General features: G+C 70.5%; 101 protein-coding genes, 2 rRNA genes, 4 pseudogenes and 1 riboswitch (2 of these 108 running past the window's edge). Of the genes and pseudogenes, 24 read left to right on the forward strand and 83 right to left on the reverse strand.

Annotated features, from left to right (window positions below):
- From OG462_RS09075 to OG462_RS09205, 27 genes are all read right to left on the reverse strand, one after another.
- Positions 1–2,191 carry the 5' portion of a hypothetical protein gene (locus tag OG462_RS09075; RefSeq protein ID WP_406056218.1) on the reverse strand. Its footprint begins 152 nt before the window's first position, so the window shows 2,191 of its 2,343 coding nt (coding positions 1–2,191); the start codon lies at positions 2,189–2,191; its stop codon lies off the left edge, out of view.
- A complete protein-coding gene (locus tag OG462_RS09080) occupies positions 2,188–5,931 on the reverse strand; it encodes a hypothetical protein (protein WP_406056220.1) in 3,744 nt (1,247 codons plus the stop codon). The genes OG462_RS09075 and OG462_RS09080 overlap by 4 nt, the downstream gene beginning before the upstream one ends.
- A 76-nt stretch (positions 5,932–6,007) precedes the next feature.
- Positions 6,008–6,547 (reverse strand): hypothetical protein, encoded by a 540-nt coding sequence (locus OG462_RS09085; protein ID WP_406056222.1) that lies wholly within the window; start codon positions 6,545–6,547, stop codon positions 6,008–6,010.
- A gap of 10 nt (positions 6,548–6,557) precedes the next feature.
- A complete protein-coding gene (locus tag OG462_RS09090; protein ID WP_406056223.1) occupies positions 6,558–7,070 on the reverse strand; it encodes a hypothetical protein in 513 nt (170 codons plus the stop codon).
- A 10-nt stretch (positions 7,071–7,080) separates the two neighbouring features.
- Positions 7,081–8,067: a phage tail tube protein gene (locus OG462_RS09095; RefSeq protein WP_406056225.1), complete on the reverse strand. Its 987-nt coding sequence runs from the start codon at positions 8,065–8,067 to the stop codon at positions 7,081–7,083.
- Positions 8,067–8,258 carry a hypothetical protein gene (locus OG462_RS09100; RefSeq protein WP_406056227.1) on the reverse strand — a complete coding sequence of 64 codons (192 nt, stop codon included), beginning with the start codon at positions 8,256–8,258 and terminating at the stop codon, positions 8,067–8,069. Before OG462_RS09100 ends, OG462_RS09095 begins: the two co-directional genes overlap by 1 nt.
- A gap of 24 nt (positions 8,259–8,282) precedes the next feature.
- A complete protein-coding gene (locus OG462_RS09105; RefSeq protein ID WP_406056229.1) occupies positions 8,283–8,747 on the reverse strand; it encodes a hypothetical protein in 465 nt (154 codons plus the stop codon).
- Positions 8,747–9,298, reverse strand: coding sequence for a hypothetical protein (locus OG462_RS09110; protein WP_406056231.1), 552 nt, complete (start codon positions 9,296–9,298; stop codon positions 8,747–8,749). Before OG462_RS09110 ends, OG462_RS09105 begins: the two co-directional genes overlap by 1 nt.
- Before the next feature lie 10 nt (positions 9,299–9,308).
- Positions 9,309–9,509 (reverse strand): hypothetical protein, encoded by a 201-nt coding sequence (locus OG462_RS09115; protein ID WP_406056233.1) that lies wholly within the window; start codon positions 9,507–9,509, stop codon positions 9,309–9,311.
- A 62-nt stretch (positions 9,510–9,571) separates the two neighbouring features.
- A complete protein-coding gene (locus OG462_RS09120) occupies positions 9,572–10,807 on the reverse strand; it encodes a phage major capsid protein (protein ID WP_406056235.1) in 1,236 nt (411 codons plus the stop codon).
- Positions 10,808–10,875: 68 nt separating this feature from the next.
- The gene (locus tag OG462_RS09125) at positions 10,876–11,652 is read right to left on the reverse strand and encodes an HK97 family phage prohead protease (protein WP_406056237.1); all 777 of its coding nucleotides are present in this window, start codon (positions 11,650–11,652) and stop codon (positions 10,876–10,878) included.
- On the reverse strand, positions 11,627–12,943 hold the full coding sequence (locus OG462_RS09130; RefSeq protein ID WP_406056239.1) for a phage portal protein: 1,317 nt from the start codon (positions 12,941–12,943) through the stop codon (positions 11,627–11,629). The genes OG462_RS09125 and OG462_RS09130 overlap by 26 nt, the downstream gene beginning before the upstream one ends.
- A complete protein-coding gene (locus OG462_RS09135; protein WP_406056241.1) occupies positions 12,940–13,092 on the reverse strand; it encodes a hypothetical protein in 153 nt (50 codons plus the stop codon). The genes OG462_RS09130 and OG462_RS09135 overlap by 4 nt, the downstream gene beginning before the upstream one ends.
- Positions 13,089–14,585 (reverse strand): terminase, encoded by a 1,497-nt coding sequence (locus OG462_RS09140; RefSeq protein ID WP_406056243.1) that lies wholly within the window; start codon positions 14,583–14,585, stop codon positions 13,089–13,091. The genes OG462_RS09135 and OG462_RS09140 overlap by 4 nt, the downstream gene beginning before the upstream one ends.
- A gap of 472 nt (positions 14,586–15,057) precedes the next feature.
- On the reverse strand, positions 15,058–15,495 hold the full coding sequence (locus OG462_RS09145; RefSeq protein ID WP_406056245.1) for a hypothetical protein: 438 nt from the start codon (positions 15,493–15,495) through the stop codon (positions 15,058–15,060).
- Positions 15,496–15,505: 10 nt separating this feature from the next.
- Positions 15,506–15,688, reverse strand: coding sequence for a hypothetical protein (locus OG462_RS09150; protein ID WP_406056247.1), 183 nt, complete (start codon positions 15,686–15,688; stop codon positions 15,506–15,508).
- A 4-nt stretch (positions 15,689–15,692) separates the two neighbouring features.
- On the reverse strand, positions 15,693–15,965 hold the full coding sequence (locus OG462_RS09155; protein ID WP_406056249.1) for an HNH endonuclease signature motif containing protein: 273 nt from the start codon (positions 15,963–15,965) through the stop codon (positions 15,693–15,695).
- Between the two features lie 16 nt (positions 15,966–15,981).
- Positions 15,982–16,344 (reverse strand): hypothetical protein, encoded by a 363-nt coding sequence (locus tag OG462_RS09160; protein ID WP_406056251.1) that lies wholly within the window; start codon positions 16,342–16,344, stop codon positions 15,982–15,984.
- Between the two features lie 142 nt (positions 16,345–16,486).
- A complete protein-coding gene (locus OG462_RS09165; protein ID WP_406056253.1) occupies positions 16,487–16,666 on the reverse strand; it encodes a hypothetical protein in 180 nt (59 codons plus the stop codon).
- A gap of 164 nt (positions 16,667–16,830) precedes the next feature.
- Entirely contained in the window at positions 16,831–16,986 is a 156-nt protein-coding gene (locus tag OG462_RS09170; RefSeq protein WP_406056255.1) for a hypothetical protein, read from the reverse strand.
- Between the two features lie 5 nt (positions 16,987–16,991).
- Positions 16,992–17,129: a hypothetical protein gene (locus OG462_RS09175; protein WP_406056257.1), complete on the reverse strand. Its 138-nt coding sequence runs from the start codon at positions 17,127–17,129 to the stop codon at positions 16,992–16,994.
- 10 nt (positions 17,130–17,139) lie between these two features.
- A complete protein-coding gene (locus OG462_RS09180) occupies positions 17,140–17,748 on the reverse strand; it encodes a hypothetical protein (protein ID WP_406056259.1) in 609 nt (202 codons plus the stop codon).
- A complete protein-coding gene (locus OG462_RS09185; RefSeq protein WP_406056261.1) occupies positions 17,745–18,251 on the reverse strand; it encodes a hypothetical protein in 507 nt (168 codons plus the stop codon). Before OG462_RS09185 ends, OG462_RS09180 begins: the two co-directional genes overlap by 4 nt.
- Positions 18,251–19,105 carry a hypothetical protein gene (locus tag OG462_RS09190; protein WP_406056263.1) on the reverse strand — a complete coding sequence of 285 codons (855 nt, stop codon included), beginning with the start codon at positions 19,103–19,105 and terminating at the stop codon, positions 18,251–18,253. Before OG462_RS09190 ends, OG462_RS09185 begins: the two co-directional genes overlap by 1 nt.
- Positions 19,105–19,371, reverse strand: a complete 267-nt coding sequence (locus tag OG462_RS09195) for a hypothetical protein (RefSeq protein ID WP_406056265.1) — start codon at positions 19,369–19,371, stop codon at positions 19,105–19,107. Before OG462_RS09195 ends, OG462_RS09190 begins: the two co-directional genes overlap by 1 nt.
- Positions 19,368–19,523, reverse strand: coding sequence for a hypothetical protein (locus tag OG462_RS09200; protein WP_406056267.1), 156 nt, complete (start codon positions 19,521–19,523; stop codon positions 19,368–19,370). The genes OG462_RS09195 and OG462_RS09200 overlap by 4 nt, the downstream gene beginning before the upstream one ends.
- Positions 19,523–19,807: a hypothetical protein gene (locus OG462_RS09205; protein ID WP_406056268.1), complete on the reverse strand. Its 285-nt coding sequence runs from the start codon at positions 19,805–19,807 to the stop codon at positions 19,523–19,525. The genes OG462_RS09200 and OG462_RS09205 overlap by 1 nt, the downstream gene beginning before the upstream one ends.
- A 135-nt stretch (positions 19,808–19,942) precedes the next feature.
- Here OG462_RS09205 and OG462_RS09210 point away from each other — a divergent pair, with 135 nt between their 5' ends.
- Positions 19,943–20,203, forward strand: a complete 261-nt coding sequence (locus tag OG462_RS09210; protein ID WP_406056270.1) for a hypothetical protein — start codon at positions 19,943–19,945, stop codon at positions 20,201–20,203.
- Between the two features lie 49 nt (positions 20,204–20,252).
- Here the strand turns inward: OG462_RS09210 and OG462_RS09215 are convergent, their stop codons facing one another.
- The 16 genes and pseudogenes from OG462_RS09215 to OG462_RS09290 form a co-directional block, all read right to left on the reverse strand.
- The gene (locus OG462_RS09215) at positions 20,253–20,894 is read right to left on the reverse strand and encodes a hypothetical protein (protein WP_406056272.1); all 642 of its coding nucleotides are present in this window, start codon (positions 20,892–20,894) and stop codon (positions 20,253–20,255) included.
- Between the two features lie 21 nt (positions 20,895–20,915).
- Positions 20,916–22,187, reverse strand: a complete 1,272-nt coding sequence (locus OG462_RS09220; RefSeq protein ID WP_406056274.1) for a DNA cytosine methyltransferase — start codon at positions 22,185–22,187, stop codon at positions 20,916–20,918.
- Positions 22,184–22,507, reverse strand: coding sequence for a DUF6011 domain-containing protein (locus OG462_RS09225; RefSeq protein WP_406056276.1), 324 nt, complete (start codon positions 22,505–22,507; stop codon positions 22,184–22,186). Before OG462_RS09225 ends, OG462_RS09220 begins: the two co-directional genes overlap by 4 nt.
- Entirely contained in the window at positions 22,504–23,106 is a 603-nt protein-coding gene (locus OG462_RS09230) for a hypothetical protein (RefSeq protein ID WP_406056278.1), read from the reverse strand. The genes OG462_RS09225 and OG462_RS09230 overlap by 4 nt, the downstream gene beginning before the upstream one ends.
- Positions 23,103–23,759 (reverse strand): hypothetical protein, encoded by a 657-nt coding sequence (locus tag OG462_RS09235; RefSeq protein WP_406056280.1) that lies wholly within the window; start codon positions 23,757–23,759, stop codon positions 23,103–23,105. Before OG462_RS09235 ends, OG462_RS09230 begins: the two co-directional genes overlap by 4 nt.
- Positions 23,756–24,721: a hypothetical protein gene (locus OG462_RS09240; protein WP_406056282.1), complete on the reverse strand. Its 966-nt coding sequence runs from the start codon at positions 24,719–24,721 to the stop codon at positions 23,756–23,758. The genes OG462_RS09235 and OG462_RS09240 overlap by 4 nt, the downstream gene beginning before the upstream one ends.
- A 31-nt stretch (positions 24,722–24,752) precedes the next feature.
- Positions 24,753–25,052, reverse strand: coding sequence for a WhiB family transcriptional regulator (locus OG462_RS09245; protein WP_406056284.1), 300 nt, complete (start codon positions 25,050–25,052; stop codon positions 24,753–24,755).
- Positions 25,049–25,258, reverse strand: a complete 210-nt coding sequence (locus tag OG462_RS09250) for a hypothetical protein (protein WP_406056285.1) — start codon at positions 25,256–25,258, stop codon at positions 25,049–25,051. The genes OG462_RS09245 and OG462_RS09250 overlap by 4 nt, the downstream gene beginning before the upstream one ends.
- Positions 25,255–26,070, reverse strand: a complete 816-nt coding sequence (locus OG462_RS09255; RefSeq protein ID WP_406056287.1) for a hypothetical protein — start codon at positions 26,068–26,070, stop codon at positions 25,255–25,257. The genes OG462_RS09250 and OG462_RS09255 overlap by 4 nt, the downstream gene beginning before the upstream one ends.
- The gene (locus OG462_RS09260; RefSeq protein WP_406056289.1) at positions 26,067–26,948 is read right to left on the reverse strand and encodes a PD-(D/E)XK nuclease-like domain-containing protein; all 882 of its coding nucleotides are present in this window, start codon (positions 26,946–26,948) and stop codon (positions 26,067–26,069) included. Before OG462_RS09260 ends, OG462_RS09255 begins: the two co-directional genes overlap by 4 nt.
- On the reverse strand, positions 26,948–27,166 hold the full coding sequence (locus OG462_RS09265) for a hypothetical protein (protein ID WP_406056291.1): 219 nt from the start codon (positions 27,164–27,166) through the stop codon (positions 26,948–26,950). The genes OG462_RS09260 and OG462_RS09265 overlap by 1 nt, the downstream gene beginning before the upstream one ends.
- Positions 27,163–28,365, reverse strand: a complete 1,203-nt coding sequence (locus OG462_RS09270) for a hypothetical protein (RefSeq protein WP_406056293.1) — start codon at positions 28,363–28,365, stop codon at positions 27,163–27,165. Before OG462_RS09270 ends, OG462_RS09265 begins: the two co-directional genes overlap by 4 nt.
- 109 nt (positions 28,366–28,474) lie before the next feature.
- Positions 28,475–28,825 (reverse strand): hypothetical protein, encoded by a 351-nt coding sequence (locus tag OG462_RS09275; protein WP_406056295.1) that lies wholly within the window; start codon positions 28,823–28,825, stop codon positions 28,475–28,477.
- Entirely contained in the window at positions 28,822–29,022 is a 201-nt protein-coding gene (locus tag OG462_RS09280; protein ID WP_406056297.1) for a hypothetical protein, read from the reverse strand. The genes OG462_RS09275 and OG462_RS09280 overlap by 4 nt, the downstream gene beginning before the upstream one ends.
- Before the next feature lie 83 nt (positions 29,023–29,105).
- Positions 29,106–29,426 (reverse strand): hypothetical protein, encoded by a 321-nt coding sequence (locus tag OG462_RS09285; protein ID WP_406066930.1) that lies wholly within the window; start codon positions 29,424–29,426, stop codon positions 29,106–29,108.
- A 46-nt stretch (positions 29,427–29,472) separates the two neighbouring features.
- Positions 29,473–29,676, reverse strand: a pseudogene (locus OG462_RS09290) (helix-turn-helix domain-containing protein); the annotation flags it as partial.
- A gap of 174 nt (positions 29,677–29,850) precedes the next feature.
- Between OG462_RS09290 and OG462_RS09295 the strand changes: the two are divergent.
- The 4 genes and pseudogenes from OG462_RS09295 to OG462_RS09310 all read left to right on the forward strand — a co-directional run.
- Positions 29,851–30,300, forward strand: a complete 450-nt coding sequence (locus tag OG462_RS09295; protein ID WP_406056299.1) for a hypothetical protein — start codon at positions 29,851–29,853, stop codon at positions 30,298–30,300.
- 148 nt (positions 30,301–30,448) lie between these two features.
- Positions 30,449–30,646 (forward strand): hypothetical protein, encoded by a 198-nt coding sequence (locus OG462_RS09300; RefSeq protein WP_386560373.1) that lies wholly within the window; start codon positions 30,449–30,451, stop codon positions 30,644–30,646.
- 72 nt (positions 30,647–30,718) lie between these two features.
- Positions 30,719–32,074: an integrase gene (locus OG462_RS09305; RefSeq protein ID WP_406056301.1), complete on the forward strand. Its 1,356-nt coding sequence runs from the start codon at positions 30,719–30,721 to the stop codon at positions 32,072–32,074.
- 5 nt (positions 32,075–32,079) lie between these two features.
- Positions 32,080–32,211 (forward strand): annotated as a pseudogene (locus OG462_RS09310) (undecaprenyl-diphosphatase); the annotation flags it as partial.
- A 57-nt stretch (positions 32,212–32,268) separates the two neighbouring features.
- Here the strand turns inward: OG462_RS09310 and OG462_RS09315 are convergent.
- The 7 genes and pseudogenes from OG462_RS09315 to OG462_RS09345 all read right to left on the reverse strand — a co-directional run.
- Positions 32,269–36,225, reverse strand: a complete 3,957-nt coding sequence (locus OG462_RS09315) for a hypothetical protein (RefSeq protein ID WP_406056303.1) — start codon at positions 36,223–36,225, stop codon at positions 32,269–32,271.
- Between the two features lie 22 nt (positions 36,226–36,247).
- Positions 36,248–38,509: a hypothetical protein gene (locus OG462_RS09320; protein ID WP_406056305.1), complete on the reverse strand. Its 2,262-nt coding sequence runs from the start codon at positions 38,507–38,509 to the stop codon at positions 36,248–36,250.
- Between the two features lie 236 nt (positions 38,510–38,745).
- A complete protein-coding gene (locus OG462_RS09325; protein WP_406056307.1) occupies positions 38,746–39,054 on the reverse strand; it encodes a hypothetical protein in 309 nt (102 codons plus the stop codon).
- A gap of 4 nt (positions 39,055–39,058) precedes the next feature.
- A complete protein-coding gene (locus OG462_RS09330) occupies positions 39,059–39,976 on the reverse strand; it encodes a RimK family alpha-L-glutamate ligase (RefSeq protein ID WP_406056309.1) in 918 nt (305 codons plus the stop codon).
- Positions 39,973–40,809 carry a hypothetical protein gene (locus OG462_RS09335; RefSeq protein WP_406056311.1) on the reverse strand — a complete coding sequence of 279 codons (837 nt, stop codon included), beginning with the start codon at positions 40,807–40,809 and terminating at the stop codon, positions 39,973–39,975. The genes OG462_RS09330 and OG462_RS09335 overlap by 4 nt, the downstream gene beginning before the upstream one ends.
- The gene (locus OG462_RS09340; RefSeq protein ID WP_406056313.1) at positions 40,806–42,650 is read right to left on the reverse strand and encodes a M6 family metalloprotease domain-containing protein; all 1,845 of its coding nucleotides are present in this window, start codon (positions 42,648–42,650) and stop codon (positions 40,806–40,808) included. The genes OG462_RS09335 and OG462_RS09340 overlap by 4 nt, the downstream gene beginning before the upstream one ends.
- A 258-nt stretch (positions 42,651–42,908) precedes the next feature.
- Positions 42,909–43,007: pseudogene (locus OG462_RS09345) on the reverse strand (flavin reductase family protein); the annotation flags it as partial.
- 51 nt (positions 43,008–43,058) lie between these two features.
- Between OG462_RS09345 and OG462_RS09350 the strand changes: the two are divergent.
- Positions 43,059–43,505: a nuclear transport factor 2 family protein gene (locus tag OG462_RS09350; RefSeq protein ID WP_406056315.1), complete on the forward strand. Its 447-nt coding sequence runs from the start codon at positions 43,059–43,061 to the stop codon at positions 43,503–43,505.
- A gap of 100 nt (positions 43,506–43,605) precedes the next feature.
- Positions 43,606–45,330, forward strand: a complete 1,725-nt coding sequence (lnt, locus tag OG462_RS09355; protein ID WP_406056317.1) for an apolipoprotein N-acyltransferase — start codon at positions 43,606–43,608, stop codon at positions 45,328–45,330.
- Here lnt and OG462_RS09360 read toward each other — a convergent pair.
- Both OG462_RS09360 and OG462_RS09365 read right to left on the reverse strand, forming a co-directional pair.
- Positions 45,254–46,159, reverse strand: coding sequence for a Gfo/Idh/MocA family protein (locus tag OG462_RS09360; protein WP_406056319.1), 906 nt, complete (start codon positions 46,157–46,159; stop codon positions 45,254–45,256). The genes lnt and OG462_RS09360 overlap by 77 nt on opposite strands.
- A gap of 54 nt (positions 46,160–46,213) precedes the next feature.
- Positions 46,214–47,407 carry an FAD-dependent monooxygenase gene (locus OG462_RS09365; RefSeq protein WP_406056321.1) on the reverse strand — a complete coding sequence of 398 codons (1,194 nt, stop codon included), beginning with the start codon at positions 47,405–47,407 and terminating at the stop codon, positions 46,214–46,216.
- Positions 47,408–47,498: 91 nt separating this feature from the next.
- Here OG462_RS09365 and OG462_RS09370 point away from each other — a divergent pair, with 91 nt between their 5' ends.
- The 3 genes from OG462_RS09370 (at position 47,499) to OG462_RS09380 (ending at position 49,431) form a co-directional block, all read left to right on the forward strand.
- Positions 47,499–48,167: a TetR/AcrR family transcriptional regulator gene (locus OG462_RS09370; protein WP_406056323.1), complete on the forward strand. Its 669-nt coding sequence runs from the start codon at positions 47,499–47,501 to the stop codon at positions 48,165–48,167.
- 88 nt (positions 48,168–48,255) lie between these two features.
- Positions 48,256–48,783, forward strand: a complete 528-nt coding sequence (locus tag OG462_RS09375) for a DinB family protein (protein WP_406056324.1) — start codon at positions 48,256–48,258, stop codon at positions 48,781–48,783.
- A gap of 165 nt (positions 48,784–48,948) precedes the next feature.
- Entirely contained in the window at positions 48,949–49,431 is a 483-nt protein-coding gene (locus OG462_RS09380; RefSeq protein ID WP_406056326.1) for a hypothetical protein, read from the forward strand.
- Between the two features lie 40 nt (positions 49,432–49,471).
- On the opposite strand, the gene OG462_RS09385 is transcribed toward OG462_RS09380, so the two are convergent.
- From OG462_RS09385 to OG462_RS09415, 7 genes are all read right to left on the reverse strand, one after another.
- Complete coding sequence (locus OG462_RS09385) at positions 49,472–49,945, reverse strand: hypothetical protein (RefSeq protein ID WP_406056328.1); 474 nt, start codon at positions 49,943–49,945, stop codon at positions 49,472–49,474.
- A gap of 70 nt (positions 49,946–50,015) precedes the next feature.
- On the reverse strand, positions 50,016–50,699 hold the full coding sequence (ung, locus tag OG462_RS09390; protein WP_406056329.1) for a uracil-DNA glycosylase: 684 nt from the start codon (positions 50,697–50,699) through the stop codon (positions 50,016–50,018).
- Positions 50,700–50,779: 80 nt separating this feature from the next.
- Complete coding sequence (locus tag OG462_RS09395) at positions 50,780–52,357, reverse strand: ABC transporter substrate-binding protein (RefSeq protein WP_406056331.1); 1,578 nt, start codon at positions 52,355–52,357, stop codon at positions 50,780–50,782.
- A 148-nt stretch (positions 52,358–52,505) separates the two neighbouring features.
- Complete coding sequence (locus OG462_RS09400) at positions 52,506–53,273, reverse strand: SDR family oxidoreductase (RefSeq protein WP_406056333.1); 768 nt, start codon at positions 53,271–53,273, stop codon at positions 52,506–52,508.
- 28 nt (positions 53,274–53,301) lie between these two features.
- Positions 53,302–54,063, reverse strand: coding sequence for a 3-oxoacyl-ACP reductase FabG (fabG, locus tag OG462_RS09405; RefSeq protein WP_406056335.1), 762 nt, complete (start codon positions 54,061–54,063; stop codon positions 53,302–53,304).
- A 205-nt stretch (positions 54,064–54,268) separates the two neighbouring features.
- Positions 54,269–54,652 carry a DUF3037 domain-containing protein gene (locus tag OG462_RS09410; protein ID WP_406056336.1) on the reverse strand — a complete coding sequence of 128 codons (384 nt, stop codon included), beginning with the start codon at positions 54,650–54,652 and terminating at the stop codon, positions 54,269–54,271.
- On the reverse strand, positions 54,649–55,494 hold the full coding sequence (locus OG462_RS09415; protein ID WP_406056338.1) for a HipA family kinase: 846 nt from the start codon (positions 55,492–55,494) through the stop codon (positions 54,649–54,651). Before OG462_RS09415 ends, OG462_RS09410 begins: the two co-directional genes overlap by 4 nt.
- 173 nt (positions 55,495–55,667) lie before the next feature.
- Here OG462_RS09415 and OG462_RS09420 point away from each other — a divergent pair, with 173 nt between their 5' ends.
- From OG462_RS09420 to OG462_RS09430, 3 genes and pseudogenes are all read left to right on the forward strand, one after another.
- Positions 55,668–56,126, forward strand: coding sequence for a group II truncated hemoglobin (locus OG462_RS09420; RefSeq protein ID WP_406056340.1), 459 nt, complete (start codon positions 55,668–55,670; stop codon positions 56,124–56,126).
- A gap of 74 nt (positions 56,127–56,200) precedes the next feature.
- Positions 56,201–57,408: pseudogene (locus OG462_RS09425) on the forward strand (IS701 family transposase).
- Between the two features lie 194 nt (positions 57,409–57,602).
- Positions 57,603–58,304 carry an adenosylcobinamide amidohydrolase gene (locus OG462_RS09430; protein WP_406056341.1) on the forward strand — a complete coding sequence of 234 codons (702 nt, stop codon included), beginning with the start codon at positions 57,603–57,605 and terminating at the stop codon, positions 58,302–58,304.
- Between the two features lie 83 nt (positions 58,305–58,387).
- Here OG462_RS09430 and OG462_RS09435 read toward each other — a convergent pair whose 3' ends face one another.
- The gene (locus OG462_RS09435) at positions 58,388–59,149 is read right to left on the reverse strand and encodes a MerR family transcriptional regulator (protein WP_406056343.1); all 762 of its coding nucleotides are present in this window, start codon (positions 59,147–59,149) and stop codon (positions 58,388–58,390) included.
- A 176-nt stretch (positions 59,150–59,325) separates the two neighbouring features.
- Entirely contained in the window at positions 59,326–59,973 is a 648-nt protein-coding gene (locus OG462_RS09440) for an alpha/beta fold hydrolase (RefSeq protein WP_406066443.1), read from the reverse strand.
- Positions 59,974–60,322: 349 nt separating this feature from the next.
- Between OG462_RS09440 and OG462_RS09445 the strand changes: the two genes are divergently transcribed.
- Positions 60,323–60,727 (forward strand): Rieske 2Fe-2S domain-containing protein, encoded by a 405-nt coding sequence (locus OG462_RS09445; RefSeq protein ID WP_406056345.1) that lies wholly within the window; start codon positions 60,323–60,325, stop codon positions 60,725–60,727.
- Here OG462_RS09445 and OG462_RS09450 read toward each other — a convergent pair.
- Positions 60,714–61,421: a cysteine hydrolase gene (locus OG462_RS09450; protein WP_406056347.1), complete on the reverse strand. Its 708-nt coding sequence runs from the start codon at positions 61,419–61,421 to the stop codon at positions 60,714–60,716. The genes OG462_RS09445 and OG462_RS09450 overlap by 14 nt on opposite strands.
- Positions 61,422–61,499: 78 nt before the next feature.
- Here OG462_RS09450 and OG462_RS09455 point away from each other — a divergent pair, with 78 nt between their 5' ends.
- Positions 61,500–61,967 carry a pyridoxamine 5'-phosphate oxidase family protein gene (locus OG462_RS09455; RefSeq protein WP_406056349.1) on the forward strand — a complete coding sequence of 156 codons (468 nt, stop codon included), beginning with the start codon at positions 61,500–61,502 and terminating at the stop codon, positions 61,965–61,967.
- 93 nt (positions 61,968–62,060) lie between these two features.
- Here the strand turns inward: OG462_RS09455 and OG462_RS09460 are convergent, their stop codons facing one another.
- Positions 62,061–62,963 (reverse strand): LysR substrate-binding domain-containing protein, encoded by a 903-nt coding sequence (locus OG462_RS09460; RefSeq protein WP_406056351.1) that lies wholly within the window; start codon positions 62,961–62,963, stop codon positions 62,061–62,063.
- A gap of 73 nt (positions 62,964–63,036) precedes the next feature.
- Here OG462_RS09460 and OG462_RS09465 point away from each other — a divergent pair, with 73 nt between their 5' ends.
- Complete coding sequence (locus tag OG462_RS09465) at positions 63,037–64,089, forward strand: DMT family transporter (RefSeq protein WP_406056352.1); 1,053 nt, start codon at positions 63,037–63,039, stop codon at positions 64,087–64,089.
- Positions 64,090–64,266: 177 nt separating this feature from the next.
- Here the strand turns inward: OG462_RS09465 and OG462_RS09470 are convergent, their stop codons facing one another.
- Positions 64,267–65,601 (reverse strand): aminotransferase class I/II-fold pyridoxal phosphate-dependent enzyme, encoded by a 1,335-nt coding sequence (locus OG462_RS09470; RefSeq protein WP_406056354.1) that lies wholly within the window; start codon positions 65,599–65,601, stop codon positions 64,267–64,269.
- Positions 65,602–65,636: 35 nt separating this feature from the next.
- Here OG462_RS09470 and OG462_RS09475 point away from each other — a divergent pair, with 35 nt between their 5' ends.
- Both OG462_RS09475 and OG462_RS09480 read left to right on the forward strand, forming a co-directional pair.
- Entirely contained in the window at positions 65,637–66,362 is a 726-nt protein-coding gene (locus OG462_RS09475) for a pyridoxamine 5'-phosphate oxidase family protein (protein WP_406056356.1), read from the forward strand.
- Between the two features lie 29 nt (positions 66,363–66,391).
- Complete coding sequence (locus tag OG462_RS09480; RefSeq protein WP_406056358.1) at positions 66,392–67,036, forward strand: FMN-binding negative transcriptional regulator; 645 nt, start codon at positions 66,392–66,394, stop codon at positions 67,034–67,036.
- A gap of 106 nt (positions 67,037–67,142) precedes the next feature.
- On the opposite strand, the gene OG462_RS09485 is transcribed toward OG462_RS09480, so the two are convergent.
- From OG462_RS09485 to OG462_RS09495, 3 genes are all read right to left on the reverse strand, one after another.
- Positions 67,143–68,108, reverse strand: a complete 966-nt coding sequence (locus OG462_RS09485; protein WP_406056360.1) for a DMT family transporter — start codon at positions 68,106–68,108, stop codon at positions 67,143–67,145.
- A gap of 176 nt (positions 68,109–68,284) precedes the next feature.
- Positions 68,285–69,313, reverse strand: coding sequence for an EamA family transporter (locus OG462_RS09490; RefSeq protein ID WP_406056362.1), 1,029 nt, complete (start codon positions 69,311–69,313; stop codon positions 68,285–68,287).
- Between the two features lie 41 nt (positions 69,314–69,354).
- On the reverse strand, positions 69,355–69,909 hold the full coding sequence (locus tag OG462_RS09495) for a Clp protease N-terminal domain-containing protein (protein ID WP_406056364.1): 555 nt from the start codon (positions 69,907–69,909) through the stop codon (positions 69,355–69,357).
- Positions 69,910–70,204: 295 nt separating this feature from the next.
- On the opposite strand from OG462_RS09495, the gene OG462_RS09500 reads away from it, so the two are divergent.
- Both OG462_RS09500 and OG462_RS09505 read left to right on the forward strand, forming a co-directional pair.
- Positions 70,205–70,429, forward strand: coding sequence for a hypothetical protein (locus tag OG462_RS09500; protein WP_406056366.1), 225 nt, complete (start codon positions 70,205–70,207; stop codon positions 70,427–70,429).
- Between the two features lie 69 nt (positions 70,430–70,498).
- A complete protein-coding gene (locus tag OG462_RS09505) occupies positions 70,499–70,927 on the forward strand; it encodes an SRPBCC family protein (protein WP_406056368.1) in 429 nt (142 codons plus the stop codon).
- A 154-nt stretch (positions 70,928–71,081) separates the two neighbouring features.
- Here the strand turns inward: OG462_RS09505 and OG462_RS09510 are convergent, their stop codons facing one another.
- Entirely contained in the window at positions 71,082–71,705 is a 624-nt protein-coding gene (locus OG462_RS09510) for a PadR family transcriptional regulator (protein ID WP_406056370.1), read from the reverse strand.
- A gap of 182 nt (positions 71,706–71,887) precedes the next feature.
- On the opposite strand from OG462_RS09510, the gene OG462_RS09515 reads away from it, so the two are divergent.
- Positions 71,888–72,697, forward strand: coding sequence for a PhzF family phenazine biosynthesis protein (locus tag OG462_RS09515; protein ID WP_406056372.1), 810 nt, complete (start codon positions 71,888–71,890; stop codon positions 72,695–72,697).
- Positions 72,698–72,780: 83 nt separating this feature from the next.
- On the opposite strand, the gene OG462_RS09520 is transcribed toward OG462_RS09515, so the two are convergent.
- Entirely contained in the window at positions 72,781–73,563 is a 783-nt protein-coding gene (locus OG462_RS09520; protein ID WP_406056375.1) for a CPBP family intramembrane glutamic endopeptidase, read from the reverse strand.
- Positions 73,564–73,694: 131 nt separating this feature from the next.
- Positions 73,695–75,194, reverse strand: coding sequence for a glutamate--cysteine ligase (locus OG462_RS09525; protein WP_406056377.1), 1,500 nt, complete (start codon positions 75,192–75,194; stop codon positions 73,695–73,697).
- A gap of 481 nt (positions 75,195–75,675) precedes the next feature.
- Here OG462_RS09525 and OG462_RS09530 point away from each other — a divergent pair, with 481 nt between their 5' ends.
- Positions 75,676–76,266 (forward strand): hypothetical protein, encoded by a 591-nt coding sequence (locus tag OG462_RS09530; protein ID WP_406056378.1) that lies wholly within the window; start codon positions 75,676–75,678, stop codon positions 76,264–76,266.
- A gap of 331 nt (positions 76,267–76,597) precedes the next feature.
- Positions 76,598–76,804 carry a DUF5999 family protein gene (locus OG462_RS09535; protein WP_030316472.1) on the forward strand — a complete coding sequence of 69 codons (207 nt, stop codon included), beginning with the start codon at positions 76,598–76,600 and terminating at the stop codon, positions 76,802–76,804.
- An 80-nt stretch (positions 76,805–76,884) separates the two neighbouring features.
- Here OG462_RS09535 and gcvP read toward each other — a convergent pair whose 3' ends face one another.
- Complete coding sequence (gene gcvP / locus OG462_RS09540) at positions 76,885–79,770, reverse strand: aminomethyl-transferring glycine dehydrogenase (RefSeq protein WP_406056381.1); 2,886 nt, start codon at positions 79,768–79,770, stop codon at positions 76,885–76,887.
- A 177-nt stretch (positions 79,771–79,947) separates the two neighbouring features.
- Positions 79,948–80,047, reverse strand: a riboswitch (glycine riboswitch).
- 113 nt (positions 80,048–80,160) lie between these two features.
- Here gcvP and OG462_RS09545 point away from each other — a divergent pair.
- Complete coding sequence (locus OG462_RS09545; protein WP_406056382.1) at positions 80,161–80,526, forward strand: PRC-barrel domain-containing protein; 366 nt, start codon at positions 80,161–80,163, stop codon at positions 80,524–80,526.
- Between the two features lie 249 nt (positions 80,527–80,775).
- On the opposite strand, the gene OG462_RS09550 is transcribed toward OG462_RS09545, so the two are convergent.
- From OG462_RS09550 to OG462_RS09605, 12 genes are all read right to left on the reverse strand, one after another.
- A complete protein-coding gene (locus OG462_RS09550) occupies positions 80,776–82,125 on the reverse strand; it encodes a DNA polymerase IV (RefSeq protein ID WP_406056384.1) in 1,350 nt (449 codons plus the stop codon).
- 98 nt (positions 82,126–82,223) lie between these two features.
- On the reverse strand, positions 82,224–82,883 hold the full coding sequence (locus OG462_RS09555; RefSeq protein WP_406056386.1) for a MerR family transcriptional regulator: 660 nt from the start codon (positions 82,881–82,883) through the stop codon (positions 82,224–82,226).
- A 192-nt stretch (positions 82,884–83,075) separates the two neighbouring features.
- Positions 83,076–83,549 carry a bifunctional nuclease family protein gene (locus OG462_RS09560; RefSeq protein WP_015032172.1) on the reverse strand — a complete coding sequence of 158 codons (474 nt, stop codon included), beginning with the start codon at positions 83,547–83,549 and terminating at the stop codon, positions 83,076–83,078.
- 88 nt (positions 83,550–83,637) lie between these two features.
- Positions 83,638–84,381: a MerR family transcriptional regulator gene (locus OG462_RS09565; protein ID WP_406056388.1), complete on the reverse strand. Its 744-nt coding sequence runs from the start codon at positions 84,379–84,381 to the stop codon at positions 83,638–83,640.
- 29 nt (positions 84,382–84,410) lie between these two features.
- Positions 84,411–85,352 carry an FHA domain-containing protein gene (locus tag OG462_RS09570; protein WP_406066445.1) on the reverse strand — a complete coding sequence of 314 codons (942 nt, stop codon included), beginning with the start codon at positions 85,350–85,352 and terminating at the stop codon, positions 84,411–84,413.
- Between the two features lie 81 nt (positions 85,353–85,433).
- Entirely contained in the window at positions 85,434–86,396 is a 963-nt protein-coding gene (locus OG462_RS09575) for a DUF881 domain-containing protein (protein WP_406056390.1), read from the reverse strand.
- A gap of 5 nt (positions 86,397–86,401) precedes the next feature.
- Positions 86,402–86,734 carry a small basic family protein gene (locus tag OG462_RS09580; protein WP_015032176.1) on the reverse strand — a complete coding sequence of 111 codons (333 nt, stop codon included), beginning with the start codon at positions 86,732–86,734 and terminating at the stop codon, positions 86,402–86,404.
- Positions 86,731–87,660, reverse strand: coding sequence for a DUF881 domain-containing protein (locus OG462_RS09585; protein ID WP_406056392.1), 930 nt, complete (start codon positions 87,658–87,660; stop codon positions 86,731–86,733). The genes OG462_RS09580 and OG462_RS09585 overlap by 4 nt, the downstream gene beginning before the upstream one ends.
- A gap of 100 nt (positions 87,661–87,760) precedes the next feature.
- Positions 87,761–90,256 carry a sugar phosphate nucleotidyltransferase gene (locus tag OG462_RS09590; RefSeq protein WP_406056394.1) on the reverse strand — a complete coding sequence of 832 codons (2,496 nt, stop codon included), beginning with the start codon at positions 90,254–90,256 and terminating at the stop codon, positions 87,761–87,763.
- 116 nt (positions 90,257–90,372) lie between these two features.
- The gene (locus tag OG462_RS09595) at positions 90,373–90,981 is read right to left on the reverse strand and encodes a CDP-alcohol phosphatidyltransferase family protein (protein ID WP_189831299.1); all 609 of its coding nucleotides are present in this window, start codon (positions 90,979–90,981) and stop codon (positions 90,373–90,375) included.
- A 149-nt stretch (positions 90,982–91,130) separates the two neighbouring features.
- A 5S ribosomal RNA gene (rrf, locus tag OG462_RS09600) occupies positions 91,131–91,247 on the reverse strand.
- Positions 91,248–91,321: 74 nt separating this feature from the next.
- Positions 91,322–94,142: ribosomal RNA gene (locus OG462_RS09605) — 23S ribosomal RNA — on the reverse strand (it continues 298 nt past the right edge of the window).

The following is a 94,142-nucleotide window of genomic DNA, read 5'->3' on the forward strand; positions in this document are numbered from 1 at the left end:
AGGTGGGCGAGATCGCCTCGTCAGGCAGGTCGATGACCGTCAGAGCCGTGGAGACGTCGGCGTCGAGGAGCGCCCGGTACGTCGCCGTCGACAGGGTCGCGGCCTGAACGGGGAGCTGTCTCATCTCCGGCTGCGGGTCGGCGTACCGGATCACCAGCCACGTCGCCGCGTCCAACACCTCGTTGTCGGTGGACTTCAGGATGTCGAGCTGCTGCTCGGCGATTCCATCGAGCGCGATGGATGTCGCGTCCTGCACCCGCTGCGTTGCCCCGCCCGGCCTGCTGGCCCGAACGAGATTGACCTGCTTCTGGTCGTCGTCGCTGAACTCGACGTCGGGGGTCTCAAGGTCGGCGTAGGCGATCGTGAGCACGCTGGCCGGGTTGTAGCGGACGGTCCGGCTCTGGAACACCAGCTGCGACGAACCCCGGTCGGCGAAGAGCCGGCCGTTCTCCGTACGCTCCACGTCCCGCATGTGCGAGAGCGGCGACGAACCCAGCTGCCCCTGCGACGCCACCGCAGAGAAGGTGCCCTGCGGGATGACCGCCGGGATCTTGGCGTAGCCGCCGAGCCGGTACATCCGGATCCACGACGACTCGCCTGCGTGCCCGGTCATGCCAGCGGCGTAGTGCTCGACGAGCTCCGAGATTGCAGGGAACCCGCCGAGGCGGACGTAGGCAGCGACGTGGCTGATCGTGCCCGCCCACAGGCTGGTGCCGAGCTCGTTGGCGCCGACGTTCAGGATGATCCGGTCCTGCCACGTACTGGTGGCGACGGCGTACTGGACGCCGTCGACCCACACGTCATGCCCAGCCTCGTCCCACACCAGGTGATGCGGGGCACCGTTGGCAAGGTTCGGGGTGGCGATCGTGTACGTGGTCGGCCCGAAGGAGTAGTACTCAACGATCTGGAGCTTCCCAGTGCCGGACTCCAGTTGGAAGCGGATGCCGCTGTCGAAGGCCACGGCCGCGCCAGACGACCAGGTCATGATCGTGCGGCCGGAGGTCGACGTGGAGAACCAGCACTCGAACGCCTGGTCCCCCGGGATCGGGTTCCCGGTCGCGCCGCCAGAGGTGAGCAGCGGCGACACCGTGCACTGCAGGTACTTCCCGGCAGTGGACGACGACGGGGTGAACGTCGGTGCGGGTAGGTCGTCCGACGGCGGGCCGACGCCGGTGCCGAACTCCAGCGTCCCGCCGACGCTGGTCTGCTGGATGGTGAGCGACGGGCGGGAGTAGCCGGACTGGTCCCCGGCCGACGTGCTCGACTCGGGTTCGCTGAGCGGGTAGTACAACTTGGCCTCGTCGCCCTGAACCTCCTCGACCAGCATCGGGCCGAGGGCCGACCGTCGGGACAGCCACTTCATCGTGTCCGACGCCGTGATCGTGACCGTGGAATGCAGGCCCTCCCAACCCATCGGCCACGAGGTGACCATGCCGAAGAACCGGGCGTGGTGCGTGGCGGCCGTCGACGACCACGCGGTCGCCGACGAGCCCTCCTCGACCTGTCCCTCGTCCATCCACACGAAGTCCCCGACGGTCGGAGACGTGGTGTTCGTGGTGATCCGCAGGGTGTGCGAGGCCACAGTCGTGGTCCACGTGACCGTGATCCGCTGCCACGTCCCGGTGAGGGTGGATGCGGCGCCGACGGTGGTGCCGTCGATGTCGAGCCGGACGGCGGGGTCTCCGGCCGGCACCCACACGTAGACGGACGCGGTGTACGGGACGCCGATGGTGAGCCCGTACAGCGGGCACTGCAGAATCCCTCCCGTACCGGTGGCGGACCAACCGATCTTGTGCGCGAAGGTCCCGCTCTTGACGTGCCCGGTGTCGACCCCAGCACTGTTCGGTGCGGCGCCGTCGGGCGCCGACCAGCTGGCGTCGTCGATCTCGAAGCCCGGTTGCGTCAGGTAGTTGATCCCGCCGAGGATCGTGGAGATGACCCGGGTCGGGCAGTTGCGGCGCACGTGCGGGTAGTACGGTCCGGCGCGGCCCGGGGTGAAGCGGCCGTCGCTGTTGTCCAGCTCCAGCGTCATCGTGCCGGTCTGGACGTCCGCGAGTTCGTCGGACGCCCCGCGGGTGATGGAGATCCCCTCGGCGGCCGACATCTTCACGTACCGGGTGATGTCCGTCCAGGTGATGTCCGGCTCAACCGCCGAGTACCCGAAGCCAGCCTGCACTGTCACTCTCGTCATGCGAACCCGAGCCCTCCTCCACCGTTGGTGCGCCGCAGCGTCACGAGAACCTTCTGGAGCTGCTTCGCGGTCGACACCGGATCGATCGCGCCCTGCACCGTGACGTAGATCGGTGAGCCGCCGCCGGCCGCGGCAGAGATGCCGAGCCCGGCAGATGGCCGTCCCGGCATGGGCCGCATGCTCGCCATCCGCCCTGCGACCGCGTCGACTGCGCGGCCGACGTAAGGGAGCTCGGCAAGCGCGCCGTCACCCGTGGAGCGGATGAAGTTGCTGCCGATGCCGTGCCCGACGCGCGAGGGCGACCTGATGCCGAGGGCCTTCTTGATGGCCTTCTCCATCGCCTTGGCGATCTGGATCATCTGCTGCTCGATGGCCTTCTGCTGGGACTGGAGTCCCGCGACGAGGCCCTTGGCCGAGTTCACCCCGGCGTCGTACAGCACGCTGGCCCCGGTCTTGCCGAGGTTGTCGGCCTCCTTGTCGATCTGTCCCTGGAGGGAGTTGACCTGCTTGAAGTCGGCGGCCGTCATCCCGGCAAGAGCTGCCGCGTAGGCGAATCCCTCCTCCGGGCCCATCGCGAGGAGCTGCCGGAGCAGGCTCCGGTTGAGGCCGCGCTTGGCCAGCATCTGGATGTAGCGGTTGAACTGCCGGACCTTCACCAGCTTCTGGGCGAGGCCTGCTCGGAGCGTGCCGGAGGTGACCTGCGCCTGCTCCAGGCCGAGGCTCGACAGCGATGCCGCGCCCTGTGCCGTCGACCGGACGTCAGCCCGGTACCTGGCCCGCTCCTCGGTCCGGGTCTTCAGGAGGTTCTGCGCGGACGCGATCTTGGATGACAGGGCGTCCCGCTTGCTGGCCAACTTCTGGAGCTTGTCGTGCTCGCGGTTGACCATCCGGACGAGACCACTGTCGACGTTGGTCTTCTTGCCCTCCCACGCCTTCCAGATGTCGTGCACCAGGTCCATGGCCGTGGACTTGATCTTGGACTTTGCCCCGGTCAGGCCTGTGACGACGCCGTCCCTGACGTCCTTCATCAGGGCGATCATCTTCTTCGACGGCGAGGCGATCTCCAGCTCGGCCCGGACACCGGCCTCGACACCGGCCGCCATACCGCGCGCCGCCTGCTCGACCCCAGCCCGGGACTGCGTCATCCCAGCCATCAGGCCGGCGCCCACGTCCTGACCCTGCCCAGCCATACCCATGGATGTGCGGTGGTCGTAAACCCGAGCCCCGGACCCCTTGAACTGGACCAGCTCAGGGCCCTCTTCACCGACCCAGGCCCACTCGCCGGCGCGCGGCGTACCGCCCCCGGCGTAGCCACCGATCGACTTGGTGAAGTCGCTCGCGCCACTGTGCGAGGCCCGGTACTGGACCATGATCGAGACAGTCTTGCCCTGCACCGAGTTGATCGCGCCCTTGGCCCTGGCCACCTGCGCTTCAAGCTGGCTGATCTCTGCTCGGACTTGGGCCTTCCGTGAGTCCGGGACCTTGGCCAGCTTGCCCTTCGCCGCGGCGAGCTTGGCCTCCAAGTCCTCCAGGTTGCCGCGCAGCTTCGCGGTCTTGTCGGGGGTCCGCAGAATCTGATCCGCCAGGGCCTTCGCCTGATCCTTGTTGAGACCCATCTGCTGGGCCGTCGCGATCAGGGACGCCCGGCCCCGGTCCTGGATCCCGTTGACGTACTGCCACGACCGGCCCTGCTCACGGGCGGCCGTGGCCGCGGCGTCCGTCTTCGCCGCGAGGTCACGCAGCGCGGACTCGTTGTTCCGTGCCTTCTCACTGTTGAGGTCGAGCTCACCGTTGACGATCTGGAGGGACCGGCCGTTGTCCGTGGCAGCCTTCGCCGCAGCGTCGATGCTCGCCTCGAACGCGTTCATGGCTGACAAGCCAGCCCTGTTCACGTCATTCAGGGCAATGATCGACTGTCGCAGTCCGTCCGCGCTCATCTTCTGCGCGTCGAGCTTCTGCTTCGTCGCCACGGCCTGTTCGCCGAACAGCCCCATGGACTGAGCTGCGAGACGCTGTTCGAAAGCCGCATCGGCGATGGCGGCCTCGTAGTCGTCGAGCTGCTGAGTGAACTGCTGGGTGTCCCGGCCGCCCTTGCCGTACTCGGCCGTCAGCTCCCGGAGCGCGGCGGCCGCCAGGTCGGCGTTCCCGTTGGACACCAGGCCGGCCAGCGACTTGTCGACGGCGTCGAGGTTCTCCCTGCCCTCCTTCACCGGGGTGGAGTCCCAGTTCCCCAGGCCACCCAGGGTCACAATCCACTGCTGAACGCTGTCGACGGCCGACGGATCGGTCAGGGAGCGAACTCTGTCGTACAGGCCGCTCAGGTCGTTGCCGAACGCCTTGGCTGCCTCACCGGTGACCTTGCCGGTGGAGCCGAGCTCCTTGAGCGACCCCGTCAGCCGGTCGACATCCGGAGGTGCCTTCGCAGAGTTCGACGACAGCTCGGACAGGGCGATGACGAGCAGGCCGATGCCCGTGCCCGCCAGGGCGAGCTTGGCCGTACGAGACAGCCCGGTAATCGCGGCGCCCGCCGCGGCAAGCGGGCCCGGCGCACCCGCCGCAGCGGTCCGCATGGCCATGATCTGTACGCCGAAGGCTGCCATCGCGGCCTTCGCCGCCGCGCCTCCTGCTACAGCCAGGTTGACGGCCTTGATGGCGATGGCGAGCTGGAGCAGTGTCGTGAGCGCCCCGGAAGGTACGGCGGCCACCAGGCGGCTGAGCACCTGGACCACGTCGAGCATGCCCACGCCGACTTCGGCGCCGGACTCCACCAGGTTCAGCAGTGCGCGGCCCAGGTCCTGCAGGGTCGCGGCTACGGCCGGGCCCTGCTGACGGGCCCAGTTCATAAACTCGGCGACGCCGCCGCCGACCTCACCCTCGCTGGCCGTGCGCATGAGGCGGACGAGCCCGTCGGTGGCGCGGGTGAGTGCACCGGTCGACCACTTGTCGACCTTGGCCATGAAGCCATCGAATCCGGGGCTGGCGACGCCGCCGCCCGCGAGCGTGAGCACACGATCCAACTGCTCCGCCGCACCCCGGACCGTCGGCGTGAGCTTGGGGAAGATCCCCTGCACCACGCCCAAGCCCTTGATCAACGGAGCAGTGGTGTCCTTCGCAAGCGAGTCCGACCAATCCTCGAACTCGCCCTTGAACACGCTGAGCGCTGCCGCAGCCTGGCGGGTCTCCGGCGGCAGCTTCGCCATCTGCTTCGCGTACGCGATCTGTGTCTTGATCGCGGCTTCCGACGTACGGCCGGACTCCTCGACCGCGTCGTTGTGCTTCTGCTCGGCCTTCGTCGCTTCCGACATCGCCGCGACTTGGCGGCCCGTCGCCAGCCCCAGCGCTGCCAGACCTACGCCGGCCGCAGCGGTCGACGCCGCGAGCGGCGCGATGGCGGCCGCCATCGGGATCACGGCGGGCGCGAGAGTCAGCAGCGAGGAACGCAGCTGCTCGCCTGCCTTGCTGGCCTCGTCCGCGGCGCGGGACCAGTCGGCCACCGGGCGCGCGGCTTCCCCGGTGCGGGTGGCCATGAGGGCGGCCGCGTCCGCAGTGGAGATGAAGCGCCCCTCAAGGTCCCGCAGTCGGCCGTCAGCGTCCTGCGTGAGGGTGAGCATGGCGCGGCCGGAGCCGTCGGAGGCGTCCTCCATCGAGCGGCGCAGCCGCTCGGCAGAATCCCCTGCGTGGCCGAGAACCCGGGAAAGGTGGTCCCGGCCCTCAAGGGTGAACGTCAGCCGCTCGGCCATCAGTCACCGCCTCCGTTCTGCTGTTGGGCGAGGTGCTGGTCGATCCAGACGACGTAGGCCTCGAAGTCGTCGACCCTCAGGTTGTCGAGGGCGTTTCCGTCGATGTGGAGGAGGTGGGCGAAGAGCCCGAGGTATTCGGCTCGGTCGGCGTCGATTCCTCGGTCGGGTCGCTCGGGGCCGCGGGCTCGTCGGCGGCCGGGTCTTTTGGGGCCGCGACGAGGCGGCGGATGGTGTCCCTGGCGTGGTCGGCGTCGTCCGCCTGGTCGACGATGACGGAGAGCGCAGCCTCAGCCTGCTCGGGGGTCAGGTCGCTGGTGGCAAGCTGCTCCACGGCCAGCTCGGCCCACTCCTCGATCTCCTTCTTGTCGAGCCGGGTGGCGAGCTCGGACAGCATCGGGTCGAAGTCCCCGTACCGGAGGGTCGGCTGGCTGCGCTTCTTGATGACCCAGGCGACGCCGCGCATGGCGTCCGGGTCGTCGTCCGCGAGTCGCTCCTTGACCTGCTTCCAGGTCATGTCGACGGTCCGGGACACGATCGACGCCTCCGACGTACGGACCGTGCGGTGGTCGAAGCGCTCGACCTCGCCGCCGTCGGCGGGGGTGTAGACGATGAGCACGATGGTTCTCCTAGGTGATGGTGCGCCGTACGTCGCCGAGGACTCGTTCGACCTCGGCGCGCATGCGGGGCTGGTGGCGGGTGACGACCGAGTCCCACCACGGGGGTGACGCAGTCTGGGTGACCCACCTGCGACGGTTGCCGTATACGGGGTGCCTGATCCGGCCTGAGTTGATCGTGGCGGCCATGTTGCGGAGGTCGGACGGAAGCCGGGACTTGTCGACCCACAGCCGGGCGCCGGGGTTCGCTGACGCCCGGACACTGAGGCGGATCGCGCCGGCGATCGACTCCCGAAGAGGACGGGTCGTCGGCGACGATCCACCCCGAGACCCCTGGCCGCGGCCGGGGGACTGGATCGTCGTCGAGCGGATCGAGTCCTGTAGGTCGGTGTAGAGCGGCTCAGCGGCCCGGCGAATCCGGCGGGTGAAGTTCTGCGCGAGCCGTGGGCCGCCGGCCGCCCGAAGGCTGCGGGACAGGTCAAGGAGCTGCCCGGTGCCGGTGATCTGGACGTTGCCGACGGCCACGGCGCGCCTCCTACAGGGTGATGTCCGTGCTCATGTAGTCGATGGCGACCGGGTTGGTGCCGTCGAAGAGCCCGGTGAAATTGAAGCTGGGCCTCACGACCTGGTAGCCGTCGACGGTCGGCGGGGCGTCGTCGACCTTGATCACCGGGAGCCTGACGCGGAAGGTCTCCGCGTGGGTCGCGGCGATGATCGGGCCGAGGAACTCCCACACGAGCGACGTCGCGCCGTCGGTGGTGTGGAGGTCGTCCACGGTCGTCGCCACGTAGTCCATCTCCAGCGAGCCCGACACCTTCACCAGGTCGTTCGAGATCGGCTCCGCCTTCAGAGCGGACTGGTTGGCGTAGTAGCGGTCCACGGCCTGGCCGCGCTCCAGCTTCACGGTGACCTTGCGGACGCCGTCGAGGGCCGTCTCCGCACCGAACGCGCCGGTCTTCAGGCCCATCTGCCCGAAGTGGAACGGAGACATGGGGACGTAGGACGCGACCGCGAGGGTCTTGGTCTCGTCGCAGTCCTTGCCGTCGAACTCGAAGCTGGCGGTCAGCATGCCGCCGACCTCGCACGAGAACTCCGCCGAGATGACCTTGCAACCGACGAACGTCTTGTCCGTGACGACCCCGGTCGTCAGCGGCACGCCCTTCTGAATCGTGAGGCTCTTGCCCCAGGTATCCGCGAGCGTGTGGGTCTGCAGGTACGCGGCCGTCGCACCCTGCTGTACCGGGGTCACCGTGGTGCCCATCAGCGCCTGGAGCAACAGCCCCATGCCCTTGTTGGCGACCTCCATCTCGATGGAACCCGCCGCCGACCGCTGCGTGACCACACGTCGCGAGGACAGCGCCATCAGCCGCCCCGCCGCGATGCCGCTGGACTGAGCCGTCGTCTTCTGAGCGACGAGGCCTTCCTTGGTGAACTCAGGGAACGTCGTCGGCGCCACGTACGTGCCGTAGCTGCTCTCGGCCGCGATGCCGATCTGTGCGCCGAGACCGGATCCGATCGCCATCAGCTGGCCTCCTTCTTGATGTTGGTCTTCTTCGAGCCGGGCTCTTCGACCGGCTCCCACTTCGTGGTCTGGCAGACGTAGCCCTCGAACCGGCCGTCAGGAACCTCGACGACCTGATCGGGCTGGACAACTCGGCTGCCGAGCTCCGGCACGGTGACCGGCTCGTTGCCGATGAAGCGCACACGCGCCATCGCTTACTCCTCAGGTGGGTTGGGTCAGATGCGGGCGCGGCAGGTCACGGAGAAGTTGAGGCCCGCGAGCGAGCCCTCTTTCTGTTCCTGGTGCAGATCGCCCGCGGTGAGGTGGGACCACAGCACGGTCCCGTTCAAGGTCGGTGCCGTGGTGGCCGTGTTCGTGGCTCGCAGCTCGGTCTCGACCGTGCCGAGGATCTCGAAGACGCGGTCACGGCGGATCGACATCTCCTTGTCGCCGCCTCGGGACTCCACGTATCCGGCGATCACGAACGCCTCGTCGCGGGTCCTGGCGCCGGCCGCGTTGAAGTCCTGGGTCAGCTGGACCGCCGACTCGCCGTTCGGCTGCCAGCCGACGTAGAGCAGGTCCCGTTCGGTGAGGTTGACCGCGGGCGGCCCGTCCACGATCCGTACGTCGGCGAGGGACGGCGCCGCACGCAGGATGTCGAGGAGGGCCGCGACCGCGGCCGGGACGCGGGAGGTCACCATCACGCCACCCCCGGCCCCGTCTTGAAGGGCTCCAGCAACTGGAGCACCCGGTTCGGAATCGCGTAGCCGAAGCCGACGATCGGCTCGGTCACGTCGAAGTCGTCGGTGCCGCCGACGTTGCCGCGGGCGGCCCCGTACTGCGTGCGCCACCAGTGCTGCAGCAGGATTCGCCCGGAGATGTTGATCGTCGGCGACACCGTTGGTCGGCCAGCCTGGTAGACGGCTGTCCAGGGGCCCCCAGTGAAGTAGGCACCGTCCTTCCGTCGGACCTCACCGAGCGCGCCGTTCAGGTGCAGCTGGGATACGTCGAGCGTTGGGCCGCCCGTCAGGACAGGGGTGAAGCTGGTCAGGGAGATCGCGGGGGCCTTCAGCAGGCTGAGCGTCGGCCCGCGGCCGTCGACCTGCTCGGTGACCTCCCGTACCGTGACCGGGCCGATGATGCCCTCGATGACCTCGTCGATCGCGTCGACGTACGCCTGCAGCTCGGTGTCGTGGGCGGTCGACGTGAGGTCGAGCTGGGCCTTGGCGTCGGCGAGAGACAGGATGGCCACGGCTTACTCCCTACTCGCTGCGGGTCTCGGCCCGCTGGCCCCGGCCGCCACCGCGTGACCGGGCCGCGGCTTTCTCGGCGCCCTCGACGACTTCGGCCCGGACACCGTCCACCCAGAGGCCAGCGGCCTCGTCGTCGACTTCGACCTCATCGCCCGGAGCCCACGAGAAGTCGAGGCCAGCGACGGACTGCAGGATCCGAATGCGCACCATGGCGCACCCTCCTTCCACCAGGCGGCCCCGGCGTAATGCCGGGGCCGCGGTACGGGTTGGGGTCAGGTCGCCGGGTGGGCGTACACGCGGAACGCGCTGCCGTCGTCGGGCTTCGCGTCCAGGCGGAGGAAGCCGAAGAAGCCGACCTGGAGGTAGTCGGCGTACCGCTCCTCCAGCCGCATCATCTGGCCGCCGGCCACCTGCCGGACGACGTACGCGGCGTTGATGTCGCCGTAGCCGATCGACTTCGCAGACGCGGCCGGAACCGGGATGCCGTTGTCGATGAGGACCGGGGCGCCGAGGAGCGTGGACGGGACACCCTGCTGCGTGGACGGCTCCCACAGCGGGAGGTTGTTGCCGTCCTTCAGCTTGCGAATCACCTTCAGCGCCGAGTCCGACATCGCCCACTGCGCGCCGAGCCGGTACGCCGGGTCGATGGAGTGCTGGAGGTCGATCAGGTCGTCGTACGTGACGGAGGTAACCTGACCGGCCGCACCGGTCTTGCCGGCGGTGGCGTTGGTGAACAGGCCCTCGGGCTGGGTGGTGCCGACGCCGGTCGCCAGGTGCGCGGCGACCGCGCGGCCGATGCGCTCGCCCAGCTTGCGGGGCAGCCACGTGTCGATGCTGAACGCGTCGTCCTGCAGGAGCTGCAGGGACACGCGCACCAGCTTCGAGGTGTACGTGAACGCGCCGAGGGTCTTCTGCCCGAGGGTGACGTCCTGCTCGGTGATCTGGGAATTCTCCGAGAGGATCGCGCCGATGTTGCTGGTGTCGTCGTTCGTCGGCCAGTTCAGCGGGTTGCCGGACGCCGTGGTGATGACGTTGGACGCGCCGAGCAGGCCGCCGTACGCCTTCATCGTCTCGGTGATCCGGGCGAGGGTGTCGGTCGGGATGAAGTACCCGCCCGCGCTGCCGGGGCTGGTGGCCTGCGCCCGGACCTCGGAGGAGTTCGTCATGAGGAGCTGCCGCTGTTCGTTGTCGAGACCGCTCATGCCGCGGCGGACGAACTGGCCGAACGCGGTCCGGTAGTCGGCCTCCTGGTCCGTGGCGCGCTCGATCTCGGTCTGGCCGGTGGCGACGACGAGCTGGTCGCGCTGGACGGCGTCCATGCGGGCCATGCGCTCCAGGCGCTCGACGTCCTGCGACGCGGCCGTGAGGTCGGTCTCGGCCCGGTCCCACTTCTCCCGCTCCTCGGCAGTCAGGTCGCGGCCCTCGCGCTCGGCGGTGGCCTGGATCTCCTGCATCTGGGACCAGGTGTTGGCGCGCTTCTCCAGCGCGCGGGTGAGCAGAGTGCTCATGGCGGTGTGTCCTTTCACGGCACGCCAAACAGCCCCCGAACCGTCGGGGGCTGGAAGGGATGAATGGGTTAGCGCGGGAGCCCGAAGCGGGCGGCCAGCGCGTTCATGCGCATCGAGATGGGCAGGCCCGGGGTCTGAGTGGACACGGCCGGCTCAGCGGGGGTCTGGGTGCCGCGAGTGGACTCACCCGGCTCACGGTCGATGTGCACGAGGTCGAGGAGCTCCGGGCGGAAGCGCGCGCGGGCCTCGACGGCGGCGAGGTCGCCGCGGTGGTCGAGGGCTCGGGCGACGGCCTTCAGCTCGGCCTCGGTGTCGGTGTAGGCGGGGAAGGTGACTGCGGACACCTCGATGAGGCGTACCTCGCGGATCACGCGGACGTCGACCTCGACGGGGTCAGCCCCTTCGATCTCGATCTCCTCGGTGTTCCACTCGTCCTTGATGACGTAGAACCCGAAGCTCATCCCGGTGACGTTCTTGTTCCGGAGGTTCGCCTTCAGGTCCCGCACGTACGACAGTTCGTCGTCGAGGGCGGAGTCGACGGCCAAGCCGCGCGAATCCTCGGCCAGCGTGAGAGTGCCGGCCGAGGAGCGGGACACGACGTAGTAGCTGTCGTGGTCGATCAGCATGCGGGCGTCGCCCTCGGCCAGGGTCTTGGCGAACGCGCCGGGCGCGATCTCCTCGTAGAACCCCCATCGCAGCGGGTTCCCGATGGCCGTACGGCTGTTGAAGACGGAGGCGTACCCGGCGAACCGGGCGCTCCCACCCTCATCATCTGCGCGGATCGCGAGACCCGAGTCCGTCAGGGACAGGCGGCGTCGTTCAACCCCGGTCGTCATCGTGGGCATCTGCGCCCCCTTCCTGGTCGGCATGCTCGGCCAGGAGGCGCCGTGCCTCGGCCATGTGGGCGGCCGCGCGGGCGGGGGCAGCCCCGCCGTCGTTGGCCAGTGGGTTGACCCCCAGGGGGGCCATGTACGTGGGCTGCAGGTAGATATCGCCCTCGGGGCCGATCGGCGGCAGATCTTCCAACTGGCGGATGTCGTTCGCCGACAGGGCGCCGATGTCGCGCATCGCCCGGTAGAACGTCGCCCGCGCCGAGCTGTCGCCGCGGAGGAGACCCTGCAGCGCGTAGTGCGCGTACTGACCGGGAGGCAGCAGCTCCTTCGTGATCCGCTGCTCCGTCGGCGACAGCCACGTGGGGCCGAGGTCGAACGTCTGCCAGCCCTGCGCCTGCTGCTCCAGGCCGGTGCCCCACGACGTGCTCTTGCTCGTCTCCATGAGGAGGAACATGGGCACACCGAACATGCGGGCGATCTCCGCCACCTGGAACTCGCGCGACTCCAGGAACTGCGAGTCCTTCAGCGGCATCGCGATCGGCTTGAACGCGGCGCCGGCATCGAGGACGGCGATGCGGTGCGCGTTCTGGATGCCGGAAACCTTCGACTCCCACCGGCTCTTCAGGGCCGCGGCCTGCTCGGGGTTCAGGCGTTGCTCGGTCTGCAGTACGCCGCTCACCAGGTTGCCGTCGCCGAACAGCCGGGCTGCCCCGGACTCGGCGGCTTGCGCCAGCCCGATGCCCTGCGCCGCGGCCCGGATCGGCGAGCAGCCGGTCAGCCCGTCGTAGCCGAGCCCCGGAATGTGCAGTACGTCATGCGAGGTCAGGACATGCGAGCTACCCCAGTCGTCCGTGACCTGGAAGACCTTGCCGCCCGGAATCGCGTCCGTGGGCCGCACCCGGCCCACCTGCACACGGTCCGGGGACAGCGGCCACAGCTCCTTGACCTGCCCCGACGGCGCCCGCAGCTTCTGCACGTACGCATTGCCCCACAGCGCCCGGTGCACGTACGCCAGCCGCCACAGCTCCAACGGCGTCAGCTCGGGGTGCGGATCGTCCAGCAGGGGCGAGTCGACCCGGTCCTTCGTCCCGGTCTTGTACGTATGCAACGGCAGCGCCGACGACACCCCAGCGATCACCGCGACCGACCGCCACACGGCCGGCATGTGCAGCGACGACTGCTCCGACACCGAGATGCCCGAGTCCGTCCGCTGCCCGCCCATCCAGTCCAGCAGGGACGCATCCGTCAGCGGCACCGCAGGGTTCTCCACGGACCGCCTGTCGAAGAGACCGAAGAGACTCACGTCTTCTCCCTCCGACCACTCAGGGCCCGCTCCACAGCGAGCACACCCAACACGCCGCCCAGGACGAACGAGGCCGGCAGGTAGACGAGCGCGACCCCGACAAGGCCGAGCAGGACGAACAGGACCTCAGCGGCCCACAGCAGTCTCACCACAGGATCGGCGCCCTCTCGTCCTCGACCTCAGCACCGAGCCCCCATCGGGCCAGCGTGACCGCCACCAGCGGACTGATGTCGACGCCGACTCCGCGCCGGGCCCATGCCCACGCGTCGCCCAGCGGGCGCTTCTGCGCGCCTGCCAGGGCCACCGCGAGCGGCGCCTGGTCGAGGTGGCTGATCGACTGCTCCGCGACCGCGTCGTAGAACTGGCCGGTGGCTGCGGCGATCTCGCGTGCCTTCGGCTGCACAACCTCCACGCCGAGCTCGTCGGCCAGATCCTGGATCAGGGACCCGGCCGGGCCGCCGGCATCGACGACCCAGCAGCGCGGCTTGTGCCGCGCGTGCAGCTCCTTGGCGCGCTCCACGATCCAGCCCATGCCGGGCCGGTGCTCGATGACCTCCACGTGCGTACCGCCCCGCCACGGGCCCGCCACGACGATCGCAGCGTGCGACCGCTCGGGGGTCGCGTCGATGGCGAACGCCAGCGGCCCGCCCTTCGGTGGGGTGGACTTCGGATCGGCCAGGGCCCGCCACGCGTCCTCACCAATAACCTGCCAGGCCTCGGCGCCGTCCGCCGGGTAGTTGCCGACGCCGAGCCGCTCCCGCTCGAAGATGCCGCCGCCGCCCATGGACAGTCGCTCGTTGCGGACGTGCTCGGCAGTGATCCGGATCCCGAGCGCCGGGTTCGCCACCGCCCATGCCGCGGGGTCGTCGGGGTCAGAGTGGTCTGTACAGCCGGGGCCGCACTCGGCCCTGTGGGCGTCCACCGACCACTCGAAGTAGGCGAGGGACGGATCGGGCTGCCCGGACTCAACAGCGGCGAGCGCGCGGGACCGCAGACGACCGAGCTGCACGGACGGCGCGCCAATGCCCGCACTTCCGAGGTACCAGATCTGAGGGTTCGGGACCGCGGACATGGTCGGCATGAGCGCGCCCATGGCGTCGTCGCCGAGGATCATCGCCTCGTCGAGGATGTTGCAGTCGCCCGTGAAGCCGCGGCCGGAACCACCGGAGCGGGCCAGGAACCGCAACGTCTGCCCCGTGACAAGCTCGATCGCTTCCTCACCCGTCGTGCGCCGCACCCGCAGTACACGTTTCCGCAGGTCAGGGCACCCCATGATGAGCTGCTCGACCCGCTTGAACGCCACGATGCTCGTCTTGAACTCGTGCGCGCTGTGCAGGATCAGCCGCTCGCCGAGGAGGAACAGGCCGGCCAGCTGCCGGGCCTCGATGATGCCGCCCTTCCCGTTCTGTCGGGGGACGTTCACCGCGACCTCGAACGCGGACCAGCGGCCGTCCGCGCGCTCCGACAGGCCGAGGTCAAGAACGTGCTCCTGCCACGGGTCGAGCTTCAGACCGGCCAGCGCCGCAAGTTCGACGGCCTCCTGACCGGACGAGGACAGCCGGGTCGAGGGCACGGTCGTGATGCGCGGGGCCTGGACTCCGTCAGGCGCCGAGGCGGGTGGCACGTCGAGCAGCGAGGTCATCGAGCGCATCCCCCTCCGACTGGACTGGAGCCAGGCCCCGGAGACGAACCATCAGGGCGTGGAGCTTGTCCGCGACGACGGCCTGTGATGTCGGAGCGTCACCGTCGGGGATCTGGTCGAGCGCGCGAGCAAGCTTGACCGCAGTGGCCGCAAGGCCGGGAGCGATGCTGGTCACGTCCAAGTTGTCAAGCTCATCGCGGACTGAGTCTTCGACCACGGCCGACCCCCGTCACTCCCAGTAATGTCACGCAGGGTGAGCGCCACTAATTCGGTCGAATCAGATTTCGGGTGAATAGCGGCTTCAAAAATGGCCGCGCAAAAAATCGGGCGAGAAGAGCTTGTGGGTCGCCCGCCCCTGCTCTGAAGATTTGACCCACCTCCCCCCGTCGAGCCCATTCGGCCCCGGCGATCGGAGCCCGGGTTGCCCTGGCTCATGGCGGTACGTGACGGTCGGTGAGGGGCTGCCGGTGGGCTACCAGTCCCGGGATGTCTGGGGCATGGCCAGCCTCGGGAGTCGGGCCCGCTGCCGGTACCACTTGGTGGCCACGGCCTTCATCTCGGGCGATCGCATGGCTTCGATCCTGCTCATGACGATGTCTTGGCCTGGGTCCACGGCGACCACCTTGGCGTCCAGCCGCTTGTACCTCGCGATGGCCTTGGCATTGGGCAGCGTGTGGATGAGGTAGACGTCGACCTTGTCGAGGTGCTGACAGGCCTCGTCGATGGCCGCGTACCGGGCCTTCTGGGCGACGCGCTGCACCACTGGGTCGTGGTTCCACTGGGGTGCGCCGGGCCCGGTGAGGGCGCTGGCGATGAGGTCGAGGTCGATGACGATGTCCCGCGCGGTGGCGTGCGCCTGGATCCACGAGCTCTTGCCTGCGGCCGGCGGGCCCGTGACGACGTACAGCACGGCATCACCCCTAGGCGCGGGCGGTCCAGGTCGGCCCTCGGAAGGTTCCGGGGAGGGAGTGCATCGGGGTGCGCATCGAAGTGGCGTGCGCGAAGGCGACGATGCGGGCGAGAAGCCTGTCGTTCTCCTTCGCGTCCTCGCAGCTGTTGATGTGGTGGGCGTGGCAGTTCGGGCAGTGAGGCGGCCAGGTCATGGGATCACCATCTCCGCGACGTCTTCATGGGCTGTGTCCCGGTCCGGTTGCCGCGGGCGCTGTTGCACCGTCGGTGCATGCTGCGGGCGTTGGCGGGGTCGAGGAGGCTGCCTCCGCGCGACAGCGGGACGATGTGGTCGAGGGTGAACGACCAGCCGGACCGCGGGTCGAGGCGGGGGTTGATGTAGCCACCGCAGCGCGCGCAGGGCAGGCCGAGGGCCTTCTGCGCGGCGACGAGGCGGCGGTAGGGGCGCCCGTTGCGGGGGTTGCTGGCCACGGGCGCCTCCTCACGTTCAGGGGGTCTGTGCGTCGTCGGAGGCCGCCTCGTCGATCTGGCGCTGCAGCTCGTCCCGGCCGGCCTTGTTGGACTGCTGGAGGCCGTCCATGTAGGCGTCGAGGGAGTCGGACTCGGGGAGGCCGGCGCATGCGTCGGGCGTCGGGTCCGTGTCGGTCTCGGGGTTGAAGTCGGTGGGTCGGGCGCCGATGGTGGCGGCCCAGGCGTCGACGCAGGCTTCGCGCTGCTCGGCGACGGAGAGCGTCGGCGTCGTGGTGGTGAGCGTCGGGGAGGGGTTGCTGTCGCTCTTCGGGCTGCTGCACCCGGTGAGGGCGAGGAGCAGGGCGGTGGCGGCGAGGACCGCGGTGGTGAGTCTGCGCATCGGGTCAGCGTGCCGGATTGCGCACGGGCTGTGGATGCGAGTGATGGTCTCGTGACATGACGAAGGCCCGCACGGTGGCGGGCCTGTCGATGCCCGGGCATGCCGGACGTGGGGTCAGTGTTACACCTTGCCGGGGCGCGGATCAAGCGGCCTTGGCGGCGAGGCGGTTCTCCAGCTCGTGGAGGTCGACGAGGGCGCGGCCGGCGCGGTCGTGGCCGTGGTGGGTGAGGTGGCCGCGGTGGAGCCAGATGCGGAGGGTTCCGGGGCGGGTGCCGGTGGCGGCTGAGGCGGCGTGGGTGTCGACGAGGAGCGGCGTGTCCATGGGGACATGATGCGCCCCGCCGTACCGGTGCGCTGTTCCGGTAGGGCGGGGCGGGGTCCGAGTCGCAGCGAGCAGCCGGCGCGCAATCGATCGGGTTGGGGTAGTGCTGTCCACGGTACGGCTGGCCACTGACAGTTGGGGCTACGGCAGCCACGCGGGCTGGTCTAGCTGTCTGAGCGGCCCATGGCGGTGCCGAAGAGGTATCCGTCGTCGTCGGGGTCGAGTGCATGCTCGGCGTGGTAGTCCATGTTGAACATGTCGATGCCGACCGGTTCGGTAGTAGCGGGGAGTTCGGGATCGGATTCTTCTTGGTCGTTCATGACGGTCATCCTGCCTGCTTCGGTGTGCCGGGGACGGGCTTGTCGGCGGGCTTGGTCCAGCTGCCTCGGGAGGAACTGTAGGTCGTCTCGTGGCCCTTGCGGCGGGGGTCGTTGGGCTCAAGCTTGGGTTGGCGAAGTGCCATGGCGGTCTCCTCAGGCCTTCGCCGTGTGGCGGCGGTTGTGGGTCTCGGATAGGTCGTAGACGGTGATCCCGGCTTGGCCGGTGTGCTCTACACGGAACCCCTTCTCGGGCCCACTCTCCGGCGCGTTGTTGGTGTTGGTGTTGGCGTCTGACCTGCACAAACAACCGTCGGAAGGGGTGGTCTCAATCCGGGGGATGTCGTCCGTGTGGACGCCGGGCCCGTTCTTCCCGCCCGCGCGGACCCCCGTACGGATAGGGATGCCGGCCTCATCGAGGAGAGCCCGGACAGTCTTCGTGTCGGGGAGTGCGGCAGCCTCTTGGAGCTGCGTCAGACGGACGTGCTCCCCACCCCGGCCGAGCTCCTGGAGGACGGCCACGATGTCGACCGGCTCCTGCTCGTCGGCCTCGGTCTCGTCGGCGTTCCGGCGTCCAGCGAACCATGCGCGGGTCCGCCGGACGCCAGCCGCGGTAAGCAGGCCCGCCGCGTAGTAGCCGGTCTCCGGGACGACCATGACGATCGTCCCGGCGGTGGTGATGCCGATGACGGCTAGGCATCCGATGGCGGCCCGGCTCTGCGCAGGCTGCTCCTCCACGGAGGCTTCCTGCTGTTCGTCGGTCATCCCATGTACTCCGTGAAGACGGCGCCTGCCGCGTTGACGGCGGAGCCGAGGGGGATGGCGGCGATGCCTGCGACGGTCCCGGAGAGGGCGAGGAGAGCGCCCGATGCTGCGCCGGCAGCGAGCTTGCCCCTTGGAATCCTCTTGGCCCACAGCCAGAGGCAGACGAGAACGACGGTGAAGAACAGGACGATGACGTAGCCGCCGTCCTCGATGGCGATCGGGGTGGCGCGGGTGACGTTGCGGTCGGTGCCGCCGACGCCCCAGACGAGGCTGACGTGGCCGGCCAGGTTTCCGGCCCAGATGGTCAGCCAGGTGATGGCGCCGAGGACGGATACGGCGTTGTAGGTGGCGAGGGCGGCGAGCATGCCGTAGATCCAGGCGAGGACAAACGGGATGAGGGCGGCGAAGTTGTGTCCCTCGCGGAACCACCAGCGGATGCCGAAGGCGATGAGGATGGCGCAGCCGAAGGCGACGCCGCCGAGGCTGATCACGGTGTACGGCATCAGTTGTATCCCCCGGTCATCTTGGCGCGAGCACGGCGAACAGCCGCAGCAACGGAGTCCGGATCGGCGTCGGGTCGGAGCGAGCAGATCGCCTTGGTGGCGGGCGGGTTGGTCGGGTGGATCGCGACGTGATCGCGGGCGAGATCGGCAATGCTCTTCTGCTCGCGATCGGCGATCGGGCTGGTCACGCCGGGTTCGGGGCGCTCCGAACCTTGGGGCTGCTCGGTGGCAATCGGGGCGGCGATCGGCGTGATCGGGGGCTGCTCGGGCGTGATCGGGGCGATCGCGATCGGTGCTCGGCGGGCGAGCTCGCGGCCCTTGTCCTGCCGGGCCAGTTCGATCTCGAAGTCGACGGACACGTCGGCAAGGAGGCGCTCGGCGTCCATCTCGCGGCGCCGGAGCCCGATGCGGTGCTCGGCTTCCTCGAACCGCATGCCCCGCTCCAGGGCGGCCAGCCGCGCCCGCTCGTCGTCGGTGAGGGCGGACGGGTCGCGCATGTCGGCGAGGGCCATCAGCCAGAGGGCCTTGGTGCCGAGGGGCAGGAACGGGCCGCCTACCGCCATGGCGGGGACGTCGCGTTCGATGCCGTGCCAGGCGAGGAGCGCGGCGACGGCGACGAGCGTGACCCATCCGATGATGGGTACGAGGTTCCGGCCTCGGATGGGTACGTGGACGCCGCGGGCTTCGGCGAGGATCACGCTGGCCCAGATGACGTCGGCGCCGGCGGCGACGGTGACGCCGATGGGTCCGGCGCCGAGGAGGTCGACGAGGCTCCAGGTGGTCCAGGCGAGGGATGCGCCGGAGAGGAGGGTGGCGGGTAGGAGGAGCGGTGTCCTCAGGCGGGGGAAGTCCATCAGGCGCTCCTGGTGGCGTTGAGGAGCTGCTTGCCGTACTGGGTTCGGGTGAGGGCGCCGGGGGCCACCTGGGGCATGTGGGTGAGGAGTTCTTCCACGAGCTTGTTGGTGGCCTGCTGGTTGTTGGGGTGGGTTTCCTGGGCGGTCAGGAGGGCGGCGCCGCGGCGTCCTACTTCGCTCATGGGTTTGTCGGGTCGGTTGGTGGTGAGCCATTCGGCGGCGTAGCGGAGGGCCTGGCGGATGTGGTCGGGGGCGGTGATGTTCATCGGGCGCCCTGCTTGCCCATCTTGGCGCGGACGGGGCCCGCGGCTTCGTAGTCCTGGGTGCAGGCGGCCGGGGTGGCGGGGGCGTCGATGATCGTGTTCGCCCGGGGGGTGCGGTCCGGCTCCGGAGCGGGGGTGTAGACGGGGGTGTCCATCAGGCCGTCACTCCCTGGAGGAGCAGCTGGATGCGCGCGGCGTACTCGGCGCGGTCCTCGCCGTCGCGGACCGACGGGAGGGCGGCGATGATGTCGTTCAGGACGGCGTTGGCGACACGGTCGTTGCTGTACGTGTCGATGGAGTGCCGGAGGGCGGCGGACCGGGCGGCGTTGACGGTCATCGCGTCCTGGGGCCGGGTGGTGGCGAGGCGTTCGGCGACCCAGGTGAGTCCGCGGGTGACGCGGAGGTCACGGAGGGACGGGGGCTGGCTAAGCTCGGGCATGGCTACTCCTGGTCTGATCAGGGGTGGCTGGCCCCGGCCGGGCTCTCACACACCGACCGGGGCCGTTCTGTTGTGCTGGATCCAACGTAGCGACCTTGTTGCCACATGGCAACAAGGTCAGGGAAGATGGTGCCCATGACCGAGCCCGAAGGAGGGCCTGACATGGTGAGTTTCAGAGAGCTCGCGCGCCGGCTGGTCGCGGACGGCGTGGTGAAGACGATGAGCCATCAACGACTGTCGAAGATCGCGCAGGAGGATCCAGGCTTTCCCCCAGTCGTATCGATCGGCCGGGCGAAGGCAGTGGATTACAGGTTGGCGCGGCCGTTCTTCGCTGCCCGGGATACACGCCCCGGATGGCGTACGGACCTGAAGGGCAGGCCGCCGGCCGCCGAGTAGCCGCACACACGCGAGCCCCCGACCGTGATGGTCGGGGGCTTCGTCGTGTTCAGGCGGCGGCCTGTTGGGCGTCGTGGTCGATGAGCTGCTTGAGCAAGGCCCACGTTCCGGGCGGGTACGTGGTGGCACACCATCGGCAGGTGACGAGCTGCTCACCAGGCTGGAGCCGGAGAATGGCGCCGCACAGGGTGCCGTCGGTGTGTTCGGCGGGGCAGGGGCCGAGGCGGAGGCCGGCGGGGCGTTCGCGGGCGCCGGTGATGGTGGCGATGTCGCGTTCGAGGTCACGGATTTCGTGGGCGAGGTCGCTGGCCTCGGACCAGCAGGTGGCGATCCAGTCGACGGAGTGGAGGAGCGCGCCCGCTGCGAGCGCCACGCGGTTCGGGATGCCCACAGCCGAGGTGGGCGGCGCCCAGCGGCGAGCAGCGTGCAAGTCGCTGCGCCAGGTCTCCAGGGTCGTGACCATGCCGCCGTTGGCGCGGAGGTTGAGGACGGGCTCGCAGACGGGCAGGGGGGCCTCGGCGCGGCCCGTACGTCCGCCGCCGGGCTCGCGGGTCGCCGCGGGGGCGAGGAAGGCGCCCAGGGCGTTGTAGAGGCGCGGCATGCGCTGGAGCCGGTCGGCGAGGGCTCGGGTGCAGCCGGGGCAGAGGTAGCCGTGCTCGACGGGGGTCTCGCACATGCCGCAGGTGTTCATGGTGGCACTCCTGGTGGTGGGTCAGGCGAGGACGGCGAGGACGCGCTCGCCGAGCCATCGGGCGGCGTTCACCGACACGGCGTTGCCGACGCCGAGGATCTGGTCCTCCTGGGTGGAGTCCGGGAGGACGTAGTCCGCGGGGAACCGCTGGGCTGAGGCGAGCTCGCGCGGGGTGAGCATGCGGAGGGTGCAGTCCTCGACCGTCGGCGCCGGCCGGACGAGGGAGTGATGGGGCTTGCAGGCCACGGTGGTCAGCGGCTCGGCCGTTGTACGGACGGCGCCCTTGCGGCCGTTGGGCACGATCAGGGCGTGGTGCTTGCCTTGGGCGGACACAGCCGGGACGGCGTCGGAGACCGCGACCGGCGAGGTGTTCCGCCGGAGGACGGCGACGTGCGGGGCGTCACCGAACTTCGCCAGGCCAGCCGCGACCCGGGCCCGGGTGGACTCGGCGTACGGCGTGAACGCCTTCCGGTCCGGGCGGCCATCGCCGATCCGGGTGCCGGGTCGGTCCCAGTCGATGACCTCGGAGATCGGCCGGACCGTCGGATCGAGGATGAGGTGGCCGCACGCCCGGTTGGGGCACCGGTAGTCGTACTGCACGCCCCACTTCCCGATCTTCCGGCGGCGGGTGTTGCGCCAGACCTGCCGCGCCCGGACGGGGCCGCAGGCGGGGCACACGGCCTCCGGGCGGACCTCCAGGTCGGGCAGCGGAATCTCCTTGCGGGTGAACACGATGTACAGCCGGTCCCGGTGCTGCGGCGCGAGGAGGTTGTCGCCGCCGCCGAGGTGTGCGGAGGACGCGCACACAATCTGGAAGTTGTAGCCGAGGATCTCCATCCCCTTCAGCCACCAGTCGAACAGTGCCCAGTCGGTGGCGAACTCGATGACGTTCTCGCACAGCACGGCGTCATATCGGTGGACCTCGGTGGCGGCGAGGATGTCGAGCGCGGTCGCCCGGGTCCGCTCGAACGCAGCCGAGACGCTGCCGTCGAGAACGAGCTGACCGCGGTTGCGGCGGCGCCCGCCGGCGGGGCTGATCTCGGTGCAGATCGGGGAGCCCCACAGGATGCGGGTGCGCGGGAGGGAGCGCTTGTCGTAGGCGTTGATGTCCTCGACCAGGTGGATGGTGTCGGGGTGGTTGGCCTGGTGGGCGGCGACCTGGACGCGGTCGTGGTTCATGCAGAGGTGGATCCTGCATCCGGCCTCCTTGAGGCCCTCGGAGGCTCCGCCGAGGCCGGAGAACAGGTCCGTGACGGTGGGGGCGTCGTCGTGGCGGAACGGGCGACGCATCATGCGGGGGCTCCTGCGGGGGTGATGGTCCAGCCGCTGGACGCGAGGTAGAGGGCGGCGCGTTCGGCGCGGGCGTGGCCGGTCTCGCCGAGGCGGTCGGCGTCGTCGAGGGCGGCCTCGATGTCGGCGACGGCGGCGGCGGGGATGGCGGGGGCGAGGGGGATGGTGGTCTGGCCGGGGCAGTGCTCGACGGCGGGCCGAGGTGCGGTGGCGTCGGGTCCGACGGTGGTGGTGGTCTTGCGGGCGCAGACGGGGCCGATGCCGGCGGCGGCGTACCGGCGGGACCGGAGGCGGCGGCCGCAGACGCGGCAGGCGACCTTCACCGGGCCCCCTTCGGCGCGGGCATCGGCCGCCCGCAGTCGCAGCGGAGGCTGTCACCGTCGAGGTGAGGCTGGCGCCACCGGTGGAACGGGCAGGGGGCGACGAGTCCGGCTCCGGGGTCGTGCTGGACGATCGCGTAGCGGGAGTCGTACGGGCCGCCCATGGCGCGGAGCGGGTGGGTGTCGTCGCAGGCGAGGCATTCGCCGGTCGTGCCGCCGGAGAGCAGCCGGTAGAGGTCGGTGCGGGAGCCGGGGCAGTGCCGGGGCGGGGTGAGGCCCTGGGGGCTGAACACGAGCGGCCGGCCGCCGGGGGCCTGCTGCTCCTGTCCGGCGCCGATGGCGCGGCCCTCGCAGGTGGCGCAGACGAGGTCTCCGGCGGGCGGCTCTTCGGCGGTGAGGATGCCGCCGGGGCGGTGGCTGCCGACGTGCTGCCCGCACCACACGGTGTAGGAGACGCGGGCCTCGGGGAACTGGACGCCGGTGCGTGGCCGGTGCCAGCGGCTCATGGCGCGCGTACGGACGAAGCGCGGGCCGACGGCGAGCGGCTCGACGTCGAGGGCGACGATGCTGTGTGTCGCGGGCGGGAGCAGGAGAACGGTCATGCGGCGGCTCCGGTGCGGTGTGCGGCCTCGACGCGGGCCGGGTGGTAGTCGCGGCGGTCACGGCCGTTGGTCTGGCAGCGCTGGCCCTGGCGAGCGCGGCAGGCCTCCCACGGGCAGGTGACGCTGCGGGGGTCGGAGAGCCCAGAGCGGATGAGACGCTCACGCTCGACCGCGTCGGGCCGGAGCTCGGCCAGGGTCTCCTTCACCGACGCGGGCATGTAGGTGCCCATGCGGTCGAGGCGGGCCTGGACCTCGGCAGCGGCCGGGCCCGCGGTGATGGCCCGGAGTTCGTTCGGGGGCTGAGCGCCGACGGCGACGGCGTGGCGTTCGGCGGCGAGCGCCGCGCGGTACCCGGCCTCGTCGTCGGGGTGGAGGCCGGGGTGGGCGGTCGGCTCGAACGTTCCGACGTGGCGACCGAGGCGTTCGGCGACGGCGGCGGTCCAGCGGGTGGCGATGTCGGCGGGGAGGATCGGCCACGTGCTCTTGGTGTAGTGCTCGTGGGCGTAGCGGACGGCGGCGTCGTACGGGACGTCGGCGAGGATTCCGGCCCACATGGCGATCTGGGCGCGGAGCTCGATGTGGTCGGTGCGGCGGACGCGGGGGTCTGCGAGGGCGATCTCCGCGAGGAGCTGCGGGACTTCGGACGGCTTCACTGCATGCCTCCTTCGGCGACGCGGAGTTCGGCGGCGATCTGCTGCATTTCGGAGAGGTAGGACTGGGCTTCCGACGGAGGCCCAGCGACGGGGCGGGGCCCGGTGTAGGCGGCCGGGGGCTGGAGGGTGGTCCAGCCCGGGAGGAAGTAGCGGGCGGAGAACGGCGGGGTCTTGGCAGCGCGCCAGACTCGTTCGGCGTGCTCGACAAGGAGGGCGACTCCCACGAGGCGGATGGCGTCGCGGAGGGAGATCCACTCCTCTCCGCTGAACTTCCACGCGACGGTCATCCCGCGGGCGTTCATGGCCTGGATGAGGGGTTCGGCTTCTCCTCTTCCGGAGACCGGAACCACCGACTTCGTGACGCCTTCGTGCACGGCGGGGAGTTGTTGAGGTACTCCCGTAGGGAGTACCTGGGACGGGGACGGGGACGGGGCGCCGTTACTAACGCCATTACGGAACTCGTTGACCTGCGGCGACGACTGGTTTGTCGGGTCGCTTTCTCGCGCGTTCGTGTCGCCGTCTTGTCGCGTTCGTGCGTCCGTCGTGTCATCCGGGCCGGATTCCGAGCCAGGCGTAACGCCGTTACTCGGGGCGTTACGGTCCCCGTTACGTTCGGCGTCCCGCTCGGCCCTCTTCCGGTCCCGGAACGCCTTCTGTCGGGCGGCGTTCGCTTCCCGCTCGGCCTGCACCCGGGCCCGGTCCGGGTTGTATTCCAGGTAGTCGTGGACGGCCCAGCCGTCGGCGGTCTTGTCCCACAGGCCGGCGGTCTCCAGCTCTGCGGCGGCCGACTTGGGGCTGCGGACCCGGGAGACGAGCGGGAGTTCCTTCGCCAGGACGTGGCCCTCGGTGAGGTTCTCGGAGGACCAGCAGAGCGAGGACACGTACAGCCGGAACGCCCGGTCGGACAGCAACGCGACCTTGCGGTGCGACGGGAAGCGGTCGTCGAGACGGACCCACGGCATGTGCGGCTTCTTCCTGGAGGTTCGGGGTGGATCAGGTGGCGGTCTTGGCCGTGCGCGAGTGGAGCTTCTGGCGGCCGGTGGGGGTCGTACCGCCCCGGATGCCGTGGCGGCCGTGCGTGTTCCGGCCGCCCTCCTCCGCAAGGGCCTCGGCGAGGCACCGCTCCCGTACGGGACACCTGGCGCAGACCGCGAGTGCGGCCCGTCGGTCGGCGGCGGTATCGGGGAAGAACAGCTCGGGGTCCTCGTCGCGGCACAGGCCCCTGGTCCGCCAGTTGGTGCCCGCGCCCGGGAGGGGAGTCGGCATCCCGGACGCGGGGGTCTTGGTGGTCACGGGCCGACGTCGTACGACTGGTTGGCGGCGGTGACCTCGTCGAGGCGTTCGGCGAGCTGCACGGCGTGAGCCGCGGCGCGGTGCCGGTGGTTGCGCTCGCGCGCGGCCTCGGCGCGGGCCTGCTCCAGCTGGCGGCGGAGGCCGGCGGTCGCGAGGTCGACGGCGTCCTGCGCGCGGCGGCGGGTGATGAGGGGGAGTCGCATCACGCCACCGCCTCGTCCTGGCCGGTGATCTCGGCGGCGGTGACGCGCGGTTCGGGGAACTCGTCGTCGGCCGTCACCTCGCCCTGCTGGATCGACCGGAAGATGACCTGAAGCTGGGCCACGTCGTGCTCGGTCCACTTCCCGGACGTGCGGCCGAGCTTGGTCTCGATCCGGTCGGCGGTGATGCCGATGCCCTCGAAGGCCTTGACCGCGTCGGCGACCCTCAGGTTCAGCTGCTTGCCGCCGCCGTCCCGCAGGGTGCGGTTGCAGAGCTCCTTGGCTTCCTCGACGAACCAGGGCGGCAGGATTGCGAAGATCGCTTCCCGGACGCGGCGGGCACCGTTGTTGGCGTTGTTCTCGTAGATGTCCCGCATGTCCGTGAGCTGCTTCGGCCCGGTCTTCGTGTCGCGGCGGTGCGGCACGATGAACGTCGAGCTGTTGCGGGAGTTGGTCTCGACGTCCCAGGCGAACGACTGCATCTCGGACTGGCCGTACTCGTCGTCCCGGCGCATCTCGACGAGTCCGTACTGGACGTTGCCCCAGACGCGGGCCAGCTCGCGGGCCAGGTGAACGCTCGGGCCGGTGATCGTCGACCCGGCACGCGAGTACCGGTAGAACGCCCTCTCGGCCAGGTACGGCTGGGTGCAGGACTGGCGCATGGCCTCGACGGCGGCGGTGATGTTGCGCGGGCACTGCTGGGCGACGACGATCGCGGCCTGGACTTCGGCGACCGCGCGGGACTGCTCGATGGCGGTGCCCTGCCCGATCCGGGCCGGGGTGGCGGCGGCCGCCATCCGCTCGATGGGGTGGTTCACAAGTACTCCTCGGTCTCACGCTTCTCGGCCCACATGGGCAGGGACAGGTAGGCGACTTCGTCGCCGTAGGCGGGCCAGCGGCCGGTCTCGACGCACTCGGCGTAGACCTGGAGCGCGCGCCGGTTCTTGGCGGCGGCGATCCGCATGGCGAGGGCGCTGGGCTGGAACACGGTGACGACGTACGGCGGGGCCTTCTCCTGGCAGACGAAGACGAACGCGGTCGCCTCGTCGCCGAGGCCGAGGGCGATGGCGCCAGCGCGGTACCAGTCGGCCTGCTGGTGATAGCCGTACGTGGCCATCGCCTTCTCCAGGTCGTCATGGGCCGCGCTCGCGCAGGTCTTGTAGTCGGGGATGATCAGGCGCCCGGGCCCACGGTCGGGCGCCCAGTCGAAGCGGACCCGCCGCATGACGCCGGTCGCCTGGTCGGGCCAGAACCCGGAGAGTTCCGGGCGTCCCGAGCCGGGCGCGAACAGGCGACTGGCCTCGGGGTGCTGTCGGATCGCGGCGGCCATCTCCTGGACCTGGTCGTACTCGTGGCGCTTGAGGGGTACGGCGCCGGCGTCTCGCGCGGCGGCGACCTCGGCCTTGATCTCGTTGGTGTCCCAGCGCGGGGCGTCGATGACGACGAGTTCGGGGCCGTCGCCGAGGACCTCGCAGTGCGCGGCGTGCCCGATGTCGAACGTCTTCTTGGGCGGGCGGGGGTGGTCCTGCTCGTACCGGTATACGGCGGGGCAGGCGTCGAGGATCTTCCGCGCCCCGCTGGAGGAGAGGGACCAGCGGTCGCCGTGGTACGCGTCAGCCGTGAGGTCGGGGTACAGCCCGGGCTCGATGGGCTTGGCGGCCGGGGCCGGAGCCCCGGCGCGCGAGGTGGTGCTCATCAGGTGGTGGCTCCGGTCGGGGTGTAAGTGCGGCGGCCGTGGTCGTCGGTGGCGGTGAGGTGGCCGGCGCGGGTGAGCGACCGGAGCGACCGGCGGGCCGAGTTGCGGTGGTGGGAGTACGGGGAGCCGGAGAGGATCTCCTCCGCGCGGTGGGTGGTGACCGGCTGCGGCTCGGTCTGGATCGCGGCCAGGAGGTAGCTGGTGCGGGTCTCGGTCATCGGCGGGCCCCCTTCGGGGTGTAGTAGCGGACGCCCGGCTCGTCGTTGACGACGAGGAGCCCCTCGGCGCAGAGGGCGGCGAGGTCGTTACGGGCGGTGCGGGGCGTGACGGCGTACCCGTGCTCGGCGAGGAGGCGCCGGGCGCGGCTGGACTTCCACCGGCCGCCCTCGGCGGTGACCACCTGCCGCAGGACCTCGCGACGCGCGGCCTGCCCGGACGCGTCGCCGGGGTCGGCGAGGCGGAGCGCGAGCCGGGTCCGCTCGAGCGGGTCGAGGAACAGTGCGGCAGGCCGGCCGCTGTCCGTGTCGGTGCAGCAGACGATGGTGTGCGGGTCCTCGCCGTCCGGCGGCAGCACGGTCCGGTCCCAGCGCAGCGTGCTCGGCGTGGTGGTCGGGGCGAGGACGCCGTCGACGACGTTCCGCTCGGCCTCCAGCTCGGCCACCCGGGCCCGCAGTTGGGCCCGGCCGCGCCGAGCGGACTCCCACGCGGACCGGAGCCGCGGCGGGGTCTTGGCCGCGCGGTCGTACTGGGCGATGCCGGCCACGATCGCGTGGCAGCACCAGAGGAACGCGGTGTCGTAGTCGTGGAAGTCCCACTCCCACAAGTCGCTGAACTCGTAGCCCTGGTGGGCGAAGTCCTCGAGAACGTTGCGTGCCTGGTGCTCGTCGCTGAGGTCGTCGTTCAGGACCCACGTCCGCAGAGCCTTGCCGGTGCCCGGGGGGACACCCTCATAACGGGCGTCCTCGACGAACTGCTCGACGACCCGCTGCCGGAGCAGGTTCTCGGAGTACTCCTTCACCGAGCGGCGGCCGCCGCCGAGCTTCTCCGCCCAGTAGTGCGGGTTGATCCCGCCGTACTCGTTGCGGAAGAAGGGGAACATGTCCCGCTCGCGGCTGAAGGTGTAGCCGTCGCCTACATCCCCGCGGATCGTGAGGCTTCCGGGCCAGGTGACGATCTCGAACCAGTACTCGGAGGAGCGCGGGTTCCGCAGCAGCAGGTGCCTGTGGAGGCCGTCGTCGTGGAGGATCTTCAGCTCGTGGTTCGCGGTGTCCTGCCGGAACCGGTCCGCGACCTCGACGGCGATGTCGTTCGACGTGCGGAGCGGCCGGTTGGCGGGCTTCGGGGCGGAGTGGATCTCCTGCGCGGGGCCGAGGAGCGCGGCCCCATGCTCGGCGGTCAGGGGCTCGGTGGTCGTCACGAGGGCCTCCGGGTCTGGGCGGGGAGAAGGATGGGGAGGAAGCGGCGCGCGCTCGCCAGCGAGGGGTGGCGGAGCGGCGCGCACAGGCGACAGCGGCGGGGGTCGTGGATCATCCGAGCCGCCCCACGGTGAGCACGTGGGTGCTGCGGATCTCGTTGATCACGCGGTCCATCTCGTCGCGAAGCCGGAGCAGTTCATCGAGGCTCACGGACACGTCGGCCGGGTCCATCTCGGCGGCGCACTCCACGGCCAGGACGCGGCGGCGGATCTCGGCCTCGTCCGTCGGGTCGGCCACGACGACGGCCAGGTTGTCGAGGACGGCGAGCACGTTCCCGCGGGCCTCCTCGTCTGACCAGTCGGCGACGAGGGACAGGAGGGTGGTCTGCCGCAGGATGTCGGCCGACAGGCGGCCCAGCAGGGCGCCCGGCGCGAGCCGTACGGAGATCGGGGTCAGCGTCATCGGGCACCTCCGTCCTGCGTACGCGGGGCGAGGGCCTCGAGGGCGTGGTCGAGCGGGTCGACGAGGTGCCGCTGCTCGGCCAACTCACCGGCGGTCGCCGCGCGCTGGCCGGCGAGGATCTCGCGCAGCTTCTGCACCTGCGGCGTGACGTCCTCGGTCTGCGGGTCGGGCTTCTCGGGGCTATGGTTCTGCTTCACGGTTCCTCTTCATCTGTGCGTTGAGGGCCGAGGGGCTTCCTGGACCAGGCCCGGTCCGGGCGGCCCCGACTTCGTTCAGGGGGTCAGGCCACGGCCTTGACGGTGCGGTAGGCCCGGCGCTTGCGCGGCCGGGACCGTCCGTCCCTCTGGTTGCGGTGCATGTCCGCGATCGCGGCCAGGTCGGAGTCGCTGAACAGGAGCTGGCCGGCGAGGCGGTGGCAGGGGAACGGGGTCCCCTTGCTGCCGTCCTCGGGGCGGTTCACTCCGTCACGGAGCCACTTCTCGCCCTTCTTGCTCTTGTCCTCCGGGAGGCGCAGCCCGAGACGGATGGCGGCCTGGGAGACGGTGTGGAACGTCTCGAGGACGGGCGGGGCGGTCGGGCGGGGCTTCGTGGCGACCGGCATGTTGTCTCTCCTTTCGAGGAGTCGTGGCGACCAGGAGCCGGGTGTCGGTGGCCGGCAGGTCGAGAGCGCGGCGCAGGCCCTTGTAGGTGCCGGGCTTCATGCGGTGGCGCTTGCCGAGTTCGAGCTGGTTCAGGTAGGGCCGACTGATCCCGGCAGCTCCTGCGCACTCGGCGATGGAGAGGCCGAGGTGCATGCGTCGGGTGCGGATGGCCGCTCCGAGCACCTGGTAGGTGGCTGCGGGTTGTTCCATGGATAGAACCTAGCGCTCACCTCTAGAGGTTTCTAGAGGTACTTAGCGGTAACATATATTCACCGAGCGTTACCTCTAGAACGCGCGCCGATTTTCTCTGGCCATTGATTGCGATCCGGCCATCTGGCCAGACCGGCATAGCGGTAGCTGGAGGTAGCTGCGATGATGGGCGCCATGCCAGCCCCCACCGGCGACTCCTCGCCGCTCGACTTCCTCGCCACCCTGGTGCGCCAGCAGCGCGTTGCCCTCGGGTACCGCAGCAAGGAAGCGGCCGCCGAGGCGTGCGGGCTCTCCCACATGCCGTACCGCAACGTCGAGGCCGGCCGCCCCGTAAGCGCGCTCACCTACACCAAGATCGAGCAGGGGCTGAAGCTCGCCCCCGGGGCCTGCCGCCACGTGCTCGACGGAGGCGACTCGCTGCTCTTGGCCGACGGCACTGAGCTGATCGTGCGCGCGCGGGTACGGAACCACGACCTGTCGCAGTTTCCTGACGACCTGAAGAACGCGGTGATGGGTGCCGCTAGCGCCACCGCACCCGACCTGTCGTTGCGGGATGCGGACGAGATGACTCAGCGGGTGCTGGAGTACCTGCGGGACCGCGGATACCCCCTCAAGGGCGGGTAAAGAAAGGTTGTTGCAGTACAACCTTTTTCTGTGACTGGAACGTTACGTTCCTGGCTCACTCAATGCTCAACAACCCAGTGCGCTGCAGTGACAGGTGTGTCACGCTGTGCAGACCTGGAGGGGTTCCCGCACGGCGACAGGGGGACCTATGAGCACACCCGTCATCCTCGATCTGGGCCCGAAGCACTACGTGCATACGGTCGAGTTGGTGGACGACACGGTCTGTGTCCTAACTCCTCGGGTCGCGTCGGACAAGTCGATTCAGGCGATCGTCCGGGCGTACCTGAAGAAGAAGGGCGTCGACTGCAAGCAGTGCTGCGCGTGCCCTCTCGGCACGGCGGAGTAACAACAGAGGAGCGGTGGAGGACCGGCGGTAGCCGAGCCGTCGGTACTACACCCAGATCAACCGCGAGGACGCATGCCCTGGCCGGAGAAGCGCGGCAACACCTGGCGAGTCCGCTGGGACTCAGGGCGCGTACACCCCGACACCGGGAAACCGATCTACGACAGCAAGAGCGGATTCCCCACCAGGGCCGAGGCATACGAGTACGGCCTCGACCGTGAATCCGACGTCCGGAACGACCGGTACATCAGCCGCCGCGACGGCGCCGTCCTGATGAAGGACTTCGTCGCGGACTGGCTCGACGGCATCGACGTGGGCCACCTGCGGGAGCGCTCCTGCCGCTCGATGGCCCGCCTCTACATCGTGCCCCGCTGGGGAGAGACGGCAGTCGGCGACATCAAGCCGTCCGCCTACCGGGCCTGGAAGAAGGAACTCCTCGCACGCCCCAACGTCGGCGCCGACTACGGCCGCGAGATCCTCGGCCTGTTCGCCATGATGATGGAGGACGCTGTCGAGGACGAGCTCCGCAAGGCCTCCCCCGTCTCCGTGCAGCGGCGCCGCGGGAAGTACACGAAGAAGCCGCGCGAGAAGAAGCGGCACATGGAGATCGCCGACGTCTTCCAGCTCTCGCTCAACGCCCACACCTACTGGGGCTTCACCGGGTTCGTCTTCATCTGGACGATGGCGTGCACCGGGATGCGGCCGGCTGAACTGTACGCACTGCGACGGGAGTTCGCGCACCCGGCATGGCCCGCGTCTGACCCGGACGAGGAGCAGCGGGAGGAGTCGCTGGAGCGGTATATGGGAGACGACCCCATGCCGGCCGTACGGGTGCAGCACCAGCACCAGTGGAAGGACAGCGTTCTGTCCCTGCTGCCACCCAAGTACGACTCGCACCGGACCCTTGTTGTCCCCCGGTTCCTGGCCGAGCTGTTGGAGCTGCTACTCGACTCTCACGAGAGCGAGTGGGTTTTCCCATCAATCAATCATGGCCCCCTGGCGAAGGCGAACTTCACCTACCAGTACTGGCGGCGGATCGCCGACGGCCGGGACGAGACGCCGGCGCGTGAGCCGGGCAGCGGCCGCGGCGGGTCCTGGCGCCCGCTGCCCGGGTGGCCGGCCGTGAAGGCGTACAAGGCGAAGCGGTTGTACTTGCTGCGCCACGGCCACAAGGAGTGGCTCGACGAGGACGGGCACAGCCGCGTCGCGGTGGAGACGCGGATGGGTCACGAGCTGCCGGGTGTCGAGGGGACGTACAGCAACGTCACTCCGGCGATGGAGCGTGCCATCATGGAGTCGTTGCAGGTTCGGTGGGTGGCCTTCGTGCGGGAGCTGAAGGTCGACTCTCTGCCTCTTTCTCCCAACCCTCTCCCATTCGATCTTGGGGAGTGGTTGAAGCAGCAGGTCAGCGACGCGCAGCCCTCGAACTGACCCACTGGTTCATGAAGTTCATCACCACCAAGAGCTTCATGCCCTTCGTGATCTACCGCATCCTGCTCGGCATCCTTCTCTTCATCCTGATCGGCACGGACGCCCTGAGCCCCCACGCGGGCGAGTCCGCCGGCTGACGAAGCCGCCGCAGCCGGCACCGTCCAGCGCGTTCCCGACGACCTCTCTCCACTCGATCAGTGTTCGGGGACACCGACACGGTCGTCGTCGGACCAGAGGCCGAGATTGCTGAACAGCGCCAGGAGGCCGCCACCCCAGTAGCTGATCACGTCGCAGACCGGCGGGATGAACGGCGTGAAGTCGTTGGGGAGGTACTTCCTCACCAGGTTGGAGCCGAGCGGGGAGACCATGTTGGCCCAGGGGCCGACGATGGCAGCGACGAGGGCCAGGACGCGGTCGGCGGGCCAGCCACCTTCCTCCTCGGCGACGGAGACGACACCGATGGCCAGGGCAGCCACACCGAAGATCATGTTGAAGACCGACAGGACGAAGTCGAGCACGTCGCTGTTGGTGCCCCAGCCGTCGGCGTAGTTCTTCACCTCGAACCACTCGAACAGCTGCCACACCCCCATGCCGAGCGTGGCGAGACCGGTTCCCACACCCCAGCCGATGACGGGCCATTCGCCGAGGCCGGACAGGGGGGAGGTGAGGGCGAACGACAGGATGTTGGCGAGGGCCCCGATCCCGGTCGCCACGCTGACGAACTCCTTCAGGCTGCCCGACCAGCCCGCCGCCTTGCAGGTGTCCACCCAGCCCAGACAGCCTCCTTCGACCATGTCGGCGATGAACCCGAAGAAGTAGTAGAGCTCAAGGAGGGCGGAGAGCTCGGGCCCGCCCTCGCGGGGACGGGCCTGGCTGTCGAAGGGCGGGGGCCAGGCGATGCTCGCCGACTTTCCTGTGACGATGGTGCCGAGGACGTGGCCGGGCACGGCGACCATCAGCGTGATCGCCTGCTCGACGGTGATGCTGGCGACGATCTTGTTGCCGGCCAGTACGTTGAAGAAGTTCCAGGCCAGCAGGAGGGGGATGGCCAGTGGGCCCTCGACCTCCGAGTCGAGCAGGTTCTCGAACTCGTCGAGGCAGACCTGGATCGCCTCCAGGAGGGCGACGACGATGACGTCGAGGAAGGTGAGGAGGCCGTCGACGAGGTCCTCGGTCAGCTGCTCCAGCAACTGCTTGATGTTCAGGTTCGGGTACGTGGACGGATCGTCGAACTGGATCTGGCTCATGATCCATCTCGCGAGGGTCTCCAGGTCGTCGCCGAAGTCCTTGAAGTACCCCCACGTCGACTCCTCGGTCAGGGCCTTCCAGAGGCCCGCGAGAGGATCGTCGTCAGCAGGCGTGTCCGCCGGGCCGGCCTCGTCCATCCGGCGCTTGCACTCCTCGAGGATCTCCCTCATCGAACGCGGTGCGGACCCGGCCGTGAGGTGCGCTCCGTCGGGGCCGGGCCGGGCTCGGGTGCCGGCTCCGCCACCCGCGCTCTTCGTGGGCGAGGGGAGCGCGGCGAACATCTGGTGGGTCACCATGTGCGCGTGCGGGCTGGTCGTGATGTCGGACGGGGAGACGGCCGATCCGCCGTTGGCGGTCTTCTGGACCTGTTGGGTGTTGCCGGCCGTGGTACTCGGGTCGGCGTACTGCTGCCAGCCCGGGCTGGTCGCGAGGGCGAGGTCCGGGCCGATGTTGCCGAAGGCGGACTCGATCGCGTTGTTGACCGTGTCCAGGAGGTCGTGGAAGTACGTCGAGTCCGGTCCGATGTTGGTGATCGCATGGCCCACGGCCGCCTGCGCGGTGGAGAGGGCGTCCCTCAGTCCCGTGGAGATGGCCTGTGCGGAGGCGAAGATGGCCGGGGCGTCGAACAGGGCCTTGAGGAAGTCGATGACGTCCTTGATGTAGGCCGCGATGGCCGAGAAGACGGCCATGACGGCGTTGACCGCGTCCTCGATGCCCTTGATGACGATGCTGCCGATGTTGACGATCGCGTCGCCGATCTTGACGGCGATCTGCACGATGCCGTTGATGAGGTCGGCCCCGACGTGGTAGACGGCCATCGCGGCGGACTTGATGCCCTGCCAGACGCTGTCCCAGACGCCCTCGATGTCGCCCCACAGGCCCTCGCCGATGACGTTGTTGTGGTGGGCCAGCTCGCCCAGGAAAGCGTCGTGGTCGGCGAACTCCTGGTAGCTGGGCCGGCCGGTGACGACGTCGCGGTTGATGATGAACCCTGCCAGGTTCTGGCCCGTACCGGTGCCCTTGGCCATGAGGTTCTGGACGGCGGTGTGCGCCTGGTCGGCGGTCATGACGGGACTGTCGCCCTGGACGCCGGGGAACACGGGGCCGCCGTTGTGGGGCAGTTGCGCGCCGGAGAGGGCGTCGGGGGTGAAGGTGGTGTTCCCGTCGGTCTTGTAGTCGAGCGTGCCGGTGGCGCTGGTGCCGCCGTGCGGGATGCCGGCGGTGCTGCCGGCGAGGTAGGCCTGCACCGGGCCGGCCGGTGCGGCCTGCACGGCACCGAATCCCTGCCCGGCGTCCCCCTCCGACTGCGGTGGCAGGTCGGTGAAGGTCAGGGTGGGCGGGGCGAAGTCGGTCGCGAGGAGTGCGACGGTGACGACGCCGAGCGCGGTCGTGGTCACGGTGGCGGCCTGTGTGGCGTCGGGCCCGATGATCTGGACGGTGCCGTTGATGACGGCGCCGACGGTCGTCGAGGCGCCGACCGTCAGACTGCGGTTGGTCACCGGCATGCCGTTGGCGTCGGTCAGGGTGAACTGGGTGCGGTACGTCGTCACCTCGTAGGTGTTGACCTGGGCCAGTGCGGGGGTGTGGTTCACCCAGCCGCCCGGCATGAGCTGATGGAGCCTGAGCTCGCCCAGGGCGTTGGCGGTGAACAGCGTGGGCGGGTCGTTGGGGAAGGACGAGGCGAACACCGCGTCGGCGCCCTCGTCGACGTTGCCGGTGGTGGTCGCCGTGCAGGAGATCGCCATGCTCGGCGCCCACTGGATCGTGTACTCGTCCGGGTTGTCGCTGTTGTTGAAGTACCCGGTTTGCTTCAGGAAGGACAGCGTCCCGTCGGAGTCGGTGAAGTACACCGAGGTCATGCCCAGGCTGTCGGTGACCGACTGGGCCGAGGTGATCGTGCCGGACGTGTTCACCGGCAGCACGATGCTGCCGTACTCCGGGTCGTACAGAAAGGGCACGCCGTTGGTGTCGATGTACAGCGGCCGGAAGCCGTACTCCGAGCCTTCCCAGCAGATACCGGCCAGGGACTGGGGCACGGTGACGGGTGCCGGCGAGCCGGGTGAGTAGACACCCGGGCCGCTGAGGGTGTCGCCGTCCACACACGAGAACGCGAACAGCGCTTGTTCGGCGGGATCGCGGGCTTCGGTGAAGACCAGAACCCAGTTGCCGAAATGCCCGGCGACCGGAAACAGCGTCCAGTCCGTGATGGTCGGGTTCTGGCTGCTCCACTTGATGCCCATGCCCCCCAGCATGGGGCTCTGTCGCCAGCCGCTTCCGTCGTAGGTGAGAGTGGCCATGCACACGAATTCGTAGTCTTCGACGACGTCATCGGACAGGGCGTACACGATCGGGAGAGGGTCGTTCCCGGTGGTGGCGATGGGAGTGGTGCTCGGGCCCTGGACGGCGGGGTTGTAGTAGGCCAGTTTGAGGGTCGGCGCCGGGAACGCGAAGGTGTACGTCGTCGAGTCGACGGTGCCGTCGCTGTTGAGCCGGCCCTGCCAGATCGTGCTCGTTTCGGTGGAGGAATCGGGGAGAAGGCAGAAGAAGTTCGGTTGGCCGTCGGCGATGCAGGCGACAACTGCCGTCGGAGTGCCCGCGGGGGCGCCTTGGACCGGGGTCAGGGTCCACCCGTGCGCCGCGGCGGGATCCTGGGCGAGATGGTTCAGGGTGTACGTGCCGGAGCCCTCGCCGCCGCCGGAGGGCGTGTCGGTGATGACGAAGGCCTCGGCCAACCCGTTGTTGAAGGGGTTGCAGAAGGTGCCGACCCAGGGCGCCACGCTCTGCGGCGGGTTCTGGTCGAGACTGATCATGATGCTGGAGGTGTTGACGGCGTCCTGCATCAGGACGCAGTTGACCTGCGCGCTGAGCGGTGCCGCGGGGGTGTAGGGGGACGCGGGGGGCATAGCGCTCTCCAGGGCCGGCGGGTCAGACGGGGTTGGTGGTCCACAGCACGTTGTCGGACTGGTCCAGGACAGCGAGCCTGATGGGGAAGTGGCCCTGGCCCGGGTCCAGGGCGAGCTGCGCGCCGTTGACCCCGGCGCTCCAGGTCACGGACCCCTGGTCGTCGAGGACCTGCAGATCACCGTCGGTGGTGAACACGGCGCTGGAACCGGGCTGGGACCAGACGGGGCGTTCGCCCGGCACCCCGTAGGCGAGTTGATCCGACAGCATCTGGAGTTCTTCGCCCCAGAAACCGGTCAAGGTGGAGCCGACGGTGAACCACCAACCGGGCGGGCAGGTGTCGACGGTGCCACCGGCATTGCCCGGCTGCCCGGCCCGGAAGGTGAGCGACCCGGCGGCGGTGATCTCCAGGCAGGGGGTGGGATCGCCGGCCAGGGTGATGGTGTCCCCCGGACCCCCGCCGACGGTCTCCGAGCTCCACACGACGTTCGTCCCCGACGCGTCGTACACCTCCAGGTTGCCCGCGTGGGTGAACGCGGCACTGTGCCCGGCGGGAATGCCGTCGCCTCCGGTCGTACGGGTGGCCCAGACCGGCTGGGTGTACGGGTCGAGCAGCACGAGGTTGCCGTCGAACTGCATGACCAGCACCGCTCCGCCGGCGGCGATCTGCCAGCCGGGCGCGATGACCGTGCCGGCTGGGCACGGGGCCTGGACGCGGTTCGACAGCCAGAGCGGGGTGCCGTCGCTGCCGATGATCTGCACGCTGGGCGGGGCGTCGACGAACTGGAGCGTCGCGCCGGCGTTCCCGGCGGTGTCCGAGGACCAGAGCTGATCGCCGGACGGGTCGACCACGCGCAGGTCACCGTCCTGGGTCAGCATCGCGCCCGCGACGTCACCGCTGAGCGAGAGGGACCACACCTGGGTGTCGCCGTCGGTGAGCACCAGGCCTGTCGATCGCACCGTCAGCGTCAGGTCGCTCCGGCCGCTCGGGGCGCTGACGGTCGAGCCGACGGGCAGCCCGGTGCCGCCGGGCAACGGTCCGGTCAGGGCGACGGGCGGGAGCACGGCGTTCTGCTGCACCTGACACCCGGCCCACAGGCCGGTGTAGCCGGGCAGCGTGCTGCTGTAGCTGCCGGGCCGGCCGGTGAGTTCGTAGAGCCACAGACTCTGGTCCGTGCCGACGACGAGCAGGGCAGGGGCGTCGCCGGGCACCCGGTCCGGGGCGAGCTGTACGGGGTCGGTGCCGGACCCGCCGGCGTAGATCTGCGCCGCGGGCCCCATCATCGGCAGCTGGCCGTCGAAGCACATGCCGATCTGCGGGATCGCGTAGACGCTGTCGTCCGATCCGATCACGTACAGGGTCGTGTTGAAGCCGGCCACGGTCTGCCCGGCGACCGCCAGCCGAGCCCCGAGGTTCGGCACGGGCAGCGCCATCGCCTGGCCGAACGCGGCGGCCCAGACCATCAGGTTCCGTTGGTCGTCGTCCTGCTGTTCGTCCAGGTAGACGCAGGCGGGGGCGGGCGCCCCGGCGTCGGTGATGGGCTGGACCACCGCGACGAGGCCTCCGGGGAAGACCCCGCCGGCCTTCCCCGCCGTGCCGCTGAGCCCGGGACTCTCCAGCACGTGCCACAGCGTCATGTGGCCGGCGTCGTCGGCGGGATTCAGCTGGATGAGATTGCGCGAGCCCATCTGGTTGACGAACACGTTGAAGGAGGGCGTCCCGCTCGACTGCGGCGCCTCGGTCGGCGCCAGCAGCTGCCCGTACCAGTCCAGTGCCCAGCTGTCGTCGGTGAAGGCCTGGGGAGGGTTCCAGGCGCTGCCGTTGAACGCGGTGACGACGAGCTGCTGGTCGACGGCGGTGCCGTACAGGACCGGGCACGACCGGCCGAGGACCGGCGGGGTGTAGGCGACGCACAGACTGGTGATGATCGGCACGGAGCCCACCGGGTACTGCGGCGACGCGCTCCACCCGTCCACGGTCAGCTCCAGCTGGCCGAGGGCACCCGTGGGCTCTCCGGAGCTGGTTCCGTCGGTCCAGAACACGTTGATCGTGGCGGTCTCCGGGTCCGCGGAGCACCCGTTGACGGCCACGATCCCGCCGTAGCGCTGCGAGCCACCGCCGAGGTGGTAGGGCCCGCCCGGCAGGTCCTCCACGCTCCAGCAGACACCACCGTTCGAGCTCAGATACCGCAGCACTCCGGAGTCGTCCACGAACACCGCTTCCAGCGCCCCCGACCCCGCGGTCGCGCCGACCGGCACCGTGAACGGATTCCGGAACAGCGCCACGGGCGAGAACCCGCCCCCTTGCGCAGGAGATGCCACGAGCACCGGCGACGCCGCCGTCGAAGTCTTCACAGAAATCATCCTCAGTCTGCGTCGTGACCTTGTGCATGTACGAATGCGCCGGGCGGCCGCGCGCCACGGGGAGAACGCCGACGGGTACACCCGTTCGACCTCGCCCGGCCGGAGCAACAGGAGGCGGTGGACTGGGAGACCGGCGAGGACCGGCACCCCGTCACCGGTCAGGGCCGCTCGACCCGGAAGTCGCCGGTAGCCGGGTGAGGTTCCGCCAGGACGTCGCCCGAGGAGCCGAGTCTCGCCCGGAGGTGGAGCGTCGCCCCGAGCACCACGTCCCGGAGGAGCTCGCGCCGGATGCCGAGACTCAGCCGGGAACCCGTGAGGTTGGGGGAGATCAGGTCGGCCATGCCCGGTACGGGGAGGGAGGCGAGTACCTGGCAGGTGGCGAGGTCCCACTCGTCGAGCCGTGGGTGGGCGGTCCGGGCGAGGAGACGGAGGGTGAGTGCGGTGAGGTTCTCGACGGCCTGGACCACGTGCTCACACCCCCACGGGAGCCGCGGCCCGGCGGCCGTCGAGGTACGCGACGAGCGCCGAGGAGATGGACAGGCCGGTGTGCGCCTCGTAGTAGCTGTAGGCCGGCATGGGATTGACCTCGAAGCACACCCACGCGCCGTCGGGTGTGCGGCGCAGGTCGATGCCCGCGAGCGGGAGGCCGAGCGAGGCCGCGAGCTCCACGCAGCGCCGGGCCGTGTCCGGGGGCAGCTCGTGCGGGGCGAGCCGGGCGGACTCCCCGCTCCGGTCTGCGTAGCGGTAGTCGATCGCGTCGCTGTCGACGGCCGCCGCGTAGGTGTCCTCGCCGACGACGTGGACGCGTACGTCCTGGCCCGGCACGTAGGCCTGGAACTGCGTCGGGAGTCCGCGGACGAGAGCGAGGCGGCTCGCGTCGGCGTCGGTGAACTCCCTGACGATGGAGCGGATGCCGCTGACCGACTTGTAGACGATCCGGCCGTGCCGGGCGCGGAACGCGAGGATCTCGTCGGGGTCGTCGCTGACCAGGGTCTCCGGTACGGCGAATCCCGAGCGCCCGATGAGCTGGGCCTGGTACGGCTTGGAGGAGTTGGACTCCATGGCGCGGGGCCGGCTGACCACGACGGCCGGGGTCGTGTCGAGCCAGCCGACGAACCACTCCTGGAACGCCGCCGCCCGCGCCCGGGCCGCCGGGTCCCCGTCGGCGGGCGGCTCCAGCGGGCGGGCGTACACGGCCGACACGTCGCCGAGCGGGACCCGCATCCCCTCGACGGTCACCTGGGCGTCCAGCTCGTCCGTTCCGACGACGAGGTCGTACCGGGCGGTGCGGGCCTGGTCGATCACCAGGTGCCGCAGGTCGGCGTCCCGTGCGGCGCTGATCGCGCGGGTGAGGGGCGGGTCGTCCGTACGGCCGAAGAACAGGATCACTCGGGCCTCCTCGTGGGCTGTTCGGCGACGGCCACCATGAAGGAGGCGGTGGCCTCGACGTGCTGCGGGTCGTCCAGTGGCGGGCACAGGTGCACGTCCGTCACGACGGCGCCGGTCGCGCGGGGCGCGAACCGGAGCTCGAAGTGCCGGGTGCCGAGCGCGTCGGCAAGGCGTTCGCAGCGTTCGCCGTAGTCGCCGGCACGGGGGCCGATCACGCGGTCCCCGACGACGAGCAGACGGTCGTGGTACGCCGCCGGCTCCTCCGGCAGCACGTCGACCGGGACCGGCGAGCCGGGGCCGCCCGGCCACGCGAGGCGGGGCACATGCCGTTCCCCGGGGGCGGGTCGGCCCACCAGGCCGCCGCGCGTCGCCCCGCCGCGCCGGGCCACCGGCAGGCCGCACTGTTCGGCGTGGACGAGGGCCGTCGTCCGGGAGACAGCCCCGTGGGCCGTTCCGTACGCGCTGATCAGGCCGATCACCCTGGGCGCGAGGGACAGCAGCCAGCTGGCGACCAGGGCCTGCCGCTCGCTGTGCGTGTACAGGGCGTCCTTGGCGCGGGGACCGTTCTCGGCGCCCGCGGCGAGCGGCAGGCCCGGCAGGCGGTGCAGCACCGCGCCGATGGTCCGGTCGTCGAGCACCTGCCCGGTGGGCAGGGTGATCCGGGTGGACGCCTCTCCCCCACCGGTCACCCGGTGGCTCCACCGGGCGCGGGCGAGGTCGGCGGGCGTGACGGTCAGGACGCCTCCGTGGCCGCCCCGGGGCGACAGCGCGCGGGCCACCGCCGCCGCGCCGCCGTCGCCGGGTGCGGCCAGGAGCAGGAGGGTTCCGCTCACTGCTGGGGGAGACTGTCGTACGACCGCTTGGCCTGCGCGTCGCCGTCCTCGACGGCTTCCCGCAGCGCGTCGGCGCCCGGTCCGTACTGCGGTCCACCGATCAGGTCGGGCCGCAGTTCGGTGCCGATGAACGGCTCGGCGGGGTCGCCCGCGCCGCCGGCCCCGCCCAGGGTCTGCTCCAGCGCGGCGAGCCGGGTCTGCAGGTCCACGATGGCCGCGATGGTGGGGTCACTCTCCCCGCCCGTCGATCGCGTCGTCCCGAACGAAGGGTTGTCGAAGTCGTCCTTGATCTCCTTGAACGGCGTCTTGTCCTCCCTCCGGTCCTTCAGGTCCTTCTGCTCCTTGAACGGCTCCTTGGTCTTGATCTCCCCTTCCTTGCGGTCCTTGAGGTCCTTCAGCTCCTTGGACGGCTCCTTCGCCTCCTTGAGCGGTTCCTTGATGTCCTTGTGATCCTTGACCTCCTTGATCGGGGTCTTTCCGCAGGAGACCGCCACGGAGGCCGTCATGGTGGCCGCCGACGGCGAGATCCGGGTGACGGAGACACAGGAACCGGCGCCCGCGAAGGACTTCGAGTCGGGTGCGCTGGAGGAGGTGAACGTGGTGTTGCCGCTGCTTCCGGGGTACGGATCGCCGTCGTCACCACGGTTCTGGTTCAGTTCGAGGTTGCGCTGGTTGTCGGCCTGCACCAGGCCGACCTTGTAGTGGTTCTCGTCCCGGTTGTTCGGCTGGTTCTCGTCGATGTGCCAGATCAGCAGTCCGTCTCCCGGCAGCGAGGCGTCGTACCCGGTCCGCTGGCGGTTCTCGAGGAGGAAGTACTCGCTGCCGCCCGCACCGTTCTTCCAGAGCCGGTGGACGGTGTGGCTGGATTTGACGTCCGGGAAGGACTCACTGCCGCCGGTGGTGACGACCTTGGTCGTGGCCCAGCCCTGATTGACCTTGCACCAGGCGGACGGGTGCGTGGGGATGTCTCCGCCTCCGCCCCATGAGCCGGCTCCCATCAGGCACCACGATCCGACGCCCTCGGAGCTGTCGTCCGTGTCGTAGAGGTCGGGGAAACCGAAGAGCAGATGTCCGAGTTCGTGCGCGCAGACGCCGATCTTCGCGTCCTCGGAGATGGTCAGATAGCCGTAGACCTTGGTGCCGTCGGTCTGGTGCACGGCGGGCAGGGTCGACTTGTGCGACCAGATGTGGAACGGCTTTCCGGTCTCGTCGGCGGCGGGCCCGGCGTGCACCACGATGAAGGCGTCGACGTAGCCGTTCCCGTCGTTGTCGAACGGCGCGAAGTTCACGGTCGCGTCCGCGGCCTCCACGGCGGACTTCGCCATCTCCGGTGACCGGAACGGTCCGCTGGGCCTGGCGATGCCGAAGTTGCCGGCCGCGTACCAGTCCATGGTCTCGGGCATGCGGTACGGGCCGTGGACCTCGCCGACGAGGTCCACCAGGCCGTTCGTGACCTCGCGGTAGTACTCGCGCACGCTGCCGTGCGGCATCGCGCCGAGCGAGAAGAACAGCTTGTCGACGTCCGCCGCCGTCTTCGTCATCGGCTTGTCCGAGAAGTCGACCAGGACGACGGCCACCCTGATGGTGCCGCGCAGCGGCGCCCGGTCGGCCGCCGCCGCGCTGATGGTGGCGCGGGAGGTCCCCGGCGGAAACTCCTCCGGCGGGAAGATCGTTCCGTCGTCGAAGCCCAGGGGTGTGGGCGTGCTCGTGAAGCCCAGCAGGTTCGTGAGCTCGCCCGGAGCACCGCGTACTTGGTCGAGTTCGTCCAGCATGCGCCGGCGCAGCTCCGGGCTGGGGGCGACGGCGCAGAACGAGGAAGAGACGGCGGCACGGTCAGCCATGTCGACTCCAGAGAGTGATGGTGTGTCGCTTACCGTGGCCACCGTAAGCGTCGCCGGTTGCGGGAGCGCGCTGGACGAACCAGCCATCGGCATATGCGCTCTCCTGGGCGGCGCGCGTGGCGCACGGGAACGCGCCGATGTGCGCCCTCGCTCCCCCACGCGCCGAGCGACGTCGTCGAGGGCTACCGCTCACTCGCTGCTGAGCCCCCGTCTCGGCAGTCGCTCAGCCCTGGTACGGCACGCGGGCGATCTCCGTGATGCCACCGGCGACGCAACCACCCGCGGCGGCTTCACCCGCAGGCTCGGCTCGCGCTCGACGCCGCAGGCGTCGAACTCGCCGACCCCACTCGGGAACTCCCCACGCGCATGCCCCTTGGCCCCTGGCTCGGCCTGCCCGACACTGATCCGATGACGCAGCGCGTGGACCTCGCGACCGTGATGGACCGCCTCGCCGTCGACGACCTGATCACCGGGTACGCGGCGGCCGTGGACGACGCCGACTGGACCGCCTACCGGGCGCTGTTCACCTCGGACGGCCGGGCCGACTACCGAGGATCCGGCGGCGTCGAGGGCCCGGCGGCCGAGGTGGCCGACTGGCTCGCCGAGGCGATGACGCTCTTTCCCGTACGCCAGCACCTCATCGTGAACCGGCGCGTCCTCTTCCACGAACCGGCCGGATACCCGGAGATCGGGGACACGGCGGACATCCGCGCCGACTACGTCAACCCGATGCGGTTCACCTCGGGCGAGGACTTCGTCTGCGGGGGCCGCTACGCGTTCGGGGCGCTGCGGACCACCGACGGCTGGCGGCTGAGCTCGGTCGTCGTCGACGAACGGTGGCGCCGGCACAACTGACCGCCGCTGGGACCCACCGCGACGGGTCACCGGGACGGACCCCCCGAGCCGCGCCGAACCCGGTCACGCCCGACACTGAAGGCAAGGGCGGAGGCATGCCATGCGAGTTCCGTTCGTGCACCGATGGCCGGGCCGGGGCCAGGATCAGGGACAGGATCCGGACCGGGCCGCGGCCGCCCCGGACGCCGACCGCGCCCCGGACCCTGGCCCGGACCCCGACCCGGACCGCGGTCCAGCTCGTCCGCCTGCCCCCGCACGTCGCCGCGCCCTCGCCCGTTCCCTCCTCGCCGTCGGCTGCGGCGCGCTGCCCGCGCTCGCCTTCCCCGCCCCCGGCCTCTGGTGGTGGGCGTACCTGGCGCTCGTCCCCTGGCTGCTCCTCATCCGTACGGCTCCGGGGGCGCGCCGCGCCGCCCTGGACGGCTGGCTGGGCGGGATCGGCTTCGTGTTCGCCGTCCATCACTGGCTGCTACCCAGCCTGCACCTCTTCCTTCTTCCGCTCTCCGCGCTGCTCGGCCTGCTCTGGCTGCCGTGGGGGTGGCTCGTACGGTCCCTGCTCGGTGGAACGCCGTCGGCGCTGCGGGCCGCCGTCGCCCTGCTCGCGGTACCGTCCGGCTGGCTGCTGATCGAGCTGGTGCGTTCCTGGGAGGGCCTCGGCGGCCCGTGGGGGCTGCTGGGCGCGAGCCAGTGGGAGGTTCCAGCGGCGCTGCGGCTCGCCTCGGTCGGCGGGGTCTGGCTGGTGACCCTGCTCGTGGTGGCGGCGAACACGGCCGTGACCCTGCTCGTGGCCGCGCCGGGGCTGCGTGCCGTCGGGATCGCGGGGATCGCGGCCTGCGCGCTCGTGGCGGGGACGGCCGCGTGGGGGATCGGGGCGCCGCGCGTGAGCGGGACGGTGCGGGTGGCCCTCGTACAGCCGGGGGTGTTCGGCGGGGCGGACGGGGCGGAGCACCGGTTCGACCGCGCCGAGGAGCTGACCCGCTCGCTCGCCGGACAGCGCCTCGATCTGGTGGTCTGGGGCGAGAGCGGTGTGGGGGCCGACCCGGCCGACCGTCCCGAACTCGCCGCCCGGCTCACCGCCCTGGCGCGGGCGGTCGACGCGCCGATCCTGGTGAACGTGGACGCGCGCCGGGGCGACCGCCCGGGCATCTTCAAAAGCGCTGTCCTGGTCGGTCCGGCGGGGCTCACTGGACAGCGCTACGACAAGATGCGGCTCGTGCCGTTCGGCGAGTACATTCCCGCGCGCGGTGTGCTGGGCTGGGTGACGTCGTTCGGCAAGGCCGCCGACGAGGACCGTCGTCGCGGCACCGCTCCGGTCGTGATGACGCTGCCCGCCACGGGCGGCGGCACCGCCCCGGCCCTGCGGATCGGCCCGCTCGTCTGCTTCGAGTCCGCCTTCCCCGACATGAGCCGGCACCTCGTCCGGGACGGCGCCGGGCTCCTGGTCGTCCAGTCGTCGACCAGCACCTTCCAGGAGAGCTGGGCGCCCGCCCAGCACGCCTCCCTGGCCGCGCTGCGGGCGGCGGAGACCGGCCGGCCCGTCGCACACGCGACGCTCACCGGGGTCAGCGCGGCGTACGGCCCCGACGGGCGCCGGATCGGGCCCGTGCTCGGCACGGACGCGAGCGCCGTCGCCGTCCGCGAGCTGCCGCTCTCGACGACGACGACGGGCTACGTCCGGTGGGGCGACTGGCCGTTGTACGGGGCACTCGCCGTGGTGGGCGCGGTGTGCGCCGCCGAGGGCGCGGGCGCGCTCAGGAGGCCTGGGTCAGCGCCTCGCGCACGACGCGCTCGCACAGCTCGTGGGTCAGCAGGGCGTCCCGCGCGCTGAGCACCCGGCCGTCGCGTACGGCGTCGAGGAAGGCCAGTACGGCCTGCTCGATCCCGCGCTGGCGGGGCACCGGCACCCAGTCGCCACGCCGCCGCAGGGTCGGCTGACCCTTGTGGTCGACGACGTCGGAGAGATTGAGGACCTGGCGCTTGGTGTCCTGGCCGGAGACCTCGAGGATCTCCTCGGTGGAGCCGTTCATCCGGTTCATCATGCCGATGGCGGTGAAGCCGTCTCCGGAGAGCTGGAGCACGACGTGGTGCATGAGCCCCTCGCGGATCCGGGCGCGTACGTCGACGTGCTCGATCTCGCCGGGGAGGAGGAAGCGCAAGGTGTCGACGACGTGGATGAAGTCGTCGAGGACGAGTGTGCGCGGGTCCTCGGGCAGGCCGACCCGGTTCTTCTGAAGGAGGATCAGCTCGCGCGGGTGCTCGACGCACTGGGCGTAGCTGGGGGCGAGGCGCCGGTTGAAGCCGACGGCGAGGCTGACCGAGCGCTTCTCGGCCAGCTCCACGATCCGCTCGGAGTCGGCGTACTCGTACGCGAGGGGCTTGTCGACGTACGTGGGGACGCCCGCGTCGAGGAGACGGCCGGCGATCTCGGCGTGCGCGGCGGTCGGCGCGTGGACGAAGGCCGCGTCGAGTCCGGCGGAGAGCAGCGAGTCGAGGTCGCCGTGGCGCTGCGCGGCGGGCAGGTGGAGGGTTTCGGCGACCCGGTCGAGCGTCGCGCGGGTGCGGGTCTGGAGGTGGAGTTCGACCCCGGGGAGGGTGGCGAGGACCGGAAGGTAGGCCTTCTGCGCGATGTCGCCGAGTCCGATGCAGCCAACCTTCACGGGGTCTCCTTCGTCGTGTCCACAGGCCCTGTACGTGTGGGCCGTTCGCGCTGGTCAGCTTACGCCGGGCCGGGCCGGGGCCACCGGCGGCCGCCAGTCGGCGATGCCGTCGAAGCCGCGCAGGACGAGGCCCGGGCCGAACCGGGAGACGGCGCTGACGAGCGTGGCGCGCAGGGCGACGGCGGGGCGGGCGGAGAGCAGGGTGACGGCTCCGGTGCGGGCGGCCTTGCGGACGATGGCGGTGGTACGGGGAAGGCGGTCGGCGGTGTACGCGGCGAGCGCGCGGCCGGGGACGAAGTCGGGTGCCGCACCGGTGTGGTGGGCCAGGACGACGGCGTCCTCGATCGCCTGGTTCCCGCCCTGGCCGAGGCTCGGCATCATCGCGTGCGCGGCATCGCCGAGGAGCACGACCCGGCCCCGGTGGAAGGCCGGCAGCGGGTCGGGCAGGTGGTGGACGTCGTGGCGGAGGACCTGGGCGGGGTCGACGGCGGCGAGGATCTCGGGGACGGGGTGGTGCCAGTCCCCGAAGAGGCGCAGGAGTTCGGCCTTCTCGTCGTCGGGCGCCCGGCCGCCGGCGGGGGCGGCGGCCATCGCGTACGCGTAGATCCGGCCGTCCTTGAGGGGCTGCGTGCCCCACAGGCGTCCGGCGCCCCAGGTCTCGTGCGGGGCGAACGGCCGCCCGGGGGCGGGGACGACGACCCGCCAGGTGGTGCAGCCGGCGTACCGCGGGCCGGGGTGCTCGGGGAAGAGGGTGTGCCGCGTCGCGGAACGGATGCCGTCGGCGGCGACGACGAGTGCGGCCTCGATCTCGCCCCCGGGGGTGGTGAGGCGGGCTGGGCAGTGGTCGTCGCCGGGGTCGACGAGCGTGGCGGCCGCTCCGGTGCGGACGGTCCCGTCGGGGAGGGCCGAGGTGAGGATCTCGACGAGGGTGGCCCGGTGGAGGAGGACGAGCGGCCCGCCGAAGCGCGCGGCGGCGGCCTGGGCGTTCGTAGGGGCGAGCCAGCGGCCGCCGGGGGCGCGCATGCCGCCGTCGCCCTGCCAGGCGGCGAGGGCGCGGACGCGGTCGCCGAGGCCGATGACGTCCAGGGCGCGCTGGGCGTTGGGGGCGAGGCCGATGCCGGCGCCGACGGGGGTGAGGTCGGCGGCGCGCTCCAGGACGGTGACCTGCCAGCCGTTCCGGTGGAGGGCGACGGCGGCGGCGAGTCCGCCGATGCCGGCTCCGACGATGACGGCACGGTGCTGTTCCATGGCTGCTCCTCGGATCGGGAACTACAGGTGTAGTACGCCCGGCGAAGCGACCGTACTACAGGTGTAGTCGGGTCGGTAGTAGGTTGTCCCCATGACCGCATCGACTCCCCCGGCCACCCCTCCCGAGCCCTCCGGCTCCCCCGCCTCCCGGGCGGACCGGATCGGCGACGCCGCCCTGGGCCTCCTCGTGGAGCGCGGCATGCGGGGCCTGACCCATCGCGCGGTGGACGAACGGGCGGGGCTGCCGCAGGGGTCGACGTCGAACCACGCCCGCACCCGCCAGGCCCTCCTGGAGACGGCCGTACGACGCCAGGTGCAGCTGGAGTCACGGGTCCTGACCCCGGACGAGATGCCGGGCGCCGGCGGCGCGCCCGACCGGCCCGAGGCACCCGAACCGTCGCTCGTCGACATCGACTCCCTCGCGGACGCGCTCTCCCTCGCCCTGCACCGCTATCTCACCGACCACCGCGCGCTGCTCGTCTCCCGCTACGAACTGGCTCTGGAGGCCACCCGTCGCCCCGAGCTCCGCGCCTTCTTCGACACCGCCGGCTCCGTCTTCCACGGCCCCCTGGTCGCGATGACGGCGGCGGCCGGCTCACCGGAGCCCGAGCGGCACGCGCTCTCCCTCATCGCCTGGTGCGAGGGGCTGATGTTCTCCTGCGCCGCCGGCTCCTTCCACGCGGCCGTGCCGAGCCGCGCGGAACTGCGGACCGGCTTCGACGAGTTGCTGCGGGGCATGCTCGGGAGCCGAAGCGCCTGAGGCCTGTCCTTCCCTGATCCGCCGGACAGCCCCGGGGCCCACGGGAAAACGGTGGCGCGGCCGATGATCGTGGGGGACGATGCCGCGCATGACCACCCAACGCACCGAATCCGTCCTCCGCGTCGAACCGTCCACCGTCTCGGGCGAGCGCGAGGCGCTGGAGCAGTGGCTCGACTTCCATCGCGCGACCCTCGCGAGGAAGTGCGAGGGGCTCGACGACGCCCAGCTGCGCACGCCTTCCGCCCCGCCCTCGGACCTCACACTGCTGGGCCTCGTCCGCCACATGGCCGAGGTCGAGAACGGCTGGTTCCGCAACGTCCTGGCCGGCGAGAAGGCGGGCCGGGTCTACTCGACCGAGGAGGACCGCGACCGGGACCTCCATGTCACCGACACGGACACCTACGAAGAGGCGTACGCCACCTGGCAGGCGCAGATCGCCCACGCGCGCACCCTGGCCGCCGGGCACGGTCTCGACGACCTGGCCGAGGGCGAGCACCGCAGCGGGGAGCCCTTCAACCTCCGCTGGATCTACCTCCACATGATCGAGGAGTACGCCCGCCACAACGGGCACGCGGACCTCATCCGGGAACGGATCGACGGCGCGACCGGCGACTGACCCACCGGGGGCCGACCAGGGGGCCCTCAAGGGACTGGCCAGAGGCCACCAAGGGGCCGGCCAAGGACCCACCGGGTCAAGGCCGGTCCCGCGTCGGCACCCGTGCGGGGCATTCCCCACCGGTAGGGGCGCGAAGATCACCACCGGACCAGCAGAGTGGCGCGGGTGCATGGAACCCGAACCACAGTGAAGATCCTGGTCGGGGCGGCCGTGGCCGCCCTGACGGGCTGCGTCTCGGTGGACACCCCGCCGTCGGCGCCCACCCCCGCGCCCGCCGCGGAGACCGTACGCCCCGCCCAGGACGTGGCCCCGCAGATCGTCGAGGGACCGGCCCGCGAGGCCCTCGAAGCGGCGCTGCCCGCTCCCCCGCCGTCCGCCACGCCCCGCGCGACACCCCCGTCCGAGGTACGCCGGCGGGCAGCGGCCCCGCCCCGCCCTGAGGCGCCGCACCCCGAGTCCGTACCGCGGCAGCGTGCGCAGCCGCGCCCGGTGACCCGGCCGCCGCTGCCCGAGCTGCCGGACCTGGCCGGCCTGCCGAAGAACCCGCCGGTCTCCCGGGCGGACGTCTGCGACCTGGGCGAGCGGTACGGCGGCTGGGCCCCCGGCAGCGACCAGTCGAGAATCTGCCACGGCACCTACGGTCGCTGAGGCGCCCGCGGACCGAGGGCACCCACCCCGCCGTCGGCCCCTACATCGCGCGGAGCCGCAGCTCCAGGCGCTCGATCGCGGCCCGCACCCCGTTCCCGTAGCCGTCGTCGTCGAGGTGGTCGGACGCGGCGCGGGCCCGGTCCAGATGGACCCGCGCGGCGTCGGGCCGCTGGAGCTTGACGTAGTCGGCGGCCAGGTTGAGGTGGAGCGAGGGGTACAGCGCCCGGAGTGCGACCGCCGAGCCGTGCTCGGCGAGCCGCTCCTCCGCGAGGCCCTCGGCCGCACTCAGGGCCCGCAGGTCCCAGGCCAGTTCGGTGTCGGGGTCGTCCTGGGCGTCCGCCATGTAGTGCGCGAGGGTGCACCGGTGCAGGGGGTCCCCGTCGGGGCCGATCTGCTGCCAGAGCACCCCGAAGCGGTTGCGGGCCTCCTCGCGGTCACCGCCGTGGAGCAGCATCATGGCCTGCCCGATCCTGGTCATGACCCCGTCGTCCGACACCTGCTGCTGCTCGGTCACCGCGACCTCCACCCGCTCACCCACTGGGAGAGCCGACGCTAGCCGCACCGGGCCCGGATCGGGCCGAGGCTCAGCCGAGGTCCGGGATGCGCCAGTCGATCGGCTCGTGTCCCTGGGCCGCGACGGCCGCGTCGATCTGGGTGAAGGGCTGCGATCCGAAGAACTTCTTCGCCGACAGCGGCGAGGGGTGGGCGCCCTTCACCACCACGTGCCGCTCCTCGTCGATGAGGGGCAGCTTCTTCTGCGCGTAGTTGCCCCAGAGGACGAAGACGGCGGGGTCGGGCCGCGAGGCGACGGCGGTGATCACCGCGTCGGTGAACTTCTCCCAGCCCTTGCCCTTGTGCGAGTTCGCCTCGCCGGAGCGGACGGTCAGCACGGCGTTGAGCAGGAGGACGCCCTGCTCGGCCCACGGCATCAGATAGCCGTTGTCCGGGATCGGGTGGCCGAGCTCGGCCTGCATCTCCTTGTAGATGTTCCGCAGGGAGGGCGGGGTCTTCACCCCGGGCCGGACGGAGAAGCAGAGGCCGTGCCCCTGCCCCTCGCCGTGGTAGGGGTCCTGACCGAGGATCAGGACCTTCACCTTGTCGTACGGGGTGGCGTCGAGAGCGGCGAACACCTCGTCCTTCGGGGGGAAGACCGGTCCCTTGGCGCGCTCCTCCTCGACGAACTCGGTGAGCTGCGCGAAATACGGCTTCCGCAGCTCCTCGCCGAGAACACCCCGCCAGGACTCGGGCAGCATGCTGGTGTCGGTCACGGTCAACAACCTCCGGTGGACGTTCCTGATCTACGTCCCAGAACCTACCGGGGGCCACTGACAGTGGCCCCCGCAGGCTCCTACCAGCTGGCCCGGCGGTTCAGCTCCCAGAGCTGCATGACCGTCTGCGGGTCGAGCGCGCGCTCGCCGCCGCCGATGTCCTCGCGGGCCGCGATGTACAGCTTGCCCTGCCACAGCGGCAGCAGCCGGACGTCCTGGACCATGATCTCCTGCGCCTCCACGAACTCGTCCGTGACGGTCGCACGGTCGCTCTCGCGGCGGGACTTCGGGAGGAGTTCGCCGGTGATCCTGGGGCTCACGTACGGCGTGCCGAGGACGTTCTCCTTGCCGACGAACGGCGCCACGAAGTTGTCCGGGTCCGGGAAGTCGGGGAACCAGCCGCGCCCGAAGACCGGGTACTCGCCCTTCTGGTAGCCCGCCTGGAAGTCCTTCCAGGGCTTGCCCTGGATGGTGACCTTGAAGAGGCCGGACTCCTCCAGTTGGCGCTTGAGTTCCTTGAACTCGGCGGCCGTCGAGGAGCCGTACCGGTCCGTGGTGTACCAGAAGGTCAGCTCGACGGGCTCGGTGATGCCGGCGTCGGTGAGGAGCTTCTCGGCCTTCTTGGCGCTCGGGTCGCCGAAGCGGTCGAAGAACTTGGTGGTGTGGGCCGCGATGCCCTTGGGCACCATGGAGTACAGGGGCTCGGCCGTGCCCTGGTAGACCTTGTTGACCAGTTCGTCGCGGTCGACGATCTGGGCGATGGCCTTACGGACGGGAAGCTTGGAGACCGAGGGGTCCTGGGTGTTGAAGACCAGGTAGCGGATGTCGGCGCCGGTCGACTCGACGATCTGCAGACCCTTGTTCTCGGGCTTGTCGTCCTGGAGCGCGACGACCTCCTCGGCGGTGAGGCCGCGGTAGGTGGCGTCGATCTCGTTCTTCTTGAGCGCGGCGACCATCGCGTCGGACTCGTCGAAGTACCGGATGGTGACGCCGCCGTTCTTACGGTCGGCGAAGCCCTTGTACGTGGGGTTCTTGGTCAGTTCCGCCGACTCGCGCTCCGTGTACGAGTCGAGGACGAACGGCCCCGATCCGGTGACCTTGCCGTCCTTGCGGAGCCGGTCCGCCGGGTACTCGGCCGGGTCCACGAGGGACATCGCCGGGGTGGCGAGGACGAACGGGAAGGTGGCGTCCGACTTGTTGAGCCGGAAGACGACGGTCCGGTCGCCGACGGTCTCGATCTTGTCGAGCGAGCCGAGCATGCCGTTGGGGCCACCCTTGTGGTTGATCGTGCGGATGCGCTCGATCGAGTACTGGACGGCCTTGGCGTCCAGTTTGTGCCCGTTGGAGAACGTGAGGCCCTCCACGAGCTTGCACTCGAAGACCCGGCTGGAGGTGTCCGAGAACTTGCAGTCCGCGGCATCGGAATCCGGGGTCGTACTGCCCGTCGGGAAACTCACCAGGGTCTGGAAGACATTCCGGAAGAGCTCCCAGGAATTGTCCCAGGCGGCAGCCGGGTCAAGCGTGGTGGGAGAGCTCGTCGTACCGACGACGATTCTCTGATCCCCGGCGGAATCACTGTCCGAGAAGACACTGCATCCGGATACCAGGGATATGGACACAAGGGCTGCAGCGGCCTGCAGACTGGTCCGGTTGAACACGTGCACGCTCCTCGTTCAGCCACGGGTCGGCCGACGATACCGCAGCACCCCGCCAGGTCAATGTTCGAGCCTGACGGGGCACTTGAGGCATTCGACGTATAACCGGGTTCAATCCGGACAGCGAATCCGGAAAGTGTCCGATTATCGGTCACCCGACTCCGGCGTTCAGGAAAATCCCGCCGTCGACGACGAGGGTCTGGCCAGTGATCCACTCCGACTGGGAGGAGGTCAGGAAGGCGGCCGCGCCGCCGATGTCCTCGGGCTCACCGAGCCGGCCGAGCGGATAGGCGGCGGCCGCCTCCGCCTCCCGGCCCTCGTACAACGCCTGCGCGAATTTGGTCTTCACGACCGCCGGGGCGATCGAGTTGACCCGCACGAGCGGGGCGAATTCATGGGCGAGCTGCAGGGTCAGATTGACCATCGCGGCCTTGCTCATTCCGTACGCGCCGATGAAAGGCGAGGCGGAGACGCCGGCGACCGAGGCGATGTTCACGATCGCCCCGCCGTGCTCCTTCTGCCAGGCGTGCCAGGTCCGCTGGGCGAAGCCGAGGGCGGAGACCACGTTGGTCTCGAAGACCTTGCGGGCCACCCCGAGGTCCAGGTCGGCGATGGGGCCGAAGACCGGGTTCGTACCGGCGTTGTTGATCAGGAAGTCCACCCGGCCGAAGCCGTCCATCGCCGCCTGCACCGCGGCGGCCTGGTGGGCCTCGTCGTGGGCCTTGCCGGGGACGCCGATCGCCCGGTCGGCGCCGAGGCGCTCCACGGCCTCCTTGAGGGCCTCCTCGCCCCGTCCGGTGATGACGACCCGGTCGCCGCGGGCGACGAGCGCCTCGGCGATGCCGTAGCCGATGCCCCGGCTCGCGCCGGTGACGAGGGCGACCTTGCCGGACAGTTCCGGCCGTGCCTGTGCGGTCATGTCTGCCTCTTCCTCTCGCTGCCGGTCGTCAGTTGAGCGGGCCGCCGGCCACGTACATGACCTGGCCGGAGACAAAGCCGGCGTCGTCGCCCGCGAAGAAGGCGATCGCGTTGGCGACGTCCTCGGGGCGGCCGACCCGCTGCACCGGGATCATGGACGCGGCGGCGGCCTGGAAGTCCTCGAAGCCCATGCCGACACGCTCGGCGGTCTGCGCGGTCATCTCGGTGACGATGAAGCCCGGGGCGACGGCGTTGGCGGTGATGCCGAACTTGCCGAGCTCCTTGGCGAGGGTCTTGGTGAGGCCCTGCAGGCCGGCCTTCACCGCCGAGTAGTTGGCCTGGCCGCGGTTGCCGAGCGCCGAGGAGGAGGAGAGCGAGACGATCCGGCCGAAGCCCGCGTCCACCATGTGCTTCTGGCAGGCCTTCGCCATCAGGAAGGCGCCCTTGAGGTGCACGTTCATGACGAGGTCCCAGTCGGACTCGGACATCTTGAAGAGCAGGTTGTCGCGGAGCACACCCGCGTTGTTGACGAGGATCGTCGGCGCGCCGAGCTCGGCGGCGACACGCGCGACGGCGGCCTCCACCTGGGCGCTGTCGGAGACGTCACAGCCGACCGCGAGGGCCCTGCCGCCCGCGGCGGTGATCTTCTCGACGGTGTCCTTGCAGGCCGCCTCGTCGAGGTCGAGTACGGCGACGGCGCGGCCCTCGGCCGCGAGGCGGAGGGCCGTGGCGGCCCCGATACCCCGTGCGGCACCCGTGACGACGGCTACGCGCTGCTCGGTGGTGGACATGCTTGGTTCTCCTCGCCCTTGGATCGTCCCTGGTCGCGGTCGAACCGGTCACCCGCTCCTGCGTCCCGCACATGAGCGACCGCTTAGTATCGTCCGCAGAACGAGACGCTAGAAGCCCTGGCACCCGGTGTCAACGGCCCACCGGGTGCACCCGGTCACTCCCCGTCGCCGGGCGCGGAAACGGGGAGTGGGTGGGCGGGCGCGCTCAGCGCACCAGGAGGTCGAGCAGCCGCTCCACCTCGGCCTCCGGGTCGGCGGTGAGACCCGTGTGGACCGGCCCCGGCTGGACGACCGTCGAGCGCGGCGCGATCAGCCAGCGGAAGCGCCGACCGGCGTCGTCCCCCGCGGCCTGACCGGCCGCGTCCCCGCCCAGACAGACCCCCTCGACCGCGCGCAGGGCGGCCCGCACCCCGGTCACGTCGGCCGCCGGGTCGAGCACCGCCAGCTTCGCCTCGTCCAGGTGCGTACGGGCGGCCACATAGGACCGGGCGCGGCAGTAGACGACCACACCCGCGTTGAAGCACTCGCCGCGCTCGACCCGCGGCACCACGCGCAGCAGCGCGTACTCGAAGACATCACGGTCGGTCACGGGGTGCGGTCCTTCTCGGTGGAGTGCGTCCGGGGCGCGAGGCGCTCGGCGAGCCAGCCGGGCGCCTGCTGCGGCCGGCTCTCGGTACGCGGGCCGAGCGTGATCCGCTCGTGGATGGTGGCGGCGCGCGGCAGCAGGGCCGCGACGTAGGCGGCGCGCACCTCGTCCGTGCTGCCGAAGCCGGGCTCGTCGACGAGCCACTCGTCGGGCACATCGGCGGCGACCTCGTCGAGCAGCTCACGGGTGACCAGCGGCGCCAGCTCGTCGGCCGCGGCGGCGATGTCCGGCGCGTACGGGGCGAGCGCGTGGTCGGAGGCGTCGTACGGCTTGGCGGCGGAGGCCTGGGCGCCGGGCCAGTTGTGGTGCCAGATCATGGTGGCACCGTGGTCGATGAGCCACAGGTCGCCGTGCCAGACGAGCATGTTCGGATTCCGCCAGGAGCGGTCCACGTTGTTGATGACCGCGTCGAACCAGACGACCTTGCCCGCCTCCGCCGGGTCCACCTCGTACGCCAGCGGGTCGAAGCCCAGCGAGCCGGGCAGGAAGTCCATGCCCAGGTTGAGCCCGCCGCTCGCCTTGAGCAGCTCCTGCACCTCCTGGTCGGGCTCGGAGAGCCCGATGACCGGGTCGAGCTGGATGGTGACCAGCTCGGGCACCCGCAGACCGAGCCTGCGGGCGAGCTGCCCGCAGATGACCTCGGCGACCAGGGTCTTGCGGCCCTGGCCGGCGCCGGTGAACTTCATGACGTACGTGCCGAGGTCGTCGGCCTCGACGATCCCGGGGAGCGAGCCGCCCTCACGCAAGGGGGTGACATAGCGGGTCGCTGTCACTTCTGTAAGCATTCGCCCAGGCTAGGCGCTCCGGGCCCACCCGGTGTCTGCCAGGGCCCGGACGGGCCCGCGCCCCGGCGTGCGGACGACTGCGGCTCCTCGCCCCGCCGAGAGCGAACATCCTTGGATCCGGGCCGTGTTGCGGGAAAGCTGGGAGGCCACATCCCGGATCCCGGAGGCCCTCCATGACCGCCGAGCACGCGAACACCCTGTACGAGGCCGTGGGCGGAGCCGACGCGCTGCGCCGGCTCTCCGAGACGTTCTACGAGGGAGTCCTGGCCGACCCCCTCCTCGCACCCGTCTTCGCCGACTTCACCGCCGCCCACATCGAGCACGTCGCCGTGTGGCTGGCGGAGGTCTTCTCGGGACCCGCCGAGTTCACGGCCGGGCTCGGCGGGCACCAGGCCCTGCTCCGCGCCCATCTCGGGCTCGGCATCACGGAGGAACAGCGCCTGCGCTGGATGGAGTTGATGACGGTGGCCGTCGAGAAGGAGCTGCCGGACGACGCGCTGCTGCGCCGCCGGGTGGTCGAGTACTTCGACTGGGGCACACGGATCGCCAAGGACGTCTCTGCCTCGGCCCCGGGTACGGACCTCGGCGACCCCGGCCCCACCCCGCGCTGGGGCTGGGACGGCCTCGCCTGATCGGCAGGACGCCTCCTAGTAGTGCTTTGTTAGGTGGTCTTGTCGTGGTGGGTGGGTGGTAGTTCGCTGGCTGTATGAGGGCTGGGGAGCTTGCCGCGGTGCGGGGCCGGTTGGAGGGTTTCGCGGCGGAGGTGTTCGCGCCGTTGGTGCGTCGGGACCAGAGAGCGAAGGGCGCGTTATATCTGCGGGGGCTGCTGCTGGACGGCCGCAGGAAGTCGATGCAGCCGATGGCTGAACGGCTCGGTGTCGATCACCAGCAGTTGCAGCAGTTCATCACGACCTCGACGTGGCAGGTCAGGGACGTGCGCGCCCGGCTGGCGTGGCGGGCGGTGGCCGTCGTGCAGCCGCAGGTGTGGGTGGTGGACGACACCGGCTTCCCCAAGGAAGGCCGTTCCTCGGCCGGGGTGGCCCGGCAGTACTCGGGCACCCTGGGCAAGGTCGGCAACTGCCAGATCGGCGTCAGTGTCCACGCCGCCTCCGAGGAGGCTTCGTGCCCGTTGTCCTGGCGCCTGTTCCTGCCCGCCGCCTGGGACGGTCCCGACGCCCAGGCCCGCAGGCGGGCCTGCCGGATCCCCGACGACGAGCGCCACCGTCCCAAGTGGCAGCTCGCCCTGGACATGCTCGACGAACTCGCCGGCTCCGGGCTGCGGCCCGCCGTCCTGGTCGCCGATACCGGCTACGGCGCGAACGCCGACTTCCGCCACGGCCTGGACGAACGCGGCCTGGCCTGGGTGCTGCAGGCCAAGGGCGAGATGACCGCCCACGGCCGGGACGCGGTGCCGCACCAGCCCGAGTACGGCGGGCTCGGCCCCAGGCCGCTGCCCCGCTACCGCACCCGGCCCGTGTCATTGCGCGAGCACATACTGGCCGCAGGTCGCGGCCGCGGTCGGACCGTGACCTGGCGCAAGGGATCGAAGGCGGCGATGAGCTCGCACTTCGTTTCCTGCGCGTCCGGCTCGCGGGCCGTCGCCCGAAACCGGCCGCCGACGGCACGATCGGGCTGTCCTGGCTGATCGCCCGGTGGCCCGAGGGCGAGCGCGAACCGGTGCAGTACTGGATCTCGAACCTGCCACCCGATATCCCCGCCAGGGATCTGGTCCGGCTGGCAAAAGCCCGGTGGCGGATCGAGCACGACTACCGCGAGCTGAAAACAGCCCTGGGCCTGGACCACTTCGAGGGCCGTTCGTTCGCCGGCTGGCACCGGCACGTCACCCTCGTCACCGCCGCCCACCTGTTCCTGACCGAACAGCGGAGACACCCAAAAGCCCCTGCCAGGGCCTGACCCTCTACCAGGCCCTGGACCTCCTCCAACAGCTCATCGCCACCTGGACCGGCACCTGCCCCATCTGCCGACAGACCGTCCCATGGCAGCCCTACGACACCACCTAACAAAGCACTACTAGGTCGTGTCCGGAAACTAGCGCCGCCCGCCCGCAGGCCAGGCGGGACTTTCCGGACACGGCCTAGGGTGTGGGGATGCCTGCCCGAACCCTCCTGACCAGCGCCTCTCTCGCCGGCGCGGCTCTCCTCACGCACACGGAGCAGAGCCGTGAGTGGCCGCTTCTGGTGTGGACCCCGGGGCCGGGCGTCCGCATGGTGTCGAGCGCGGTGCTCGGCGGCGGCATCGGCGAGCGGGAGTGGGTGATCAACGCCCAGGTCCCGCCCGGCTACGACCGGCTCGATCCCGTCGCCCACCTCCGCGACCTGGCCGCCGGGGCGGGGCTCGTGGGCCCGGGCGTGGGGCTGATGACGGCGGCGTCGGTCGCGGACCGGCGTCACGCCGAGGACGGCGGTGCGCGGGCCGTCGTCACCGCCGGGATCGGGGTACGGGGGTGGGCCGCCGCACCGGGAGTCGGCGGCGTCACGATCCCCCGGCCCGGGACGATCAACATCATCGTGTCGCTGCCGGTCCCCCTCACGGACGCGGCGCTCGTCAACGCGGTCGCCACCGCCACCGAGGCGAAGGTGCAGGCCCTGGTGGAACTGGGCGCGGACGCCTCAGGCACGCCCACGGACGCCGTCTGCGTGGCCGCTCCGGTGCCCACCGGCAACGAAGCCGAACCGTTCGCGGGCCCGCGCTCCCTGTGGGGCGCGCGCCTGGCCCGCGCGGTCCACGGGGCGACGCGGGCGGCGTGCGCGGGCCTGATCTCCGCTGAGGACACGGGGCGGGTCGGCTGAGGCGCCCGGTCCGGTGGACCGACGGGTCCGGACCCGTCGGTCCACCGGACCGGACCCTTGGGTTCAGCCCAGACTCTCTGGGTTCAGCCCAGCCCGGCCCTCACGTACGCCGCGATCGCGTCCCGCTGATAGGCGGCCAGGCCCGGCGCGATCGCCTCGTACGCCGTGCGCCACCGCTCGTTCTCCACGCAGGCGCGTCCGATCGCCAGGAACTCGTCCGCGGGGACCTCCCGGAGTTCGGTCAGCGTCCGGTACTGGGTTTCGATCTCGGCCCGCACCGCATCGGCGTCCGCGGGCGTTCCGGCCGCCATGAGTTCCGCCAGGCGGATCATCTGGGCCGTACGCTCGCGGTGCCCGGCCTCGACCCGGTCCTCGCTCAGCGTCGCGCCGTACCGCTCGACGGCGTCGGCCAGCTCCGGGAACTCCCGCAGGTTCTCCCCGTACTGGGAGGGCCGGACGCCCTCGAAGAGGTTCTCCGGTCGGTTGATCTCGCTCATGCGTCTGCCGTCCTTCCTGGACTGCTCCAGTTCGGCGATCGTGCGGGAGACGGTGGCGGCCAGGGCGCCGAGTCGGTCGCGCTCGGCGAGCAGGCGACGGTGGTGGCCTCGCAGGGCCTCCACCTCGTCGACCTGCTCGGCCAGGACCCCGCCGATCTCGGGCAGTCCGAGACCCAGTGCCCGCAGCACGAGGATCTGCTGCAGTCGCAGCAGCTGGCCTTCCTCGTAGTAGCGGTGCCCGTTGGTACCGATCCACGCGGGCGGCAGCAGTCCGATCTCGTCGTAATGCCGCAGGGTCCGGGCCGTCACACCCGACATCCGGGCGACCTCCGCGGTGGGCCAGGCCATCGCCGTCTCCCCTCACGAGCGCGTCACCGGGCCGGTCGTTCCGGCCCTGCTCCGAACGGTAGGAGCTTCCGTTGCGGCAGCTTCAAGTCCCGCATCCAGGTTTCCGGCTCACCGCCGCCCCCGCACCCGCGGCAGCCCGGTGGGGCGACTCAGCCGTGGGAGAGCGGTGGGACGGCTCAGCCGTGGGAGAGCAGCGCCGCCGTGAGTTCGGCCGCGCGCCGGTGCCACAGGTGGGCGCCGCGCAGCATCGCGTGGCCGCCCGTCGGCATCGGGATGCCCGCCGCGTCCGCGCCCGCCGCGCGGGCCCTGCGGACGAAGTCCCAGGACGCGCGGGCCGAGGTGACGCGGTCGCTCTCGTCGTGGAGCAGGTAGAGCCGCCGGCCGCCGAGGTGGTCGACGGGCTCGTCGGTGGGGCACCAGGGCGCGAGGGCGACGACACCGCGGACGGCGGGGTCGCCCGCGGCGGCGAGTGCGGCGCGGCCGCCCATCGAGTGGCCGAGGAGGACGACGGGTACGGGCCCGGCCTGTTCCCGGAGGCGTACGAGCGCGCTCTCGGCGTCCCGTGCGGCGTCGGCGCTCTCGCCGTTCCAGCCGCGGTGGCGGTAGCGCACCTCGGCGACCAGCACGTCCCGGCCTCTGACGGCGCGATTCACGGCGGTGGCGAAGGGGCGCATGCGCAGCGCGGGCAGGTTGAGCACGGGCGGCGGCTCGGGGCCGTCGGCGCGGCCGCCGTGGAGCAGCAGCACGGCGGCGGCGGGCACGGCGGGTGCGCTGCGGACGACGAGGGCGCCGGGGTCGGCACGCCGGGTGGGGCACAGCGTCATCGGGCGCTCGCCCCGCTCCCCCACCGGTGCGGTGGTCGGCGTGACCATCCGCTCGTGCGGACCGCCGCGTGTCCGGGCTGCTGCGCCATGGGGCCTCCAGGAGTGGCTTGCCGCTTCCCCGGTGGAGCGGTCCGCTCACGACACGGGGGAGACGACCGTGAGGCCCGCAGTCTGCCAGGTCGCACGGTCCGTCAGATACGGACCCCGGCTGACAGTTCCCTCACCGGATGTCGGGTCAGACACTCTCATCAGAACTGGAGGGAGGCGAACGCTCGATCCTGTGAACGGAACACAGGTCGGAGCCGTACCGTCGGGCGCACGGAGTAGACCGAGGGAAGAGGGGCAGCACATGAGCGCAGTGGCACGCCGGACGGTCGTCGCGGCAGCGGGCGGCACGGGGCTCGTCGCGGTACTCGCCGCTTGCGGGGGCAGTGACACGAGCGGCAAGGACGCGGCGCCGGAGGGCGGCGGCACCCTCGCCAAGACCGGGGACATCCCGGTGGGCGGCGGGAAGATCCTCGCCGACAAGGGCCTGGTGATCACCCAACCCACGGCCGGCGAGTTCAAGGCCTTCTCCTCGAAGTGCACCCACGCCGGCTGCGCCGTGAGCAGCATCAAGGACGGGGTCATCGTCTGCCCGTGCCACCAGAGCCACTTCGACGTGTCGGACGGCAGCGTGAAGTCCGGCCCGGCCGGCTCCCCCCTGCCGCCGACCCCGATCCAGGTGGTGGGCGACGCGATCAGCCTCGGCTGACGACACCCCCGGCACTCCCGGCGCCCGGCGCGCTCCCGGCGGACCCGGTCCGCCTGGGTGTCTTCCAGCAGGCGAGTACCTCGTCGGTCGTGGTGATCGTGGCGACGAGCGCGAGGGTGTGACGGATCATCGCGGGGGTGTAGTCGGCCGGCACCCCCGCGATGGCGTCCGCGGGCACGACCACCGTGTAGCCGAGGTTGACGGCGTCGAAGACCGCGTTGGGTATGGCCACGTTGGCGGAGACGCCGGTGACGATCAGGGTCCGGCAGCCGAGGTTGCGGAGCAGCGGGTCGACATCGGTCCCGGCGAGCGGCGACAGCCCGTGCAGACGCCGCACGACGAGGTCCTGCTCGGCGACCTGGATCGGTTCGGCGATCCGTACCGCCGTACTCCCGCTGTGCTGCTGTACGGGAAGACGGGCGGCGGCCCGGAAGAGCCGGGCGTTGCTGTTGGCGCCCCGTCCGTCGGGGCGCCGTTCGGCGACGGCGTGGATGACCTGGACGTCCGCCCCGTGCGCGGCGGCGACGAGCCGGGCGACGTTCCGCAGGGCCCCCGACGCGCGGGCGACGGCTGCCAGTTCGGGCAGCGCGCTCTCCGGGCCGACGACCCCCTGCTGGCACTCGACGGTGAGCAGCACGACCCCACCGTCCGGGCGGATCCGCTCGTCGAGCCGTTCTCTCGCACTCTGCCCCATGGTCTCTCCCCTTGCATGCGCGCGAATGGCCCTCCATGCTTTCTGACGTCTCATCAGAAATCCAGAAGGGTGCGGACGATGACCGTCGCACAGCGCCGTGGACGCCGGATCATGATGACCCCGGCCGAGCTCGACTCCTACCTCGCCGAACAGCGCACCTGCCGGGTCGCGACGGTCTCCGCCGACGGCCGCCCGCATGTGAGCGCGCTCTGGTTCGTCTGGGACGGCTCCTCGTTCTGGCTGTACTCGCTGACGCGCAGCCGCCGTTGGGCGGAGCTGCGGGCCGACCCGAGGATCGCCGTGGTGGTGGACGACGGCGAGGAGTACGGCGACCTGCGCGGCGTGGAGCTGTCGGGCACGGTCACCTTCGTCGGCGAGGCACCGCGTACGGGAGAGCCGTGCCCCGAACTCGACGTGCCCGAGCAGCTCTTCGCCGCCAAGAACTTCGGCCTGGACGCGATGCCGCACGACGGCCGGCACGCCTGGATGCGACTGACACCGGACGCGATCGCCTCCTGGGACTTCCGCAAACTCGCCGGCCTCTGACGGAAGGCGAGGGGCCGAGAGGGAAAGGCGGGAGACGGGGACAACTGACAACTGACAGGCAACGGCGGACGGCGGACGGCGGAGTGGACCGGGTCAGCTCCCGAGCGGCTCGGCCGCCGCCCGCAGCGCGCCGACGACCGCCCGCACGGAGGGACGGCGGCCCGCGTCGGCACGCCAGGTGGCATAGATATGGCGCCGCACCGGCTGCCGTACGGGCACGAAGACGACCCCCTCCGGCAGGGGCCGCCCCAGCCTGGGCGTGACGCACACCCCGAGTCCGGCCGCGACGAGCGCCAGCTGCGTGTGGTGCTCCCCCGCCAGGTGCCCGATGCGGGGCTCGATGCCCTGCGAGCGCAGCGTGAACATCAGCCAGTCGTGACAGAACTCGCCCTCGGGCCAGGACACCCACTCCTCGTCGGCGAAGTCCACCAGGTCCACCGCCTCACACCCGGCCAGCGGGTGCCCGGCGGGCAGGGCCACGTCGGCGGTGTCGTCGAGGAGATGGGCGCGCTCGAGGCCGCCGGGCACCGGCGCCCGCTTGTTGCTCCAGTCCAGGACGAGGGCGAGGTCCGCGTCGCCGCGCAGCACCGCGCGCACCCCGTGCTCGGGCTCCAGTTCCGTCGTGCGGACCCGGAGGTCGGGGTGTCCCTCGCGCAGGGCGGCGAGCGCGGCCGGGAAGAGCCCCCGGGCCGCCGTCGGGAAGGCCGCCACCCGCACCTCGCCCACGACCTGGCCGCGCTGGGCCTCGATGTCCGCCTGGGCCACCTGGACCTGGGAGAGGATCCGGGCGGCGTGCTCGGCGAGCAGCAGGCCGGCGTCGGTGAGCCGCACCCCCCGGCCGTTCTTGGCGAGGAGTTGCTGTCCCACCTCGCGCTCCAGCTTGGACAGCTGCTGGGAGACGGCGGAGGTCGTGACGTGCAGTCCGTCGGCCGCGCCGCTGACCGAGCCGTGCCGGGCGACGGCGTCGAGGGTGCGCAGGCGCTCCAGATTCAACATGTAAGCAATGCTAAGGGAAGGGGTCGAGGAAATCTCGCTTGTTCTAAGAGATGGGGCCCGTCACCCTGAGTGCATGAGCCCCGCAGCCCCGCCCTCCCCGTCACCCGCCCCCGCCCCCGCCCTCGCTCCCGGCGTCGCCTCACGCCTGGTCGACTGGCGCGTCCGATTCGGCGTACTGGCTCTGATCTGGGGTTTCAGCTTCGTCTTCATCAAGGTCGGTACGGAGGGCTTCGCGCCGTTCCAGGTCACCTTCGGGCGGCTTCTCTTCGGTACGGCGGTGCTCGCCGTCGCCCTGGTCGTGAAGCGCGACCGGCTGCCGCGCGGCGCCCGCGTCTGGGGTCACCTGACGGTCGCGGCCTTCCTCCTCAACGCGCTGCCGTTCTCCCTCTTCGCGTACGCCGAGCTGACCATCCCGTCGACGCTCGCGGGCATCTGCAACGCGACGACGCCGCTGTGGGGCATGCTGCTCTCCCTCGTGGCGCTCTCCGAGGACCGTCCGACCCGAGTCCGCGCGGCCGGTCTGGGCATCGGCTTCATGGGGGTGCTCACCGTCCTCGGCGCGTGGCAGGGGTTCTCGGGGGTCGACGTGACGGGCACGGCGCTGGCCCTGCTGGCCTCCTTCAGCTACGCGGTCGGCTGGATCTACGTCCGCAGGACGCTCAGCGGCACCGGTGTCTCGAACCTCTCGCTGGCCGGCTCACAGGTCGGGCTCGCGACCCTGCAACTGGCCATCGTCACCCCGCTGTTCACCTCGCTCCCGGAGTCGGTGGAGCTGCTGCCGCTGCTCGCCGTGATCGCGCTCGGCGCGCTCGGTACGGGGTACGCGATGCTGCTCCAGTACGGGGTGGTCGCGGAGGTCGGCCCGACGACGGCCGCCATGGTCACGTACTTCATCCCGGTCATCGCCACGGCGGCGGGCGTCGCCCTCCTGAACGAGCAGCTCACCTGGAACACCCCGGTCGGCGCGATCGTGGTCCTCGCGGGCGCGGCCCTGACCCAGACCCGCCGCACGACACCCCCGCCGAAGCCCCGCCCCACGCCCGTTGTGGGCATTCGTTCCGCTGGGGCGGAACGGGTGGGCACAACGGACGGCGCCCCTTGCCGGGCCCAGGCTTCCGCACCCTGACCCGCACCCCGTGCGCGCCAAGCTGTGGGGGCGGGCGCAGGCACAAGGAGCGGAGGCGCCGCCAGAGGGCGCCGTCCCGTGCGCCCGCCCGTCCCTCCCCCGAGGACTTCGTCCAGGGGGGACCCCCATGCGGGACGATCGCCCACACGGCGGGGGGTGGCGGGGAGGGGCCAAGGCTCACCCATAGCTCCGCGCCACCACCGGCCCCGCCGCCCGCGCCACGGCATCGGCCAGCGGCTCGACGTCCGCGTCCGCGAGGCCCGACACGGTGAGCCGTACGGCCGGCCCCGCGTTCATGCGGAACCGCGCACCCGGCGCCACCGCCCACCCCGAGGCCATCAGCCCGGCCACCGCGCCCGTCTCGTCGGCGACGGGGACCCACACGTTCATGCCGCTGCGCCCGTGGGCCTCGATACCGCGCCGGGCCAGGGCCCGTACGAGTCCGTCGCGCCGCTTCCCGTACGAGCGCGCGACGGCGGCGGGGTCCACGGCCTCGGTGGCCCAGAGGTGGGCGACGGTCCGCTGGAGGAGGCGGCTGACCCAGCCGGGTCCGAGCCGCTGCCGTCCGAGCACCCGGTCGACGGTCTCGGCGTCGCCCGTGAAGGCGGCGATCCGCAGGTCGGGCCCATAGGCCTTGGCGACCGAGCGGATCAGCACCCAGCGGTCGGTGCCCCCGGCCAGCGGGTGCAGCGGCTGCGCGACGATGCCGTGCCCGTGGTCGTCCTCGATGAGCAGCACTCCGGGGTGTCCGGCGAGTACCCGCCGGAGTTCCCGCGCCCGGCCCTCCGTCACGCACGCGCCGGTCGGGTTCTGCGCCCGGTCGGTCACGATCACGGCCCGCGCCCCGTCGTTCCGGATCGCACGCTCGACCTCCTCGGGCAGCGGGCCCTCGTCGTCGACGGCGATCGGCACGGGGCGCAGCCCGAGCGCGGGCACCAGGTCGAGGAGGCTGCCCCAGCCCGGGTCCTCGACGGCGACGGCGTCGCCCGGCCGGAGGTGGACGGCGAGCACGCGCTCGACGGCGTCGAGGGACCCGGACGTGACGCCGATGGGCCCGTCCGGCACTCCGTCCGCGTCGAAGGCGGCGCGCGCGAGGCGCCCGAACTCCTCGTCGACGGGGGCTTCTCCGTACATGCCGGGCTGTTCGGCGTACCTCCGTGCGACCTCGGCGAAGGCCTCGCCGAGGGGTGGCAGCAGGACGGGGTCCGGGCTGCCGTTGCTCACGTCGCGGACCCCGGCCGGTGCCTCCACCCGGATCGAGCCGCGCGCGGTCGTGGCGGGGCGCGGGCGCACCCGGCTGCCGCGCCGCCCGTCCGTCTCGATGACCCCGCGCTCGCGCAGGGTGCGGTAGGCGGCGGCGACGGTGTTCGGGTTCACGCCGAGCGTGGCCGCCAACTCCCGCATGGGTGGCAGCAGTTGACCGGGGTGCAGAGCCCCGTCACCCACTCCGCGCTCCACACTCGCGGCGATGTCCGATGCGCGACGACCTTCGATCCGATACTCTCCTAGCACAAACACAAGTATGCACTAGTGCAATGGAGTACGCAATGAGCACCGCCGCCGACACTGCTGCCGACGCTGCTGTCGACACCACCGCCGACACCGCTGCCGTCGCCGACGCCTACGCGCCGACCGACCGGACCGTGCCCACCCGCTCCCGCGAGCGCGCGTCGTACGACAAGGCGCTGGTCCACTCGATACTCGACGAGGCCTACGTCTGCCACCTCGGGTTCGTACGGGACGGCGCGCCGGTCGTGCTCCCCACGCTGTTCGGCCGCGTCGGCGACCGCCTCTACGTCCACGGTTCGACCGGCTCGCGGCCGCTGCGCGCGGCCGGCGACGGCGTCGCGGCCCCCGGTCTGCCCGTCTGCCTGACCGTGACCCACGTCGACGGCCTCGTGCTCGCCCGCTCCGCCTTCCACCACTCCCTCAACTACCGCTCGGTCGTCGTCCACGGCACCGCCCACCAGGTCACCGACCCCGAGGAACTGCGGACGGCCCTCGATGCCCTGGTCGACCACGTCGTGCCCGGCCGCTCGGCAGACTCACGCCCCGGGAACGCCAAGGAGCTAGCCGCCACGGCCGTGATCCGCCTCGACCTGAACGAGGTCTCGGCGAAGGTCCGCACCGGCGGCCCCAACGACGACCCCGAGGACCTCGCCCTCCCCCACTGGTCCGGCGTCGTCCCGGTGCGCGGCGGCTACGGCGCGCCTGTCCCGGCCGACGACCTCGACCCGGCCGTCGCCCTGCCCGACTACCTGGCCGCGCTCTAGAGAAGGCACGAACGACGGAGGGACGGACGATGCTGATCCACCCCTGGGACGCCCCCCACGACGAGGGCGAGTGGCGCGACTGGCTCTCCCGGCACGACTTCGGGCAGCTCGCCGTCAACGGCCTGCCCGGAGACCCGCCGTGGGTACAGCCGATGCACTTCCGGTACGAGGCCGAGCCCGGCCCCTACGGCCGGGTGCTGACCCACCTGGCCCGCCCGAACCCTCTGTGGCGCGCCCTGGAGGCGAACCCGACGGTCCTGCTCAGCGTCGTCGACGACTATGTCTTCGTACCGGGCGTGTGGACGGCCCCCGAGGGCACGCCGACCGCTCACGGCACTCCCACCTCGTACTACGCCGCCGTCCAGCTGCGCTGCACCGCGCACGTGGTCGACGACCCGGCGGAGAAGGCGGAGCTCCTCAACCGCCAGGTCGCCCACTTCCAGCCGGACGGCGGCACCGCACCCGCCGCCCCGGGCGAGGCCCCGTTCGGCCGTCTCCTGTCCGGCATCCGGGTGCTGAGCCTGGAGGTGACCGAGGTGCGGGCCAAGTTCAAGTACGCGGGCAACAAGCCCCCGGAGATCCAGGACCGCGTCATGGACCGGCTCGCCGAGCGCGAGGGCCCCGGCGACCTGGCGGCACGGGCCCACCAACTGCGCCGCCGCACGACCGGCTGACACCACCGCCGGGGCGCCGGCGCAGATCCCGCGCCCCGGCGGCAGAGAGCACGGCCCGCACCGCCACGACCTGCACCGCCATGGCCCGCATCGCCAAGGCCAGCGCCTACACCGCCACGGCCTCCCGCCGGCGTTCCGCCACCGCCGTCCGTGCCTCCGCGAGAGCGAGGCCCGTGACGGCGGCAAGCAGCAGCAGCGTGCCGAGCACGATGGCGGCGGTGAGCCGCTCACCGAGCAGCGAGACCGCGATCACGGCCGCGCTCACCGGCTCCAGGAGCATGATCACGGAGACGGTGGCGGCCCGGACGACCGCCGCCCCCGCGAAGTACAGCGCGTACGCGAGCGCGGTCGGCACGGCAGCCACGTACACGATCAGGAGCAGCACGCTCACCGGCGCGTCCGTCTGCGGTACGAGTCCCTCCGCGAGCGCCGCGGGCAGCAGCCCGACCGCCCCGATCGCGAAGGCCCAGGTCGTGGTGGACAGCGCGTCCGTGCGGCCGCCGTCACGGCCGAGATAGCGCGTGAGCAGGGTGATCGCCGCGTATCCGGCCGCCGAGACGACCGCGAGGACCACACCCAGCGGCCGGACCTCCGCGGCCCCGCCGCCGAGGACGAGGACGACGAGCCCGGCGAGCGCCCCGGTGACGGCGGCGATGCCGCCGCGGCCGAGGCGCTCACCCATGGTGAGCCGGGCACCGACCGCGATGAGGACGGGTCCCGCGCCCAGCGTGACGACCGTGCCGACCGCCAGGCCGGTGGCCTGGACGGCGGCGAAGTAGGCGCTCTGGAAGACGGTGAGCCCGATCCCCGTACCGAGGATGCGGGCCGTCCGCCGGCCGCGCGATTCCACGGCCGTACGGGCGACCCGGCGCCGGGGCCGCAGGGCGAGCGCCCCGAGCAGCAGGACGAGACCGCCGACGCACCGCCAGAAGGACAGGGCCAGCGGGCCCATGTCGCTGATGCGGAAGATCAGCGAGGCGGCGGCGCCCGCCGTGCCCCAGGCGATCCCGGCGACGATCAGATAGAGCAGGCTCCGCCCGACGGACAGGGCGGATTCCGAAGAGTTCGACACGTGACTTCTCCGTGGAAGACAGGAGGGAAAGGTGGTCGCTCGGCTCCGCGCGCGGGCAGCGACGAACCGCTCGGGGGCGATAAGCCGCCCGGCCGAGCCCGGTCTTCGTCGGGGAGAGTCTCCGCGCGCGCTAGGCGGCGGGAGGCGGAAGCACGGTCGAATGCATGATCGGCACCCTACGGGGCGGTCCGCCGGGCGGACAACTCGGTGTCCCGGCCGGGCTCTCCGGAGGTACCCACGAGCCCGGCCTCTCCTGCATCGTCCGTCGCCGAACCTGCCACGGGTCCCGCCGCGGGCGCCTTCGGCGTCGAGGACTGGGCGATGAAGGCCCCGACCAGGACCACCGCGCCGCCGATGATCTGCGGCACGTCGAGGTGCTCACCGAGCAGCACCCAGGCGAGGACGGTCGCGATGACGGCCTCGAGACAGGCCACGACACCCGCCACCTGCGGCGAGAGCCGGCGCACCGAGACGACGCCGGTGACGTACGCCAGCACGGTGGCGATCAGCACGATCCAGCCGAGCAGCAGCCACGCCGGCACGGCGTTGCCGTCCATGTCGGCGCTGCCGCCGAGCAGGGCCCAGTCCATGCCCCACGGGCGGGCGACGACGGTGAGGACGAGTGCGCCGACGAGCAGTCCGTACGCGATGACTCCGATCGGGTCCGCCTGTTCGGCCTCGCCCGAGCCCTGGTCGGAGAGGACGAAGTAGCCGACCTGGCAGCAGGCGGCGGCGAGCGCCAGGAGCAGTCCGACGAGGTCGAAGGTGAGTCCGGACCAGACCTGGACGACGCAGGCGAGACCGCCGACGGCCAGAACGACGCCGAGGGCGGCGGCGCGGGTGACGGGCCGGCGCTGGACGAAGCGGACCCAGCCGAGGACGAGGGCCGGGGCGAGGTACTCGATGAGCAGCGCGACGCCGACGGGGATGCGGGAGATCGAGGCGAAGTAGAAGGCCTGGACACCGGCGACGGCGAGCAGGCCGAAGCCCACGAGGAGAGCGGGTTTGCGACGCAGGAGGTCCCGGTGGCGCCAGGCCACCGGGAGCATGACGAGTGCGGCGCCGGCGACCCGGAGCCACACCACATGGAGCGGGTCGAGTCCCGCCTCGATGAGCGGCTTGGCCGCCACTCCTGAACCACCGAATGCGAAGGCCGAGGCCAGGGCTAGTCCCAGGCCGGCGCTTCTCCCCTGAGACGCGTGCATCGGGCCATGATGACAGGACGCGGTCAGGGGCGTAACCCCCTTTACACCTGTTGAGACGGCTCCCCGTCGCGCCACGGAACAGACTCTTCCGCCTGAGTGGGCGAATCGGCCGCCCGAGTGGGCGAAACGGCGTCGATACGACCCCCGGCACGGCCGCTCAGCGCGGCGGGATCGACGCCGGCGCGGCGCAGCACCTCGGCGGCCCGGCTCTCCGGATCGGCGGCGATGACGGCGAGGAGGTCGAGGCCGCGCGCCTGGGTCTCACCGCGTTCCGCGGCCCGCCGGAAGGCCTCCTCCAGGGCCCCGGACGCGGCCGGCGACCAGCCGGAGGCCCGGCCGTCCTGGGCCTCCGCCCCCCGCGTGGCGGGCAGCAGGCGCCGGGTGCCCGAGTCCTCGACCGAGCGCTGCCAGCGCAGGCCGTATCCGATGGAACGCTGCACGAGGTAGCCGAGGACGCGGGCGAGCTGATGGCCGCCCTCGAACGCGGCTCCGACGTCGGAGTCGGACTCGATGAGCGAGTGCAGGAGGTGCGCGGTGTCGATCTGCCGGTCGCCGTCCCGGAGTGCTCTGCGGCGCGCGCCGGTCACGACCGTCATGAGGGACGGCGTCAGAAAGGGCGTGAGCTCCGCACGCGAAGCGGCGGGGGCGACGGGCTGCCGGAGTGGCTGCTGGGGAATCGGGACAGGACGGTGCACTCTCCCACCTCATCAGGCCCGGGTGGCCGGGGCATCGCCAGGGAGAAGCATGTCCGCATCCCACCGGAGTTGGGCACGCGCGCACGGTTCCTCCTCCTTACGGATGAGATCGCGCGCGTTGCCCCCATGGGGCGCGCGCCGCCTTGCTTTGCGCCCCCGACGCAACCACATGCCCTTCCCCGCACGTCTTCCGGTCGTGTTCTGGATGGTTGCTCTGCCCGCGCTCGACGGGCGGCAGTACGTCTACCGGGTGTACGCACCCCGGGAGGCGCTGCCGGCCGATCTGTTCTGGGCGGCCTTCCACTGCCACGAGGAGGACGGGGCGCCGCGCGCCTCCGACAGCTTCGACGCGTCCGAGATCTGGTGGATCGGCGACGGGGCGGGGCCGGCCGCCGCAGAACTGACGGTTCATCAGTATTGAATGTTCACGGCCACCCGGCTACGTTCCGCGACACCGGAACCCAGTTGGTACGCGTGAAGGGGTGGTCTCATGGCCGAAGTCAGCGCGGAGGCACGGATCGAGGCACCGGCCGGAAAGGTCTGGGCGCAGCTCGTGGACTTCTCCTCGTACGGCGAGTGGAACGCCACCCACACCAATTTCCCGAACGGCGGCCCGGAAACCCTGGAGGCGGGCGCCACCTTCACCGAGAACATGAAGCTGATGGGCTTCCCCGCCGAGGTGCTCTGGACGGTCGAGGAGCTGGAGTCCGAGCGCGCCTTCGCCATCAAGGGCAAGGGCCCGATGGGGGTGCTCGTCACCACCCGCTACTCCCTCGCCCCGGACGGGGACGCGACGACGGTCCGGATCGACGGCGAGTTCACCGGCGCGGCGGTCTCGCTGATGGCGGGCAAGCTCAAGGACTCGGCGACGGCGGCCCTGACCGAGTCGCTCCGCAAGCTCTCGGGCCTGGTGGCCTGAGAGCCGCCCCTCACACACGTACGCCGAGGGGCCCCGCGGCAAGCACCACGGGGCCCCTCGGTCGATCTCGGCCCGTCAAGGGGCACCGGCCAGGTCGCACTCGGCCGCCATCGGGTGCCGGTCATGGCCGATCCCGGCCGTCGACCGACACCGGTCAGTGCTCGTCGGCCAGGATCAGGTACAGCTTCTTGCGGGCCTCGTTGATCACGCCGACGGCCTTCTGGCGCTGCTCGGCGCTGCCGGTCTTCCAGACCTGCCCGAACGCCTCCATCAGACCGAAGCCGGACTGCCGGACCTCGTTCAGGGCCTCCCAGTCGACGCCGCGCCCGGCCTCCTCCCAGGGGGCGTCGGGGCCCTCCTCGGCCTCGGCACGCCCGGTGTCGGTGAGCGTGAACAGCTTCTTGCCGCCCTCGCTCGCGCTGGTGATCAGCCCCTCGTCCTCCAGCATCTGGAGGGTCGGGTACACCGAGCCGGGACTGGGCTTCCAGGCCCCGTCGCTGCGCTCGCCGATCTCCCGGATCATCTCGTAGCCGTGCATCGGGCGATCCTTCAGGAGCGCCAGGATCGAGGCACGCACGTCACCGCGCCGCGCCCGTCCCCGGCCGCCACCGCGTCCGCCGCCGAAAGGCCCGCCCCCGAAGGGGCCGCCACCGCCGAAGCCCGGCCCGAAGGGACCGAACGCCGCGCGCCGCCCCTCGAAGTCACCGCGAGGCCCGGGGCCGCAGCCTCCACGGCCGGCTCCGTGTCCGTTTCCGTACTCGTGTCCATGTGAACGCATCGCAACGCTCCTTCCATCGGGATTCACTCGTTGAACTGTCGCGATGCGTCAACGATATATCGGAACTGTTCGGCGAGCAAGCATCCCGACTGCTTCACCGGTCCCCGCAGGTCATGGGCCCCAGCCAGTTCTCCGCGATTGGCCTTGGCCCGCCGGATTCCGCCCCCGGTACGGTCGGCGACATGCGGATCCGAATCGTCGACGCCTTCACCGACCAGCCCTTCTCCGGCAACCCCGCCGGAGTCCTGCTCCTGGACTCCTTCCCGGATGACGCCTGGCTCCAGCGGGTCGCCGCGGAGGTCAACCTCTCCGAGACGGCCTTCGCCCACCCGCTGCCCGCCGGCGGCGAGGCGGACTGGGCCCTGCGCTGGTTCACCCCCACCACCGAGGTCGACATGTGCGGCCACGCCACACTGGCCACCGCCCACGTCCTGCACTCCACCGGTACGGCGAGCGGCCCCGTCCGCTTCGCGGCCCGCTGCGGCATCCTCGGCGCCACCGCCGAGGCCGACGGCACGATCACGATGGACTTCCCGACCTCCTCCCTGACCCCGGTCCCCGTCCCCGACGGCCTGGAGAAGGCGCTCGGCGCCGAGGTCGTCGCCGTCCACGACACCGCCGACCACATCGGCGACCTCGTCGTCGAACTGCGTGACGAGCCGGCCGTGCGCGCGCTCGCGCCGGACTTCGCCGCGCTCAAGGGCCTCTCCTCGCGCGGCATCATCGCGACCGCCGCCGCCGAACACCCGGACAGCGGCTACGACTTCGTCTCCCGCGGCTTCTTCCCCGGTGTCGGCATCGACGAGGACCCGGTGACCGGCAGCGCCCACACCGCGCTCGCCCCCTACTGGTCGGCCCGGTTCGGCCGCGACGACCTCGTCGGCCTCCAGGGCGGCACCCGCACGGGCATCGTCCGTACGCGCCTGCGCGGCGACCGCACCCTCCTGAACGGCCACGCGGTCACGGTCATCGAGGGCGACCTGCACGCCTGACCTCGCGGCCGCGGAACGCGGAAGGGGCGTACGGAGAACCCGTACGCCCCTTCCTCACACTCCCGAAGGCCATGCCGCAGGCCTCACACGGTGGGCAGCCACCCCACCTTGCCCGCGAGCAGCCCGTATCCGACGAAGGCCACGATGTCGAGCAGCGCGTGCGCCACGACCAGGGGCCCGACCCGCCCCCAGCGCCGGTACAGCAGGACGAAGACCACGCCCATCACCACGTTGCCGAGGAAGCCGCCGATCCCCTGGTAGAGGTGGTACGAACCGCGCAGCACCGAACTCGCCACCAGAGCGGCCATCGGCGTCCACCCCAACTGCCCGAGTCTGCGCAGCAGATAGCCGACGACGACGACCTCCTCCAGGACGGAGTTCTGGATCGCCGAGAGGATCAGCACCGGGTACTTCCACCACACCTCGGGCAGCGACTCGGGCACCACGGTGAGGTTGAACCCGGTCGCCCGCGCCGCCAGGTAGAAGGCGAGGCCGGCGCTCCCGATGCCCGCCGCGAGCAGCGTCCCGCGACCGAGGTCGGGCCAGGGCCGGGTCCGGTCGAAGCCGATGGCGCGCAGCCCCGACCCCTCGCGCATCAGCAGATGGGCGACGAGGAGGACCGGCACGAGGGCCGTGGCGATGCCGAAGAGCTGCCAGGAGAGGTCGAGCCACGGCCGCCCCGGCGCGTACGAGCCGTTGAGCGTGGCCGCCTGCTCCTTCAGCGCCCCGGACTTGGTGAGCGAGCCGATGAAGCTGATGAGCGACGACACGCCGCTCGCTCCGAGCGAGAGCGCGAGGACGATGAGCGTCTCGGAGCGCAGCACCCGGCGCGGCAGCCCCTCGGGGGGCAGGGAAGCGTCACTCACTCGTTGCTCCGACACCACACCTGTCTCCACTTCCCGGTCGCGGACGGGCGCCGTTCCGGCGGCACCCCGATCACTTTGTCATGATCGGCCACCGCCCCCGCCCGCGACCCCGCCCGCCCCGGGAGCCGTGCTCAGTCGATCCCCACCGGCCAGGTGTGCACCGGCTCCCCCGCGTGCATGAGGGCCCGGTAGCGGCGGGTGGTCGCCGCGAGCGCCGCCTCGCGGTCGAGGCCCGTCTCCAGGGCCTTGTGGAAGGTGTCGGCCTGCCAGGAGGCGCCGTTCACCCGCCGCAGACAGCGCTGTTCGATCACGCCGAGGTAGAAGTCCCGGTCGGCGGGCTCGATGTGCCAGGCGTCGAGCCCGGCCGAGGCCAGCGGAAGCAGTTCGTCGAGGACGAGCCGTACCGCGGGGACGGTCGCGATGCCGCCCGCGCGGCCCGAGCGGGGCCAGCGCAGCTCCGCCTCGATGCCGTGCCGGCAGGCCGTGTCGAAGTTGGCCTCGGCGTCCTCGAAGGCCATCCGTTTCCAGACCGGCCGGGGGTCGTCGGCGAGTGAGCGGACGAGCCCGTAGTAGAAGGCCGCGTTGGCGATGACGTCGGTGACGGTCGGCCCGGCCGGCAGCACCCGGTTCTCGACGCGCAGGTGCGGGACGCCGTCGACCCAGCCGTACACGGGCCGGTTCCAGCGGTAGACCGTGCCGTTGTGCAGGACGAGCTCCTGCAGGCGCGGCACCCCGCCCTGGTCGAGGACGAGGAGCGGGTCCTCCTCGTCGCAGATCGGCAGCAGCGCGGGGAAGTAGCGCAGATTCTCCTCGAAGAGGTCGTACACCGAGTCCACCCACCGCTCTCCGAACCAGGTACGCGGCCGGACGCCCTGGGCCTGCAGTTCGGGCGGCCGGGTGTCGGTGGCCTGCTGGAAGAGCGGCGGCCTGGACTCGCGCCACAGCTCGCGCCCGAAGACGAAGGGGGCGTTGGCGCCGAGCGCGATCTGGACGCCCGACACGGCCTGCGCCGCGTTCCACACGGCGGCGAACCGGGCCGGGGTCACCTGGAGGTGGAGCTGGACCGAGGTGCAGGCCGCCTCCGGAACGATCGACTCCGAGGTGCAGAGGAGCCGTTCGACACCGTGGATGTCGAGCGTGAAGTCCTCGCCCCTCGCGGCGAGGATCTGGTCGTTGAGGAGCGTGTAGCGGTCGGCCGACGAGAGGTTCTCGGGTACCAGGTCGTCCTGCGTCAGGGTCGGCAGTATGCCGATCATGACGACGCCCGCGTCGAGTTCCGCGGCCTTGCGGTCGGCATATCCGATTCCGGTGCCGATCTCCTCCGCGAGCCGGTCGAATACGCGCCCGCCGAGCTGGTGGGGTGCGATGTTCACTTCGAGGTTGAACATTCCGAGTTCCGTCTGGAAATCGGGGCTCGCGATCTTTTCCAGAACCGGCCCGTTCAGCATGCGGGGCAGTCCGTCGGCACCGGCGAGATTGAGTTCGATCTCCACGCCCATGAGATTGCGCGGGCGGTCGAACCTCTTCTCCGCCAGCAGCCTCGCGAGCCCCGCGAGACACTGCTGGAGCTTTCTCCGGTACTGCTGCCGGTCGGACGGGCCGAACCCGTCGGCCACGACCTTCTCCCCCATCGAAGCGTCCCTTCCAGAGTGGGCAGCCGCCACGACGGCCGCGCGTCACGGACGATGATGCCCAGCCCGCTGATCCACAACGCCTGCGAAGGAGGGCTGTCGGAGGATAGGCTGGATGCTGCGCTCCGCCGTCACATCCCGAGGGCACGGAACAATCGACATATACCAATGTCCTATTGTCCCGGAACTCGGGGAATGAATTCAGCCGTCCGGCTCTGCGTGGAATACGCAGGTGGGAGCACCACCACCCACACGATTCCGCTGCTACGACCCTTGTTTTACGGCTTGATGACGCCTTGTCAGGAATATCTGCGCCGTCTAGCGGAAACACTCCGTGAACACGTGTCGTATAAACTCCGCGGACGAGGCAGAGTGTTGGCGCCCGGTCATGGCCTCATGGCCCTCCTCTGGCCCCGCCGCCGACAGCGCCGTCGTACCTGCCCACGCATCACCGTGTCTCCTGAGTGAGAGGCGACCCACCATGCTCCGACCCTCCCCGGCCCCTGCGCCGGCCCTCCGCAGTGTCCTCGCGGCCCTCGGCTCGCCGACCGCCGTCCGCGAGGCTCGAACACCCGCTCTGCGGGCAGCGCAGGGACCACTGAGCCCCGAACTCCCCCTGCCCGTACACGTCCTCGGCGTCGCCGGGACGCCGGGACAGGCACCCCGCACCCGTCTCACCGGCTGGCGCTTCCTGATCAGGAACGGGGGCCGGGCGATCGCCGCCGCGGACACCATGCTGACCCCGGACGGCTGGTCCTTCTCGCACTTCTTCGAGGGCCCGTACGTCACCGCCACGGAGCGGGCGCTGCTCCAGGCCGAGGCGCTGCCCGGTCCGTACCAGCCGCGACTGCTCTCCGTGCCGGAGCTCTACATGCTGACCCTCTGGCTGCACGCCGAACCGGAGACGGACGGCGCCACCACCGCCCCGGCCGCGGCGGATCTGATGGTGCCGCTGGCCCCCGCCCCGCCGGGGATCGCCGCGTACCGCCCGTACCAGGTCGCCGACCTCCTGCCCGTGCTCACCACGCGCCTCGCGCCGCCGCCCCTCCTGGGCTCGGCGGCGCCCGCCTGATCCACCGCACGAGCGTCGCCGCCCCGTGACCCACCCGGGTCACGGGGCGCACTGCTGTCCGAGCGATCGGCCCGAACGCGCCGTCCGAACAGCCCTCCCGTACGGACTAGCCCGCTGGGACCACCCCGAACCACCCGAAAAGACGGTGCAGTTGACCTGAACCGCCCCTGCGGGTGATGCGTCTTCCCAGGAAAGGACGAGCTGCCGCGAATCCCTGCGGAAGAGCGTCCATGGGGCAAGACTGGGATCGGAACCGAACCGACCGACGGGGGCGGCGATGAGCGCGAAGAGCCGCAGGACATCCACCACGACGCAGCGAAAGAACCCACCCATGTGCCAGCACCAGCCTGCCTGTCCCACCGCCGACTCCGCCGACCGCGAGGCGGCCCGACTGACGGCACACCACCCGGAACAGGGCTGGAGCCTGCTGTGCAACGGCGTCCTGCTCTTCGAGGACACCGGTGAACTGCTGCCGGACGGGCAGATCATCGCCCCGCACCGGCCGCTGTCGGCGGGCCAGGTGACGACCGCCGCCTGAGGACGCGGTCTCGGCGCCGTACGAGGGAAACACCGAGGGCCGGCCCGGAGAGAAACTCCGCACCGGCCCTCGCATCATGCTCAGTTGTCGTACTCGTCCAGCGGCGGGCAGGAGCAGACCAGGTTCCGGTCGCCGAACGCACCGTCGATGCGGCGCACCGGCGGCCAGTACTTGTCCGCGGCGGAGACACCGGCCGGGAAGACCGCCTCGTCCCGCGTGTACGCGTGGTTCCACTCGCCGCCCAGCGCGGCCGCGGTGTGCGGGGCGTTGTGCAGCGGGTTGTCGTCGGCGGGCCACTGGCCCGAGGCGACCTTCTCGATCTCGGCCCGGATCGCGATCATCGTGTCGCAGAAGCGGTCCAGCTCGGTCAGGTCCTCGGACTCGGTCGGCTCGATCATCAGGGTGCCGGCCACCGGGAACGACATCGTCGGCGCGTGGAAGCCGTAGTCGATGAGGCGCTTCGCGATGTCGTCGACCGTGACGCCCGTCGCCTTGGACAGCGGACGCAGGTCCACGATGCACTCGTGGGCGACCAGACCGGCCGGGCCGGTGTAGAGCACCGGGAAGTGCGGCTCCAGGCGCTTGGCGATGTAGTTCGCCGCGAGGACGGCGACCTGGGTGGCGCGCTTGAGGCCCTCGCCGCCCATCAGACGCACGTACGACCACGAGATCGGCAGGATGCCCGCGGAGCCCCACGGGGCGGCCGAGATCGGGCCGACGCCGGTCTCCGGGCCCGCGGCGGGCTGGAGCGGGTGGTTCGGCAGGTACGGGGCGAGGTGCGCGCGGACACCGACCGGGCCGACGCCCGGGCCGCCACCGCCGTGCGGGATGCAGAAGGTCTTGTGCAGGTTCAGGTGCGAGACGTCGCCGCCGAAGTGCCCCGGCTTGGCCAGACCGACCAGTGCGTTCAGGTTGGCACCGTCGACGTACACCTGGCCACCGGCCTCGTGCACCTCGGCGCAGATGTCGGCGACGTGCTCCTCGAAGACGCCGTGCGTCGACGGGTAGGTGATCATCAGCACGGACAGCTCGTCGCGGTACTGCTCGATCTTGGCGCGCAGGTCCGCGACGTCGACCTCGCCGTCGTCGGCGGTCTTCACGACGACGACCTTCATGCCGGCCATCACCGCGGAGGCGGCGTTGGTGCCGTGCGCGGAGGACGGGATGAGGCAGACGGTGCGCTGCTCGTCACCGTTGGCGCGGTGGTAGGCACGGACGGCGAGGAGACCGGCCAGCTCGCCCTGCGAACCGGCGTTCGGCTGGATCGACACCTTGTCGTAGCCGGTGACCTCGGCGAGACGCTCCTCCAGCTCGGTGATGAGCGTGAGGTAGCCCTGCGCCTGCTCGACCGGGGCGAAGGGGTGCATCTGACCGAACTCGGGCCAGGTCACCGCCTCCATCTCGGTCGTCGCGTTCAGCTTCATCGTGCAGGAGCCGAGCGGGATCATGCCGCGGTCGAGCGCGTAGTCGCGGTCGGCGAGCTTGCGCAGGTAGCGCAGCATCGAGGTCTCGGAGCGGTGCGCGTGGAAGACCGGGTGGGTCATGTACGCGTCGGAGCGCAGCAGACCGGCCGGCAGCGTGTCCTCGGTGGCGGCGTCCAGCGCCTCGACGTCGGCGGTGACACCGAAGGCGCCCCACACGGCGGCGAGCTGGGCACGCCCGGTGGTCTCGTCGCACGACATCGACACGTGGTCGGCGTCGACGCGGTAGAGGTTCACACCGGCCTCGCGGGCGGCGGCCACGACCTCGTCGGCCTTGCCGGGCACACGGGCGGTGAGGGTGTCGAAGAAGGCACCCTGGGTGAGCTCCACGCCCCCGGCGGTGAGGCCGGCGGCGAGGATCGCGGCGTACCGGTGGGTGCGCTGCGCGATGCCCTTGAGGCCGTCGGGGCCGTGGTAGACGGCGTACATACCGGCCATGACCGCGAGCAGCACCTGGGCGGTACAGATGTTGCTGGTGGCCTTCTCACGGCGGATGTGCTGCTCGCGGGTCTGCAGGGCCAGGCGGTACGCGCGGTTGCCGTCGGCGTCGACGGACACGCCCACCAGACGGCCGGGCAGGGAGCGGGCGTGCTTGTCCTGGACGGCCATGTAACCGGCGTGGGGACCGCCGAAGCCCATGGGAACACCGAAGCGCTGCGTCGTACCGACGGCGATGTCCGCGCCCAGCTCGCCGGGCGAGGTGAGCAGGGTCAGCGCGAGCAGGTCGGCGGCGACGGTGACGATCGCGCCGAGCTCGTGGGCGGCGTCGATCAGCGGCTTGATGTCGCGGACGGCACCGGAGGCGCCGGGGTACTGCAGGAGCACGCCGAAGACACCGCGCTCGGCGATCTCGGCCGGAATGCCCGCGCTCAGGTCCGCGACGACGACCTCGACACCGGTCGGCTCGGCGCGGGTCTCGATGACGGCGATCGTCTGCGGCAGGGCGTCGGCGTCGATGAGGAAGACGCCGTTCTTGACCTTGCCGACGCGCCGGGAGAGCGCCATGGCCTCGGCGGCGGCGGTGCCCTCGTCGAGCAGGGACGCCCCGGAGGTCGGCAGCCCCGTCAGGTCGGCGACGACGGTCTGGAAGTTCAGCAGGGCCTCGAGACGCCCCTGCGAGATCTCCGGCTGGTACGGCGTGTACGCCGTGTACCAGGCGGGATTCTCCATCACGTTCCGCAGGATCACCGGCGGCGTGAAGGTCCCGTAGTAGCCGAGACCGATCATGGGCGCGAGGACCTGGTTGCGGTCGGCGAGCGTACGCAGCTCGGCCAGGACCTCGGCCTCCGTGCGCGCGGCCGGCAGGCCCAGGGCCTCGGTGTTCTTGATGACGTCCGGCACCGCGGCGGCCGTGAGCTCGTCGAGGGAGCCGTAGCCGACCTGGGCGAGCATCTTGGCGCGCGCCTCGGCGTCGGGCCCGATGTGCCGCTGCTCGAACGGGATGCCCTGTTCGAGTTCGGAGAGCGGAATGCGGTTGGCGGTCATGTACGGAGGCCTCCTGGTCGTCACGACCTGCGAGGGGCACCACGGCGCGGGTACCCGGACGGCCTCCCCCTCTGTCATCTCAACCTGAGAGTTTCACCGGCACGCCTCACGGCACGCCGGCTTTCACCGTCGGTGAGAGCGCATGCCGTCGGACACCGCTCTGCTTTCCAGAGTGACCTCGTCCGCGCGGTACAGGGGCCTGAGAGATTCCGGGGAGGATTTGCTCCTTCGGCGCCCACCGGAAGGTTTCTCCGGGGGACTCTCCCGCACAGGGTCGACAGCCACAGCCAGCCTACCAGCGAGGTTGCGGCTCCCATCGCTCAAGTGGCCGACATCCCAGTTGTGCACTTTCGTAGGGGTGTAGAGCAGTTGCGACCAGTTGGAGGGACCGTGCAGACCGATATCGATCCGCGCAGCCTGATCGGCCGCAAGGCGTACGACCGGAACGGACACAAGATCGGAACCGTGGACGAGGTGTACCTGGACGACGCGACCGGCATACCGGAATGGGCGGCGGTCCGCACCGGCCTCTTCAGCCGGGACGCCTTCGTCCCGCTGGAGCCGAGCGAGCTGGTCGAGGACGGACTCCACATCCCGTACGAGCGGGCCCTCATCAAGGACGCCCCCGACTTCGGCGTGGGCCGCCACCTCTCCCCTGAGCAGGAACTCCAGCTCTACCGCCACTACAGCCTCGCCCTCCCCCCACCCCCCACGGACACCCCGGACACAGACTTCGGCCGCCTGGCAGGCCAGTAGCGCCGGGGCGGAGCCACACGGGCGACACGAGGAGGAATCCGGGCCGGGGCGCCACCGCCCCGCCCGCACCCGCCGACGCCCCACCCCCACGGGAAGACCCGCACCTCCGCCCTCTCAGCAGCACGGGTGGTGCGGGTGGGAACCCCAAGCCCGGCCGCAGGCCGGGCGCACCACAACCCACCCGCACCCCCACGGGAAACCCGCACCCGCCAACCCCGCCGCACCCCCACGGGAGACCCGCACCGGCACTCAACCCCGCCCCACCAACGGCAACGCCTCCCCCGGCACCAATTCGGGATCGTCCACCGCGAACGTCCTCACCCGCCCCGGTTCCGACCCCGGCTCCTCGAACCGCACGGTGACGCGCCCGACCCCGCTCCCCTGGACCCACCCGGCCCCGTACACCGCGTGCCGCACGTCGTGCCCGGGCGCCCAGTGCCGCTCCACGGGCTCAGCGGCCGCAGGCTCGACGGCGACCACGGCTTCAGCAGCGGCGACGTCACCCACCGAAGCGGCAGCGACCCCCGCCTCCGCCTGAGCGAACAGATCCTCCTGCGTGTAGTCCGCGAGCCCGCTCACCCCGACCCCCAGCAACCGCACGCCGCCCGTCGTGTCCACCGCCTCGAGCAGCCGCGCCGCCGCCTCCCGCACCACACCGGGATCATCCGTGGGCCCCCGGAGCGTCTCGGACCGCGTGAGCGTCGAGAAGTCGAACCGCCGCACCTTCAGGACGATGGTCCGCCCGGAGTGCCCGGACGCCCGCAGCCGCCCCACGCACCGCTCCGCGAGCCGTTCCACCTCGACCCGGATCCGCACCCGGTCGTGCAGGTCCACGTCGAAGGTGTCCTCGACCGACACCGACTTGGCGTCCCTCTCGGCCACCACGGGCCGATCGTCGTACCCCTGGGCCATCCGGTACAGCGAGGCCCCGTGCGCCCGCCCAAGGAGCCGTACGAGCTCGTCCTCGCCCGCTTCCGCGAGGTCGGACACGGTAGTCATCCCGGCCCGCCGCAGGTGCTCCCCGGTCGCCGGCCCCACGCCGGGCAGGATCCGCACCGAACGCGGCCCGAGGAGCTCCCGCTCCGTCCCGGGCTCGATCAGGACGAGCCCGTCGGGCTTGGCCTCCTCGGAGGCGATCTTCGCGATCATCTTGGACCCGGCGAGCCCCACGGACCCCGTGAGTCCCGTCGTCGCCAGGATGTCGACCCGCAGCCGCTCACCGGCCGCACGCGCGCCCACGCTGTCGTCGGCCACGCCCCCGGCCTCCAGGTCCACGAACGCCTCGTCGAGGCTGAGCGGCTCCACGAGCGGGGAGAGCCGTCCGAGCAGCTCCATGACCTGCTCGCTGATCGAGCGGTAGAAGGAGAAGCGGGGGACGAGGTAGGCCGCGTTCGGCGCGAGCCGCCGCGCCTGGCCCATGGGCATGGCCGAGTGCACTCCGAAGCGGCGCGCCTCGTACGAGGCGGTGGCGACCACGCCCCGGGGACCGAGACCGCCGACGACCACGGGCTTTCCGCGCAGGCTGGGCTTCGACGCCTGCTCGGCGGCGGCGAAGAAGGCATCCATGTCGAGATGCAGGATGGTGGGCGCGGCTCTCACACGTCCGATGCTGCCTCACACCACTGACAACACCACTGACGACAACGCCGCCCCGCACCACACAGGCCCAGGAGCCGAGGGCTGCTGAACCGCCGCCCTCAGACCGCCTTGTCCCGCCGCCGTCGCGCCAGCTCGTCCCCCGGGTTGTGTCCCACGAGCGTCTCGCCCGTGTCGACGCGCTCCCCGTGCAGCTGCGAGAGCGCCGCCTCGACGTCCCGCCAGACCACGCCGACGGCGATGCCGAAGACACCCTGACCGCCCTGGAGCAGGTCGACGACCTCGTCAGGCGAGGAGCACTCGTACACCGTGGCCCCGTCGCTCATGAGCGTCATCCGCTCCAGGTCGCTGAAGCCCCGCGCGCGCAGGTGCTGCACCGCGGCCCGGATGTTCTGCAGGGCCACCCCGGTGTCGAGGAAACGCTTGACGATCTTCAGCACGACGACGTCGCGGAAGCTGTAGAGCCGCTGGGTCCCCGACCCGTACGCGGGCCGCACGCTAGGCTCCACGAGCCCCGTGCGCGCCCAGTAGTCCAACTGGCGATAGGTGATCCCGGCCGCCGCACAGGCCGTGGGGCCGCGGTAGCCGACCACCTCGCCCGCCGCCCCCGGAGCCGCCCCGGAGACGCCCCCCGGTCCTGCACCCGCCCCCGCACCGGCGTCCGCACCGAAGTCGCCCACACGCCCGTGAAGCGGATACGGACCGCTCTCTCCGGACACGCGTCCGAGCGAGCTCCCTGCCGTACCGTCCGCGCTGCTCATCACGCCGACCCTCCGTCCTTGACCTGCCCACACGAAGGTAGGCAGTCACTCGGGGTGCGTCAACGATCGCCACACTCGGCACGCCGAGTGATAATCACCCTGAGAGTGGTTTCCCGTCTCTCTCGCCGGGGAAAGGCTACTCGAATGCTCTGACAGCACCCCGCGAACGGCCTGCGGCCGCGCCGCTTCGGCTCACTGACTGTTGGTCCCGAAATCCTCCGGTGAGATCTGGTCGAGGAACTCGCGGAACTTCTCCACCTCGTCCTCCTGCTCGTCCGGAATCGCGATGCCGGCGTCGTCCAGCACACCGTCACTGCCGTAGATCGGCGTTCCGGTCCGGAGGGCCAGGGCTATCGCGTCCGAAGGCCGCGCGCTCACCTCGACGCCGCTGGCGAAGACCAGCTCGGCGTAGAAGACCCCGTCACGCAGATCCGTGATGCGGACTTCGGTGAGTTCCTGTCCCACGGCTTCCAGCACGTCCTTGAACAGGTCGTGCGTCAGCGGCCGCGGAGGGGCCATCCCCTGCTGGGCGAAGGCGATCGCGGTCGCCTCCCCCGGTCCGATCCAGATGGGGAGGTACCGATCGCCTCCCACTTCACGCAGGAGCACGATCGGCTGGTTGGAGGGCATTTCCACCCGGACACCCACAACGTCGAGCTCGTTCACACAGCAACCCTAGGACGTGCCCGACCGGTTTGGATAGTCGGGCCCTCCCAAGCCGTCGCCGAGCCCGCCACGAAAGCCCGTCACGGACTCACTGCAGCCGAATCCCCAGCGCGGTCTGTACGAGCGCGGCGTGCAGCCGCACCGACTGCGCGGCGAGCTCCTGTGCGGTGGCCTCCGCATGTGCTCTGGTCTGCGGATTACGGTGCCGGCGCAGTGGCGCGACGACCTGCTCGATCAGCCCCGCCTCCCGGTCCGCGGCAGCCTTGACGGCCCGCAGGTGCCGCGGTTCGAGACCGAATCGCCCCAGATCCGCGACGAGCCGTGCGACGGTCACGGTCTCGGGGTCGTAGCCGCCGCCCTCCGTCTCGGAGATCAGACCGTACGACTCCCACGCGAGGAGCTCGGTCTCGGTCACCTCGGCCGCGGCCAGCAGTTCGGTCCGCCCGATCCGCGTGGCGGTGGGCAGTTCGGGATCCTGGTCCCAGGCGCCTTCGAGCAGGTCCCGCCGGCGCCCGGGGGTCGGGAGCTGGATCTGCTCTCCCCTGGCGAGGGCGTCGAGGTGCTCGCGGATGACCTTCAGCGGAAGATAGTGGTCCCGCTGCATCCGCAGGATCTGAGCGAGCCGCTCGACATCCTGCGGGCTGAACTTCCGGTACCCGGAGGCCGTACGCCGGGGCTCCACGAGCCCCTCGGCCTCCAGGAACCGGATCTTGGAGATCGTCACTTCGGGAAATTCGTCGCGCAGCTGGTTCAGCACCGTGCCGATGCTGACCAGCCGGTCGCCCGCGGTGGCGGTGCCGGATCCGGCACCGCCCGTCGGTGTTCGCAGCATGGACCTTCCCTGAAGGCTTCTCCGAGGCGTTACACGCCCCGCCGGCTCGAGTAGAAGACCAGGCGGTACTTACCGATCTGCACCTCGTCGCCGTTGGACAGAACGACCGAGTCGATCGGCTCGCGGTTGACGTACGTGCCGTTGAGGCTGCCGACGTCGGAGACGGTGAAGCTGCCGTCCTGGGCCCGCCGGAACTCGACATGGCGCCGGGAGACCGTGAAGTCGTCCAGGAAGATGTCGCTCTGCGGGTGACGGCCGGCCGTCGTCAGCTCACCGTCGAGCAGGAACCGGCTGCCCGAGTTCGGCCCACGACGCACCACGAGGAGCGCGGAACCGGACGGCAGTGCCTCGACGGCGGCCTGCGCCTCGGGAGAGAGCGAGGGCAGCTGGGTCTGACCGGTGACCTCCGCGTCGTAGGCCTCCAGGCCCGAGATGGAGATCGTGGACGTCGTCTCGGAAGCGCGCTCGGGAGCGACTCCGCCCCGCAGCGGCGTACCGCAGTGGGAGCAGAAGCGACTGTCGGCCGCGTTGCGGTGACCGCACCTCGTACACACCGGCATGGACGCATCCTCCTGCCGCGGCTGCCCCGCCGAGGTCTGTGTCGCGTACGGATCGGGGGCAAACCCTCCACCCGTACCTGAGGTTGATGGTTCTCCGAAACCTATGCGGGCAGCACCGGCGGGGTCAACAGAAGACGCGCCCTGAGTGCCCGGAATGTCACCGCCCTGGCCGCCGACCTCGTCACGGAAGAGCGGGCGCTCGCCGCCCTGCTCCTCGCTCTGGGCATGGCGCGGCGCGCGGTGCCTGGCGTTGCCGCCGTCCTCGCGTGCGCTCTTGCCGAACAACTTCGCAAACAACTTCACGGGCGATTCCCCTTGACCGAAACAGACCCGCCCGTGGGGCAGGACGAACCGAGATCCATCACACCTGCCGACCCGGACACCTTCACAACGTCCGTATCCTCCGGACAGTTTCCACCACGCACCACCGTTGTGGTGCGCCGACCCCCCGCAACGTCGTGCCCTTGTCGCGGGACCCCCCTTGTCTCCCTCTCACTGCGAGGACGACTGAGCGTAGTCAGGCCGCTTCGCGGGTCGCAAGGCGTCGACGACGATCTTCGCCGACCGCTCCACCGTGGCTGTGGCCTGCTCCTTCTCCAGGGTCTGCACGACACCGCCGGGGATGTTGAGCGCGGGCTCGAGATCCTCCGGCTTGCCGATGACCTTGAAGACGTACGGAGCGGCCACCTTCGTTCCATCAATCCGCATGTCATCACCGCTACCGGTGAAATAACTGTCAGCGACCACCCGTACACCGTTGACCTGGATCGCCTCGGCACCGGCGGCACGCAGCTCCTGGATGGCGTCGAGCAGCATGTCCGACTCGACGGCCCCGGTGGGGTCGCCGACGGTCAGGGTGATGCCCGGTCCCTCGGCGGCGACGGTGCCGGCCAGGATGCCGAGCTGTCGCTCCTTCTCCTGGGTCTGCTTGCGGGCCTCCTCGGCCTGGTCCGAGCTGGATTCCAGCTCGGTGCGCTGCTTCTCCAGGCGGGACTTCTCGTCCTCCAGGCGCTGCGTACGGTCGTCGAGCTCGTCGAGGATCCGCACCAGGTCCTCCTGGCGGGCTCCGCGCAGGGCGCTGTTGTCACTGGTCGAGGAGACCTGGATCGCCAGGCCGAGACCGAGGACGAAGAGCAGCAGCGCGACCACGAGCTGGGCCCGGGTCACCCGGGGCGGCCACAGCGCCGAGCCGAGCCGCCGGCGTCCGCTCGGCTCGGCACCCGGAGCAGCCGGGGCGGGCGTCGTCACGGGCACCCGTACATCGTGATCCGCGGTCCCGCCGTGGACGGATTCCCGAGCGGCCTCGGGCTCTCCGGCCTTGTCGCCACTCGCGGACGGCCCGACGCCCTCGGGCTCCCGCGCGTTCTCGGAACTCTGCCGTGCCTGCGGGTCCTGGGGATCCTGCGGGCTCTCGGGGTTCTCGGGGTTCTGGGGGTTCTGGGGGTTCTCGCTCATCGGCCTCACGCCCGGAAGACATGGCGCCGGATGGCGGCCGCGTTGGAGAAGATCCGGATGCCCAGCACGACGACCACACCGGTCGACAGCTGCGCGCCCACGCCCAGCTTGTCGCCGAGGAAGACGATCAGGGCGGCCACGACCACGTTGGAGAGGAACGAGACCACGAAGACCTTGTCGACGAAGATGCCGTCGAGCATGGCCCTGAGGCCGCCGAAGACCGCGTCGAGGGCGGCGACCACGGCGATCGGAAGATAGGGCTCGACCACCGCCGGAACCTCGGGGCGGACCAACAGTCCGACCACGACTCCGACGATCAGGCCCAGTACGGCGATCACGATGTGCCCTTCCCTGTGTCGGCCGTGGCCCGACCGGACGGCGTCGCCGCCCCGGCCCCCCTCGGCTCTGCGGTACGTACGGTCAGGCTCGGCGCGGCCGGCAGGCGTACGTCGCCCTCGGCCGTGATACCGCTCCTGATCCCGAAGTTCTCCACCAGCGCGTGCAGATACTGCCCGTCGGCGCTGTCCTGGAACGCGGTGCTCAGCCGCTGCCCGTCCCCGATCGCGAGGATGGTGTACGGCGGCACCAGCGGCTTGTTGTCGACCAGTATGGCGTCGCCGGCGGCCCGGATCGCGGAGAGCGATGTCAGCCGCTGGCCGTTGATGGCGACGGCCTCGGCGCCGGACTCCCAGAGCCCGTTGATGATGCGCTGCATGTCCCGGTCGCGTACCCGGCCCGTGTCGGAGAAGCCGCTGCTCTCGCGCGGCCCGCCGCCCCCGGTGTCGGCTTCCTTGGCGTCGTTGACGACGAGCTTCACCCCGGGGCCGTGCACGGGCGTCGCGCCCGAGAGCAGCGCAACGAGCTCGGCCTGGTCACCGCCGTGCTGCTGCAATGCCTGCCGCTGGCGTTCGCCGACCTCGGACCGGATCCGCTCGACGTCCTGTTCCAGATCATCGGCCGAGGACGTCTCCGCCTCGATCCGGTCGATCAGTTCCTGCCGCTCCTTAGCGACGACGGGCGCGGAGATCCGCGCCTCGGCCGCGCCGACGGTCACCAAGGCGGCCGCGAGCACCAGGCCGGCGGCCACACCCAGCTTGGCCCGCAGGCTACGGGGCAGCCCACCGCCCTCGGCAGCACGCCGGGCGGTCGCCTCCGCGTACCCGTCGTCGAGCGCGTGGTCGATCACGTTGTTCAGCAGCGACATGGACGCGTCCGGGCGCGGCGGCGGGGATCCGGTGCTCCGAACGGGGGGCTGCTGCGACATGCCGCACATCGTCGCACGTCGCACGGCCTACCGCCGAATGGCCCCTCCGGCCGGCGGGGAGGCACCTTGAGGGTGCTCCCCGCCGGCCGGTCCGATCCCCTCAGCTACCTGCGCTGTCGACCACTTCGGCCCACTCGTCGAGCAGGGCCTGGGCGGAGGCGTCGTCGGGACCCTCGGCCCACAGATGGGTGACGGCCTCGGCGGGGTCGGGCAGCACCATCACCCACCGCCCGTCGGCCTCGACCACCCGCACACCGTCGGTGGTGTCCACGGAGCGGCTGCCCGCCGCCTCCACCACCCGACGCATCACGAGACCCTTCACGGCCCACGGCGTCGCGATGTCCTTCTTGAGGACGTGCGCCCGCGGAATCCGCGCGTCGATCTGGCTCAGCGTGAGCTGTGTCCGGGCGACGAGACCGATGAGCCGCACAAAGGCGGCGGCGCCGTCGAAGACACTGCTGAACTCGGGCACGATGAACCCGCCGCGCCCATCGCCGCCGAAGATCGTCGAGTCCTCGCGCCCGACCCTTGTGAGGTCGTCCGGCGAGGTCGTCGTCCACTCCACCTGTGTGCCGTGGTACGCGGCGACCTGCTCGGCGATCCGTGTCGTCGTCACCGGCAGCGCGACCCGCCCCGAACGCCGCTCGGCCGCCACCAGGTCCAGCATCACCAGGAGCGCCCGGTCGTCCTCGATGATCCGCCCCCGCTCGTCCACGAGCGAGAGCCGCTCACCGACGGGGTCGAACCGCACGCCGAACGCGGCCCGCGCCGAGGCCACGATCTCCCCGAGCCGTACGAGCCCGGCCCGCCGGCTCTCGGCCGACTCGGTGGGCCGAGACTCGTCGAGCCCGGGGTTGATCGTCAGCGAGTCGACCTGGAGCCGCCCGAGGAGGCTGGGCAGCACGAGCCCCGCGCTGCCGTTGGACGCGTCCACGACCACCTTCAGGCCGGCTTCAGCGATCCCGGAGGTGTCGACGTTCCGCAGCAACGAGCCGGTGTACGAGTCGAAGACGCTCGCCGGGAAGGAGAGGTCACCGATCTCCCCGGGGAAGGCACGCCGGTACTCCTGCCGCGCGAACACCCGGTCGAGCTTGCGCTGCTTGCCCTGCGAGAGGTCGGCCCCGCGCTCGTCGAAGAACATGATGTCCACGGAGTCGGGCACCCCGGGCGAGGTCCGCACCATGATGCCGCCGGCGCTTCCCCGCGCTGTCTGCTGCCGCGCCACCGGCAGCGGTACGTTCTCCAGATCCCGTACGTCGATGGCGCTGGCCTGCAACGCCGAGATCACCGCACGCTTCAGCGCCCGCGCACCCCGGGAGTGGTCACGCGCCGTGGTGACGGTCGCGCCTTTCTTCAGAGTCGTGGCGTACGCCCCCGCCAGCCGGACGGCCAGCTCCGGGGTGATCTCCACGTTGAGGATGCCGGAGACGCCGCGGGCCCCGAAGAGATGGGCCTGCCCACGGGACTCCCAGATGACCGAGGTGTTGACGAAGGCGCCGGCCTCGATCGTCTTGAACGGGTAGACCCGGACGTTGCCCTGCACGATCGATTCCTCACCGACCAGGCACTCGTCCCCGATGACGGCTCCGTCCTCGATCCGGGCGGCCCGCATGATGTCGGTGTTCTTCCCGATCACGCAGCCGCGCAGATTGCTCTGCGGCCCGATGTAGACGTTGTCGTGGACGACGGCCTTGTGCAGGAAGGCACCGCTCTTCACCACCACGTTCGAGCCGATGACGGTGTGCTCACGGATCTCGGCGTCGGCCTCGACCTTGGCGTAGTCACCGATGTAGAGCGGCCCCCGCAGCACGGCGTCGTGGTGCACCTCGGCGCCTTCGGCGACCCACACGCCCGGCGAGATCTCGAAGCCGTCGATGTCGACCTGGACCTTGCCCTCCAGGACGTCCGCCTGGGCCTTCACATAACTCTCGTGGGTGCCGACGTCCTCCCAGTAGCCCTCGGCGACATAGCCGTAGATCGGCTTGCCGTCCTTCATGAGCTGAGGGAAGACATCACCCGACCAGTCCACCGAAACGTCAGCCTCGACGTAGTCGAAGACCTCGGGCTCCATCACGTAGATGCCCGTGTTCACGGTGTCCGAGAAGACCTGACCCCAGGTGGGCTTCTCCAGGAATCGCTCGACCTTTCCCTCTTCGTCGACGATCGTGATTCCGAATTCCAGCGGATTCGGCACCCGGGTGAGGCAGACCGTGACGAGAGCGCCCTTCTCCTTGTGGAAGGCGATGAGATCGGTGAGATCGAAATCGGTGAGCGCGTCCCCCGAGATCACGAGGAAGGTGTCATCCTTCAACGCTTCCTCGGCGTTCTTCACACTTCCCGCTGTACCGAGTGGCTTCTCCTCGTTGGCATACGTGAGCTCCATCCCGAGCTCCTCGCCGTCGCCGAAGTAGTTCCTGACGAGAGAGGCGAGAAACTGCACGGTGACGACGGTCTCGTTGAGACCGTGCCTCTTGAGCAGTCGTAGGACGTGCTCCATGATCGGCCGGTTCACCACCGGCAGTAGAGGCTTGGGCATGCTCGAGGTCATCGGGCGAAGGCGGGTTCCTTCGCCACCGGCCATCACGACGGCCTTCATGTCGGAAGCGTCCTCCTTGAAGAGACGACGGTCCTGCCGACTTCACCTGTCCGTTCAGTGGCCCTCGGACGTCCTCGATGTTGCCGGCGACGCTGCTCGGCACAGGACGGACGGGCTCAATCGGCCGCGGTATCCGCCTTCACGAGTCGACGGACCTGGACCACGTAGAGGATCCCTGCCCACCAATACAGAGTTGTACCCCATCCGGCGAAGGCCCACCCGAAAACTTCAGCGAGTGACGAAAGCCAGCCCGTTCCGTCACTGAGAAGCAGCAACGGGAACGCGTACATCAAGTTGAAAGTCGCAGCTTTGCCGAGGAAGTTCACCTGCGGCGGCGGGTAGCCGTGCCGACGGAGGATTCCCACCATCACCAGCAGCATGGCCTCACGTGCCAGCAGGGCAGCGGTCAGCCACCACGGCAGGATCTCGCGCCAGGTGAGGCCCACGAGAGTGGACAGGATGTACAGCCGGTCGGCGGCGGGATCGAGCAGCCGGCCGAGGTTGCTGATCTGGTTCCAGCGCCGGGCCAGTTTGCCGTCGAGATAGTCGCTGACGCCGCTGAGCATCAGGACGAGAAGCGCCCAGCCGTCGCTGTTGGGACCACCGAACTCCGGACGGAGAATCAACCACAGAAACAGCGGCACGCCGGCGAGACGCGCCATGCTGAGAATGTTGGGGATGGTGAGGACTCGGTCGGTCTGAACGCGAGTCTCCTGGACCTCCACCCGAGGGCCTCCTGCTGGGAACGTACGGACGATGCCCCCCGACCTTACCCTCAGCCACAACACCCCGGTGCACAGGGGGCGCCGGCCGGGGCCAGAACGCAAAAATGCCTCAACCCCCGGACAGAGTCCGGGGGTTGAGGCTAAAAATTGTTCGGCGGCGTCCTACTCTCCCACAGGGTCCCCCCTGCAGTACCATCGGCGCTGAAAGGCTTAGCTTCCGGGTTCGGAATGTAACCGGGCGTTTCCCTAACGCTATGACCACCGAAACTCTATGAAGTTAACCAACCGGAAATCGGCACAGTTCGTTACTTCAGAACTAACACAGTGGACGCGAGCAACTGAGGACAAGCCCTCGGCCTATTAGTACCGGTCAGCTCCACCCATTACTGGGCTTCCACATCCGGCCTATCAACCCAGTCGTCTACTGGGAGCCTTACCCTCTCAAGGAGGTGGGAATACTCATCTCGAAGCAGGCTTCCCGCTTAGATGCTTTCAGCGGTTATCCCTCCCGAACGTAGCCAACCAGCCATGCCCTTGGCAGGACAACTGGCACACCAGAGGTTCGTCCGTCCCGGTCCTCTCGTACTAGGGACAGCCCTTCTCAATATTCCTACGCGCGCAGCGGATAGGGACCGAACTGTCTCACGACGTTCTAAACCCAGCTCGCGTACCGCTTTAATGGGCGAACAGCCCAACCCTTGGGACCGACTCCAGCCCCAGGATGCGACGAGCCGACATCGAGGTGCCAAACCATCCCGTCGATATGGACTCTTGGGGAAGATCAGCCTGTTATCCCCGGGGTACCTTTTATCCGTTGAGCGACGGCGCTTCCACAAGCCACCGCCGGATCACTAGTCCCGACTTTCGTCCCTGCTCGACCCGTCGGTCTCACAGTCAAGCTCCCTTGTGCACTTACACTCAACACCTGATTGCCAACCAGGCTGAGGGAACCTTTGGGCGCCTCCGTTACCCTTTGGGAGGCAACCGCCCCAGTTAAACTACCCATCAGACACTGTCCCTGATCCGGATCACGGACCGAGGTTAGACATCCAGCACGACCAGAGTGGTATTTCAACGGCGACTCCACCATGACTGGCGTCACGGCTTCAAAGTCTCCCACCTATCCTACACAAGCCGAACCGAACACCAATATCAAACTGTAGTAAAGGTCCCGGGGTCTTTCCGTCCTGCTGCGCGAAACGAGCATCTTTACTCGTAGTGCAATTTCACCGGGCCTATGGTTGAGACAGTCGAGAAGTCGTTACGCCATTCGTGCAGGTCGGAACTTACCCGACAAGGAATTTCGCTACCTTAGGATGGTTATAGTTACCACCGCCGTTTACTGGCGCTTAAGTTCTCAGCTTCGCCCTGTCGAAACAGAGCTAACCGGTCCCCTTAACGTTCCAGCACCGGGCAGGCGTCAGTCCGTATACATCGCCTTACGGCTTCGCACGGACCTGTGTTTTTAGTAAACAGTCGCTTCTCGCTGGTCTCTGCGGCCACCCCCAGCTCACGGAGTAAATCCGATCACCAGACGTGGCCCCCCTTCTCCCGAAGTTACGGGGGCATTTTGCCGAGTTCCTTAACCATAGTTCACCCGAACGCCTCGGTATTCTCTACCTGACCACCTGAGTCGGTTTAGGGTACGGGCCGCCATGAAACTCGCTAGAGGCTTTTCTCGACAGCATAGGATCATCCACTTCACCACAATCGGCTCGGCATCAGGTCTCAGGCTATGTGCTGTCCGGATTTACCTGGACAACGCCCTACACCCTTACCCCGGGACTACCACCGCCCGGGTTGGACTACCTTCCTGCGTCACCCCATCGCTTACCTACTACCACCTTGGATCAGCGGCTCCACCACTTTCCTTTCCCCGAAGGGTCCGGAACGGCTTCACGGCCTTAGCATTAATGGGCTCGATATTGGGCGTTTCAAAGCGGGTACCGGAATATCAACCGGTTGTCCATCGACTACGCCTGTCGGCCTCGCCTTAGGTCCCGACTTACCCTGGGCAGATCAGCTTGACCCAGGAACCCTTAGTCAATCGGCGCACACGTTTCTCACGTGTGTATCGCTACTCATGCCTGCATTCTCACTCGTGAACCGTCCACAACTCGCTTCCGCGGCTGCTTCACCCGGCACACGACGCTCCCCTACCCATCACAGCGGGCGTTGGCCCTATTGCTGCAATGACACGACTTCGGCGGTACGCTTGAGCCCCGCTACATTGTCGGCGCGGAATCACTTGACCAGTGAGCTATTACGCACTCTTTCAAGGGTGGCTGCTTCTAAGCCAACCTCCTGGTTGTCTCTGCGACTCCACATCCTTTCCCACTTAGCGTACGCTTAGGGGCCTTAGTCGATGCTCTGGGCTGTTTCCCTCTCGACCATGGAGCTTATCCCCCACAGTCTCACTGCCGTGCTCTCACTTACCGGCATTCGGAGTTTGGCTAAGGTCAGTAACCCGGTAGGGCCCATCGCCTATCCAGTGCTCTACCTCCGGCAAGAAACACACGACGCTGCACCTAAATGCATTTCGGGGAGAACCAGCTATCACGGAGTTTGATTGGCCTTTCACCCCTAACCACAGGTCATCCCCCAGGTTTTCAACCCTGGTGGGTTCGGTCCTCCACGAAGTCTTACCTCCGCTTCAACCTGCCCATGGCTAGATCACTCCGCTTCGGGTCTTGAGCGCGCTACTGAATCGCCCTATTCGGACTCGCTTTCGCTACGGCTTCCCCACACGGGTTAACCTCGCAACGCACCGCAAACTCGCAGGCTCATTCTTCAAAAGGCACGCAGTCACGAGATACAGCAAGCTGTATCCGACGCTCCCACGGCTTGTAGGCACACGGTTTCAGGTACTATTTCACTCCGCTCCCGCGGTACTTTTCACCATTCCCTCACGGTACTATCCGCTATCGGTCACCAGGGAATATTTAGGCTTAGCGGGTGGTCCCGCCAGATTCACACGGGATTTCTCGGGCCCCGTGCTACTTGGGTGTCTCTCAAACGAGCCGTTAATGTTTCAGCTACGGGGGTCTTACCCTCTACGCCGGACCTTTCGCATGTCCTTCGCCTACATCAACGGTTTCTGACTCGTCTCACAGCCGGCAGACTGTGAAAGAGAGATCCCACAACCCCGCATGCGCAACCCC

The organism is Streptomyces sp. NBC_01077 (genome assembly GCF_045162855.1).
Lineage (GTDB): Bacteria > Actinomycetota > Actinomycetes > Streptomycetales > Streptomycetaceae > Streptomyces.

Excerpts from the sequence above, each read along its gene's own strand:
- OG462_RS09400 (WP_406056333.1), bottom strand. The coding sequence starts at position 53,273 with ATGACCGCACAGGCACGGCCGGAACTGTCCGGCAAGGTCGCCCTCGTC.
- OG462_RS09200 (WP_406056267.1), bottom strand. The coding sequence starts at position 19,523 with ATGGACACCCCCGTCTACACCCCCGCTCCGGAGCCGGACCGCACCCCC.
- OG462_RS09180 (WP_406056259.1), bottom strand. The coding sequence starts at position 17,748 with ATGACCGACGAACAGCAGGAAGCCTCCGTGGAGGAGCAGCCTGCGCAG.
- OG462_RS09535 (WP_030316472.1), top strand. The coding sequence starts at position 76,598 with ATGTGCCAGCACCAGCCTGCCTGTCCCACCGCCGACTCCGCCGACCGC.
- OG462_RS09480 (WP_406056358.1), top strand. The coding sequence starts at position 66,392 with ATGCTGATCCACCCCTGGGACGCCCCCCACGACGAGGGCGAGTGGCGC.
- OG462_RS09515 (WP_406056372.1), top strand. The coding sequence starts at position 71,888 with ATGCGGATCCGAATCGTCGACGCCTTCACCGACCAGCCCTTCTCCGGC.
- OG462_RS09350 (WP_406056315.1), top strand. The coding sequence starts at position 43,059 with ATGACGCAGCGCGTGGACCTCGCGACCGTGATGGACCGCCTCGCCGTC.
- OG462_RS09300 (WP_386560373.1), top strand. The coding sequence starts at position 30,449 with ATGAGCACACCCGTCATCCTCGATCTGGGCCCGAAGCACTACGTGCAT.
- OG462_RS09205 (WP_406056268.1), bottom strand. The coding sequence starts at position 19,807 with ATGCCCGAGCTTAGCCAGCCCCCGTCCCTCCGTGACCTCCGCGTCACC.
- OG462_RS09440 (WP_406066443.1), bottom strand. The coding sequence starts at position 59,973 with ATGACGCTGTGCCCCACCCGGCGTGCCGACCCCGGCGCCCTCGTCGTC.
- OG462_RS09365 (WP_406056321.1), bottom strand. The coding sequence starts at position 47,407 with ATGGAACAGCACCGTGCCGTCATCGTCGGAGCCGGCATCGGCGGACTC.
- OG462_RS09095 (WP_406056225.1), bottom strand. The coding sequence starts at position 8,067 with ATGGCGATCGGATCCGGTCTCGGCGCACAGATCGGCATCGCGGCCGAG.
- OG462_RS09210 (WP_406056270.1), top strand. The coding sequence starts at position 19,943 with ATGACCGAGCCCGAAGGAGGGCCTGACATGGTGAGTTTCAGAGAGCTC.
- OG462_RS09275 (WP_406056295.1), bottom strand. The coding sequence starts at position 28,825 with ATGACGCTGACCCCGATCTCCGTACGGCTCGCGCCGGGCGCCCTGCTG.
- OG462_RS09505 (WP_406056368.1), top strand. The coding sequence starts at position 70,499 with ATGGCCGAAGTCAGCGCGGAGGCACGGATCGAGGCACCGGCCGGAAAG.
- OG462_RS09575 (WP_406056390.1), bottom strand. The coding sequence starts at position 86,396 with ATGAGCGAGAACCCCCAGAACCCCCAGAACCCCGAGAACCCCGAGAGC.
- OG462_RS09285 (WP_406066930.1), bottom strand. The coding sequence starts at position 29,426 with ATGCCGGTCGCCACGAAGCCCCGCCCGACCGCCCCGCCCGTCCTCGAG.
- OG462_RS09265 (WP_406056291.1), bottom strand. The coding sequence starts at position 27,166 with ATGACCGAGACCCGCACCAGCTACCTCCTGGCCGCGATCCAGACCGAG.
- OG462_RS09465 (WP_406056352.1), top strand. The coding sequence starts at position 63,037 with ATGAGCCCCGCAGCCCCGCCCTCCCCGTCACCCGCCCCCGCCCCCGCC.
- OG462_RS09590 (WP_406056394.1), bottom strand. The coding sequence starts at position 90,256 with ATGAAGGCCGTCGTGATGGCCGGTGGCGAAGGAACCCGCCTTCGCCCG.
- OG462_RS09305 (WP_406056301.1), top strand. The coding sequence starts at position 30,719 with ATGCCCTGGCCGGAGAAGCGCGGCAACACCTGGCGAGTCCGCTGGGAC.
- gcvP (WP_406056381.1), bottom strand. The coding sequence starts at position 79,770 with ATGACCGCCAACCGCATTCCGCTCTCCGAACTCGAACAGGGCATCCCG.
- lnt (WP_406056317.1), top strand. The coding sequence starts at position 43,606 with ATGCGAGTTCCGTTCGTGCACCGATGGCCGGGCCGGGGCCAGGATCAG.
- OG462_RS09585 (WP_406056392.1), bottom strand. The coding sequence starts at position 87,660 with ATGTCGCAGCAGCCCCCCGTTCGGAGCACCGGATCCCCGCCGCCGCGC.
- OG462_RS09420 (WP_406056340.1), top strand. The coding sequence starts at position 55,668 with ATGACCGCCGAGCACGCGAACACCCTGTACGAGGCCGTGGGCGGAGCC.
- OG462_RS09230 (WP_406056278.1), bottom strand. The coding sequence starts at position 23,106 with ATGACCGTTCTCCTGCTCCCGCCCGCGACACACAGCATCGTCGCCCTC.
- OG462_RS09115 (WP_406056233.1), bottom strand. The coding sequence starts at position 9,509 with ATGGTGCGCATTCGGATCCTGCAGTCCGTCGCTGGCCTCGACTTCTCG.
- OG462_RS09445 (WP_406056345.1), top strand. The coding sequence starts at position 60,323 with ATGAGCGCAGTGGCACGCCGGACGGTCGTCGCGGCAGCGGGCGGCACG.
- OG462_RS09170 (WP_406056255.1), bottom strand. The coding sequence starts at position 16,986 with ATGAACGACCAAGAAGAATCCGATCCCGAACTCCCCGCTACTACCGAA.
- OG462_RS09315 (WP_406056303.1), bottom strand. The coding sequence starts at position 36,225 with ATGCCCCCCGCGTCCCCCTACACCCCCGCGGCACCGCTCAGCGCGCAG.
- OG462_RS09435 (WP_406056343.1), bottom strand. The coding sequence starts at position 59,149 with ATGGCCTGGCCCACCGCGGAGGTCGCCCGGATGTCGGGTGTGACGGCC.
- OG462_RS09510 (WP_406056370.1), bottom strand. The coding sequence starts at position 71,705 with ATGCGTTCACATGGACACGAGTACGGAAACGGACACGGAGCCGGCCGT.
- OG462_RS09175 (WP_406056257.1), bottom strand. The coding sequence starts at position 17,129 with ATGGCACTTCGCCAACCCAAGCTTGAGCCCAACGACCCCCGCCGCAAG.
- OG462_RS09195 (WP_406056265.1), bottom strand. The coding sequence starts at position 19,371 with ATGAACATCACCGCCCCCGACCACATCCGCCAGGCCCTCCGCTACGCC.
- OG462_RS09165 (WP_406056253.1), bottom strand. The coding sequence starts at position 16,666 with ATGGACACGCCGCTCCTCGTCGACACCCACGCCGCCTCAGCCGCCACC.
- OG462_RS09140 (WP_406056243.1), bottom strand. The coding sequence starts at position 14,585 with ATGACCTCGCTGCTCGACGTGCCACCCGCCTCGGCGCCTGACGGAGTC.
- OG462_RS09450 (WP_406056347.1), bottom strand. The coding sequence starts at position 61,421 with ATGGGGCAGAGTGCGAGAGAACGGCTCGACGAGCGGATCCGCCCGGAC.
- OG462_RS09490 (WP_406056362.1), bottom strand. The coding sequence starts at position 69,313 with ATGCACGCGTCTCAGGGGAGAAGCGCCGGCCTGGGACTAGCCCTGGCC.
- OG462_RS09530 (WP_406056378.1), top strand. The coding sequence starts at position 75,676 with ATGCTCCGACCCTCCCCGGCCCCTGCGCCGGCCCTCCGCAGTGTCCTC.
- OG462_RS09565 (WP_406056388.1), bottom strand. The coding sequence starts at position 84,381 with ATGCTGCGAACACCGACGGGCGGTGCCGGATCCGGCACCGCCACCGCG.
- OG462_RS09415 (WP_406056338.1), bottom strand. The coding sequence starts at position 55,494 with ATGCTTACAGAAGTGACAGCGACCCGCTATGTCACCCCCTTGCGTGAG.
- OG462_RS09495 (WP_406056364.1), bottom strand. The coding sequence starts at position 69,909 with ATGACGGTCGTGACCGGCGCGCGCCGCAGAGCACTCCGGGACGGCGAC.
- OG462_RS09340 (WP_406056313.1), bottom strand. The coding sequence starts at position 42,650 with ATGGCTGACCGTGCCGCCGTCTCTTCCTCGTTCTGCGCCGTCGCCCCC.
- OG462_RS09525 (WP_406056377.1), bottom strand. The coding sequence starts at position 75,194 with ATGGGGGAGAAGGTCGTGGCCGACGGGTTCGGCCCGTCCGACCGGCAG.
- OG462_RS09185 (WP_406056261.1), bottom strand. The coding sequence starts at position 18,251 with ATGCCGTACACCGTGATCAGCCTCGGCGGCGTCGCCTTCGGCTGCGCC.
- OG462_RS09475 (WP_406056356.1), top strand. The coding sequence starts at position 65,637 with ATGAGCACCGCCGCCGACACTGCTGCCGACGCTGCTGTCGACACCACC.
- OG462_RS09260 (WP_406056289.1), bottom strand. The coding sequence starts at position 26,948 with ATGAGCACCACCTCGCGCGCCGGGGCTCCGGCCCCGGCCGCCAAGCCC.
- OG462_RS09150 (WP_406056247.1), bottom strand. The coding sequence starts at position 15,688 with ATGACCTGGCCGCCTCACTGCCCGAACTGCCACGCCCACCACATCAAC.
- OG462_RS09455 (WP_406056349.1), top strand. The coding sequence starts at position 61,500 with ATGACCGTCGCACAGCGCCGTGGACGCCGGATCATGATGACCCCGGCC.
- OG462_RS09295 (WP_406056299.1), top strand. The coding sequence starts at position 29,851 with ATGCCAGCCCCCACCGGCGACTCCTCGCCGCTCGACTTCCTCGCCACC.
- OG462_RS09370 (WP_406056323.1), top strand. The coding sequence starts at position 47,499 with ATGACCGCATCGACTCCCCCGGCCACCCCTCCCGAGCCCTCCGGCTCC.
- OG462_RS09125 (WP_406056237.1), bottom strand. The coding sequence starts at position 11,652 with ATGCCCACGATGACGACCGGGGTTGAACGACGCCGCCTGTCCCTGACG.
- OG462_RS09555 (WP_406056386.1), bottom strand. The coding sequence starts at position 82,883 with ATGAGCAGCGCGGACGGTACGGCAGGGAGCTCGCTCGGACGCGTGTCC.
- OG462_RS09430 (WP_406056341.1), top strand. The coding sequence starts at position 57,603 with ATGCCTGCCCGAACCCTCCTGACCAGCGCCTCTCTCGCCGGCGCGGCT.
- fabG (WP_406056335.1), bottom strand. The coding sequence starts at position 54,063 with ATGTCCACCACCGAGCAGCGCGTAGCCGTCGTCACGGGTGCCGCACGG.
- OG462_RS09215 (WP_406056272.1), bottom strand. The coding sequence starts at position 20,894 with ATGAACACCTGCGGCATGTGCGAGACCCCCGTCGAGCACGGCTACCTC.
- OG462_RS09220 (WP_406056274.1), bottom strand. The coding sequence starts at position 22,187 with ATGATGCGTCGCCCGTTCCGCCACGACGACGCCCCCACCGTCACGGAC.
- OG462_RS09240 (WP_406056282.1), bottom strand. The coding sequence starts at position 24,721 with ATGCCGTGGGTCCGTCTCGACGACCGCTTCCCGTCGCACCGCAAGGTC.
- OG462_RS09120 (WP_406056235.1), bottom strand. The coding sequence starts at position 10,807 with ATGAGCACTCTGCTCACCCGCGCGCTGGAGAAGCGCGCCAACACCTGG.
- OG462_RS09080 (WP_406056220.1), bottom strand. The coding sequence starts at position 5,931 with ATGGCCGAGCGGCTGACGTTCACCCTTGAGGGCCGGGACCACCTTTCC.
- OG462_RS09190 (WP_406056263.1), bottom strand. The coding sequence starts at position 19,105 with ATGGACTTCCCCCGCCTGAGGACACCGCTCCTCCTACCCGCCACCCTC.
- OG462_RS09100 (WP_406056227.1), bottom strand. The coding sequence starts at position 8,258 with ATGGCGCGTGTGCGCTTCATCGGCAACGAGCCGGTCACCGTGCCGGAG.
- OG462_RS09160 (WP_406056251.1), bottom strand. The coding sequence starts at position 16,344 with ATGCGCAGACTCACCACCGCGGTCCTCGCCGCCACCGCCCTGCTCCTC.
- OG462_RS09375 (WP_406056324.1), top strand. The coding sequence starts at position 48,256 with ATGACCACCCAACGCACCGAATCCGTCCTCCGCGTCGAACCGTCCACC.
- OG462_RS09460 (WP_406056351.1), bottom strand. The coding sequence starts at position 62,963 with ATGTTGAATCTGGAGCGCCTGCGCACCCTCGACGCCGTCGCCCGGCAC.
- OG462_RS09105 (WP_406056229.1), bottom strand. The coding sequence starts at position 8,747 with ATGGTGACCTCCCGCGTCCCGGCCGCGGTCGCGGCCCTCCTCGACATC.